Here is a 112,902-nt window from a genome sequence, read left to right on the forward strand (position 1 = left end):
TGGGGGGTGAGGGGGGCGCAAACACCAAGTAGTGGCGGGAGTGTGGGGAGGTGGTGGTTCAGTTGCTCGCTGTCGGATCCTTCGGCCTTCCGAAGCCCCCCCACCGCGGCGGTGGCCGCGGCCGGGTCCGCCAGCGGGCGGGCGGCGGCCAGCGCGGCGGCCTCCTCGCCGGTCAGGCCGGCGGCGGTGAGCGCGACGGCGGCCTCGGCGGCCGGGACGGCGTCGAACCAGCGCAGCGCGAGGGCCGCGCGGCCGGCCTCGGTGAGGCGGCCGGTGAGCCGGAGGCGGGCGAGCCCGCCGTCCGGGTAGACGTTGATCCGCACGTGGGTCACTGGGCGGCCCACGTCGAGCCGGAAGCGGTGCCGGGTGTCGGGCTGCAGGCGGGTGCGGGGCAGGATCTCGAACCACTCGCCGTCGGCCGGGTCCTGTCCGGTCGAGGCGTCGAAGCCGATCAGGTCGGCCCAGCCGGGGGCATTGGCGACGAAGTGGGTGGTGTCCACCTCGGCGGCCAGGACCTCACCACCCCCGGCCAGGGCGATCTGCACCCAGTCGTTGGCCTTGTCGCGCCGACGCCGGGTCTCCCAGCCCTCGCCCATGACGGAGGCGCGACCGGGAGCGTTCAGGTTGTGCGGGGAGGAGAAGTAGCGGTCGGAGGCCGCCTCGGCGACACCGCCGTACTCCTGGGCGGCGAGGTCGAAGGTGAGGCCGTCCAGTTCGCGCGGGTCGGGCAGCACCTCGCCGTGCACCCGGAGCCGGGCGACGCCGCCGTCCGGGAAGATGTTCAGCCGCACGTGGGTGTAGCGGGTGTCGTCCTGGACGGCGAACTCGTGGGCGGTGTCCCCCTGGAGCGGGGTGCGCGGCACGATGACGGTCCACTCGGCGTCCTGCAGTTCCTCGGGCGAGGGGTGCCCGGGTACGGAGGCGGCCTCGATCGAGGCGCTCTCCGGATAGTTGCCGGTGAAGTGGGCGGTGTCGACGATCAGGCCGCGGATCACGCCGCCGACGCCGAGCCGGACGATCGCCCAGTCGTGGTCCTGGTCGGTGGGGTGCGGCTGGTCGGCGGAGACGCCGCGGCGGCGCTTGGACTCCCAGCCGTCCATGATCTGGCCCTTGTGACCGAAGGTGTGCGGGCGGAACTCGGCGGGCTCGGCGACCAGCAGGTTCTCCGCGTCCGCGAAGGTGTCCTCATTGGTGGCGACGACGCCCGCGCCGAGCAGCCGGGAGGCCAGGTTGACCAGCTCGGTGAAGGGAGCGCTCGGGGTGTCGGCAGTGGTCACTGACTCTCCTCAGAAAGACGGTGTCGGTTCAGGCGGTGTCGGTTTCAAGAAGCGGTGCCGGTTCAAGAAGTGGTGTCGTTCAAGAAGCGCTGTCGGTTCAAGAAGCGCTGTCGGAAAGGGAGTTGGCCGGCCGGGTGAGCTGACGCCCGAAGGGCTCGGCGCCGGTGTCCACCGCGCGGCCGCGCAGCCAGGTGGTGCGGACGACACCGGTCAACGTCCGCCCCGCGTACGGGGTCACCGGGTTGCGGTGGTGCAAATCCCCTGCGTGAACGGCGAATTCGCCGTTGGGTTCGAAGGCGACCAGGTCGGCGTCGCAGCCCACCGCGATGGTGCCCTTGGTGCCGGCGAGGCCGACCAGCTCGGCCGGTCCGGCGGACATCCAGCGCACCACGTCGACCAGGGTGTGGCCGCGCCGCCGGGCCTCGGTCCAGACGGCCGGCAGGCCCAGCTGCAGCGAGGCGATGCCGCCCCAGGCGGCCGCGAAGTCGCCGCTGCCGCCGTACTCCGGCAGCAGTTTGAGGTCCGGGGTGGACGGCGAGTGGTCGGAGACGACCGCGATGAACTCACCGCGTCCCAGGGCCTCCCAGAGCGCGTCCCGGTTGGCCTCGTCACGGATCGGCGGGCAGCACTTGAAGGCGGTGCCGCCGTCCGGCACCTGCTCGGCCGCGAGGGTCAGGTAGTGCGGGCAGGTCTCGGCGGTGACCCGTACGCCGTCCTCGCGGGCCCGGCGCAGCAGCGGCAGCACGGCCGCCGAGGAGACGTGCAGGATGTGCACCCGGGCGCCGGTGCGCCGGGCGGTTTCGAGCAGGTGGGCGACGGCCGCGGTCTCCGCGTCGGCGGGCCGGGAGGCGAGGAAGTCCCGGTAGTGGGCGCCGGGTTGCTGCGGCGCGGCGGCCAGCACTCCGGGGTCCTCGGCGTGGATGATCGCCAGCGCCCCGATCCGGGCCTGTTCGGCCAGCGCGGCCTCCAGGTCGACGCCCTCGACGTGCGGGAACTCGTCGACGCCGGAGGGGGCGAGGAAGCTCTTGAAGCCGAACACGCCTTCCCGGTGCAGGGGTTCGAGGTCCGGGACGTTGCCGGGGACGGCGCCGCCCCAGAAGCCGAGGTCGACCCAGGCCTGACCCTCGGCGGTCTTCCGCTTGGCGGCCAGCCCCGCCACCGTGGTGGTGGGCGGGATCGAGTTGAGCGGCATGTCGATGATCGTGGTGACGCCGCCGGCCGCGGCGGCCCGGGTGGCGGAGGCGAAGCCCTCCCACTCGGTCCGGCCGGGCTCGTTCACGTGCACGTGGGTGTCGACCAGGCCGGGCAGCAGGGCCGTGTCGCCGAGGTCGACGAGCTGGCTGTCGCCGACCGTGAGCGAGCCGTACGCGGCGACCTGCTCGATCTTCCCGTCCCGGATCAGCACGTCCGCGGGGCACTCACCGTCGGGCAGCACCGCCCGACGGGAGCGGATCACCGTCGGCTGGCTGAAAGGCATGGGGGACCTCCGAAACCTGGGAGTTGGGGGTGGTGGAACACGGGTGGAGGCGAAGGATTGCCGGGAGCCTAGGCCCGCCTTCAACAAAACGTCAATGGAGGAACGTACGAGGGCTCAGCCCGGCAGCAGCTCCTCGGCCAGCCGCTCCCCCGCGACCTCAGCCAGCTCACCGGCCCTGGTCATGCTGTCCCCCGGCTGCTCGGCCAGGTCGGTGAGGGCGATCGCGGCGGTGAAACCGGCCGAACGCCACTCGGGCTCGGAGAGCTCCAACCGGCCCGCCACAGCGGCCACCCGAACCCCCGCCCGGGCAGCCGCTGCGGCGACTCCGGCGGGGGCCTTGCCATGGAGCGTCTGCGCGTCCAGGCAGCCCTCGCCGGTGACGACGAGGTGTGCCCCACGCACGGCCTCGTCGAAACCCAGCAGTTCGAGCAGCAGCTCGATACCGGGTCGCATGGTGGCGCCGAGCAGGGCGAGGGCGGCGAAGCCCACCCCGCCCGCGGCCCCGGCGCCGGGGGCCTCCCGCACGTCGCGCCCGATGACCGCGGCGACCTGGTCGGCGAAGCGCGTCAGGCCCTCCTCCAGGACCACCAGGTCGGCCCCGTCGGCGCCCTTCTGCGGGCCGTAGACGGCGGTCGCGCCGCGCGGGCCGAGCAGCGGGTTGTCCACGTCGCAGGCGACCACGATCTCGACGCCGGTCAGCAGCTCGGCCAGGCGGCCGACGTCGATCCGGTCGAGCTTGCGCAACGCGGCCCCGCCGGGCGGCAGTTCGGTGCCGTCGGCGTCGTGCAGGCGCACCCCGAGCGCCTGCACCATGCCGGCACCGCCGTCGGTGCAGGCACTGCCGCCGAGGCCCAGCACGATCCGCTTGGCGCCCATCGAGACCGCCCGGCCGATCAGCTGGCCGACCCCGTAGGAGCCGGCCGCGAGCGGGGCGGTGCGGCCGCCGGGCAGCCGGGCGAGGCCGGAGGCCTGGGCCAGCTCGACCACGGCGGTGTCGCCGCGGACGGCCAGCGCGGCGTCCACCGGCAGGCCGGTCGGGCCGGCCACCTTGGCCGCGACACGGGTGAAGCCGGCCGCGAGCGCGGCGGCCAGGGTGCCCTCGCCGCCGTCGGCGACGGGCAGCTCGCGCACCTCGGTGCCGGGCGCGGCGCGCCGGATGCCGGCGGCGATCCGGGCGGCGACCTCGGCACCCTCCAGGGTGCCCTTGAACTTGTCCGGAGCTACGACCACATGGCCCTGGTGGGGGGTGGGGGGCATCGCGTGGTCCTCACTTCCGTACGGGGTCTGGCGGTGGTTCGACAAGCATGGGTCCGGTGGCCTCGGGGATGCGAGACCCTCCCGGGTGGTGCGACCCCCTCCCCGCCGTTCCCCTCGTCCCGCTTCCGACGTACGAGGGGCTCCCCTCGGCGGGGAGGGGGCCAGGCGACGCGCGAGGCACGACCGAAGTGCCCCCGGAGAGGGTGCGCGCGTCACCGGTTGGATCGACCGGCGGGCGGGTGGATGAGCCCCGGCCCGCACGCCGGTCGGGTCTGGCCTCCTGGCGGCGCGGGCACGACCGGATCAGGTACACGCCGCCAGGAGGAGCTTGTTCGGGCCGAAGGCCCTGGTCAGGGCTACTTGACCTCGCGGCCGGAGAGCCGCTCGACGCCGCGCAGCAGCGCCGAGTGGTCCAGCGAGCCGTCGCCGTTGGCCCGGGCGGAGGCGACCAGCTGGGCCACCACGGCGCCGACCGGCAGTGCGGCGCCCACGGCCCGGGCGGCGTCGGTGACGATGCCCATGTCCTTGTGGTGCAGGTCGATCCGGAAGCCGGGGGCGAACTCGCGGTTGAGCATGTTCGCCTTCTTGCGATTGAGCACGGTCGAGCCGGCCAGGCCGCCGCCGAGCACGTCCAGCGCGGCACCGAGGTCGACACCGGCGTTCTCCAGGAACACCACGGCCTCAGCCAGCACCTGGATGTTGACCGCGACGATCAGCTGGTTGGCGGCCTTGACGGTCTGGCCGGCGCCGTCGGGGCCGACGTGGATCACCGTGGTGCCCAGCGCGTCGAACAGCGGCTTGGCCTCGGCGAAGTCCGCGGCCTCGCCGCCGACCATGATCGACAGCACTGCCTCGATCGCGCCGGCCTCGCCGCCGGAGACCGGGGCGTCCAGCGTGCGCACGCCCTTCTCCCGGGCGGCCTTGCCGACCTTGATGGAGGTCTGCGGGGTGATCGAGGACATGTCGATCACCAGGGTGCCGGCCTCGACGTTCTCCAGGACGCCGCCCTCGCCGAGGATGACCGCCTCGACGTGCGGGTCGGCCGGGACCATGGTGATGACGACCTCGGCGCCCTTCACCGCGTCCGCGATGCTGGCGGCGCCCTGGCCACCGGCCGCGATGACGGCGTCGATCGAGGCCTGGGAGAGGTCGAAACCGGTCACCTGGTGGCCGGCCTTGACCAGGTTGACGGCCATGGGCTTGCCCATGATGCCGAGGCCGACGAAGGCAATCTTGCGGGAGGCGCTCATCGCGTCGTTCCTAACGTGTGCGGGGTGGGTGGTGGCTTGCCGGGCGGACGGACGGGACGTGGGCACGCCCCCGGACCGCTCCGCCGGGCCGCGCTGCCGGATCGCGCGGGCGGGCCGCGCTAGCGGGCGGCGCGCAGCTCGCGCGGCAGCCATCCGAAGCTGTCGGCGCTGACGCCGGTGGAGGGGCGGTACTCCAGGCCGATCGAGCCGCTGTAGCCGGCGGCGCTGAGCCGGGCGAACAGGTCCTCGAAGTCCAGCTCGCCGGTGCCGGGCTCGTTGCGGCCCGGGTTGTCGGCGATCTGCACGTGGCCGATCCGGTCGGCGTAGGTGTCGATGACCGCCGCCAGGTCCTCGCCGTTCTTGGCCAGGTGGTAGAGGTCGCAGAGGAACTTCGCGTTCCCCAGGCCGGTGGCGGCGTTGACCCTGTCGACCACCTCGACCGCGGCCGCGGCGGAGACCAGCGGGTAGTCCGGCGACTCGGCCTTGTTGAGGGCCTCGACCAGCAGGATCGCGCCGATCTCGTGCGCGGCCCTGGCGGCGATGACCAGGTTCTCCAGCGCGAGCGCGTCCTGCTCGGCCGGCTCGACGCCCTCGACCCGGTTGCCGTACAGCGCGTTGAGCGCGGTGGCACCGAGCGAGGCGGCGAGCTCCGCCGCGACCGGGACGTTGGCGCGGAACCGCTCCTTCTCGGACGGGACCGAGACGGTGCCCCGGACGCCCTGGCTCAGGTCGTCCAGGAAGTTGAGGCCGGTGAGCCGGACCCCCGCGTCGCTGAACGCCTTGCGCAGCGCGTCCAGTTCGGCCCGGGAGGGGCTGTGCTCCGTGCCGAACGGCCACCAGAGCTCGGCGGCCGTGAAGCCGGCCGCGGCAGCCGCCGCGGGGCGCTCCAGCAGCGGGAGTTCGCCGAACAGGATCGACAGGTTGACCGTGAAGCCGTGCTTGGCAGCCGCCGTCACGTCCATCACCTCTCACTCTCTTCCTTCATCCGCAACTTCCACGATCCGGAAGAGGGATTCTGTGTGGTGGAAGCATCTCCGGCTCGCCGAGTGGGTGTCAAGGGCGTCGCAACATTTTGTTGAAGCAGCTGGACGGCGCCCGCCACCCAGGTCCACGGCCGTTCGATCACCCAGCCCCTGCCCGCCACCACCCCTGCTCGATACAGTGAGCACGTGCGATTGATGGTGGAGTTCACGACAGAACCGTTCGAACTGGATACGTTCCCCGAGCACGCCGCGGCGGCCCGCAAGGTCGTCGACGAGGCCGGCCTGGACGTGTCGGTCGGCCCCTTCGGGACCGGCGCCGAGGGCGAGGCCGACCAGGTCCTCGCCGCGGTGACCCGACTGCTCCGGGAGACCCTGGACGCCGGGGCGACCCGGATCTCGGTCCAGGTCAGCGTGCTGGGCGAGGAGGGCGGTACGCCGTGACCGAGCACGCGGAACACCCGCTCGCCGCGGCGGTCAAGCCGCTGCTGGACGCGGTCGGCGCGACGCCCGTCCCGCTGGACGAGGCGAAGGCCGAGGACGTCGTCCTGGAGTGGGAGGGCACCCCGGCCCTGGCCGTCCGGCTGCCGCACCTGAGCAGTGCGCTGGACCGGCTGCTGGCCGAGATGACCCGCCAGTTCGACGGCCGACCGCTGGCGGAGCTCGACCGCTGGGAGAAGCAGCGGGTCGTCGCCCTCCTGGAGGAGCGCGGCGCCTTCACCGTCCGCCACGGGGTCGAGACGGTCGCCTCGGCGCTCGGCGTCAGCCGCTTCACCGTGTACAACTACCTCAACCGCCAGGAGGGCGCGAAGCCCTCCTGAACGGCCTGCGAAACGAGTGACCCCGCCGCCGGGGAAAGTGTGGATCGACCCAGGGCGGGGCACACTTGGCGAATCGCACACGAAAGGGCCCGGCATCACGGGCCGGTTCAAAACGTAACCACCAACCGTTCAACAAACTGTTGACGGCCGGGTGGGGTCGATCTAGCTTTTCCGGGTGGCACCACTCTTCAGGAGGTCCACTCGTGACCAACCACCCCCACGCCCTTGACGCCCTGGCCGCGGCCGATGCCGCGGAGCTGGAAGGGCTCCTGCTGGAGGTATGCTCCAGCCCCCGTTGGGCCTCCGCGATCGCGGAGGCCAAGCCCTGGTCCAGCCGTGAGGCCCTGCTCGCCGCCAACGCGGCGGCGATGGCCGGACTGACCGACGCGGACCTGCGCGACGCGATGGCCGGACACGCCCGGATCGGACAGCCCAAGACGGGCGACGCCACCTCCGAGCGCGAGCAGGCCGGCATCCAGGGCGTGGATCAGGCGATCCTCGACGAACTGCACGAGGCCAACGCCGCCTACGAGGCGAAGTTCGGCCACGTGTTCCTGATCTGCGCGACCGGCCGCACCGCGGCCACCATGCTCGCCTCCCTGCGCGATCGCCACCCCAACGACCCCGCCACCGAGGCGGAGATCGTCCGGGGCGAACTGCGCAAGATCAACGACATCCGACTCAACCGCCTCCTCGACGAGTCCTGACGCATCGTCAAGAATGCTTCGTGGACCGGCGCATGCCGTCCGGATGTCGCATCTCCACCAGAGAACCGGCGCACCACCACCTCTGCCATCAGTAAGGCCACCTCACCCATGACTGGCATCTCCACCCACGTGCTCGACACCAGCCTCGGCCGCCCGGCCGAGGGCGTCCCGGTCGAGCTCGCACTGCACACCGAGGGTGGCTGGAAGGTGCTCGGCACCTCCGCCACGGACTCTGACGGCCGGGTCAAGGACCTGCCGGCCGTGGAGGCGGGCTCGGTCGTCCGGCTGCTCTTCGACACCGGCGCCTACTACGCGCAGCTGTCGACGGAGTCGCCGTTCTTCCCCGAGGTCTCGATCGTCTTCACGGTCGCGCCCGCGCAGCACCACTACCACGTGCCGCTGCTGCTGAACCCGTTCGGATACTCGGTCTACCGCGGAAGCTAGTAGACCGACCTGGAAGCTTAGGAGCCTGCCATGGCCCACGTGCTCGGTCAGAACCAGTACGGCAAGGCGGAGAACCGCATCGTCCGGGTCTACCGCGACTCCACCCGCCACGAGATCAAGGACCTGAACGTCTCGGTCTCCCTCCAGGGCGAGTTCGAGGACGTCCACCTCACCGGGTCCAACGCCAACTGCCTTCCCACCGACACCACCAAGAACACCGTCTACGCCTTCGCCAAGGAGTACGGCATCGAATCGGCCGAGGCGTTCGGCATCCTGCTGGCCCGGCACTTCGTCGACGACACCGAGCGCGGCGTCGTGCACAGCGCGCGGATCCGCATCGAGGAGTACGCCTGGGACCGGATCAAGACGCCGGACAACTCGGCCCGCTTCATCGGCTCGGAGGAGGTCGGCCACTCCTTCGTCCGCAACGGCCAGGAGACCCGCACCACCGAGGTCGTCTACGACGGTGAGAAGGTCCAGGTCATCTCCGGCCTCAAGGACCTCATCGTCATGAACTCCACCAACTCGGAGTTCTGGGGCTACATCAAGGACAGGTACACCACCCTGCAGGAGGCGTACGACCGCATCCTCGCCACCCAGGTCACCGCCCGCTGGAAGTACGGCTACAGCGGCCGGGACGGCGAGGCCCAGCCCAACTGGAACCGCTCCTACACCCACGTGAAGCGGCACATGCTGGAGGCGTTCGCCGAGACCTACTCCTACTCGCTGCAGCAGACCCTGCACGCGATGGGCACCCGGGTCCTCAACAACCGCGCCGAGGTGGACGAGGTACGCCTCGAACTGCCCAACAAGCACCACTTCCTCGTCGACCTGGAGCCCTTCGGCCTCAAGAACGAGAACGAGGTCTACTACGCCGCGGACCGCATGTACGGCCTGATCGAGGGCACCGTGCACCGCGAGGGCGTCGTGCCGGTCATCCCGGTCGTCTGACCTCCCCCGCCCCGAGCGCATGGACTCCGCCCGGAGTCGCCGCACCCTCCGGCCCCCACGGGCCGGTCGAGTCCGGGCGGACCGCACCATCGGCACCACCCGCACCACCTGTTTCTCCACCCCCACCAACCGGAGTTCGTGCTCGCCTCGCGGCGGCCGGCCCGGGGCACTGGAGAAGCACTCCGAGGGATCCTTGCTCCGCCGTCCCGCCCTCGGGGGGTCTCCAGCGCCACGGGCGCGCCGGGAGCCACGGGCACAAGAGGGGCTCGACATGGCACCCAGCAACACCAGCAGTTCAGACGGCGGTTCCACCCCAGCAAGAACCCCAGGCCCGGACGGCACGTCACACCGTCTCCCCGACAAGGCGTCCGGGTCCGCCACCCATCCCGTGGACGAGGTGCTGCCTCCGGTGAAGCTGTTCTCCACCGGGCTCCAGCACGTCGCCGCGATGTACGCGGGGGTCGTCGCACCCCCGCTCATCGTCGGCGCCGGCGTCGGGCTCTCCGCCGCCGACCTCGCCCTGCTCATCTCGGCCAGCCTGTTCACCGCCGGACTGGCCACCCTGCTCCAGACCCTCGGCGTCTGGAAGATCGGCGCGCGACTGCCGTTCGTGAACGGCGTCTCGTTCGCGGGCGTCGCGCCCATGATCGCCATCGCCACGGAACACGGACCGAAGGACGCCCTCCCGGTGATCTTCGGAGCGGTGATCGTCGCGGGGGCCCTGTGCTTCCTCGCGGCGCCGTACTTCTGCAAGCTCATCCGGTTCTTCCCCCCGGTCGTCCAGGGCACCGTGATCACCCTCATCGGGGTGTCCCTGCTCCCGGTGGCGGTGAACTGGGCGCGCGGCGGCTCGCCGAGCGCCCCCGGGTACGGCTCCATGCGGGCCATCGGCCTCGCCGCGATCACCCTCGCCGCGGTGGTGCTCTGCAACCGGCTGCTGCGCGGCTTCTGGCAGCAGCTGTCCCTGCTCATCGGTCTGGCGTTCGGCACCCTGATCGCCTTCCCGCTGGGGCTGGCCGACTTCAGCGCGGTCCGGGACGCGAAGGTCTTCGCCCTCCCCTCCCCGTTCCACTTCGGCGCGCCGATGTTCGACGGAGCCGCGATCGCCTCGCTCTGCATTGTCATGGTGGTCTCGATGACCGAATCCACCGCCGACATGCTCGCGCTCGGCAAGATCGTCGACCGCGAGGCCGACGAAGCCACGCTGGCCGCCGGCCTGCGGGCCGACGGACTGGCCACCGCGCTCAGCCCCGTCTTCAACGGCTTCGCCGCCAGCGCCTTCGCCCAGAACATCGGGCTGGTGGCGCTGACGAAGATCCGCAGCCGCTTCGTGGTCGCGGCCGGCGGAGGCATCCTGATCCTGCTGGGGCTCTTCCCCGTGCTCGGTTCGGTCGTCTCCCTGGTTCCGCAGCCCGTCCTCGGCGGCGCCGGGATCGTGCTCTTCGGCACGGTCGCGGCGAGCGGGATCCGCACCCTGGCGGAGGCTGGCATGGAGTCCAGCTCCAACACCATCCTGGTATCGGTCTCGCTCGGGGTCGGCATCATCCCGATCGCCGTGCCGACCTTCTACGACCCCTTCCCCGAGACCGTCCGGACCCTGATGCACTCGGGGATCTCGGCCGGCTGCGTGATGGCCGTCCTGCTCAACCTGCTCTTCCACCACGTCGGAGCCGCCCGCCGGACCAGATCCGGCCAGACCTCCGGCGCGACGGTGCCGACGGCGACACCGTCCTGACCGGTCCGGGCAGGGGCGTGTGCCACCAGGTGCCCGCCCCTCCCGGCCCTCCCCCATAGGAGTGAAACCATGGCAGTCCAGCCCCCGCCCGCCGACCAGCGGATCGTGATCGAGAACGTCGCGATCGCCACCGTCGACGCCGCCGACACCGAGTACGCCCGGGGCCACGTGGTCATCCTCGGCAACACGATCGAATCCGTCGGAAACGGCCCCGCCCCGGCGTGGCTGGACAACGTGGTGCGCCGGATCAACGGCGAGGGCCACCTGCTCACCCCGGGCCTGGTCAACACCCACCACCACTTCTACCAGTGGATCACCCGCGGCCTCGCCCAGGACAACATCCTGTTCGACTGGCTGGTCGCCCTCTACCCGACCTGGGCTCGGATCGACGAGAAGCTCGTGCACGCCGCCAGCCAGGGCTCGGCCGCCGCCCTGCTCAAGTCCGGCTGCACCACCGCCTCGGACCACCACTACGTCTTCCCCAAGGACGGCGGCGACGTCCTCGGCGCCTCCATCGAGGCCGTCCAGGAGCTCGGCATGCGCTTCACCGCGCTGCGCGGCTCGATGGACCGCAGCAAGAAGGACGGCGGGCTGCCGCCGGACCACGCGGTGGAGGAGCTGGACGACATCCTGGCCGCCTCCGAGGCCGCCGTGGACCGCTACCACGACGCCTCCTTCGGCTCGATGCTGCACGTCGCGCTGGCGCCGTGCTCGCCGTTCTCGGTCTCCACCGACCTGCTGCGCCAGTCCGCCGAACTCGCCCGCCGCAAGGGCGTACGACTGCACACCCACGGCTCGGAGACGGCCGAGGAGGAGCAGTTCTGCAAGGAGCTGTTCGGCATGGGGCCGACCGACTACTTCGAGTCGGTGGGCTGGCTCGGCGAGGACGTCTGGATGGCGCACTGCGTCCACATGAACGACTCCGACATCGCCAAGTTCGCCGAGACCGGCACCGGCGTCGCGCACTGCCCCTCCTCCAACGCCCGCCTGGCCGCCGGGATCGCCCGGGTGCCCGACATGCTCAAGGCCGGCGTGCCGGTCGGGCTCGGCGTGGACGGCACCGCCTCCAACGAGTCCGGCGAGCTGGGTACGGAGCTGCGCAACGCGCTGCTGATCAACCGGCTGCACGGCTACCCGACCGCCCTCACCGGGCGCCAGGCGCTGCGGCTGGGCACCATGGGCGGGGCCCGGGTGCTCGGGCGCCAGGACGAGATCGGCTCGATCGAGGTCGGCAAGCTCGCCGACCTGGCGCTGTGGAAGATCGACGGGATCATGCACTCCTCGATCGCCGACCCGGTCGCGGCCCTCACCTTCGGCGCGCTGCCGCCGCTGGCGGTGCTGTTCGTCAACGGCAACGCCGTGGTCGAGAAGGGCGAGCTGACCACCGTCAACGAGGACCGGATCGCCCGTGCCTGCGCCCGCGCGGCCAAGGAGCTCGCCTCCCGGCCGCTCTGACGGGACAGTGCCCTGCTTCCCTGCCCGCTCCCTGTACTCCGGGCCGCCCAGGGACGGTGCGTGACCCGGACTCCGCGCGCCTGCGGGCGACGGACAGCTGTCAGATGACAGATTTCGTCATCTGTTATCTGTCATCTGTTCGCTGCCATTGGTGCGCGGACCGGAGCCCCGGACCCACGGCGAGGGTCCGGGGCTGCGGCGTGCCCGGGGAACCGCCCCTCACCCGGCCGCGCGCCGGGCGGCCGGGACCAGCGCGGATCCGGCGAGGGCAAGAGGACGGCGAGCACGAGCCGGCCGAGGGCGCCATGGGTGCCGACGGTCAGGCGGACGGGAGCACGCCGGGCGGACGGCAGGCAACGGCTGCCGGTCAGGCCCTCAACCGTCAGGCCGTACGCCCGAGCGTCGCCAGGTAGGCGCGCCAGCCGCCGTGGCGGGTGATCTCGCGGTGCACGCCACGCTCCAGCTCGCCCCGGGCGAGCAGCATGGACAGACACGCCGAGCCGTCCTCCAGCTCGATCACGCCCAGCTCCAGCTCGCGCGGCTCGCCGGGCAGGATGACGTCCCGCAGGCGCTCCAGGCTGATGTCGTACAGCTCGCCCTCGATCGCGGTGTCCACCGCCGGATCGGCCAGCAGCCCCGGGCAGACGTCCGTCCCGCCGCTGTGGTCGATGGAGAAGAAGCGGTAGCCGGGGGCGGTGCGGGCCGGGCCGATCAGGGCGTCGGCGACCTTGGCGTGGAACGGTCCGCCGACCATTGCCTGACCGTTGAAGAAGATGCGCGCCATGGATGGACTCCTCACAGATTCAAAGACCGCGACAAAACGACCGTGACAAAAAAGACCGTTCCGCACGGCGACGAGAGGACAGGTGGATTTCGTCGCCGTACGGAACGGAGCAAAGGGGCGGCGGAACTGCTACAGCCCGGCAGGCGGCAGCGGCGGCGCCGGCGGATAGATTGGTGCTCAGCCCAGCAGGGGAAGCGCGGGGAGGGTCAGGAAGTCCGCGAACTCCTCGGCCAGGGAGACCTGTTCGAAGAGCTGGGCGGCCTCGCGCCAGCGGCCGGCGGCGTAGGCCTCGACACCCAGCTCGGTGCGGAGTCCGGCCAGCTCCGCGGCGACCAGGGTGCGGACCAGCTCGGCGGTGGCCTTCTCGCCGGTGTCGGACAGCACGACCCCGTTGTGGATCCACTGCCAGATCTGCGAGCGGGAGATCTCGGCGGTGGCGGCGTCCTCCATCATGTTGAAGATGCCGACCGCGCCGAGCCCGCGCAGCCACGCCTCGATGTAGCGGATGCCGACCTGGACGGCGTTGTGCAGCCCGGCGTGGGTGCAGGTGCCGCCGGCGCCCGCGATGTCGAGCAGTTCGGCGGCGGTGACGGGCTCGGACGGCCCCGGGTTGTCCTTCTGGTTGGGGCGCTCGCCGAGCACCGCGTCGAACGAGGCGCGGGCGACCGGCACCAGGTCCGGGTGGGCGACCCAGGAGCCGTCGAAGCCGTTGCCGGCCTCGCGGTCCTTGTCCGCCTTGACCTTCTCCAGCGCGGCGGCGTTGACCTCCGGGTCCTTGCGGCTGGGGATGAACGCGGCCATACCGCCGATCGCGTGGGCGCCGCGCTTGTGGCAGGTCTGCACCAGCAGCCGGGTGTACGCGGCCATGAACGGCGAGGCCATGGTGACGCTGTTGCGGTCCGGCAGGATGTAGTGCTCGCCGGCGTCCCGGAAGTTCTTGACGATCGAGAACAGGTAGTCCCAGCGCCCGGCGTTGAGGCCGGCCGCGTGGTCGCGCAGCTCGTAGAGGATTTCGTCCATCTCGAAGGCGGCGGTGATGGTCTCGATCAGCACGGTGGCGCGGGCGGTGCCGTACGGGATGCCGAGTTCGGCCTGCGCGTGGGTGAACACGTCGTTCCACAGCCGGGCTTCGAGGTGGCTCTCGGTCTTCGGCAGGTAGAAGTACGGGCCCGAATTGGGGTCCTCGATGCCCTTGGCGAGCAGCCGGGCGGCGTTGTGGAAGAAGTACAGGCCGAAGTCGACGAACGCGCCGGCCACCGGGACGCCGTCGACCAGCAGGTGGTTCTCGTCCAGGTGCCAGCCACGCGGGCGGACCACGACGGTGGCGAGTTCGGCGGCGGGCTTGAGGGTGTAGGCCTTGCCGGCGGTGCTGGTGAAGTCGATCCGGCCCTCGAAGGCGTCGATCAGGTTGACCTGGCCGCTGAGCACGTTCTCCCAGGTCGGGGAGGTGGCGTCCTCGAAGTCGGCGAGCCAGATCTTCGCCCCGGAGTTGAGCGCGTTGATGACCATCTTGCGGTCGGTGGGGCCGGTGATCTCGACCCGGCGGTCCTGGAGGGCGCGCGGCGCCTCGGCGACCTTCCAGTCGCCGGCCCGGACGTCGGCGGTCTCCGGGAGGAAGTCCAGCGTGCCGGTGCGGGCGATCTCGGCGCGGCGGGTCTTCCGCCTGGCCAGGAGTTCCTGCCGGCGCCCCTCGAAGGCGCGATGGAGGCCGACGACGAAGGCGACCGCCTCCGGAGTGAGCACCTCCTCCGCCCGGTGGACGCGCGGACCGGCGACAGTGACGACCGGAGCGGCGGGGGAGGCGCCGACGGGCCCCTGATCTGCAGCCATGAGCAGGACACTCCTAAGACGGTTGAGCCTGGCGAAGGGAGCTCCGGTGGGAGCTTCCTCGGGAACTTCCTCGATCGTTACCCGCCTGTCGGCGAGTTCGATTCTGTAAGGTGGAGACTAGTTTCCGCGATACAGAATTTCAACGGTTTGTTGAAGAGGTCGCCGGGACTCTACTCCTCCCCGACAGCGAAGGGAACGCCGGTGGTTGCGACCCCCGACACAGCATCGACGACAGGTGCCGACCGCGCGAGCGGCGGCGTGCAGTCCGTCGAACGCGCCTTCCAACTCCTGGAGGCGCTGGCCGACTCCGGCGGCGTGGCCACCCTCAGCGAGCTCTCCACCAGCTCCGGCCTCCCGATGCCGACCATCCACCGACTGGTTCGTACCCTCGTCCAGCAGGGCTATGTCCGCCAGGACACCGCGCGCCGCTACACCCTCGGCCCCCGACTGATCCGCCTCGGCGAGACGGCCGGCCGCCTGCTCGGCAGCTGGGCCCGCCCCTACCTGGCCGAGCTCATGGAGGCCACCGGCGAGACCGCCAACCTGGCGGTGCTGGAGGGCGGCGAGGTGGTGTACGTCGGGCAGGTGCAGTCGCGGCGCTCGATGCGGATGTTCACCGAGGTCGGACGGCGGGTGCAGCCGCACTGCACCGGCGTCGGCAAGGCGCTGCTCGCCCAGCTCCCCGAGGACGAGGCGCGCGCGATCCTGGGCCCCAACCCGCTGCCGGCACACACCGAGTACACCGTCACCGACCCGCAGGAGCTGATGGACCAGCTCGCCGAGGCGCGCGAGCGCGGCTACGTGGTCGACGACCAGGAGCAGGAGATCGGCGTCCGCTGCATCGCGCTCGCGGTCCCCGGCGCGCCGACGCCCACCGCGCTCTCGGTGTCCGGCCCGGAGGCCCGGATCCGGGCTCTGGAGGAGCAGGCCGGCGCCTCCTCGCTGGTACCGGTGATGCGCCAGATCGCGACCCGGCTGGGACAGGTTCTCGCACCCTGACGCTGCGTCAATCTCCACACCTCCGCGACGAGTACGGGAAGCGGGTCCCGTTCGACAGGCCCCGTTCGATGAGCCCCGTTCGGCATCCCCCGTTCAACGTCCCCCGTTCGACGTCCCCCGTTCGACGGACGGGGGCGGGTTGCGCCGTGTCGGCGGCCGCCGCTGCGCCGCCCTGGTGCGGACGCTGCCCGCGATGGCACGGGCGGCCGCAGCGCGAGGAAACGGGGCACAGCCCGGACGACCGGGACGAACGCAACAACCGGCAGCCGTTCGACCTCACGGTGGTCGGGACGGCTGCCGGTTCCTGAGAGCGACTGGTTCCGGGGGGACGTGCGCTGCGTGCTACGTACGGTTAGATGCAGATGCGATTAGCGGTAGACGCGCACATAGAAGGTGATCGGGGTGTTGCCCTGCGGCGCGGGGTGGTACTTGCCCGCGCATACCGAGAGGTTGAGGATCAGGTACGCCGACCAGTTGGCGCCGACACCCTTGCCGTCCGAGAACACCTTGACGCCGTTGACGTACCAGTCGACCGAGTTGGCACCGTAGTAGGTGCCGATGTCCGCTGTGGTGCTCGGTTACCCGCCGGCGGGCGGACAGGACTCGGCGTCCCGGCGGCGGGGTCCGCGAGGGCGGACGACCGTTGCAGGCTAGGCAGGCCGTCCGTGAACGGACAACTCCGTCGGGCCGGTTGTCGCACAGCTCACAGTGGTGTCGATCAACGACGCTTCGCGGCAACCGAGTTGATCAACAGCGCCGATCAAGCACGGCGATCGAGCGTGCCGAACAAGCACGGCGAACAAGCGCGGCGATCAGCCGTAGTAGGGCTCGCCGGTGCCGAAGTAGGTGCGGCGGGCGACACCCATGTGCCGGTCACACACCGCGACGGGTGACGCGATGGCGGACCGTACCGTGGCGCGGGGCCGCCCAAGTCGGCCCGGTCGGATAAATTGGAGACCTGACATTTTCCGCCGTGCACAAGTGCCCGAGCCCGATCCGCACGGTCCGCCCCACGCTCCCGAAAAGAGGTCCCGCCCCACCATGACCGCGCCCCTGCCCGCCTTCGCCGGCCGTACCTACGTCTTCCGGGCCGACAACGGCGCGGCCTTCCGCAACACCTACTCGGCCGACGGCAAGCGGCTGCGCTGGGAGGGCCTCGGCGAGTCGGCGGGCCAGTGGGAGGACGTGCTGCTGCACGTCGCCGAGGTCGCGCCGGAGATCTACTTCGTCAGCTGGACGGAGCAGAGCGGGATCACCGTCAGCCACGTCATGGACCTCAACAAGCTGACCGTACGGGCCTTCTGGACCTTCGAGGGCGAGGGCGGCCGGGTCGGGCAGCTGCACGCGGGGACGCTGGAGCGGGTGGCCTGAGCCAGGCTGAGGTTCTCGGTCCGTTCGGCGTCAGACGGCCTGGTTCGGCACCTTGAGGTGGTCGGACAGCCACTCCAGCGAGGACGGCAGCAGCGCGCTCCAGGTCTCGAAGTTGTGACCGCCCTTCTCCAGCATGCTGTAGGAGACCTTCATCGGGCTGTGCACCGCGTCGATGAAGGCCTCGGTGTCCTGCCGGTAGTTGCCGTCGCCCTTCTTGGTGCCGGCAAGCAGCACGGAGACCTTCGGCTGGGGCAGGTTCTTCAGCCGCCACATCAGGTTGGCCTCGTCGCGGCGCTGCTTGCTGCCGCCGAAGAGGTCGCCGGTGGTCGGGTCGTCGGCGGCGTCGTAGTAGGCGGACAGGGCGACGGCGGTCGGGAAGACGTCCGGGTGGCGCATGGCCAGCTTGAGTGCGCAGTATCCGCCGGTCGAGTTGCCCATGAAGGCCCAGGCCTGCGGGTCGGTCGAGACCCGGAAGCTCGCCTGGATCGCCGAGGGGACGTCCTTGCTGAAGTAGGTGTCGGACTGGGCGCCGTTCGGGATGTCCTCGCACTCGGTGTCCTGCGGCAGGGCGGGCGAGGGACGCATCAGGACCATGACCGTCGGCTGCATCCGGCCCTCCTGCAGCAGCTTGAGCGCGGCACCCGGGTAGTTGAACCGGGTGATCAGGTTCTCGGCGATCCCGGGGAAGCCGGTGCTGACGATCACGGCCGGGAACTGCTTCTGCGCGTACTCGGGCTGGAAGTACTGGGGCGGCAGGTAGACGTAGCCCTCGGTGGACAGCTGGCTGACCTTGCCGTCGATCCGGACCTTGCGGATCTCACCGGACTGGCTGGGCTCGCGGCCCAGCGCTCCCCCGCCCTGCACCGAGGCGTGCCCGACGGTCTCGACCATGAGACGGCCGGCCGCGTCCGCCTTGTTGTGGATCACCACCGGGCCGGCCCTACCGGTACCCAGCAGGTCGTCCCAGCTGCTGTAGAAGGCGAAGTAGTTGTTCGCCACCAGACCGAGCGCGGCGAGCACGGTGACCTGGGTGGCGAGCAGCGCTCCGATCCGGCCGAACACCGCCCGCCAGGACTTCTCGGCGAGCCTGGGCCACAGCCAGACCGTGCCGGCCGTCATCACGACGGCGATCAATATGGCCAGCGCCAGCACCTTGTGGCTCGTCAGACCCATGTCCTACTTGCTCCCACGCCTCGAACTCCCCGCCCCCTCCGCTCAGGACATCCGAGGAGGTCACCCCGGTTCCCCTGCCGGGGCGCGCGATCACCAACCCTAGCGGGAGCTGGGAGAAAGCTGACCGCCGCCCGACAGTCAGCGGGAAGCGGGCAGGGAGTCGGCTGGGAACCGGCGGGGAGCAGATGACGACCGCCAGCCGCCCCCGCTACTCCCCGCCCACCCGCACCCAGAGCCCCAGCCCCGCCGTGAGCTCACGCATGCAGTGGGCGCCGAGGTCCTGCGGGGAGCCCGGGCCGGTGACAGGGGCGTCCGAGGAGGCCCACTGCTCCAGGGCGACCCGGATCGCCGCCGTCGCCGCGGCGGCGGCCAGCCGGAGCTCCAGCGGGTCGGTGCCGGCCGGGCAGCGGTCGGCCAGGACCGCCCGCAGCCGCTCCTCCGAGCCCGCGTGGACCCGCTGCCAGGTGCCGTCCAACCGCGGGTCGCGCAGCAGACTGCGGGTCCAGTGCATCGCCTCGACCGCCGCGTCGTCGGCCGGGGTCAGCGACGCGACTGCCGAGCGCTCCAGTGCCTCGCGCAGCGGCAGGTCCGCCGAGCTCTCCGCCAGCAGGTCCACCCAGCGCTGCCCGCCGGCCGCCAGCAGCGGCGCGACGGCGTCCTCCTTGACCGAGAAGTAGCGGTAAAAGGTGCGCAGCGAGATGCCCGCAGCGAGGGCGATCTCCTCCGCGGTGGTCGCCTCGGCCCCCTGCTCGGCGAAGAGCTCGGCGGCGGTGCGGGCGATCTCCAGCCGGGTGGCGTCACGGCGGCGCTGGGTCAGGGAGGGGCGTCCGGTCACAGGGGCCAGCGTACGCAGTCGATCACCCTGATGGCACATCACGCCAAAAAGTCACATCGAGACTTATTGGCACGTCGTGCCACATGGGCGTACCGTGTCGTTCGGGGTCGAGAGACCGCGAACGAACGGAGTACCACCATGGAGCGCTTCAGCGGACGGAACGTCCTGATCACCGGCGGCGGCTCTGGCATCGGCCAGGCGACCGTGCACCGGATCCTCGCCGAGGGCGGGAAGGTCGTCGCCGTCGACGTCAACGAGGACGGCCTGAAGAAGACCCTGGACCGCGCGACCGCCGACGGCACCGCGGACCGCCTGACCATCCAGATCCTGGACATCTCGGACGAGGCCGCGGTCGTATCCGGCGTGGCCGAGGCGATCGCGGCGCTCGGCGGCCTGGACGTGCTGGTCAACGCGGCCGGCATCCTCCGCTCCTCGCACACCCACGAGACCACCTTGGAGTTCTGGAACAAGCTCCTCGCGGTGAACCTGACCGGCACCTTCCTGATGACCCGCGAGGCGCTCCCCGCGCTGCTCGCGACCGGCAAGGGCGTGGTGGTCAACTTCAGCTCCACCTCCGCGAGCTTCGCCCACCCCTACATGGCCGCGTACGCCGCGACCAAGGGCGGCATCCAGTCCTTCACCCACGCGATCGCCTCGGAGTACTCGAAGCAGGGCCTGCGCGCGGTCTGCGTCGCGCCGGGCAGCATCGACAGCGGCATGACCAACAACCCCGGCCTGCCCGCCGACGCCGACTTCAGCCTGCTCGCCAAGCTCTCCCCCGCCATCGGCCAGGGCTTCGCGGGTCCGGAGACGGTGGCAGGCGTGATCGCCATGCTGGCCTCCGACGACGGCTCCTTCGTCACCGGCACCGAGCTGCGGATCGACGGCGGCACCCACATGTGACCCGCCGGTCCGGCGGACGACACGACGACGGGGCCTGTGCCTTCCTCCATGCGGCACAGGCCCCGTCGCGCGTCCGCCGGCCGGTCAGGCCGGCGGCTTCGTCAGCCTCCGTCAGCCGGTGCGGGCCGGGCGTGACCGCCGGGCGGCAGCGCGCCCTGTCGGGCGTCGCGGTGGGCGGCGAGGGCGTTGCCCACCGCGGCGACGGCGGCCCCGACGAGCAGGAAGGCCACCGTCATCAGGAAGCACGCGCCCGCGACCCGGCGGTAGCCGCCGTGCCGGGCGGGGTCGAGGAAGGGGTACGGGTACCAGTCGACGGCGTGGCCGCGGATCAGCGCGTACACCAGGTAGACCAGCGGGAACGCCAGCCAGCTGAGCACCACCGTTGGGCGGATGCGCTGGACGGGCGGGTCGATCAGCCAGTCGGCGAGCACCACGAGCGGCATCGCGCGGTGGGCCACGTCGTCCACCCACGGGATCACCAGCAGCGCGGGGTACTTCGCCAACAGCGTGCCGTAGGCCAGGCCGGTGATCGCCAGGTAGAGCACCACCGCCCCGCGCACCGCGTCCGGCACGGGCCGACGGCCGGTCAGTCCGGCCCAGCCGCCGTAGCCCAGGACCGCCATCCCGGCGAGGTTGCCGAGGTTGGTGAAGTAGCTGAAGAAGTTCACCACCCCGGTGACGTCGGTCGCCGCGTGGTAGCCGGAGAAGCAGAGCGCGACGGCGATGAGGGCCGCGACAGCGAGCCGGGCGGGAGCGAGCCACGAATGCATCGTCGGGACCGCCTCTCTGGGGCGTGGTCCGGCAGGGCTTACTCGGATTCAAACCCCGCCGAGCGGACTCGGCCACAGGAAGGAGCGCCGCGCGGGCCTCGGACGGTCTCGGAGGGCCCCGGACGGTCTCAAGGGGTGGGCCAGTCGACGGCCAGGGCCGCGGCCGGGTTGGCGACCAGCAACCTGTCGGGCAACTCGGGCCCGAAACCGCGGGCCAGCCGCGGGGCCAGGTCGGTGAGCAGCCGGGCTGTGCCGCCGACCTCGCGGGCCGTCCGGGTGGTGGTGTCGGCGCCGAGCAGCAGCCGGTCGGCGTGGCCCGCCTCGACCAGGTCGGCGATCACGTCGAAGGCCTGGAGGTCGGCGGGGTGGCCGATCCGGGACGGGCTGTCCAGGGCGAGGAACACGCCCTCGGCGGCCAGGCTGCGGTGCAGCGTCCGGTCGGTGAAGCGGGTGAGGTGGCCGAGGATGATCCGGTCGGGGCGGACTCCGTACCGTCCGTGGAGCCGGCGCAGGACGCCGTGCGGGTCGCCGTCGGGTTCGAGGTGGACGGCGATCGGGGCGCCGGTGGCGTGGTGCGCCTCGGCGGCGGCGGCCATCGTCCGGCGGGTGTGCCCGGTGCTGGGGCCCGCGTCGCCGGCGATCTTGATCAAGCCGGGCCGGACGCCCTCGGGCGCGCCGGGGAGCCCGGTGGTGAGCTCGGTGACGAAGCGCTCGGCGAGGTCGGCGTACGGGGCGGTGCGCTCGCTCACGTCGTCGCCGGGGGCGGGGAAGCGGCCCTGGGGGTAGTGAGCCGTCTGGTGCGCGCCGGTGGCGGCGACGATGTGGACGCCGGTCGCGCGGGACAGCCCGGCGAGGGTGTCCGCGCCCCGGCCCATGCCCCACGGGGTCCACTGGACGAGGGTGCGGCCGCCGGCGGCGGCGTACGCGCGCAGGACGTCCTCGGCGGCGGCCGGGTCGTCCAGCTCCTGGCCGGGGAACCGGGGGCTGCGGATGAACAGGTGGTCGTGGGCGTCGGTGACGCCCAGCTCGGCGGGGTCGAGGTCGCCCAGGACGGTCCGGACCGTGCGGGTGGTGCCGGCTGGGGTGGTCATCGCCGGCCCTCTGAGCCGTCTGTGTCCGCTGCGCCCGCTGTGCCCTCCGCGTCCGCTGCGGGGGCGTCGGCCGGGGTGTCGGCCGGGGTGTCGGCCGGGGTGTCGGCCGCCGCGAAGGTGGCGGTGGCGACCCGGAGGCCCGCCAGGGTCTTGGGGACGCCGACGTAGGGGGCCAGGTGCACCAGGACCTCGGTGATCTCCTCCCTCGTCATCCCGATCCGCAGGCTGTTGCGCACGTGGTCGGCGAGCTGCGGCTCGACGCCGCCGAGGGCGGTGAGCGCGGCCAGGTTGGCGATCTGGCGGTCGCGCAGGGCGAGGCCGGGGCGCTGGTAGGTGCCGCCGAAGAGGCTGGTGACGATCCAGTCGGGGAAGCCGGGGGCGACGCCGTCCAGGCCTCCGAGCGTGGCGGCGGCGACCGGGCCGGCGAGCTGGGCCAGCAAGGCGTAGCCGGCTTCGCGGTCGAGCGGGGCGGGCGTGAGGTCGGCGGGTGCGAGCTCGGCAGGGGTCGTGGCGGTGGGCATGGCGGTGGCGGGTCCTTTCACCAGTGGCGGCCGGTCGGCAGCCGGTCGAGTTCGGGGCGGGACAGGTGCAGCACCTGGTAGCGGGCGCCGGGCTCGTCCTCGGGGGCCGGGCCGTGCCAGAGGGCGAACCGGAGCAGCTCCCAGCGGCTCGGGTCCACGGCGACGACGGCGGTGTGCAGGGCCGGGTGGTCGGGCAGTTCGGAGAGGGCCCGCTCGACGGCCTCGGCCGGGTCGGCGGTCTCCGGGAGTCGTACGGTCACGCGGGTGGCGCTGGTCGGGGCGGCGGTACGGGAGCCCCCGGCGAGTCCCGCGCCGAGCCAGTGGTGGACGGCGGGGCGGCCGAAGTCGGCACTCAGTCCGCGGAAGCCAGGGCCCCAGAGGAAGCTGTTCATGCCCTCGGCGGTGTGCCAGAGGTAGAACGGCGCGTACTGGTTGACCGGCGAGCCGTCCCGGCCCCGCTCGCGGACCAGGTAGGCCTTGAGGCCGAGGCCGGGGTGGGCGTCGAGCAGGTGGCCCTTGTCGGCGACGCGTTTGCGGATGACGCCCATGTCGTAGTCGGCGGGGAGGGTGATCTCGTACTGCATGGCGTGCACGGCGGGGCTCCTCGGGGTGGTCTTCTGGCGAACCTCGGGCGATGCGGCTCGGGCTTGTGCGGCCGGTTCGTCGCGGCTGTCCGGTGTCAGGCCCGGCGGTGCGCACCGAGCAGGCCGAGGGCGCCTCGGACGGCCCGCTCGAAGGGCTCGGCGCTGTTCGAGGCGCGGGCCAGTACGTAGCCGCCCTGGACGACGGCGACCACGGCGGCGGCGGTGTCCGCCGGGTCGAGGCCGGGGGCGAACTCGCCGCTCGCCTGGCCCTCGGCGACCAGATCGGCGATCCGGCCGCGCAGCCAGTCGAAGGTCTCCTCGACCGGGGCACGCAGCTGCGGGTCGGCGATGACGTCCGGGTCCTGCGCCATCCGGCCGATCCGGCAGCCGCGCAGCACCTCACGGTCGCGGTGCAGGTAGGCGGCGATGCGGTCGTAGGCGCTGCCGGGGGCGGCGAGGTCCGCGTCGGCGATGCCGCGCATCTGCTCGGCGCTGCGGCGTAGGGCGGCGGCGGCGAGGTCGGGCTTGCCGGCGAAGTGGTGGTACATGCTGCCCTGGCCGACCCCGGAGCGCTGCTGGATGGCCTTGGGGCTGGTGCCGACGTAGCCGCGCTCCCAGAGGAGGGCCTGGGTGCTCTCGATGAGGCGGTCCTGAGTGCTCATGTGGATCACTGTACATACCAGTAGGTACAGAACGCCAGGGGCTTCCGCCCGGGGACTCCGAATGCCGGAAATGGTTGAGGGCCGTGCGCCGCCCCCCGGCGGCCACGGCCCCTCGACCGTTCGTCATCCCCCGTGCCACCAACGGGCATTCCGCCGCGGCCGGTGGCGCGCGTCACGTCACGCACGGTGGCAGACGTCACCCCGGGTAGGGGGTGCACGGCGCATTGCGCGGGCGGGTCGGCGCTCGGGGCCGGCTCGGAACAGGCCGGGACAGGCCGGGACAGGCCGGGACAGGCTCGCCCGGCGTCCGCCACGCCAGGGGCAGTGCGGCGGAACGCAGTTCGCGGCGCCTCAGGGCGAGGGCTTGATCGGCCGCTGACGGCTGGCAAGATGTCCGGCATGAGCTACCTCGCCTCGGATGACCGCTATGCCTCGATGACCTACCGGAAGGCCGGCCGCAGCGGCGTGCAGCTGCCCGCCGTCTCGCTCGGACTCTGGCACAACTTCGGAGACGCCCAGCCGCTGGAGGTGCAGCGGGCGGTGCTGCGCCGGGCCTTCGACCGGGGCGTCACCCACTTCGACCTGGCGAACAACTACGGCCCGCCGTACGGCAGCGCGGAGCGCAACTTCGGCTACCTGTTCGCCCAGGACTTCCGGCCGTACCGGGACGAGATGTTCATCGCGACCAAGGCCGGCTGGGACATGTGGCCCGGCCCGTACGGCAACGGCAGCAGCCGCAAGTACCTGCTGGCCAGCCTGGACCAGTCACTGGGGCGGATGGGGCTGGACTACGTCGACGTCTACTACTCGCACCGCTACGACCCGGACACCCCGATCGAGGAGACGATGGGGGCGCTGGACAGCGCGGTGCGCTCGGGCAAGGCGCTGTACGCGGCGATCTCCAACTACCCGGCGGAGCAGCACCGGGAGGCGGTGGCGATCCTGCGCGAGCTGGGGACGCCGGTGCTGATGAACCAGTCGGCGTACTCGATCCTCAACCGGCACGTGGAGGAGGCCGGCGTGCTGGACGCGGTGGGCGACACCCAGACCAGCCTGATCGCCTACTCGCCGCTCGCCCAGGGGCTGTTGACCGACCGCTACCTCTCCGGCGAGGTGCCGGCCGGGTCCCGGATGTCGGTCGGGAAGTTCCTGACCGAGGAGGTGCTGACCGGGTCGAAGCTGGAGCAGCTGCGGGCCCTGAACAAGGTCGCCGAGGGACGCGGGCAGACCCTGGCGCAGCTGGCGCTGTGCTGGGTGCTGCGGGACCCGCGGGTGGTCTCGGTGATCATCGGGGCGAGCAGCGTGGCCCAGCTGGACCAGAACCTCGACGCGCTGGCCGGCGGGCCGCTGACGGAGGCGGAGCTGGCGGAGATCGACCGACTGAGCCGCTGAGCCGCTGAGCCGCTGAGCCGGACGGCGGCGAGCGGCGAGCGGCCGACAGCTGACAGACTTCGAAATCTGTCAGCTGTCAGCTGTCAGCCGCAATCCGTCGGCTGCCCGACGCCGCCCACGGACCGGGTCAGCCGGCCGGGGTGTACTTGTAGCCGACCCGACGGACCGTCACGATCGTGTCCCGGTAGGCGGTTCCGAGCTTTCGGCGCAGCCGGGCGACATGCACGTCGACCGTGCGTCCGTCCCCGACGTGGCCGTAGCCCCAGACCGCCGAGACCAGGTGGTCCCGGGTGTGCACCCGCTGCGGATGCTCGGTGAGGTGGGCCAGCAGCTCGAACTCCAGGTAGGTGAGGTCGAGCAGCCGCCCGTCGACGTAGGCGTTGCGCCGCTCGGTGTCGACGGTGATCCCGCGCCCGGCCGAACGGACCGGCCGTCCGGCATTCGAGACGCCGCCCGAGACGGCGGGCTCGGAGACCCCCGAGGGCGGAGCCACCGGGCTCTCGGCCGGAACCAGAACCAGGTACCCGACCATCGGGTGGCCCGCCGCGCCGCCGGCCTGCGGCCCGTACTGGGCGAGCAGCCCCTGCGGCAGGGCGGCGACGACGGCCGCCCCCTCCGGCAGCGCGGCCAGCAACGAGGCGGGCGCCGGCGGGACGACCGTCCGGGACTGCGGTCCCGCGGCGGGGGCGACCGAGGGAACGGAGGCGACAGGCGGAACCGACGGAACGGGCGAGACGGAGGGAACGGAGCGGACCGCGCGCAGGTGCGGGGTCGCGGTGGGCAGGGGCAGGGTGGCCGTGGAGGAAGAAGACATGGTGTGCCGCTCATTTCGCGCGTGACGGACGGGGTGGAGTCGTCTGCGCGTCGACCGGGCGTACTGCCGTTGCTGGACCGGACCGAACCGGGTTCAGCGGGCGGAGAGCCGGGACGCGCTGGGCGAGCCCGGACACGTCTGATCGAACAGGTGCGGCTGCCGGGACGGCCAGAACGGCTCAAGGTCGAGGCGACCCTGTCGGCTGTCCACGGCGCGACGCGCGCGCCCGTTCCACCGTCCGGTCCGCGGACCCGCGCACATCGCGGGAGCCGGCCCGGTCGGACGGGGGCGGCCGGCGACGCCGGGGGCAGGGCTGGGGCAGACGATGTTCACTGGTTTCTCCGCGGGGCGGGGCCGGTTGGTCGGCCGCGGACACGCCGGAGGGGCGGTCCGCTACGGCCTGGTCGACGGGGGTCGGCGGTGCGTCGGGCGGCGGCCGGGTGGGCCGGAGCTGCCGGGGGACGTACCGGGGCGGGGTGAGTCCGTCAGCGACAACAGGCGCTGCAGATCAGCGCGTGGTCGATGTAACGGCGGACGGTGAGCACCGGCACGACGGGTCCGGGCATGGCGGTGGTTCGTCGCTGACCGACAGTCATCCCCGGTGCCCTCCCCCTTCGTTCTGTCCGGCGACGCACCGATGTCGGTGCGCGCCGACGGTGCCGCGTCGGATCGTCGAAGGCCTGGTCGCCGGTCGGTAACACCCGTGCGAACGGGGCGTTTCCAACCTTCCCGACGGCATGGCCGGGGCGGCCTTCGTCCACAGAGCCTTCCACGCCCGAGCCGGTCTAGGCAACCTTCAGCACGTTGACCGTCCGGGATGTGGACGACCCAATGAGACGCCCGGCGGGCTGAGGAGCCTTGACCAGCGGTGATTGGCGGACGGTCAGGCGGTACCGGTCAGGTCTCGGACGGTCAGGCCCCGGACCGTCAGGCCCCGGACCGTCAGGCCCCGGACCGTCAGGCCCGGGCGGGAGCCCGGCGGCGGAGGGCGGCGGCATGCTCGACCAGGGCGACCAACAGCTCCTTACCGTCCTCCCGCAGCCGCGCGTCGCACAGCAGCACCGGGATCTCCGGGTCGAGGTCGAGGGCGTCCCGGACCTCGTCGGGGGCGAACCGTTCGGTGCCCTCGAAGCAGTTGACCGCGACGACGAACGGGATGCCGCGCTGCTCGAAGAAGTCGACCGAGGGGAAGCAGTCGGCCAGCCGCCGGGTGTCGGCGAGCACCACGGCGCCGAGCGCGCCGCGCGCCAACTCGTTCCAGACGAACCAGAACCGGTCCTGCCCTGGGGTGCCGAACAGGTAGAGCGCGAGGCCGGGCCGCAGGTCGATCCGGCCGAAGTCCATGGCCACCGTGGTGGTGCTCTTCTCCTCGACGCCCGAGGTGTCGTCCACCGGGCGGCCCAGCTCGCTGAGCTCCTCCTCGGTGCGCAGTGGCCGGATCTCGCTGACAGCGCCGACCAGGGTGGTCTTGCCCGCACCGAACCCGCCCGCGACCAGGATCTTCACCGCGACGGCCGGACCGCCGCGCCACTGCGGGTCGTTGGCGTTCCCGCGCGGCGCCGAGGACGGGTCCGCAGGGGTGTGGTCAGAGCGCACGGAGTCCATTGATCACGTCTCGCAGCAGGCGCTCGTCCGGCAGCTCGGCGAGCGGAACGGGTCGGGTGACGCTGATCAGGTCGGCGTCGTAGAGGTCGCCGAGCAGGACGCGCACGACGCTGACCGGCAGGTCGGTGTAGGAGCCGAGCTCCGCGACGGACAGCGGATCGTGGCGGCACCAGGCCAGCAGGGTCTGGTGCTCCGGGTCGAGGACGTGCGCCGGCACGGCCCCCGCGTCCGGCCCGGGGTCCTTGGCGGTGATCAGCGAGATCAGGTCGAACAGACCCTCCTCGACCGGCCGGGTGCGGCCCCGGGTCATCGAGTAGAGCCGCACCACGGGCCCGGCCTCGTCGTCGAACCAGCGGTCGTCGGCCGGGGTGCGCGGCTGGAACAGGTCGACCTCGGGTCCGCCCGGGGTCGCCTGCTCCTCATCGGTGGGCTCGGCCGAGTCCACCGACACCTGGGGGCCGTCGAGCGCCTCCGGCCCGTCGAGCGCCTCGGGGCCGTCAAGCACCCCGGGGCGCTCCGGTCCGTCCGCCTTCGGATCCGCCATCGGACCCCTCAGCTCCTCGGCGCGGCGGCTTCGGTGCGCGGCTCGGCGGCCATGTGCTCGCCGACCCGCTTGACCAGCAGGGCCATCTCGTAGGCGATCTGGCCGATGTCAGCCTCGGCCTCGCTCAACACGGCCAGGCAACTGCCGTCGCCGGCGGCCGTGATGAACAGGAAGGCCTCGTCCAGCTCGACCATGGTCTGCCGGACCCCGCCGACCTTGAAGTGCCCGCCGGCGCCCTTGGCCAGGCTGTGGAACCCGGCCGCCACGGCGGCGAGGTGCTCGGCGTCCTCCCGGTCGAGGTCGCGGGAGGCGCCGGTGGCCAGACCGTCGCTGGAGAGGATCACCGCGTGCCGCAGGGCCGCGACGCGCCCCACCAGGTCGTCCAGGAGCCAGTTGAGGTCACCGGACGGCTGCGTCGAAGTGGTCATGAATCAGTTCCTTCCGCTGGAGCGGGTGGTGCAGGCGATACGGGTGATACGGGTGATACCGGTACTGCGGATGCTTCGGGTACTGCGGGTGCCACTGGTGATACGGGCGAGGCGGGCGTCGGGTTCCGCCGCACCGGCTGCCCGGCCGGCACCCGGCGGGCGAGCGGCGCCCGGCCGGCGTCCTCGGGGGCGGGCGCGGGCAGCGCCGTCGGGGCGGGTGCCGGGCTGATCGCCCGTCGGGACAGGTCCGGCGGCTGCCAGGCGGGTACGGCCGTGGGCCGGGTGCCTGACGCGGTGGAACGATCCTGCACACTGCGGTCCTGGCCGGTGCGGTCCCGGGCGGTACGGTCCTGGGCGGCGCGGTCCTGGGCGGTCCGATCGGCCGGGCCGGTGGCGCCGCGCCCGCGGGTGAAGCCGCGCTGGAACGAGGCGAAGGTGGCCCGGGCCTCCTCCGGCGAGCGCTCCCGCGACTCCCGGAGCTCCCGGACGTCACCCGACGCGTCGGCCGACCCGGCCTCCCGAACCGCGCGGTCCTCGGGCGCAGCCTCGGAACGGAGCCGCTCCTTCGCCTGCTCCTTGAGCTGCGGCGCGAGGTTCGCCTGCCGGACCCTTCGCGGCAGACCGCCCGGCGTCCGCTGCGCGGCGGCCACCGGGGCAGCGGCCACCGTCACGGCGTCCGCGGTCACGACGTCCGCGGACGCGGCGGCCACCGGCACGGCGTCCGCCGGCACGGCCGTCGGAGCATCGGCAACCGTCGGCACCTCCTCGGCCCCCGCCACGTCCCGCCGGTGCCGCCCCGTCCCCAGAGCGCCCTCGACGTCCGGCGCCGGCGCGGGCACCAGCACCGGCCCGCCCTTGGGCCGCGCAGCCCGGCGCGGCAGCCCGTTGGCCGTACGCCCCGCCTCGGGCGCCGACGGGCGCGGCCCGCCGCTCACCCGGTGCCGCCCGCCCGCAGCGGCCGGAGGCTCAGCAGCGGGCGCCGAGGCGTCGCCAGGCACCGCGACCAGGTCGCGCTGCCCGCGCCGCCCCGCCGCCGCCCGTCCCGTCGCCGCCCGCTTCGGCGCACGGACGGCCGAGGCGCCGGCGGCTCCCTGGGCGGGCGGCTCCGGCAGCCCGTCCGGTGCCTCCGCCAGCAGCTCGCGCGGGATCAGCACCACCGCCGTGGTCCCCCCGTAGGGCGAGGGCCGCAGGTGGACCCGGATGCCGTGCCGCCGGGCGAGCCGGCTGACCACGAACAGCCCCAGCCGGTCGGTGTCGGCGAGATCGAACTCCTGCTCCACGGCGAGGCGTTCGTTGATCTCGGCGAGCAGCTGCCCGCTCAGTCCGAGCCCGCGGTCGTCGATCTCCAGCGCGAAGCCGTGCGCCACCACCTCGCCCTGGACGGTGACTTGGGTAGCCGGCGGGGAGAACACCGCGGCGTTCTCGACGAGTTCGGCGATCAGGTGGGTCACGTCGGCGACGGCGCTGCCGAGCAGGCCGGTGCCGGGGAAGGGCCGGACGATCACCCGGGCGTAGTCCTCGACCTCGCCTACCGCCGCGCGGACCACGTCCACCATCCGGACCGGCTTGCGCCAGGCGCGCCCGGGCGAGCCGCCGGCCAGGATGATCAGGCCTTCGGCGTGCCGGCGCATGCGGGTGGTGAGGTGGTCGACCTTGAAGAGGTCCTCCAGCTCCGCCGGGTCCTCGGTGCGGCGTTCCATGGTGTCGAGCAGGGTGAGCTGCCGGTGCAGCAGCACCTGGCTGCGCCGGGCCAGGTTGACGAACACCGCCGAGACGCCGCGCCGCAGTTCGGCCTGTTCCACGGCGGCTTCCACGGCGGCCCGCTGGACCGCGTTGATGGCCTGGCCGACCTGCCCGATCTCGGCCTGACCGAAGTGCAGTTCGGGCGCCTCGACGGCCACGTCCACCGGCTCGCCGCGGCGCAGCCGCAGCATGACGGACGGCAATCGGGTGGTCGCCAGTTCGTTGGCGGCGTTGCGCAGGCCGATCAGCTCGCGGGCGAGGCCCCGGCCGATCCGGAAGGAGATCAGGATGGTCAGGACGACGGCGACCAGGCCGATCGCGCCGGCGATGCCGCCGCTCCAGAGCGCCGCGATCGCGGTGGACCGCCCTCGATCGTCCAGGCCCGCGGCGATCCGGGAGTTGATCGAGGCGAGGTCGCCGAGCGAACGGTCGGCGGTCTGCCGCCAGTTGTCGCCGTTGAGCGCCCAGGCCACCCGGTCGGGGCCGCCGGCGCCGACGAAGTCCGCCTCGGCGCGGGCCAGCGCCCCCCAGGCCTCGCCGCCGCGCAGGGCGATGTAGTCGGACTGGTCGGCGGGTTCGAGTTCGGCGATGTAGACGGTGAACAGCGCCTGCTGGTTGTGCAGGGCGTCCAGCGCGACCTGGTACTGCTCGGCGGTGGGCTTGGCGGTGCCGGCGCGCAGGCCCTCCATGGCCGCGTCCTCCTGCGAGAGGTACTCGCGGGCACGCACCAGCTCGATCAGGATGGTTCCCTGGCGCGGGAGTTGGCCGCTCTGCCGCGCGACGTAGGCCGACCGGAAGCCGAACACCGGCCGGATCAGGTCGCTGTACTGCCCGAGCGCGAACTCCCAGTTGAGCGCGAGGCGGCCGATCTGGGCGCGCAGCGGGGCGATCTGGTCGGCGGCGGCGATGATCTGCACCAGGCGGGCCCGCTGGGCGGCGGAGAGTTCGCCGTGGGCGCCGTCCTTCTTCTGCCGCAGTACGGTGAGGCTGCGGTCGGTGGCGGCCGCGGCGTGCTCGAAGGCGTCCCGGGCGACCGGCGAGTTCGGGTCGGCCAGGCGCTGGACGGCGGCCCGGCGCTCGTCCTGCAGGTCGCTCGCGTACTGGTCGACCGCGGCACCGTAGTCCTTGTACGTACGGCTGATCGCCAGCTGGTTCCAGGCATCCCCGGTGGTGGCGAGCGTCGCGTACACCCACAGGGCGGCGAGCGCGACGATGGGCACCAGGAGCAGCGCGATGATCTTCGCGCGGATCGAGCTGCTGCGCAGACGCATGGAGTCCTCGGTCGGGAAGTGCCAGGCGCGGACGGGGAGCGGGGGGAAGCGGTGTGAGGGGGGTGCGGAGGGTTCGGCGGGCTCGGGCGGGTTCGGCGGGTGTGCGAAGTGGGGCTCGGACGGACTTTGCGGAGGTATGGGAAGGAAGCTGCGGAGGGCTCCCGGCCACGGGTCTGCGAGACTCTACTACGCCGTGACCACACGTTCGAGGGTCGAACCACTCCGCTTCCCCGCCTTGCCCAGGACACGTCAGGAGCCACCCGCGCTCGCGCCCGCTTCATGCCCGTCCCGCACCCGGACCTCGAACGGATCCTGGACGGATCCCGGACCGATCCGACCCGGATCGCGCCCGGATCGTCCACCGACACCCCGAATGTCCAGGTCACACCGTGCGCGCACCAACTCCCCGAATCCTCCCCCTCACCTCCACGATCACGGCACCATCCGAGCGGACCCGTGCCGATCTCGTCGCGTCACCGCCACAACCCTGGGCAGTGACAGGACGATCCGATAGTTTCGCTCCACCCCCACGACCGGGCGCCGCCACCCCGACGCCCGTCCGCCGGGACCGACAGACAGCGCCGCGAGACGCGAACTGGGGAGGACTGTGCGCGAGTTCACCACGCCTGCCCCGCCCGGACGCGAGGCCACCGGAGGACTCGCCGACTCCCTGTACGACACCGCCGAACGCACGCCCGAGATGGTCCAACTGTCCTGGCGGACCGGCGACGGGCGGTGGCAGGACGTCACCGCGCGGGAGTTCCGGGACCAGGTGCTCGCCCTCGCGAAGGGCCTGCTGACCCGCGGCGTGCGCTACGGCGACCGGGTCGCCCTGATGTCCCGCACCCGCTACGAGTGGACGCTGTTCGACTACGCACTCTGGTCGATCGGCGCGATCACCGTCCCGGTCTACCCCACCGCCGCAGCCGAGCAGGTGCGCTGGATCCTCGCCGAGACCCAGGCGGTGGCCTGCCTGGTCGAGGACGAGGACGCCGCGATGACCGTCGGCGCGGTCTGCGACGCGCTGCCCGACCTGACCGGCATCTGGCAGCTCGACCGCAACTGCGTCGCCGCGATCACCGAGGACGGCCTGGACGTACCCGACGCGCTGGTGCACCGCCAGCGGCTCGGCGTCGCCGCCGCCAACATCGCCACCGTCGTCTACACCTCAGGCACCACCGGCCGGCCCAAGGGCTGCCTGATCACCCACGGCAACCTCGCCGCCGAGGCCGACGCGCTGCTCGACGGCTGGGGAGACGTCTTCCGCGACACCGGCGGCGGCCAACCCGCGACCCTGCTGTTCCTGCCGCTCGCGCACGTCTACGGGCGGGCCGTGCAGATCGCGGCGGTCCGCGGCGGCTTCCGGATCGGCCACATCCCCGAGGTCTCCACCGGCGCGCTGCTGCCCGCCCTGGAGACCTTCCGGCCGACCTTCCTGCACGCCGTGCCGTACGTCTTCGAGAAGATCTTCCAGCAGGCCAGGCGCGCCGCCGAGGAGGGCGGGCGGGGCGAACTCTTCGAGCAGGCCCGGCAGGTGGCCGTCGACTGGGCGGCCGCCCGGGAGCAGAAGGCCTTCGGCCGCGGCCCCGGCCCGGGCGCCGCGCTGCGGCTGCGCCACCTCGCCTACGAGCGGACCGTCTACCCCAAGCTGCGCGCCGTGCTCGGCGGCCGGGTGCGCAGCGTGATGTGCGGCGGGTCCTCGCTGCGGCGCGAGTTGAGCCTGTTCTTCACCGGCGTCGGGCTCCAACTGTACGAGGGCTACGGACTGACCGAGACCACCGCCGCGATCACCGCGAACCCGGCCGGACGGCAGAAGCTCGGCACGGTCGGCCAGCCGGTGCCGGGCGCCTCGGTGGCGATCGCCGACGACGGCGAGGTGTGGGTGCGCGGCGGCTCGGTGTTCGGCGGCTACCTCAACCACCCGCAGTGCACGGCGGAATCGCTGGTGGACGGCTGGTTCGCCACCGGTGACCTGGGCCGGCTGGACGGGGACGGCTACCTCACCATCACCGGGCGCAAGAAGGACCTGATCGTCACCAGCAGCGGAAAGAACCTCGCCCCGACCGCGCTGGAGGAGCGGGTCGAGGCGCACCCGCTGGTCTCCCAGTGCCTGGTGGTCGGCGACGACCGCCCGTACGTGGCCGCGCTGATCACACTCGACCCAGCCGCACTGGCGCACTGGTTGAAGACCCACGGGCGGGAGCAGCTGGACCCGTGGGCGGCGCTCACGGACGAGCAGTTGCACGTCGAGATCCAGCGCGCGGTGGCGGCGGCGAACACGGCGGTCTCGCGGGCCGAGTCGATCCGCGCCTTCCGCTTGCTGCCACGGGAGTTCAGCCTGGAACAGGGACTTCTGACGCCCTCGCTCAAGCTGCGACGGGCGGCGATCGCGGAGCACCACGCGGACGACATCGAGGAGTTGTACCTCTCCTGAACCGGACTGGCCCGCATCATCACTGACGTACCGTCCTGTCCCTTATGACACAAGGGTGTTCTCGGTGCGGTTCACCGGCCGTTCCCTTGACGGGCCGATTGGTCCAGTCCATTGTTGCTCTTCGGTCCGCGTGCGGCGCACCGATACAGCCCGCTCCCGCCCCTCCGGGAGAGCTCCCGCTCCACGGCTCCGAGCTCTACGACTCCAAGCTCTACGACTCCAAGCTCTACGGTCGTGAGCTCCACCGCCCCGAGTTCCACGGTCCTGATTCCGCTCACGCCCTCCCCACGGGCGTGCCCCCACACGCTGGAGTCCTCACGTGTCGATGTCCACGCGCCTGTCCGCGCTGGCCGCCTCCGTCGCACTGCTCGCCGGCTTCGCCCTGCCGGCGGCCTCCGCCGACACCGGCGGTTCCGCCGGGCCGACCGTCAACCTGGCCACCAACCCCGGCTTCGAGCTGCCCTCCCCCAACCTCGCGGACTGGGGCAGCATCCCCGGCTGGAGCTGCACCGGCGGCCCTGCCGAGGCGGCCGTCACCACCACCGCCCCGTACTCCGGGACCTCCGCGCTCACCGTCACCCCGGCGGACGCCGACTCCACCGGCGAATGCGCGCAGACCGTCGCAGTCCAGCCGAACACCACGTACACCGCGTCGGCCTGGGTGCGCGGCAACTTCGTCTACCTGGGCGCCACGGGCACCGGCCGGGACGTCGCCCCCGCCTGGACCGAGACCACCGGCGGCGGCTGGCAGCAGCTGACCACCCGCTTCACCACCGGCCCGAACGCCCGCAGCATCCGGCTGTACGTACACGGCTGGTACCAGCAGGGGCCGTTCTCGGTGGACGACGTGCGGGTCGACGGCCCGGCGCCCGCCCCGGCGGTGGCGCGGGGCTCGATCCCGACCAGCGACAAGGTCGTCTTCTTCACCGTGGACGACGGCTGGCAGCGCGCCCCCGAGGCGGAGCGGTTCATCGCCGACCACCACCTCCCGATCACCGCCTTCCCGCTGCCGATGCCGGCCGGCACCGACCCGGACTTCTTCAAGCGGGTCACCTCGGTACCCGGCTCCTCGATCCAGGACCACAGCGTCTCGCACTCCGACCTCAGCAAGCTGCCGCTGGAGCAGCAGCAGGTCGAGGTCTGCGACGCCCGCGACGCGATGACCCGCCTGTTCGGCACCGCGCCCGTGGTGTTCCGTCCGCCGTCCTTCGCCTCGAACGCCGACACCCTGCAGGCCGCTGCCAATTGCGGCATCCGCACCGTGCTGACCGCCGACGCCGACTTCAGCTGGGGCGCCTCCAACATCTGGCACCCAGGCCCGCTGCAGCCGGGTGACGTCGTGCTGATGCACTGGACCGACACCCTCGCCGGCGACCTGCCGCGCGCCTTCGCCGCCGCGGACGCCGCCGGGCTGAGGCCGGCGGGGTTGGTGGACTACGTCCGCTGACGTAGCGTCGGGCCGGCGGGGCCAACGGTGGTGTCGACTCCCCTCCAGGTGGCGATCTTGCTCGTTGACAGGGCGTCCGCGGCATGGCTCTAATGGGGGCGTGCAGCGCGGCGTCGACCACAGAGCAGTGGGCCGGTCGGCAGCCGAGCCAGCACCTGACACCCAAGGGGACGATGCGCGATGAGTACTTTCTCCGCTGCCCTGATCTGACGTAGGCGGTCACCGCGGTGTCCGCCCGTTCTCGCGTGGTACCGCGTGTGGCCGCGACTCCCTCGAATTCTCCGGAGACTCCACCACACACGTATGCCTGTTTCCTCCAACCCCGCCAATTCCTTCAATCTGAACGTCATCGACGAGTTCCGCACCAACGGCGGCCGGGTCGGCGGCCCCTTCCAGGGCGGCGACCTGCTGTTGCTGACCACCACCGGGGCCCACACCGGGCGGCCGCACACCGTCCCGCTCGGGTACGTCCGGGCCGAGGGGCTGCTGCTGGTCGTCGCCTCGGCGGCCGGGGCGCCGGAACACCCGCAGTGGTACCGCAATCTGCTGGCCCACCCGGTGGTCCGGATCGAGCTCGGCACCAACGCCTTCGACGCGATCGCCGTACCCGCCGAGGGCGCTCACCGGGAGCGGCTGTTCGCCGCAGTCGTCCGGTCGGCGCCCGGGTACGGCGACTACCAGGCGCACACCGAGCGCGAGTTGCCGGTGGTCGTCCTGGAACGATCCGAGGCACCGACCGACGCCCCCCGCGAGGTGCACAGCCTCGCCGACAAGCTGCTGGAAGCGCACACCTGGCTGCGCGCGCAGCTACGTCACATCCGGGACGAGGCGCGGGCCCATTCACCCGGCCGCCCGGTCGGGCTCGGCCTGCAACTGCGGCAGCACTGCTTGGCGTTCTGCCAGGGCCTGACGCACCACCACACCGGCGAGGACGCCGCGATCTTCCCGGCTCTCGCCCGCAGCCACCCGGAGCTCGCCGAGGTGCTGGAGCGGCTCGGCGAGCAGCACCGGGAGATCAAGCGGATCAAGGAGCAGCTGGTGGCGCTGCTGGCCGGGATGACGGTCACCGAGCCCGAGCTGCTCCGAGCCGAGCTGGACCGGATGTCGGCCGAGCTGGAGGCGCACCTCGACTACGAGGAGGCCGAGTTGCTGCCCACCCTCGCCGGGATCCCCTTCCCGCCGGTCCGGCCCGCCCCGGCCGGCGGCTGACGCGGCGGTGCCGCCGTCCCCTCCCGAGCTGTGGGAGGGGACGGCGGCACCGGTGTTGCGTCGCGCACCTGACGGAGCGCTGGAGCCGGGCTTCAGGACTGGCTGAAGACCGGCAGGTAGCCGTTGGCCTGGCCGGCCGCGTTCGGGTGGTAGCTCTGGTCGATCGGCAGCGTGGTGCTGTGCAGCCAGGTGTCCAGGGACCCGCAGATCTCGTGCCCGGAGAAGATGTCGCGCACGTCACCGAAGGTGAAGCCGGCATTGGCGACCCGTTTGGCGATGACGCCGTCCAGCGTGTCGGCGGCCTCGTTGATGGCGGCGCGCTTGGTGTCACCGATGCCGAAGATGCAGGAGCCGTCGATCTGGTACAGGTGCGGGTAGTCCATCACCACGACGTGGGCGTTCGGCGCCTTGGCCCGGATCGCGGAGTAGACCTGGTCCAGCTGGCCGGGCAGGGTGTTGACGGCGTAGTCCTCACCCGTGCTGACGGCGTTGAGGCAGTCGCTGTCGCTCCCCAGCACACAGGTCTGCATGATGCTGGAGAACCCCGCGTCGTTGCCGCCGATCGTGAGGCTAACCAGCGTGGTGCTGGAGTCCAGGGCGGAGATCTGGCTGTTGAGGACGTCGCCGGTTCTGGCGCCCGAACAGGCCACGAAGGAGAAGGAGGACGGGGAGTTCGCGTTGGCCCACAGGTAGGCGTAGGCGTTGGTGCTGCGCTCGCAGCTACCGCTGTCGCTCAGGTAGCTGCCGGCACCGACACCGGCCGAGTAGGAGTCGCCGAGCGCCACGTAGTTGACACCGGCCGCGTTGGCGGAGGACGCCGTGTAGAGCGTCGTCAGCGTGAGGAGAGCGGCTATGGCGGCGACGGACAGGGCACGAACAGGGCGGAGCATTGCACCTCCTGGTGATGGCGTGGGTCATCGATCGGATGCCGGGCGGCAGCCGAGCACCGGACGACGGGGCCGGTGTCCCGCTGGAGCGCCTGGTGGAACGTCACGGCGGTACGGCTCAGGAGCGGCTGAAGACCGGCAGGTAGCCGCCGGACTGGCCGGCCGCGTTCGGGTGGTAACTCTCGTCGATCGGCAGCGTGGTGCTGTGCAGCCAGGTGCTCAGCGAGCCGCAGATCTCGTGGTCGGTGAAGATGCTCCGCACGTCACCGAAGGTGAAGCCCGCGTTGGCGACCCGCTTGGCGATGACGCCGTCCAGCGTGTCGGCGGCGCCGTTGATGGCGGCGCGCTTGGTGTCACCGATGCCGAAGATGCAGGAGCCGCCCACCTTGTACAGGTGCGGGTAGCCCATCACCACGACGTGGGCGTTCGGCGCCTTGGCGTGGATCGCGGAGTACACCCGGTCCAGTTGGGCGGGCAGGGTGTTGAGGGCGTAGCCCTTGGCCGTGTTGACGGCATTGAGGCAGTCGCTGTCGGAGCCCAGCACACAGGTCTTCATGGTGTCGGCGAAGCCCGCGTCGTTGCCGCCGATCGTGAGGCTGACCAGCGTGGTGCCGGAGTTCACGGCGGAGATCTGACTGTTGAGGACGTCGCCGGTTCTCGCCCCCGAACAGGCCACGAAGCTGAAGGTTGACGGCTTGTGCGCGTTCTTCCACAGGTAGGCGTAGGCGTTGGTGCTGCGCTCGCAGCTACCGCTGTCGCTCAGGTAGCCGCCGGCACCGACACCGGCCGAGTAGGAGTCGCCCAGGGCGACGAAGTTCACGCCGGCCGCGCCGGCGGAAGTCGCCGCGAAGAGCGTCGTCATGGAGAGGAGAGCCGCTATCGCGGCCACGGACAGAGCACGAGCAGGGCGGAGCATGGCACCTCCTGGTATGACGTGGGTCACAGGAAGGGATACCAGGCAGTAGCCAAGCGCGGAAGCGCTCATGCCAAGGACATTGACGGTCCGTCTGATAGCGCAGGAGTGAACCGCCCCGAACGGAGCGTGAGTTCACGCTGGTGGGCACGGGTATACGTCGATGCGCGTCGGTCATCGCGTGTAGATGAGAAATTCCGGGGAAGTCAGCGCAGCATCAGCCGCTGGTCAGCCCACGGCCACCGCAGCGCCAGTTCGGCGGCGAGGCCCCGTCAGCTCTCCCCGCCCGGAGGTACGCCACAGCACCGGCACGCCGTCCGAGGGTGCGCCACGGCCCGTCGAACCTTGCCCACCCGAAGGCGCGCCACGGCCCCGTTGACCCACCCGCCCCGAGGGCGCGGCTCAGTTCCCCGCCAGCCGGTCGCCCCCCGCGTACACCGACCCCGGAAAGACCGTGCAGCCCTCGACCGGCAGCTCCTCGATCGTCTCGTTCGCGGCGGCGGGCACGCCGAGCCAGCGGACGGCCGCGGCGACCGCCGCCCGGGCCTGGCGCAGCCCGGGCGCGCCCCAGCCCAGCAGCTCGACCGCGAGCCCCGGCGCGACCAGCAGCCGCCGGTAGTGCCGGCCCGAAGCCGGGTCGGCCACGCTCGGGCCGACCGCTCGCAGCGCCGCCGCCATCCGGACCCGCGCGCACTCGTGCCCGCCGTTGGCCGAACCGACCCGGTCGTAGAGGTAGCCGAGGTAGTACGGGCGGCCGATCACGGCCTGGGCCTCCTCGCCCGCCTCCCGGGCCAGGGCCGCGGCCGGGTCCCCGTCGTCCTCCGGCTCCAGCGAGCCGCCGGGCAGCGAGCAGATCCCGTCCCGTGGGTTCACCAGGGTGAGCACCCGCCCGTCCGGGGCGAACAACCAGCCCCAGGACTGCTTCACCGGCAACCCGTCCGGAACCTGCTCGCCCGGCCGCCACGGCCAGCCCGCCGTGGGACGCCGCCGCACCTTCCCGAGCAGCTCGGCGACTTCCGCCGTGAACTCGATCCGGCCCATGCCGTGCGTCCCCTCTCGGTGTCGGGCTCGCCGGACCTGCGGAGCACGGTTCGGAGCGGAGCGGCCGGAGCGGCGGCGTGGGGTACTGCGCGCTCCTGCTGTTGATCTTCTCCGATCTTCCCCGAACAGGCGGTCGATGAACAGTCCCCAGCGCCGCATGGTGGATGCGGAGGGCCGATCACCCCAGCGGCCCGCCCCCTTCCCCGACCCCCGGGAAGCCGGCCCCCGGGAAGCCCGGCAGCGGGAACCCCGGCCGCGGGACCACCCCGGGCGGGAACGGCAGCCCGCGCGCCGCGTCGTCGGCCAGTTCGTCGAACACCTCGTGGGCGGTCATCGGCCGCAGCCGCCCGTCGGCCAGCGCCCATCCGCGCACCGTCGGCCCGGGCGGCCGGTCGGCCGACGGCCCGCTCGAAGCCCCGCCCGGCGGCCCGCTCGACGGGTCGCCGTGCAGCAGCAGCGCCCCCTCCCCGCCCGAGGCCACGCCCGCCGCGAGCGTGACGCAGAACGCCTCCGTGTCCCGCCCGGAGGGGTGCAGACGCCCCTCCGCCACGCAGACGTCCACCGCCGAGGTGAGCTCCTCGCCGTCCTCGGGGCCGTGGCAACGCAGCGTCAGCAGGTGGCAGCCCTCCCCCGCACCCTCGGCCAGTGCCACATAGACCGAGGTCACGTACCGCATGACCGCCGCCATCCGTCGCTGCCCGGCCGGATCGTCCCCGACCGCATCCAGCAGCGCCGCGCAGGCGACGGACATCCGCACCCGCGCCCGGTGGTCGTCCAGCAGCACCGGGAGCAGCTCGACCAACCGCTCCCCCGCGTAGACGAACGGCTCCCCGGCCAGCTCCGGATCGCCCGCGTACGCGACCCGGGCGGCGGGCGCCCGGGGATCGAGCCCGAGCGCCGCGCAGTAGTCCTCGAAGTCGCCCGCCTCGAGGACCCGCAGGTGCACCTCCAGCCCCTGCCCGTGCAGGCCCCTCAGCTGCTCCTCCGCCCGCCGCAGGTACTCCTGGTGCCCGAGGGCACCGAACAGCCCGTACTTCGCCAGCCCGGCGAAGTCGGCCGCGTCCGCGGCGAGCGCGACCGCCACCGGCTGCGGCGGCGCACCCCGGGCCCGGCCGCCGCGCCGCCCGCGGGCCCCGGATCCACCGGCCCGCCCGCCCGGCGGCCGTCCACCCCCCGGCGGCGGCGCCCCTCCGGGACCACCGGCTGGCACCCCGCCGACCCCGGCCCCGGGCCTGCGCCCGCCGAGCACCAGCACCCGCCGGGCCCGCACCGGCCCGCCACGCACCACCGCGGTGCCCGACACCTCGTACGCCGAATCCCGCACAGTCATGGGTTTCCTCCCGCTCACTCGCTCAGCACCGGCCGGCACAGGGCAGCACCGGCCGGCACCGGCCACTCCGACTCTCGGAGCCGCCGACGCCACGGAACATACACAGAGCCACTGACAATCCACCCCAAGTAATCGAACAAGGTCAGGCAGCCCCGACCCCGTCGTCATTCATCGATCAGTCCTGGCGATTTCCGTCCACATGTCGGCCACCATCGACCGAGTACGCCCGCCAACGACCCGGAACGACTCGATCCTGGCGCTCCTCCGATGGACGGGTCGGAGCAGCGACCACGGGTGGGAGGGGCTGACCGGCGCCGGGCGCGCCACGCCTCGGGGATGTCGAACGACGCCGCCCGGCAGGAGACCGTCATCCGGTGCGCCGGGTCGCCGACGTGGCGGCGGGCGACGACCCCGGGGCCCCTGGGACGCCCGCGGCAACTGATCCGGGCGGGATTGTCCTTGCCGGGCGCTATGGTCGGGGACCATGCGACTCCTGCATACCTCCGACTGGCATCTCGGGCGCTCGTTCCACCGGGAGAGCCTGCACGACGCCCAGCGCGCCTTCCTGGACCACCTGGTGGCGGTGGTCCGGTCCGAGGGCGTGGACGCCGTGCTGGTCGCCGGGGATGTGTACGACCGGGCACTGCCCGGCCTGGAGGCGGTCGCGCTGTTCGACGACGTGCTGCACCGGCTGGCGGACCTCGGGGTGCCGACGGTCTTCATCAGCGGGAACCACGACTCGGCCCGCCGCCTCGGGGTCGGCGCCGGGCTGATCGGGCGGGCCGGGATCCACCTGCGGACCGACCCGGGCGAGTGCGCCGAGCCGGTGCTGCTGGAGGACGAACACGGGCCGGTCGCGGTGTACGGGCTGCCGTACCTGGAGCCCACGCTGGTGCGCGAGCGGTTCGGGCTGGCCAAGGGCGGGCACGCGGCGGTGCTCGGAGCGGCGATGGACCGGGTCCGGGCCGATCTGGCGGCTCGCCCCGAGGGGACCAGGGCCGTGGTGCTGGCGCACGCCTTCGTCACCGGCGGCGCGCCCAGCGACAGCGAGCGGGACATCGCGGTCGGCGGGGTCGCCTCCGTGCCCGCCGCGGTGTTCGACGGGGTGCACTACGCCGCGCTCGGCCACCTGCACGGCTGCCAGACCCTCGCCCCGCACCTGCGCTACAGCGGCTCCCCGCTCGCCTACTCCTTCTCCGAGGCGCGCCAGCGCAAGACCGTGTGGCTGGTCGACCTCGCGGCCGACGGCTCGGTGACGGCCGAGCGGATCGACTGCCCGCAGCCGCGCCCGCTCGCCACCCTGCGCGACACGCTGGACGCGCTGCTCACCGACGAGAAGTACGCCGAGCACGAGCAGTCCTGGGTGCAGGCCACGCTCACCGACGCGGCCCGCCCCAGCGAGCCGATGGAGAAGCTGCGCCGTCGCTTCCCGCACACCCTCCAGCTGCTGTTCGACCCCGAGGAGAGCGAGGCCGGGCCGTCCGAGTCGTACGCGGCCAGGGTCAGCGGCCGGAACGACTTGGAGATCGCCGAGGGCTTCCTGCGGCACGTCCGCCCCGGCACCGAGCCGGAACCGGACGAGCTCGGCTGGCTGCGCGAGGGCTTCGAGCGCGTCCGGGAGACCACCGACCGGAAGGCGGACCTGCCCCGATGAGGCTGCACAAGCTCACCGTCACCGCCTTCGGCCCGTTCGCGGGCAGCGAGACGGTGGACTTCGACGCGCTCGCCACCGGCGGGCTGTTCCTGCTGCGCGGCGCGACGGGGGCGGGCAAGAGCAGCGTGCTGGACGCGGTCTGCTTCGCCCTCTACGGCGAGACGCCGAACGCCCGCCGAGCGAACCGGCTGCGCAGCGACCACGCCGACCCGAAGCGGCTGACCCAGGTGCAGCTGGAGCTGACGCTCGGCGGCCGACGGCTGCAGATCACCCGGCTGCCCGAGCAGCGCCGACCGAAGAAGGTCGGCACCGGCACCACGGTCGAGCGACCGCAGACCCTGCTGCGCGAGTGGACGGCCGACGCCGGCGACGGCTCGCCCGGCTGGCGGCCGCTCAGCAAGTCGCACCAGGAGGCCGGGGAGGAGATCCACCGGTTGATCGGCATGAGCCGGGAGCAGTTCTGCCAGGTGGTACTGCTGCCGCAGGGCGACTTCGCCCGCTTCCTCAAGGGCGACTCGGAGGAACGCGGCAAACTGCTGCGCCGGCTGTTCGACACCGAACGGTACGGGCTGGTCGAGACCTGGCTGGCCGACCAGCGGCGTGCCCAGGAGGCCGCCGTCCAGGCCGGTCGGCGCCGGCTGCGCGACCTCGCCAGCAAGGCCGAGCAGGCGGCCGGGCCCGACGCCGAGCCCGCCGACGGCTGGGTGCCGGCCGAGGACGGCGACGCCGACCTGACCGGCGGGGTGCTCGGCTGGGCGGCGGTCCTGCGCAGCGGCGCCGCCGAACAGCTCGCCGTCGCCGAGGCCGCGCTCGCGGGCGCACAGGCGGCGCAGCGGGAGGCCCAGCGGGGCCGGGAGTCCGCCGAGGAGCTGGCCGGGCGGCAGCGTCGGCACCGGGAGGCGGTGGCCGAGGCCGAGCGGCTGGCCGGGTTCGAGCCGGCCGCGGCACGGGACCGGCAGCGGCTGGCGGCCGCACAGGAGGCCGTCGGGGTGGAGTCCGCGCTGCGGCTGCGGGAGAGCGCGGCCGAGGCGCTCGGGCGCGCACGGGAGGCGGAGCAGCGGCGCCGGGAGGCGCTGGCCCGCTCCGGCCCCGAGGGCCGCAGGCTCGCCCGGGCCGGGAGCGGGACCGAACCCTGGGCCGAGGCCGGGAGCGTGACCGAGGCCGGGAGCGTGACCGAGGCCGGGACCGACGCCGGCGCCGCCGGGCTGGCCGAGGCCGAGCTGCGGCTGCGGGCCGAGGTGGTCCGGCTGGAGGCGGCCCTGGCCGAGGAGCGGCGCTGCGCCGAGCTCACCCGAGAGCACCGCTCCTTGACGCAGGAACGGAGCGCCGCCGAGAGGCTGGCCGAGGAGGCCGAGGACTGGCTGGCCGAATTCGACGGTGAGCTGGGCCGGTTGGAGGAGCAGCAATCCCGGGCGCACGCGGCGAGCTCCAGGGTCGAGCAACTGGACGGGCAGCGCACCGAGTTGGCCGCCCGGCTGAGCGCGGCTCGGGAGCGCGACGGCCTGTGGGCCGAGATCGCGGGCGCCGAGCCGCGGGTCGCCGAGCTGCGCACCGCCGCGCTGGACGCCCGGGAACACAGCCTGGACCTGCGGGACCGGCGGCTGGCGGGCATGGCCGCCGAGCTGGCTGAGCAGCTGCGGGTGGGCGAGGCCTGCCGGGTCTGCGGCTCGCCCGAGCACCCGGCGCCCGCCGAGGCCGCCGCGGACAGCCGGGTGAGCGCCGAGGACGAGGAACGGGCCCGGCGGACCCAGGCCGCCGCCGAGCAGGCTTGGACGGCGGCCGACCAGGCCCTGACCGCGCTGCGGGTGCGCGAGGCGACTGCCGCCGGGGCGGCCGGGCCGGACGGTACGGACGCGCTCGCGCAGTCCCTGGCCGGGCTGGAGCGCGAGCACCGCGAGGCGCTGCACGAGGCGGAGGCGCTCGGCCGGGTCGAGCGGGAGATCGGTCGGCTGGCGCAGGACCGCACCCGCCGACTGGACGAGCTGCACGAGGCCAAGGAGCGCGCCGCCGTCCTCACCGACCGACTGCAGGCGCTGGACGCCGAGCAACGGGATCTCACCGCCAAGGTGGCGGCCGCCCGGGGCGAGGCGGCCTCGGTCGCCGACCGGGCCGCCGCGCTGACCCGGCTCACCGAGGAGGTGGCCGCCGCCGCTTCCGCCGCCCGGGCCTGCGCGGAGGCGCGGACCCGGCTGGGCGAGGCCGAGGAGGAGCTCGGCAAGGCCGCCGTCGCGGCGGGCTTCCCGGACGCCGCGGCGGCGCTCGCGGTGCTGCTGCCGCGCGAGGAGCGCGAGCGGCTGGCGGCCCGGCTGGAGCGGCACCGCGCGGAGTCGGCGGCCGTGCAGCACGAGCTGGCGCTGCCCGAACTGGCCGAGGCCGCGGCCCGTCCGCCGGTCGACCTGCCCACCGCCGCGGCCGCGCTCGGCACGGCCACCGACCGGCTCGGCCAGGCGCACGCCGCCCGGTCGGCGGCCCGGGAGCGCTGCGCGGCGCTGACCGCGATCGGGCGGCAGCTGACCGAACTGACCGGGGACCTGGCCCCGGCGCTGGAGCGGTACGGGCGGATCAACCGCCTCGCCGCGCTGGCCGCCGGCACGTCCACCGAGAACCGGCTGCGGATGCGCCTGGAGTCGTACGTCCTGGCGGCCCGGCTGGAGCAGGTCGCGGCGGCGGCCAGCGACCGGCTGGTCCGGATGTCCGGCGGCCGCTACACCCTGGTGCACAGCGACGACCGGGGCACCGGCAACAAGCGCTCCGGCCTGGCCCTACGGGTGGTCGACGCCTGGACGGGCACCGAGCGGGACACCGCGACCCTCTCCGGTGGCGAGAGCTTCTTCGCCTCGCTCTCGCTCGCCCTCGGCCTGGCCGACGTGGTCACCGACGAGGCGGGCGGCATGCCGCTGGACACGCTGTTCATCGACGAGGGCTTCGGCACCCTGGACGAGCAGTCCCTGGAGGAGGTGATGGACGTCCTCGACGGCCTGCGCGAGCGGGACCGCGCGGTCGGCATCGTCAGCCACGTCGCCGACCTGCGCAGCCGCATCCCCGCCCAGCTCATGGTCCGCAAGGGCCGCCACGGCTCCACCCTCGCCCTGGCCACCCGGGAGGACGCCTAAGACCCGTCTGACGATTCCCGCCGGGCGCTAATCGTCAGACATGGCCCAGGAGCGGCCTTCAGCCCGAACACGCCACCCGCTGCGCCTGCTGCCAGGCACACACCGGGCACAGGGTGCTGCCCGGCCGGTCGGCCGGCAGTTCGGTCGGCTCCCCGCACAGCACACAGTCCGCTCGCGGGCCGGTCGCCTCCGGGTCGTGCCGCAGCGCGGCCTCCGCCGAGCCGTCCGGCGCCAGCTCGCACACCGCCGCGCCCTCGGTCACCACCGCATCCGTCGCGCTGTCACTCATGCCGCCTTCCTACTCCCCGCCACCGTCCGGCGGCAAGACGCCCCCGCAGACGACCCGCCCCCGGCCCCCGGCTACCGTGGCCGCCATGGTCGCCGATCTTCAGCAACGCCTGCAGGCCGCCCGGGCCGCCGTACTCACGTACCCCGAGGCGGGAGCCACCCGGGGAGGGCCGCTGCCCGACGGGTACGCGCAGCTGCGGCGGCGGGTCCACCTGGGCCACGGGCCGGAGGTGCTGGAGCGGGCCGGGCGGTACGTGCTCGGCTGGGGCAGCCAGTTGGGGACGGGCTTCGCCGTGTTCCCGGGCGAGCCGGCCCGGGAAGGGGCCACCGTGCTGCTGCGGCTGAGCCTGCCGGGCAGCAGGTGGCCGCGGCTGGTGATCCCCTGCCGCGTGGTGTGGACGGTGGCGGAGCCCGACCGGATCGGGTTCGCGTACGGGACGCTGCCCGGGCATCCGGAGTGCGGCGAGGAGTCGTTCCTGGTGTCGATGGACGCCGACGGCGAGGTGTGGTTCGAGGTCGCCGCGTTCTCCCGACTGTCCGCCTGGTACGCCCGACTGGGCCGTCCGGTCGCGCTGCTCTGCCAGTACCTGGCGATCGAGCGTTACCTCGCAGCCGTCGCCGAGCACGTCGCCCGGGCCCGCTAGCCGAGGAAGGACAGCCGGACGTTGCGGCGCGGGTTGTCCCCGTTGGTGTCGATCAGCACCACCGACTGCCAGACGCCGAGCGCCAGTTGCCCGCCGATCACCGGCAGGGTGGCGTGCGGGGCGACCAGGCCGGGGACCACGTGGTCGCGACCGTGGCCGGGGCTGCCGTGCCGGTGGCGCCAACGGTCGTCGGCCGGGAGCAGGTCGCGCAGGGTCGCGAGGAAGTCCTCGTCGCTGCCGGAGCCGGTCTCCAGGACGGCGATCCCGGCGGTGGCGTGCGGGACGAAGACGTTGAGCAGGCCGTCACGCCCGGCGGCCCGGTCGTTGAGGAACACGGCGCAGCGGTCCGTGATGTCGAGCGCGACCTCACGGTTGCCGGTGGTGATCTCCAGCGTGACGGTCTGGAAGGAGCCGGTTGACCCGGTGGGCGTGGAGTGGTTGTTGTCGGCCATGGCGCCATCCTGGCCCAGGTCAGCGGGCCGGACCTACTGCCTCGCCGTCTACCCTTGCCAAGCAGGCAAACTCGCATAGGGTGAGAGGTTCAGACCAAAGCAGCGGGTGGATCCGCCCGTCAACAGAGCTGCCGGGCAACAGAGCTACCCGGCAACACACTTGCCCGTCAACGGACCCGCCCGGCAACGGACTTCCGGATACGACGAAGACCCGACGGACCACTTGGTCCGCCGGGTCGAGTCGGGGCCGGGCCGACCGCGACCGGAGGCCGCTAGCCGCGCCCGCCGAAGAGGCTCCGCCGCAGCCGACGCAGCGGCGCCAGCAGCGAGACCCGGGTGTGGCGACGACGGGCCGCCGCCGGGGCGTCTGCGCCGCGCGGCGTCAGCTCCCTTATCAGCCCGAGCGCCTCGGCGGTGTCCACCGCCGAGAGTGCGGGCGCGCCGAGCACGGCCAGGTGTCGGTCGATCCTGCGGCCGGTCGCGCCGACACCGCACTGGATCGCCGGCACACGGGGCCGAGTCCGCACTTGCATGTGTTCCATCAGTTTTCCCACCCCTACGAGGCGCCAGGGCCGTGAGGCGAAGACTATCCGTGACAGACGGCCTTCGCGCAACCGTCCTTGGTGTTGTGCCACCGTACCGTGCGGCGTCAACTGACGATGCACCAGGGGCCACCCGTGCGGTCACGACTAGGCATCAATGATGGTGCACGACCCGCCGTCCGTCAGGAGGGCCAGGAGGCACTGGCCCGGCGCCCGTTCGCGCGGTATGCGCCGGGCGCACGGGGGCGACCGGCGGGTGCCACGACCCGTGTCGACGAATCGCCCCCTGATGTCGATGAGTCGCCCGCATATAGGGGACAGCCGCCAGGTCGACAAAACGATCACCGGCGGCGGGAACGGTGTCAGCGATCAGGTTCATGAAGTGAACACATACGAGGGATTGACTCGCGTCGATCCTCCAAGCAATATCTGTTGCACACGCTAGTGCCCGCACCGCACTCAAGCGTGTGTTCGAGTGATGAAATGACTCGATCAACTCCGGCTCCCGCGAGCCACTGCCCGGTCACCTCGACGCTGCGGTGGCCAGGCTCGCAGGGTGCCCGGACCGGCGGCCGGCCGTAGAGGGTCGGCCGGGCCGCCACCAGACTGCCGGTGCCGCCCCGCTCGGGGCCCGGCACCGGCGGTTCCGGGCCCGGCCCCCGCCTCCCGCCGCCGACCGGACGTCCCCGCAGGTCGCGCCCGGTGGATCGGTAGACTCGGCCAGCGTGTCCCTCCTCCTCAGCATCGTGCTCCCGGTCCACGGCGTGGAGCGGTACCTCCCGCGCTGCCTCGACTCGATCCTCGGCGAAACCCACGCCGCGGAGACCCGCTTCGAGGTGATCGCGGTCGACGACCTCTCCCCCGACGGCTCCGGCGCGATCCTGGACGCCTACGCGGCCCGCGACCCCCGGCTGCGGGTCCTGCACCTCACCGAGAACCAGGGCCTCGGCGGCGCCCGGACCGCCGCCCTGCCGCTGGTGCGCGGCGAGTACGTCTGGTTCGTGGACAGCGACGACTGGGTGCCCGAGCGGACCGTCGGCGTGATCCTGGACGAGCTGGAGCAGGAGCTCCGCCGGGAGACCCCCGCCGACGTGCTGCTCACCGACTTCACCCACGTCTACCCGGACGGCGAGACCGAGCCCAACCCCTGGCGGCACGTCCTGGTCGGCTCCCCGCTGGTCGAGGGCTGCACCCTGGCCGAGCACCCGGCGCTGTTCCAGACCGTGATGTCGGTGTGGAACAAGGTCTTCCGCCGCGCCTTCCTGGAGGGCCTGGACGTCGCCTTCGGCCGCGGCTACTACGAGGACATCTCGGTCACCTACCCCGCGCTGCTGGCCGCCGAGCGGCTGCGCTACCTCGACCGCCCCTGCTACTTCTACCGGCGCGGCCGGGACGGTGCGATCACCGCCACCGCCTCCCCCAAGCACGCCGACGTGTTCGCCCAGTACGACGCGATCTTCACCTTCCTGGACCGCCCGGACCGTCCCGGCCGGCCCGTCCCGGAGTCGCTGCGCACCCTGGTCTTCGACCGGACCCTGCGCCAGGCGCTGAACGTCTACGACACCCCGGGACTCGTCCCCACCGACCGCCGCAAGGACTTCTTCCACCGGATCTCCGACCACTTCGAGCGCCACCGCCCGGCCGGCTACCGCTTCCCCGGCGGGGTGCGCGGCGTGCAGTACCGGCTGGCCGCCCGCGGCGCCCGGATCGCGTACGCGGAGCTGCGCCGCACCGGCCGGCTGCCGCGCGGACTCAAGCGCGGGGCGCGGGCGGTGGCGCCCGCGGTGAAGAAGGGCGTGCGCAGCGGCGCCCGGTTCACCGCGTACAACGCGTTCCGCCGCCTCCCGCTGGACGAGCACCTGGCGGTCTACGCCGCATACTGGCACCGGGGTTACGCCTGCAGCCCGGCGGCGATCTACGAGAAGGCGAAGGAACTCGCCCCGCAGATCCGGGGCGTGTGGGTGGTGGAGAACCGCACGCAGGCCGCCACCATGCCGCCCGGAGTGCCGTACGTGATCGTCAACACCCCCGCCTACCTCAAGGCGATGGCGACCGCCAAGTACTTCGTCAACAACGTCAACTTCCCGCGGACGATGGTGAAGCGGCCGGGGACGGTGCACGTCCAGACCCAGCACGGAACCCCGCTCAAGGCGATGGGCATGGACCTGCGCGACCGCCCGGAGGCGGCCGAGGGGATGGACTTCGACCGGCTCCAGGAGGCCGTCGACCGCTGGGACTTCCTGGTCTCCTCCAACCCGCACACCAGCGAGCACTTCGCCCGGGCCTTCCCCGGCCGGTACGAGATGCTGGACACCGGTTACCCGCGCAACGACCGGCTGGCCAACACCACCCCGGAGGAAGTCCGGGCGATGCGCGAACGGTTCGGGCTGCGGCCCGGCACCACGGCCGTGCTGTACGCGCCGACCCACCGCGGCGGCAAGGGCGGCTACGTGCCGCTGCTGGACGTGGCGGAGCTGGCCCGGCGCCTGGGCCCGCGGTTCACGCTGCTGGTGCGCACCCACTACTTCCACGTCGGCGGCCCGGGCGACCTGACGGCCGGTGAGGACGCGGCGGAGATCGTGGACGTCTCGGCGCACCCGACGGTGGAGGACCTCTACCTGGCGGCGGACGCGCTGGTGACGGACTACTCGTCGATGATGTTCGACTACGCGGTGCTGGACCGGCCGGTGGTCGTCTTCGCGCCGGACTGGGAGGAGTACCGGCGCGAGCGCGGCGTGTACTTCGACCTGTTCGAGGAGCCGCCGGGCGCAGTCACGGTGGACGCGGACGGGCTGGCGAGGGCGCTGCGGGCGGGCGATCCGGAGCCGGCGGCGCGGGCGCGATTCCGGGCCAAGTTCTGCGTCTGGGACGACGGCGGGGCCGCGGAGCGGGTGGTGCGCCGGGTGTTCCCGGTCAAGGGCTGACCCGGGGGGAGCCGGCCCGCCCAGGGCCGACGGAGCTCCGGGCGGGGCCGGTCCCGCCGGTACGACGACCGGCCCCGTCGGTGCGACTTCAGCGCTGGCGGGCGGCCAGGAACTCCTCGAAGTCCAGGTAGCCCTGGTGACGGGTGTCCATCGCGTGGATCAGCGCCTCCGCCATCGAGAGCGTGACACCGTGGTCGCCCATCTCGTTGGCGGCCAGCGCGTACTCGGCCGGGGTGATCTTGCCATCGCCGTTCTTGTCGATACGGTCGAACATCTCCTTGATGGCCTCGATGCTCTCCATCGTTCCCTCCTGGGTACTGCGGGGTTGTGCTCGGTTCGGACGGCCGTACACTACCCGGCCGTGGTGGGCGCCACGGTGGCCGGGAGTGGACGGGCGCGGGGGTGGGTGTCGTAGTCTGCGGGTCTGATTGCTGGCCCGGGCTCCTCCCGGGCGGTCGTTCGTCCAGGGAGGGAACATGCTCGATCTCGTCACCAGGCTGGTGCTGAAACCCGTGTCACGGGGGATCTGGCGCCCGGTCATCGAGGGTGCCGAGAACGTGCCGCGCAAGGGCGGGGTGATCCTGGCCAGCAACCACCTGTCCTTCATCGACAGCGTGGTGATCCCGCTGACCGCCCCGCGCCGGGTGCACTTCCTCGCCAAGGCCGAGTACTGGAACGCCCCGGGCCTCAAGGGCCGCCTCTCCAAGGGCTTCTTCGAGTCGATCGGCGCGGTGCCGGTCGAGCGCGGCACCTACCGCTCCGCTCAGGCCTCGCTGGAGTCGGCGCTGGAGATCCTGGAGGCGGGCAGGGCCTTCGGCATCTACCCCGAGGGCACCCGGTCGCTGGACGGCCGGCTCTACCGGGGCAAGACGGGCGTCGCCTGGCTCGCGCTGACCGCGGGCGTGCCGGTCGTGCCGGTGGCCCTGGAGGGGCCGGAGCAGATCCTGCCGGTGGGCAAGCGGGTCCCGCGGATCAAGAAGGTGACGGTCCGCTTCGGCGAGCCGCTGCACTTCGACGAGCTGCACGGGCAGGCCCGCTCGCTGAAGGCCCGTCGGCAGGTGACCGACGAGGTGATGGCGGCGATCCAGCGGCTGTCCGGCCAGGAGGTCGTGGAGAGCTACAACGAGGTGCCGAAGGCGGCCTGACCGCCTCCTCCTCGCCTCACGCGCGCCCGAGGGCGGCGTCCGACAGGGCCGCCGCCTCCGGCGCCTCCCGGCGCAGCAGCGCCGCGTACCGGCCGTCCAGCTCCACCAGCTCCTCGTGGCTGCCGAGTTCGACCACCTCGCCGTGGTCGAGCACGGCGATCTGGTCCGCGGAGCGGACGGTGGAGAGCCGGTGCGCGATGGTGATGGTGGTGCGACCGGCGGCCAGGGTGTCGACGGCCTGCTGGACGGCGCGTTCGGTGCGGTTGTCGAGCGCGCTGGTGGCCTCGTCGAGGATCAGCACCGGCGGGTTGCGCAGGATCGTGCGGGCGAGCGCGAGGCGCTGCTTCTCGCCGCCGGAGAAGCGGTAGCCGCGTTCGCCGACCAGGGTGTCGTAGCCGTCCGGGAGGGCGGCGATGGTCTCGTGGATCTGCGCGGCCCGGGCGGCCTCGACCAGTTCGGCGTCGCTGGCCCCGGGCTTGGCGAAGCGCAGGTTCTCGGCGACCGAGGCGTGGAAGAGGTAGGTCTCCTGGGAGACCACGCCGACCGCGCGGGCCAGGGTGTCGAAGGACAGCTCGCGCACGTCCACGCCGTCCAGGGTGACCCGGCCGCCGGTGACGTCGTAGAGCCGCGGCACGAGGTAGCTGAGGGTGGTCTTGCCCGAGCCGGTCTCGCCGACCACGGCCAGTGAGCTTCCGGCCGGGACCTTGAGCTCGACGCCGGCCAGGGTCGGGCGCTCCTGCCCGGGGTCGTAGCGGAAGTCGACGGCCTCGAAGCGGACCTCGCCGCGGATGTCGCTCAGGGTGACCGGGTGCGCCGGCTCGTCGATCTCCACCGGCAGGTCGAGGTACTCGAAGATGCGCTGGAAGAGCGCGAGCGAGGTCTGCATGTCCACGCCGGTGGAGAGCAGGCTGACGGTCGGACGGAACAGGCCCTGCTGGAGGGTGACGAAGGCGACCAGGGTGCCGACCGAGACGATCGGCGCACCGGCTGCGGAGGTCAGTCCGGCCGCCCAGTAGATCAGCGCGGGCATCGCGGCCATCACGATCTGGATGGTGTTCATCCGCCAGCGCCCGGCCATGCTGGCCCGCACCTCCAGGTCGGCGAGCTGGTCGGACTGCCCGGTGAACTCCCGGGCGAGCGAGTCGGAACGGCCCATGGTGCGGCCGAGCAGGATGCCGCTGACCGACAGCGACTCCTGGACCGCCGAGCTCATCGCGGCCAGCTGTTTCTGCCGCTCGGTGGTGATCTTCTTGCGCTCCTGGCCGACCCGCCGGCTGATCCAGACGAACAGCGGGAGCAGGAACAGCGAGACGACGGTCAGCCGCCAGTCCAGGGCGACCATGGCGACGATCGAGGCGGTCACCGCGGTGAGGTTGGAGACCAGGCTGGTCGCGGTGGAGGTCACCGTGGACTGCATGCCGCCGATGTCGTTGGCGATCCGGGACTGCACCTCGCCGGTGCGGGTGCGGGTGAAGAAGGCGAGCGACTGCCGCTGCAGGTGGCTGTAGACGGAGGTGCGCAGGTCGTGCATGACGCGTTGGCCGACGGTGGTGGAGATCAGGGTCTGCAGCACGTTGAAGATGCTGTTCACCACGGCCGTGAGGATCATCCCGAGCGCGAGCAGGCTGAGCAGCCCGGTGCGGCCCTGCGGGATGGCGGTGTCCAGGACGGCCTTGAGCAGGAACGGCGAGACGACGGAGACCACGGCGGAGGCGGCCACCAGCAGCCCGACGGCGGCGAGGCGGCCGCGGTACGGGCGGAACAGCGCGAGGATCCGCCGCCACTCGGCGGGCGGGCGGGACTCGCCCTCGGCGCGCTCGGGCGGGGTCCAGTCGATGGCGGCGGGTCTCAAGGACGGGCCTCCCTGGGTCGGACGCGCGACGGGCGCGGCGGCGGGCACGGCAGCGGGAACGGCTGCGGGCATGGCGGTCGGGCGGATGCCAGCATAGCGAGAGTAGCTCATAGTTAGGCAAGCTAATAGTGAGAGTGACTCTATTCCTGGTCCGCCAGCCCGCTCGCCAGCACCCCGCCCGACCGCCGCGCGCCTCAGTTCGTCCGGTAGGTGCGCGCCGCCTTCGAGGACAGGCCGCCGAGCTTGCCGGAGGGCAGCATCCGGGCGATGGCCACCGCCACCTTGTAGCGCTTGCCCGGCACGGACAACGACTTGCCGTGCGCCAGGTCGCGCATCGCCTCCGCCACCACCCGCTCGGCCGAGAGCCAGGACCAGGACGGGATGTTGCCGGTGCCCATGCCGGCCCGCTCGTGGAACTCGGTCCGGGTGAAGCCCGGGCACAGCGCCATCATTCGCACGCCCGTACCGCCGAGGTCGCGCAGCACGCCTTGGGTGAAGCTCACCACCCACGCCTTGCTCGCCCCGTACGTGCCGCGCGGCAGGAAGGCCGCCACCGAGGCGACGTTGACGATCGCGCCCCGGCCACGCTCGCGCATCCCCGGCAGGGCCGCCGTGGTCAGCCGCAGGATCGCCTCGATGTGCACCTTCACCATGTCCAGCTCGGCCTGGAGCGGGACGGCCCCGAAGGCGCCCTTGTTGCCGAACCCGGCGTTGTTGATCAGCAGGTCCACCGGACGCTCGGCATCGCCGAGCCGGGCCTCGACGGCGGCGATGCCCTCGTCGGTCGCGAGGTCGGCGCGCAGCACCTCTGCCTCGATGCCGTACTCGGCGTGCAGGTCGGCGCTCGCGCGCTCCAGGCGCTCGGCGTCCCGGGCCACCAGGACGAGCCGGTAGCCGCTGCGGGCGAGCCGGCGGGCGAAGGCGGCTCCGATGCCGGCGGTCGCGCCGGTGATCAAGGCTGTTGTCATACCCCCGACCGTACCGACTCGCCGCAGCCGATCCCACACCCAGGACAACGGCCCTGCTCGACGGGCTGCGGATGCAGGCGGTCGGTCGCACCCGCGGTGTCGGACACGGACATCGCCCGACCGGGTGATGAAATCCAGGCAGGGAGGCGCATCTGATGACTACTCGGTTCCGGGCCGAAAGCGCTCCGGCGGCACGCAGCGCGGCGCTCGCCGAGGCCGAGAAACTCGCGAGCCTGCCGGTGGAGGACGAGGCCGCCGCGTCCGACGCGCCCACGTGCCTGCCCGAGAAGGAGCCGACCCCCATGACCGAGCCGGAAACCGCGGGACGCGGCCTCGCGCACGAGGTCGTGTCGGCCGCGATCGACCGGGCCGCCGCCGTCGGGCACCTCAACGCGTTCATCACGCTGGACGCCGAGAGGGCTCTCGCGGAGGCGGCCCGCCGCGACGCCCGGGGCGGCGAAGCACCCTGGTGCCTCGTCATCAAGGACAACATCCATGTCGCGGGCCTGCCCAACACCGCGGGCACCCCCGCGCTCACCGGCTTCGTCCCCGGCGCCGACGCGCCCGTCGTCAGGGCGCTGTGTTCGTCCGGGGCGATCGTGCTGGGCAAGACGAACATGCACGAGCTCTCCCTGGGAGCCACCTCGTACAACCACAGCTTCGGCGCCGTCGGCAACGCCACCGACCCGGCCCTGTTCGCGGGCGGCAGCAGCGGCGGTACGGCCGCCGCGGTGGCCGCCGGCATCACCGACGCCGGACTCGGCACCGACACCGGCGGTTCCGTCACCATCCCCGCCGCCCTCAACGGGATCTACGGCCTGCGCCCCAGCACCGGGCGCTACCCCTCGGCAGGTGTCACGCCGCTGTCGACCACCCGGGACACCCCGGGACCGCTGGCCCGCACCCTGGACCGCCTCATCATGCTTGACGCCCTCGTGACCGGGGAGATCGCAGGCACCACGGGAACCGGGGGCACCACGGGAACCGGAAGCCCCAGGGACCCGGGACGCCCGCTCCGGCTGGGCCTGCCGCGGCACGTGTTCACCGAAGACCTGGAGGGCCCGGTCCGAACCGCCTGGGAGGCGGCCCTCGGCTGCCTCACCGCGGCGCGGACGCAGTGGGCTCCGGTGGACACGGCGCACCTGGTCGCGTACGACTCCCGGATCGGGTTCCCCCTCGTCTTCGGCGAATTCGCCGCCGCCCTCGGACGCTACCTCGACGAGCACCGCACCGGGCTCACCCCCGCCGACGTCCTCGACGCGGCCGGCGACCCGGTCATCGCGGAGCTGCTCAAGGCCACCGCGTTGCCCACCGCCCCCGGGTACCCGGGGTCCGCCGCCCTGCGCGGAGCCCTCGCGGAGCGCCGGGCGATGCAGGCCGCCTACCACGACCTGTTCACCGCGAACGGCCTGGACGCGATCCTGAGTCCCACCGTCCCGGTGTGCGCCCGGCCGCTCCACCGGTACGAGGAGGCCCTCCCCCTCAACGGTCGGGACGTGCCCACGTTCCTCACCCTGATCCGCAACACGTCCCCCGCCGCCACCGCGGGCCTGCCGTCGGTGACGCTCCCCCTCCCGGTCGCCGGGTCGGCGCCCGTCGGTGTCCAGCTCATCGGAGCGCGGATGGCCGACCGGGACCTGCTGGCCGCGGCCGCGCGGATCGACGCCCTGCTGCGCCCCGAGGAGGCGGGCTAGGCCGCGACGGCCTTGGCGCGGTCGGCGGCGATGTGGACGGCGAGGCCGCCGAGGACGGTCCCCATCGCGTAGCGCTGGACCCGCAGCCAGGTCGGACGGCGGTTGAGGAAGTCGGCGATGCTGCCCGCGCTCATCGCGATCAGGCCGTTGACGGCGATGGCGATCGCGATCTGGGTCAGGCCCAGCACCAGACTCTGCAGCGCCACGTGGCCACGCTCGGGCGCCACGAACTGGGGCAGCAGCGAGATGTACATGATGGCGATCTTGGGGTTGAGCAGGCAGGTCAGGAAGCCCATCGCGAACAGGCGGCGCGGCGGGTCCGGGGGCAGCTGCTGCGGGGCGAAGACCGCCGTGCCGCCCGGCTTGACCGCCTTCCAGGCCAGCCAGAGCAGGTAACCGGCGCCGACCAGCTTGATCGCGGTGTACAGCGCGGGCACCACCGAGAAGACGGCGGACACCCCGGCCGTCACCGCGACCAGGTAGACCAGGAAGCCGGTCGCGACGCCCGCCAGCGACACCAGCCCGGCGCGGCGGCCCTGCGCGATCGAGCGCGACACCAGGTAGATCATGTTCGGCCCCGGCGACAGCACCATGCCCAGCGCCACGGCGGCGATCCCGAGCACGGCGTGGCCGTCCACGGCGGATATCAACGCGTCCAACTCGCTCATGCAAGGAGGCTAGGGTGTGGAGCGATCTCGATGCAATGATGACTTTGCGCTCGGTGCAATGTGCCGCGCCCCGGGACGAAGGGCTGGACGCCGATGGACGACTACCGCCTGATCGCGGACGGGATCGCCGCCGAGATCGCGGACGGACGGCTGCGGCCCGGCCAGCAGCTGCCCACCCAGCGCGCCTTCGCCCGCGCCCACGGCATCGCCAACTCGACGGCGACCCGGGTCTACCGCGAGCTGGTCCGGCGCGGGCTGACCGTCGGGGAGGTCGGCCGGGGCACCTTCGTACGGGCCGGGCGGGGTGCGGACGACGGACGGGTCGCGCTCGCCGAGCCTGCCGCCGCGCCCGTCGACCTGGAACTCAACTACCCCACCGCGCCGGGGCAGGCCGAGCGGCTGGCCGAGGGGCTGGCACCGCTGCTGCGGGCGGACGCGCTGGGCGAGGCGCTGCGGCCGGTCGGCGCGGCCGGGACGGGCGCGGCGCGGCGGGCCTTCGCGGGGCTGCTGACGTCGGGCGCCTGGGAGGTCGACCCGGCGCACCTCCTGTTCGCGGGCAACGGGCGGCAGGTCATGGCGGGGGCACTGTCCGCCCTGGTGCCGCCGGGGCACCGGCTGGGGGTGGAGGCACTGACCTATCCGGTGGTCAAGGCGGTGGCGGAGCGGCTGGGCATCCGGCTGGTGCCGCTGGCGGTGGACGAGCACGGGCTGCTGCCCGACGCCGTGGCAGCCGCCCACCGTACGACGCCGCTGCGCGCGGTGTACGTCCAGCCGCGGCTGCAGAACCCGACCGGGGCGAGCCTGCCGCACGAGCGGGCGGTCACGCTGGCCGGGGAGCTGCGCCGGCTGGACCTGCCGGTGGTGGAGGACTCGATCTGGTCCTTCCTGCGGCCCGAGCTGGCGCCGCTCGCCGCGCTGGCTCCGGAGCGGACCGTCCTGGTCGACAGCCTGTCAAAGCGACTCGCCCCAGGACTGACCAGCGGGTTCGCGGTCGTCCCGGACGGGCTGCGCGAGCGGGTGGCGGGCGCGTTGCGGGCGGGCGGCTGGGCACCGAGCGGCTTCGCGCTGGAGGCGGCGGTGCGGTGGATCGGGGACGGGACGCTGGCGGCGGTGGAGGCGGCGAAGCGCGCGGACGCGGCCGCGCGGCAGGAGCTGGCGCGGGAGGTGCTCGCGGGGCAGCAACTGCGGGCGGATCCGTGCTCGTACTACCTGTGGTGGGAGCTGCCAGGGGCCTGGCGGGCGGAGACCTTCGTCGCGGCGGCGGCGCGGGCGGGGATCTCGGTGACGCCCGCGGCCGCGTTCGCGGTCGACCCGCGGAGCACGCCGTCGGCGGTCCGGGTCGGGCTGGCCTCGCCGCCGCTGCCAGTGCTGGCGCGGGCGCTGGGGGTACTGGCGGGGATTGCGGCGAACGGATGACAGATGGCAGATAACAGATGACAGGTAACGGATAGCAGGTAACAGCTGACAGATTTTGAAATCTGTCAGCTGTTACCTGTCAGCTATCGTCTGTCAGCCGTCCGCCCCCGCCCGGCTCCCCCGCGCCGCCGTGTCCGCGGCGCCACCGGCCCCGACGGCGCGCAGCCGGGAGGCGGCGGTGGCGGCGAGCTGCGGGGCGAGCTTGGCCACGTCGCGGGAGCCGACCACCGCGATCAGGCTCGGCAGCAGCCAGCGCACCGGCTGCATGCCGCGCAGCCAGGCCTGGGCGTAGACGTGGGCGGAGCGGCGGGCGATCCCGGCGACGATCCGGTCCACCGCGGGCTCCAGCGGGTACGTCTTGCTGGCCGGCCACGGCAGTTGGCCGCGCATCTGCTTCAGCACGGCGTCCTGGTCAGCGCCGCGCACCATGTCGGTGTCGGTCCAACTCAGGTATCCCACACCGACCTTGACCCCCTGGTAGGCGACCTCGGCGCGCAGCGAGTGGGCGAAGGCCTCCACCCCGGACTTGCTGGCGCAGTACGCGCTCATCAGCGGCGCGGGCGTCAGCGCAGCGAGCGAGGCGATCTGCAGCAGGTAGCCGCGGCTCTCGGTCAGCGCCGGCAGGAAGGCCCGCGCGGTGGCAACACTGCCGAGCAGGTTGACCTCGATGACCCGAGTGAAGGCCCGGTGGTCGCTGTCGGCCAGCGGTCCGCCGATGGCGATGCCGGCGTTGGCCACCACGGTGTCGATCCGCCCGTAGTGCTCCTTGATCCGACGGGCGGTGTCGTTGAGCGCCTCCAGGTCGGTGACGTCCACCTCCCACGAGGTGGCGGCCGGGCCGCACTGCGCCGCGACGGCCTTCAGCTCCTCCGGCTCCAGCCCGAGCAGCGCGACCTTGGCGCCGCGCCGGGCGAGCTTGCGGGCCAGTGAGGCGCCGACCCCGCGGGCGGCCCCGGTGACCACCACGACCTGCGCGGACAACGGCGGGATGGCGTTCATGCGACGGTGGTCCCCTCAGCTACGGAAGCGATCGAAGCGGCGGAAGCACCGGAAGCGGCGGTGGCAACGGCAGCCGAAACGGCAGCGGGGGCTTCGGCGGCCAGGTGCGCGGCGGCCATCCGGTGGATCTCGGCGGCGACCTCCACCGGCCGCTCCAGCGGCGACATGTGTCCGACCCCGGGAAGCAGCAACAGACCCTGCGGGTCGGCGAGTTCGGCGATCATCCGGTGGGCGTGCACCGGCGGGGTCAGCCGGTCCGCGGTCCCGACCACCACGGCGGTGGGCGCGGTGACCCGGCCGAGCCCGGCGCGCACGTCCAGCCGGCCGAGCACTCCGGCCCAGTTGGCGCGGACCGTGGTCGGGCAGGCGTGCACGATCCGGGCCGTCGCCTCGACCTGCCCGGCCGGCGAACCCGGCCCCATGGTGGCGTACTTGAGCGCGGCGCGGCTGACCGGCGTGACCGGCCCGAGCGGCAATCGGGAGAGCAGCAGCCGCCGGTGCAGGAAGCGCCGCAGGCCCGGGGAGCGCACGGCCCCCGGCAGGATGGTGAGTTCGGCGACCAGTTCGGCCGGGCCGGTGGAGATCAGCACGTTGGCGGCGGTGCGCTCGGCGACGTCGGGGCGACCGCCGGCGGCCATGATGGTCATCCCGCCCATGCTGTGCCCGGCCACGACCGCCCGTTCCCCCGCTGGAACGGTCCGCGCGAGCACGGCGGCGAGGTCCTCGGCGAGCGCCCGGGTGGAGTAGCGGACCCGGCTCGGCGGGATCTCGCTGTGCCCGTGTCCGCGCTGATCGTAGGCCACCACCCGGTAGCGGTCGGAGAGTTCGCGGATCACCGGGGCCCAGAAGGCGGTCGAGCAGGTCCAGCCGTGGGCGAGCACCACGGTGGGCGCGCCCGGCTGGCCGTGCACCTCGACGTGCAGCCGGATGCCGTCGGCCGAGCGGACGCTCAGCTCCTCGACGGGCACGGGCGGCACGTACTCGGCGGGCAACTCGACGGAGCTCATGCGCCCACCTCGCTTCGCTCGGCAGGCGCTTCGCACAACGCGCACCCCTTCATGATTCGCTCACTTCGCTCGCTCATGCGCCCACCTCGCTTCGCACGGCAGGCGCTTCGCACAACGCGCACCCCTTCATGATTCGCTCACTTCGCTCGCTCATGCGGAAACCTCCTGGGCGGTACGGGCGTTGGCGGGCGCGGCGCGCATGATCAGCTCGTACTCGCCGAGGTCGACCTTGCGGGTGGCGCGACGGAAGGACGTCGTGGAGCCGGGCCAGAGCACGGTGTTCTTGCCGCTCGGGTCCAGGTACCAGCTGCGGCAGCCACCGGTGGTCCAGACCGTGCGGTCCATCCGGTGCTGCAGTTCGAGGTTCCACTGGCGCTGGGCCCGGACGGTGGGCTGCATCGCGGTGGCACCGACCGACTTGAGCGTGGTCAACGCGTCGATCAAGTAGTTCAGTTGGGACTCGATCATGAGGATCATCGAGCTGTTGCCGAGACCGGTGTTGGGGCCGATCACGAAGAACAGGTTGGGGAAGCCGCGCACGGTGGAGCCGCGCAGCGCCTCCATGCCGTCCTTCCACTCCTCCGCGAGGCTGGTCCCGTTCACGCCGAACACCCGGGATCCGATGGGCATGTCGGTGACGTGGAAGCCGGTGCCGAAGACGATCGCGTCCACCTCGTGCTCGCTGCCGTCGGCGGCCACCAGGGTGGAGCCGCGCAGTTCGCGCAGGCCGGAGGAGACGACCTCGGCGTTGGAGGCGGCGAGCGCCGGGTAGTAGGTGTTGCTCAGCAGGATGCGCTTGCAGCCGATCCGGTAGTCCGGGGTGAGCTTGGCGCGCAGCGCCGGGTCGGCGACGCCCTGGGCGATGTGGCGTTCGGCGAGCTGCTGGACCACGCGCAGCAGTCCGGGGCGGCGCACGAAGGCGTCCACCTGGAGCTCGCGCAGGGCGAAGAGCGTGCCACGGCGAATCTTGGCGGTGACCGGCAGGCGGCCGTGCAGCCACTTCTCCAGCTGGCTGATCTCCCGGTCGCGGCGCGGCAGCACCCAGGCCGGGGTGCGCTGGAAGACGGTGAGCTTGCCGACCTCGGGCTGGATCGACGGGATGATCTGGGCGGCCGAGGCGCCGGTGCCGACCATCGCGACGCGCTTGCCGGTCAGGTCGTAGTCGTGGTCCCAGCGGGAGGAGTGGAACACCTTGCCGGGGAAGCCGCTGAGGCCGGGCAGGTCGGGGATCTGCGGGTCGGCGAGCGGCCCGGCGGCGGAGACGACGGCGTCGGCGGTCCACTGCCCGGCTGAGGTGGTGATCCGCCAGCGGGTCAGCTCACTCTCCCAACGCGCTTCCAGCACCTCGGTGTTGAAGCGCAGGTGCGGGCGGAGGCCGAAGACGGTGGCGACCTTCTCCAGGTAGGCGCGGATGTCCGGCTGGCCGGAGAAGCTGCGCGGCCAGTCGGGGTTGGGCGCGAAGGAGAAGGAGTAGAGGTGCGAGGGCACGTCGCAGGCGCAGCCGGGGTAGCTGTTGTCGCGCCAGGTGCCGCCGACGGAGTCCGCGCGCTCCAGGACGACGAAGTCGGTGATCCCGGCGCGGCGCAGCCGGACCGCGGCACCGAGGCCTCCGAATCCGGAGCCGATCACCGCCACCCGGACGTGCGGGACGGTCTCCCGCGCAGCAGTGGTGTCGGTCGCTTCGGACGCGCCGGAGCGGGGGCGCTTGCTGCTGGATGCCATGCGGCAACCTCCTGGGGGTGGGGCGGTGATCGTCGCGCTTTCCCGGGGCCGTCCGCCCCGGAACCTCCCGGGGGCTCACCTCCGGAACCCTGCCAATCGCGCCAGTAATCACTGGCATGGTTGGCAGGGTAGTCCTTGCTGACACCGGATGGAAGAAGCACGACGACCCCGATTCACCGGAAGTTCCCGAAGGCACCCCAGCCGACGCCACGGACCTATGCTGATCGCCGTGGACAAGGTCAGAGCTGCTGCGGACTACAAAAAGCGCGAGTACCGGGTGGAGGAACTGGCCGAGGCGGCCGGGATCACCACCCGTACCCTGCGCTTCTACCGTGAGCGCAAACTGCTCCAACCGCCCCGCAAGCAGGGCCGGATCGCCTGGTACGGCGAGGAGCACCTGGCCCGGCTGCGGATGATCGGCGAACTGCTCGACCGCGGCCACACCCTGGGCGGGATCGCCGAACTGATCGGCGCCGGGGAGAGCGGGCAGGACGTCGCGGAGCTGATCGGGCTGGAGGCGGCGATCGTCGCGCCCTGGTCGGACGAGACCCCGGTGCGACTGGACTGGGACGAGCTGAAGACCGCCTTCGGGGACCAGCTCACCGAGGAGAACACCGCCGAGTCCATCGCCCAGGGCTACATCACGGTCGAGGAGGACGGAATCACCCACGTCAGCCGTCGACTGATGGACGCCACCACCGAACTGGTCGCCGAGGGCGTGCCGCTCTCGGCGGTACTGGACGCCAGTCGGCGCACCCAGGAGCACATCGACGCCATCGCCGAGATCTTCATCGAGGTGGTCAGCGACCACCTGCTCAGCGCGCTCTCCGGCGAGACACCGCTGGCGCCCGGCGAGGCGGCCCGGCTCACCGAGCGCATCCTGCGGGTCCGGCCGCTCGCCCGTACCGTCGCCGACGCGCAGTTCACGCTCGCCATGGACCGCCGGGTGCGGGCCGAGTACGCCGAACTGCTGCGCCAGCGACGGGAGTACGGCTCCGAGGCGTAGCGGGCCTGCCGGGCGGGCAGGGATTCCCGCGCCCCGCCCGCCCGTCGGACGGGGCGCCGTGGAGCAGCCCGTCCGTCGGAGGAGCCGCCGATGACCCGCCCCCTCAGCCGCCGCGCCGCACTCGGCCTCGCCGTCGGACTCGCCCCGGGCCTGGCGCTCGCCGCCTGCGGGTCCGGCTCCCCCGCGCCGGGCGGCGGCCCGTCCGCCTCGGGCGGCACCCGGACCGTCAAGCACGCGCGCGGGGAGAGCACCGTACCGGCCCGGGCGAGCCGGGTGGTGGTGCTGGACACCGACGCGCTGGACTCGGTGGTCAGCCTCGGCCTCAGCCCGGTCGGCGCCACCACGGTCAGCGAGGGCGCGCCCTTCCCGGCCTACCTGCCCACCGAACGGCTGACCGGCACGACGGCGGTCGGCACGATCGGCCAGCCCAACCTGGAGGCGATCGCCGCGCTGCGGCCGGACCTCATCCTCAGCAACCAGGTCCGCGACGACAAGCGGTACGAGCAACTGTCCAAGATCGCGCCGACCGTGCTGTCCAAGACCACCGGACCGACCTGGAAGGAGAACGCCAGGCTGCACGCCGAGGCGACGGGCCGCCAAGCGGAGGCGGAGGCGGCGGACGCCGCCCACCGGACCAAGCTGCGGGACCTCGTCACCGCGCTCGGCGGGCCCGCCAAGGCGGCGGCCATCCGGGCCGAGATGGCCCGCTTCCTGGCCGGTGCGCCCACCCGGCTCTACCTCAACGACACCTTCATCGGCTCACTGTTCAAGGACCTCGGGCTGGGCCGCCCGGCCAACCAGGACAAGTCCGGCTTCTCCCTGGAGATCAGCCCCGAGCAGGTGGACCAGGCGGCCGCCGACGTCATCTTCTACTCGGTGTACGGGGACGCGGCCAGGTCCGACCAGGCCAAGATCACCGAGGGTGCGCTGTGGAAGAACCTGGACGCCGTACGCAACGGCCGGGCGTTCCGGGTGGACGACAACCTGTGGATGCTCGGGATCGGGTACACGGGGGCGGGGCTGATCCTGGACCAGATGCGGGGGGATCTGGCATGACGGCGAACGGATGACAGATGATGAAATCTGTCATCCGTCAGCTGTTCGCTGTCATCTGTTAGCTGTTAGTTGTTCGCCGCCAACCGCTCGCTGTCGCCCGCCTCGTCCGCCCGCCCGCCCGTCCACCTGCCCGCCGCTACTCGGCATCGTCCAGCGCCCCCGGCGCCAGGGCCGGCACCGGGAAGACGTACCGCGCCTCCCCGCCGGACCACCAGACGCCAACCGCGAACACGGCCGCCGCCTCCAGCAGTCCGGCCCGGTCCAACCCGCCGCAGTCCACCGGCGTACACCCCATCGAGGCCACCAGCCCGGCCACCACCGCACCGGCCTCCGGACCGTCCGCACAGTACGGAACGCCGAGCGGCGCACCCTCGAAGCCCGGCCGCGGCATCGTCCAGATGCTCTCGTGGCAGATCCCGAACACCTTGGCCACCCGCGCGTCCGGCGCCACCGCAGCCAGCCGCCGGGCCACCGAGTCGCCGGCCCCCGCCGTGGTCAGCGCCGGCCCGTACGCTCCGGGGGCCATCGGCACCGTGCAGTCCAGCAGGGTCCGTCCGGCCAGTTCGCCCGCCAGCGGCGCGACCACCGACACCGCCGCCTCCGCCGGCACCGCGACCAACACGGCCGGCCCGAACCGCGCCGCCTCCGCCGGCCCGCCACCGCCCGACGCCCCGATCGAAGCAGCGACGTGCCGAGCCGCGACCGCGTCCCGCCCGCCCACCAGAACCTCGTGTCCGGCTCGTACCCAGGCCCCGCCCAGTGCCGTTGCCATGGCGCCCGTACCGAGAATGCCGATCCGCATGGTCCACTCCTCGCGTAGCCCTGCCCGTCACCGGCGGCCGCCCTCCGCGGACCGCCGTGCCCCGGACGCTAGCCGGGCCGATGCACACCGCCCGGTACGCAACGGGTCGGGCAGGATGAGCACATGAGGAGCGAAGGGGACACCGGGGACGGGGCGGTCGACGACTTCGGCGGCGGCGTGTTCGCCGCGGACTGCCGAGCCCGGCTGGCCTTCGAGGTGATCGCCAATCGCTGGGACAGCGTGGTGGTGTACGTCCTCGGTGAGCGCGGGCCGATGCGCCCCCGGGCCCTGCTCGACCGGATCGGCGGGATCAGCCCCAAGGTGCTCAACGAGACGCTGCGCCGGCTGGAGTACAACGGCCTGGTGGAGCACCGCCGTTACGCGGAGGCACCGCCCCGCGTCGACTACACGCTCACCGAGGCGGGCGCCGCCCTGATCGGCCCGATCCGCGCCCTCGGCGCCTGGGCCGCCGACCACGGCGACGCCGTCCTCGCCGCCCAGGAGCGGCACACCGGCGCGACGAGCTGAACCACTGACTCACTGTCAGTCACGCGTGCCACCATCGCCGTACGCACACGACGATCCGGAGGGTGGCCATGGACCCGGAGCTGGACGACCTGGAAGTCATCACGCTCTTCGTGGCGGACGTCCCCGCCGCGAAGGCCTTCTACCAGGAGGTCTTCGGCCTCCCGGTGGTCTACGAGGACGACGCCTCGGCGGTCGTCCGGCTGCGGAACCTGCTGGTGAACCTGCTGGCGGCGGAGCAGGCACCGGAGCTGGTCACGCCCGCGCCGGTGGCGGCGCCCGCCACGGGGGTGCGGGCGCTGCTCACCGTCCGGGTCCCGGACGTGGACGCGGTCTGCGCCCAACTGGCCGAGCGCGGCGTAGCGTTGCTGAACGGTCCGGTGGACCGGCCGTGGGGCCGACGGACGGCGGCCTTCGCCGACCCGGCCGGCCATGTGTGGGAGGTGGCCGAGGACCGCGCCTGAGCCGTGCGAACCGGAGCACCGGGACACCGGACCACCTGAGCACCTGAGCACCTGAAGACGCGACGGCGGGGACGACGGTGGTCCGCACCCCGTCGCCCCCGCCGTCAGCCCGGCCGGCGGGCACCCACCCACGGCCGGGCTACCCGGACAGGCCCCGGGCCGGTCCTGCCCAACTCAGGCCCGACCCGAGTCAGGCCCGAGCTAGTTGACGTTGACCGCGGTCCAGGTGGCCGCGACCGCGTTGTACTCCGTGCTGTTCGCGCCGTACAGGTCCGAGGCCGCGCTGAGGGTCGCCGCACGCGCGCCCGCGTAGTCCGTGGTGGACGTGAAGTACGTGGTCAGCGCGCGGTACCAGATCTGCGCGGCCTTGTCCCGGCCGATGCCCGCGAGCGTCGAACCGTCCGCCGTCGGGCTGTTGTAGTCGAACCCGTTGATCGACTTCGCGCCACTGCCCTCGGACAGCAGGTAGAAGAAGTGGTTCGCCACACCGGACGAGTAGTGCACGTCCAGGTTGCCGACGTTCGGGTCCCAGCTGTCGGCGGACTGGCCGTCCTTGCTCGGCTGGTCCATGTAGCGCAGCGGGCTGCCGTCGCCGCGCAGGTTGATCAGCTCGCCGATCCAGTAGTTCGGCGGGTTCGAGGGCAGGTTGGCGTACCACTCGACCATGGTGCCCATGATGTCCGAGGTGGCCTCGTTGAGGCCGCCCGACTCACCCGAGTAGTTCAGGTTGGCCGTCGCGGCGGTGACGCCGTGGGTCATCTCGTGGCCGGCCACGTCGATCTCGGTCAGCGGGGCGGCGTCGCCGTTGCCGTCACCGTACGACATGCAGAAGCAGTCGTCGCTCCAGAACGCGTTCACGTAGTTGGAGCCGTAGTGCACCCGGCTGAGGGCGCCGACGCCGTCGTTGCGGATGCCGTTGCGGCTGAAGGTGTTCTTGTAGAAGTCCCAGGTGGTGGCGGCACCGAACTGGGCGTCCACGGCGGCGGATTCACGGTTGGACGCGGTGCCGTCACCGAAGCTGTTGCTGGTGTTGGCGAACAACGAGCCGCTGCCCGTGGTCCCGTTGCTCATGTCGGTGGTGGACTGGCCACCGCGGCCGGTGTCCTTGAGCTCGAACTTCGAGCCGTTCTGGTTGGTGTTGAGCTGGACCTGGCCGACGAAGACGCCGTTGCCGGTGCCGGCCGCGGTCTCGATCTTCTCGTGCGTGGAGAGGACCTTGCCGCTGGTCGCGTCGGTGATCAGGATCTGGCTGCTCGGGGTGCCGTCGGAGCGCACGCCCTCGACCGTGGTCCGGTAGGCCAGGCGCGGGTTGCCGTCGGTGGCCCAGACGACCAGCTCGGGCTTGCCGGTCTGGTGGACGTCCGAGATCGGGGCCTCGTCGGAGTCGACGGTGACCCCGACGGTGGCCTTGACCGCGCCGGTGGCCTGGTCGGCGGCCTTGTCCGCGGGGATCTGCGGGGTCAGGCTCGGCAGCGCGATCTGGGCGGAGACCGCCTTGTTCACCGACTTCACGGCGCCGTCGGCCTTCTGGTGGACGACCAGGTCACCGCCGATCACCGGCAGGCCGGCGTAGGTGCGCTCGAAGCGCAGGTGCCGGGTGCCGTCCTTGTCGACCACGGCGTCCTTCGCGACCAGCTTCTCCTGGTCGCCGAGCGCGAGCGCCTTGGCGATCGGGCCGGACTGGCCGTTCGCCACCGCGAGGACGGCGGCGTGCTGCTGGGCAGCCTGGGCCTGGAACGACGGGGCGGCCGGCGACGCCTGGGCGACGGAGGTGCTCACCTGGATCACACCGGTCAACATGGCCGTGGCCGACAGAACGGCGACAGCTGCGAGCTTTCGCTTCACGTACGAGTCCTTCCGGGAAACCGCGTGTGGGCGCGGTCGCGCCGCGTCCCGGGGGCCGGGGTCGGCACCTGTGGGGCGGAACGGGCGCTGACGTGCTGAAACCCCGTGCGGTCGAGCGGCTCGCCACCGAGGGGTGGGGGTGGGGGCTACCGCTGGGGGATGACCAGAAGCATGACAATCCAGCAGGTGAAATGACAGGTCTGGCTCATTTATTGGCCAGGTCCCGCCAATTGGTAAAGCAGGTCAAGCGACGGTCAAATCGGGGCAACTCACCCCTCTGAACGATGGGTTCCGACCCGAACAACGGCCGACTGCCTGCACCGAAGGCCAATCCATCGTCAGGCGCGAGCAAAGCGGTCATTTTTGATCATCAATCGATGGACTTTTACAAGTGTGTAGATGTTTCCATACAGATCCTTGACCACTGGATGGCGAGATCTCGCCATCGGCACCCCTTGCCCCGGCGAGCGGGCGTCTGCTATCTCAGACCCCACCCTTCGGACGGCAGCCGAGTAACCGCCCGACTACCCTACGGCGTAAAGCAGTTGGCGCACGACGACGCGGTCCTGCGTCACTACTGGAACCGCCACTCCTGCGCCGGGTTGCCGGGCGTGCAGGCGACCATGGTGATCTCGTTACCCGGGCCGTTGTTGGTCATGCAGGACTGGTTCTGGTAGTCGCCCAGGGTGTACGAGCCCGCTGAACTGCCGTTGCGGACCGTCCACCTGGTGAGGAAGCTGTACCCGTTGTTCAACAGCACCTTGCCGTCCATGGTCTGGACGAGCATCGGGCCACCGTTGTTGCAGGCGTTGAACAGGATCCAGGTGCCGGGGTCGGTGGAGCGCACCCAGCCGTACTGCGCGGCGCCGCCGAGCACGACCGGGTTGTCGCCGCTCAGGTTGTCGTTGCGCAGCCCGATCGGGCTGCCGTCCTTGGCGCTGACGATGGTGCTCCAGTTGCTGCCGCCGCAGGACGCGGGCCGGGTCGGGGTCTGCGGGGCGGGCGGATTGCCGCCGGTCGTCTGGCTCGGTGGTTGCGGCTTGGGTTCGGCGGGCGGGTTGGCCGGGCCTCCCCCGTTGCCTCCCCCATTGCCTCCCACGTTGCCGGAGCCGGCGGGCGGGTTGACCTGACCGCCCGAGGAGCCGCCGGAACCGGAGTTGGAGCCGGAGTTGGAGCCGCCGGCGGCGGAGTTGGCACCCCCGCCACCGCCCCGGCCCTGCTGGGCGCCCCCTCCCCCGCTCACCGCGCCGCCGTTCCCGCCCTGGGCCGGGGCCGGGACGGGAACGTTCGGTTGTCCGCCGGGCGGCGGCTGGTCGGCGGCCGGGGCGGCAGACGGGGTGTCGGTCGGCTGCGGGGTGGCCGGCGCGGTGGTGGCGGCCGCGGGAGTAGTGGTGGTCTGGGCCGCCGGGACGGTCACCACCACGGTCGGCTGGGCGGCGGGCGGCACGGCCGTGGTGGAGGCGCCGGGGCTGCGGTCGATCAGCAGGGCGGTCGCCGTGCCCATCGAGATGACGATCGGGATGATGATCGGCACCAGCAGGGTGCGCCGCGAGCGGCGCTTGCCCGGTTCGGTCTCCGCCTGCGGATCGACCTTCACCACCTGGTCCGCTCCGGCGACCCCGACCCCGGCGCCGGCAGCCCCGGCCCGCGCCGCCCGCAGGTCGATCGTCCCGCTGTCCGCTGCCTTCCACGGCGCCGCGGGCGCGCCGATCGCCGCCCGGGCCGCGGCCGCCATCTCGGCGGCGCTCGCGTACCGGTCCTCGGGGTTCTTGGCCAGCGCGGTGGCGACCAGCTCCCGCACGGCCGGCGGGAAGGTCTCCGGCAGCTCCGGCACCGGCTGGTTGACGTGCTTGAGCGCGACCTGCAGCGGCCCCTCGCCCAGGTACGGCACCTGACCGACCAGCAGCTCGTAGCAGACCACGCCGATCGAGTAGAGGTCCGAGGCCGACCCGGTGCTGACCGACGCCGCCTGTTCGGGGGACATGTAGGCCGCCGTGCCGATGATCGCGTACGGGGCGGTGAGCTTGGTGCTGGCGATCGCGCGGGCGATGCCGAAGTCGGTGATCACCACCCGGTCGTCGTCGCGCAGCATCAGGTTGGACGGCTTGATGTCCCGGTGCACGATCCCCCGCCGGTGGGCGGCGTGCAGCGCGTCCAGGGCGTCGGCGAGCAGGCCGAGGGCGCGCTCGGCGCTCATCGGCCCGCTCTGCGCGAGCGCCTGGTTGAGCGGGCGGCCCTCGATCAGGTCCATCACGATGTAGGCGCAGCGCTCGTCGCCGTCCCCGTCGCTCTCCCCGTAGTCGTGGACGTCCACGATGCCCGGGTGGTCGATCGCGGCGACCAGCTGGGCCTCCCGGCGGAAGCGTTGGACGGCGGTGCCGTCCTCGAACAGCTCGGCGCGCAGGATCTTGATCGCGACCTGCCGTGCCAGTACCTGGTCGTCGGCCCGCCAGACCGCGCCCATGCCCCCGCCGCCGAGCTTCTCGACGAGCGTGTACCGACCTCCGAGCACGGTGCCCGCGCTAATCATCGGCCCTGTCCCCCCAGGTGTCGTGACCCGCCCCGACGGGTCGTCGGCACACAGTGTGCCAGAGCGTGCCACGGGCCCAGCAGGCCCTGCACGTACGAACATCGGGCAGATCTATCAGGCGTACCGGACGTTTCTGGCGTGGTCGGACACCTCCAGGACGACCGCCGTGACGGCGCGCGGCTTGTCGACGTGGACGGCGTGCCCGGCGCCGCGCACCACGATGTGGCTGCCCCGGACGGCATTGGCCGCGATCCGGGACTGCAGGGCGGTCCAGCGGGCGCGCAGTGCGCGGGGCAGTCCCTCGGTCGCGCTCAGCACGGCCACCGGCACCTCGGGCAGCCGTCCGGCGGAGCGCCCTCGACGCAGCTCGGGGACGGCGAGGCCGGTCAGCCGGTTCTCGGCGAGGACGGTGCGCCGCTGGTGCGGGTGGGCGAGGACGGCCGCCTCGGCCCGGGCGAGCGCGTCCTCGCCGCCCGGCCCGGCGGGGGTGAGCGCCGTCCGGAGCAGCCAGAGCCGGTTCAGCACCGCCTCGGCGGCGCAGAGGGAAGGCGGCCGGAACTCCTCGTGGGCCGGGTCGACCAGTACCAGGCCGGCCACCAGCTCCGGCCGCTGCCAGGCGAGGAGTTGGGCCAGCTGACCGCCCCAGCTGTGCCCGACCAGCACGGCCGGCCCGGCGTCCAGGTGCCGCACCAGGGCGGCCAGGTCCCCGGTCTGCGCCTCCAGGGTCAGGCCGAGGGCGCGGTCGGGCTCGCTGGCGCCGAGCCCGGGACGGTCGTACGCGACGACCCGGACGTGCTCGGCGAGTTCGGGCAGCACCGGGGCCCAGGTGAGCGAGGAGGTGCCGCAACCGGCGATCAGCACCACCGGCGCCCCGGCGCCCGTACCGGCCTCCACCCAGCGCAACGCCCGTCCGTCGCGGTCGAGTTCGCCCTGCCGCAGTTCGACCGGGGTGCGCTCGGCCATGGCCCGGACGATGGCTTCCTGGACGTCCCGCAGGCCCCCCGGCCCGGCTGACGCTTGCCACTTGGTCCGCACGTTCGGTCCCCCCTGGATCCGTCGGTGTCGCTCCCGCCGTCGCATGGCGGGAACCCGACGCTGACTGCCCGATGGCACCGGCACCCAAACCCCACCTGGACGGCGGGCGAACGCAGGACCAACAAACCGGTGGACGTCAGGCGGGCAGGGTGCGCTCCAGCAGGGAGAGCAGCGCCTTCCAGTGCCGGGCGTCGGCGGCCGCGTCGTAGCGGGTGGTGTCGGCCTGGGTGTAGCCGTGCGGGGCGCCCGCGTAGACCTCCGTCGTATGGCGCACCCCGGCGGCGGTGAGGGCCTCGTCGAGCCGGGAGATCTGCTCGGGCGGCAGCGACTCGTCCTGGTCGGCGTGGCCGAAGTACAGCTCGGCGGTGATCCGGTGGGCGCCCAGGTGGGGGCTGTCCGGGCGCTCGGTGGCGAGGTTGCCGCCGTGGAAACCGGCCGCGACGGCGATCCGGTCCGGGTGACTGGCGGCCGTGCGCAGCGCCAGCAGGGCGCCGCGGCAGTAGCCGGTGACGCCGATCGGGCCGTCCTGGACCAGCGGGGACCCGGCGAACCAGCGCAGGAAGGCGTCGGCGTCGCGGGCGGTCGCCTCCGGGGTGAGGGTGGCCAGCAGCGGGACGATCTGGTCGAAGATCTCGTCGCACTGCTCGATGTCGATCAGCTCCGGCAGCTCGACCAGTGGCGCACGGCCGTTGCGGTAGAAGGCGTTGGGGAGGAGGACGGTGTACCCGGCCGCGGCGATCCGGTCGGCCATGCCCTTCAGGTGCGGGCGGAGCCCGAAGGCGTCCATGTGGAGCAGGACTCCGGGGTGGGGCCGGTCGTCGTCGGGGTGGGCGAGGTAGGCGTCGGCGGTGCCGTCCGCCGTCGGGATGTCGATGAGGGTTCCGCGCACGGTCATGGTGAAGGCTCTCCTTGGGGTTCGCGGGCAGCGTATCCGGTGCGCCCTTCGGGAGGCCGACGTCGCCCGGCCGGCCGCTCGGGAACGCCCGTACGGCGGTGCGGCGTTGAGCGGGCATGGGGTGGATCGCGAGCGTGGCCTGTGTGGTGGTCGTGGCGGTCGGGCTGGTGGTGCTGTCGGCCTGTCAGATGTGGGGCGAGTCCTCGCGACGCCGTCGGCCGCGCGCGCCCGGGGTGGGGGTGGGCGGCGGCGGTGGCCTGGAGGAGCTGCACGCACTGTTCAGCCCGGGCAAGCGGATACAGATCGAGCAGCGGCGGGAGCAGCTGGCACTCCGGGACGACGCGGAGGCGGGGGCGCCGCCGCACTTCGGGGTGGACCTGGAGCGGGGTGTGGCGGTGCTGCCCCGCGCCAAGGGAGACGAACGGGACGGGCGGTAGGGCCGCACACCCGGCGGCGGGCCCGCGGACGGGCCGTCAGAGCCGGCGCAGCCGCTCCCCGTCGCTGGTGCGCGGGCAGGTCAGGCAGGCGACGGCCGCGGGCTTGACCGCGTAGTAGAGGCAGCAGCCGAGCCGGGTGCGGGTGTGGTGTTCGCGGCCGTCGGGGGTGCGCAGCCGACGGAAGTCGGCGGCGCCCGGGAGCGGCAGGGTGCCGCCGGGCAGCAGGGCCCCGGCGGCAACGACGGCGGCGTCCTCCGCGGTGGAGCCCCGGGCGGTCGCCTCGCGGGCGGTGGCGTCGCGGGCGGTGGCGTCCTGAGCGCCGAGCATCCGACCGAGGTACCAGACGGCCGAGGCGAGGTCGTCGGTGACCATGCCCCAGAGCGCGCGGTCGCGGCGCCGGGCCGGTCCGGCGAAGGCGGCGAGCACCGGTTCGAGGTGGGTGACCACGGCGGCTCGCAGTTCGGCGCGCAGTTCGTCATCGCCGGGGAGGTCTCCGGGGAGGCCTCCCAGGACGTTCCCGCCGAGGTCTCCTACGAGGCCTCCCGCGAGGGAGACATGTCCGCCCGGGCGCAGCGCGAGCCGGCCGGTGGGGGCGTGCAGCCAGAGGTCGGCGGGGTCGACGGCGGGGACCCGCCGGGCGAGGTGCCAGGGGCCGGCGATGAGCAGGCAGGCCGACCAGACGTAGTGGTGGAGCAGCCGGGAGGCGGTGACGTGCGGGCGGGGGGCGCGGCCGTGCTCGGCGGCGATCCGGCCCTCCGCTCCGGCCAGGACGGCGGCCAGCGCCCGTTCGTCGGCGGCGAGTTGGGCCCCAGAGTACCAGCCGTCGGCGACCGAGGGGTCGGGCTCGACGGGGTCGAGTAGGCGCAGCTCCAGCACCGGGCAGAGCTCGCGCAGTCGCTCGTAGTCGCCGACCAGGGCGGACGGCCGCGCCTGGGCGAGTACGGGCAGGGGTGTTCCGGGAACCATCGGCACTCCCGAGATCGATTTCGAAAGATCGATTAAGGTGAGCCTCACCTTACAATGCCTCAGTGGGCCCACCCGACCACCTCGCGCCATGGTCGAACGGTCCACCTGAGCAGGCGACTCGACCTTGACGAAGTTAGGTAAACCTAACCTAAGATGTCGACTCGTGTTGAGAACCCACCTGCCGGCCACCCCAGCCCCGGCGACGCCCCGTTCCCCGGCGGCACAGCGGCCGTTGCTGCTGGTCGTCGGCGTGTGCGCGCTCGTGCTGTGCACGACCTTGAGCCTCGCGCTGGGCTCCCGATCCATCCCGCTGTCGACCGTCGCCGACGCCCTCACCGGCGCCGCCCACGGCGGTGACGCCGATGTGGTGACGGGCCTTCGCGTCCCGCGCACGCTCATCGGGCTGGCCGTGGGGGCCGCGCTCGGCGTCGCCGGGGCGGTCGCCCAGGGCGTCACCCGCAACCCACTGGCCTCGCCGATCACCCTCGGCATCAACGCCGGCGCGAGCCTCGCCGTGGTCGCCGCGATCTACACGCTGGACCTCTCCCGCCCGGTCGAGTACGTCTGGTTCGCCTTCGCGGGGGCGGCCGTCGCCGCCGTCGCCGCGTACACGATGTCCCGGCGCGGCGGGGACCTCGACCCGGTTCGGCTCGCGCTCGGCGGCACCGTGCTCACCGTGGTGCTCACCTCCTGGACCTCCGCACTGATGCTGGCCAGTCACCGCACCCTGGACGAAGCCCGGTTCTGGCTGGCCGGCTCGATCGCCGGGCGGCACCTGGACACCCTCACCCCCGTGCTGCCGTTCCTGGCACTCGGGCTCCTGGGCGCCTTCGCCGTCTCGCCCGCACTCAACGCGCTGGCCCTGGGCGACGAGACCGCGCAGTCGCTGGGCGTGCCGGTGGCCCGGATCCGGGTGGTGGGCGGACTGGCCGTCGTACTGCTCGCGGGCAGCGCGGTCGCCGTCGCCGGACCGGTGGCGTTCATCGGACTGGCCGCGCCGCACCTGGTCCGCCCGCTCCTCGGCAACGACCACCGCTGGCTGCTGCCCGGCTGCCTGATCGCCGGTCCGCTGCTGCTGCTCAGCGCCGATGTGCTCGGCCGGCTCGTGGTGCGGCCCTCCGAGATCGAGGTCGGAATCGTGACCGCCTTCCTCGGCGCTCCGCTGCTCGCGGTGCTGGCCCGGAAGGTGGCCAAGTGACAGCGCTCGCCGTTCCGATGGGCGCCATCGCGCGCCGCCGGGCCCGTACCGCCGCCTGGTCGCTGGTGGCCGTCGCCCTGCTGGTGCTGCTCACCGGCATCGCGCTCGGCACCGGCCAGGTGAGCATCTCCGTCTGGGACGCACTGCGCGCCCTGGTCGGCCAGGGCGAGCCCGGGAACGTGCTGGTGGTGCAGCAGTTCCGGGCACCGCGCGTGGTGTCCGCCCTGATCGCCGGCGCCGGCCTGGCGATGGCCGGCTCGATGCTGCAGCGGCTGTTCCGCAACCCGCTCGCCGCGCCCGACACCATCGGCATCACCGGCGGCGCCTCCTTCGGCGCGGTGCTGATGCTCGCCACCGGCGCCTCGCAGCAGCTGATCCCGCTGGCCGCGGTCGGCGGCGGACTGCTCGCCGCGCTGCTGCTCGGCGGCTTCGCCTGGCGCTCGAAGATGGCCGTCACCCGGCTGGTGCTGGTCGGCCTGGCGGTCCAGCAGGGCCTGGCCGCCGCCGTGAACCTGATGATCGTACGGTTCCCGGCCGAGCTGGCCTCCTCCGCGATGCAGTGGACCACCGGCTCGCTGTACGGACGCAACTGGACCGAGGTGTGGATCGGCGGCACCGCCATCGCGCTGGCCGCCGGGGCCGTCCTGCTCTGCCAGCGGCGGGTCTCCGTCCTCGACCTCGGCGACGACTCGGCCGGCGGCCTCGGCCTCAACCCCGCCCGGGACCGGCTCTGGCTGCTGCTGCTCACCATCACGCTCGCCTCGCTGGCCGCCGCCCTCACCGGACCGGTCGCCTTCGTCGCGCTCGCCGTCCCGCACCTGGTCCGGCTGCTCGCCGGACCGCCCACCCTCGGCACACTCGGCCTCACCGCGCTCACCGGCGCCGTGCTGCTGCTCTCGGCCGACCTCCTCGTGCTGCACGTGATCCCCGTCCACGGCCTGCCGGTCGGTGCCGTCACCGCCACCCTCGGCGCGCCCTGGCTCCTGGTGCTGATGATCCGCCAGAGCCGGCTTCCCCAGAGGAGCAGCTGATGACCAGCTCGGCCACCGACCAGGCCTCCACCGCCACCCCGGCCGGCGCCACCCCGGCCACCGCCAATCGGCTCGCCGCCCACGGCCTCGGGCTGCGCTACGGCGATCGGACCATCGTCGACGGGCTCGACCTCGAACTGCCCGGCGGCGCCGTCACCGCGATCGTCGGACCGAACGCCTGCGGCAAGTCCACCCTGCTGCGCGGACTGGTCCGGCTGCTCGACCCGGCCGCCGGCACCGTCACCCTGGACGGCGCCGACATCCACCGAATGCCCGCGCGGACCCTCGCCAAGCGGATGGGCCTGCTGCCGCAGCAGCCGGTCACGCCCGAGGCGGTCACCGTCGAGGCGCTGGTGCGGCTCGGGCGCTACCCGCACCAGCGGATGCTCAGCCCGTGGTCCAAGGCCGACCAGGCGGCGGTCGAGGACGCACTGGAGCGCACCGGCACCGCCGAACTGCGCGACCGGCAGGTCGACCGCCTCTCCGGCGGGCAGCGCCAGCGGGTGTGGATCGCGCTGGCGCTCGCCCAGGAGACCGACCTGCTGCTGCTCGACGAGCCGACCACCTTCCTCGACCTGCGGCACCAGCTCGACGTGCTCGACCTGGTCGCCGACCTGCACGCCGAGGCCGGGCGCACCGTGGTCATGGTGCTGCACGACCTCGGGCAGGCCGCCCGGTACGCCGACCACCTGGTGGTGCTCAAGGACGGGCGGCTCGCCGCGGCCGGTCCGCCCGCCGAGGTGCTGACGGCCGAACTGGTGGAGGCGGTGTTCGGGGTGCCGTGCCTGGTCGTGCCCGACCCGGAGACCGGCACTCCGCTGGTCGTGCCACGGGCCCGGAGGCGGGCCGTCGCCGCCTCCGCCTGAACCTCCCACCCCCCTGAGCTCCCATCCCCTGAGCTCCCATCCCCGTCCCCCTGTTCGACCCGATCCAAGGAACCCCGATGAACCGCCGACTCCCCGTCGCCGTCCTCGCCGTCACGCTGTCCGCCACGCTCCTCGCCGCCTGCGGCAGCAACGGGGACGCCGCCACGTCCGGCGACTCCGCGTCCTCCGCCTCGGCCGGCACCGCCGCCGGGTTCCCGCGCAGCGTCAAGCACGCCGCCGGGACCGCTGACATCAAGTCGCAGCCCAAGCGCGTCGTGGTGCTGGACAGTGGCGAGCTGGACGACGTCACGCTGCTCGGCATCACGCCGGTCGGCGCGGTGTCCCCGCACATGAAGACCGAGGGCGGGTTCCCGAACTACCTCAAGGACAAGATCAAGGACACCAAGGACGTCGGCCCGATGAACGAGCCGAACCTCGAACTGATCGCCTCCCTCAAGCCCGACCTGATCCTGTCCTCCAAGGTCCGCCACGCCAAGGTGTACGACCAGCTGAACGCGATCGCACCGACCGTGCTGGCCGAGACCACCGGGTTCCCGTGGAAGGAGAACCTGGCGCTGTACGCCCAGGCGCTCGGCAAGGAGGACGAGGCGAAGAAGGCGCTGGCCGACTACGAGGAGCGGGCGCACAAGCTGGGCGAGGCGATCAAGACGAAGTACAACGGGACGATGCCGACCGCCTCGGTGGTCCGCTTCGTGGCCGGCCCGACCCGCCTGTACGCCAAGGCCTCGTACAGCGGCGTGGTGCTCAAGGACGTGGGCCTGGCCCGCCCGGCCTCGCAGGACGTGGACAAGAACATCATCGAGGTCAGCGCCGAGCAGATCAGCCAGGCCGACGCCGACCTGGTGTTCGTCACCACCGCCGACGACCCGACCAAGACCAAGGAGAGCGAGGTCCAGCAGACCCCGGTCTGGCAGGGCCTGAACGCCGTCAAGAACGGCAAGGTCTTCAACGTCCCGGACGAGACCTGGATGTCCGGCATCGGCGTCCAGGCCGCGGACGCGATGCTCGTGGACATCGCCAAGGCGGCGGGCGTGGACGCGCCCAAGTAATCACTGACAGATGACAGACGACGGCGAACAGATAACAGATTTCAACATCTGTCATCCGTTATCCGTTCGCCGCCCTCCGCCCGTCACCACGCCCCCAAGGACACCCCATGCGGCTCTACCTGCTCGCCCTCAACCCCACCGACTCGGTCACCCGCGGCTTCCTGCCCGCCGCCGCCCGGCTCGGCCTCGACGTCACCGTTCTCACCGATCACGTCGAGGACCACCAACGCGCCTACGCCGACGCCGGGTTCCCGTACGAGCTGGTGGAGTGCGACGTCCAGGACTTCCGCGAGGTGATCGGGGCGATATCCCAACACCACGCGCCCGACGCGGTGTTCAGCAACAGCGACCACCTGCAGACCCAGACCGCCCTGGTCGCCGACTACTTCGGCCTGCCCGCCAAGGACTGGAAGGCCGCGCTGCGGGCCAAGAACAAGGGCGAGCTGCGCCGCCACCTCGCCGAGACCGGCCTGGACCGGGTCTGGTCCGCCGAGCTGGCGCCCGGCCAGGACCCGGCCGAGCTCACCCCGCCCTTCCCCTGCATCCTCAAGCCCCGCGAGGGCGTCGCCAGCGAGGACGTCACGCTGGTCGCCGACACCGACGAACTCGCCCTGCGGGTCGAGCAGATCCAACAGCGCCGCCCGGGCGCCACGCTGGTGGTCGAGGAGTTCCTGGCGGGCGAGCTGTGCACCCTGGAGACCCTCGGCGACGGCCGTGCCCGCCACGTCCTCGGCGGCTTCCGCACCCGGCTCTCCCCGCCGCCGGACTTCATCGAGGAGGTGCTGACCTTCACCCCGGCGCACCCCCGAGCCGTGGTCGACCAGGTGCTCGCCCAGCTCGACGCGCTCGGCGTCGGACTCGGCGCCTGCCACACCGAGTTCGTCCTCCAGCCGGACGGCCGCGCCCGCATCATCGAGGTCAACTACCGCGCCATCGGCGACCAGTGCGACCTGATGCTCGCCGAGATCCTCGACCTCCCGTACTTCGAGCTGGTGCTGCGCACCCACCTCGGCGAGGACCTGCCCGCCGACCTCGGCGCGCGCACCGGCCAGCGGGCCCGCCACGAGCGCGTCTGCGCGGACCGGGCCGGCACCCTGACCGCCGCCCCGGAGCCGCTGTTCGAGCAGCGGGCCGACGGGGTCACGCTCTCCTACCTCCCGGTGCGCGAGCTCGGTGCCCGGCACGAGCTCTACCGCACCAACCGCGACTACCTGGGCATCGTCTGGGCGGTCGGCCCGGACCAGGACGCGGTGGACACCGCCGTGGCGGAGTTCATCGCCGCCAACCGCTGGGAGATCGCCTCATGACTCCGGCCGACAGGACGCCCGCCCACACCTCGCCCGCCCACAGCACACCCGCCCACAGCACACCCGCCCACACCGCGCCCGCCGGCCGCACGCCCGCCGACAACACGCCCCTCGGCGGGACCTCCGCCGACCAGCTGACCCTGCGCGTGCTGTCCGCCCTGCTGCGCGAGGACGTGCTCGGCCTGCGTGCGGACGGCGTCCTGGAGCAGCGGGCCGACGGCCCCTGGCTGCGCAACGGGACGCTCGCCCTGCCGGTCGCCCCCGAGGGCTTCCAGGGTGACCACGCGGCCCGGCTGCCGGAGTTGGAGGCGGACGGCGTCCGGCTCACCGAGCTGCCCGCCATCCTCGCCCACCTGGCCGAGCGCGCCGATCCACTGGACCGGCCCGGCCACCTGGCCTTCGCCGAGGAGTGCCGCCAGACCCTGGCCACCATGCAGCTGCACGACCGGGTCCGCCCCGAGGTGCACGCCGCGCTCGCCGAGCGCTACGGCAAGGACACGGCCGACTGGACGGGCCCGCACGCCTCGCTCGGCTTCGAGGCCCTCGCCGCCTTCCTCGACCACCCGGTCTACCCGACCGCCCGTGGCCGCTCCGGTCTGACCGAGCCACAACTCCGCTCCTACGCACCGGAGTTCCACCCGAGCTTCGAACTGCGCTGGCTCGCCGTCCCGGCCGGGCGGCTGACCGTACGCGGCGACGGGCCGCTGCCCGCCTGGTGGCCGAGCGCCGAACAACTGGGCGTCCCGGGCCAGTTCCTCACCGTCCCGGTCCACCCGCTCACCGCGGGCGAGGACTTCGAGCGGATCGCTCCTGGCGCGGTGCTCACCCCCGAGCCGTACCTCACCGTGCTGCCGACGCTGTCCATGCGTACCGTCGCCGTCGCCCAGGACCCGGCCTGCCACCTCAAACTCCCGCTGGCCACGGCGACCCTGGGCCTGCGCAACCGGCGCACCATCAAGCCGGTCACCCTGGTCAACGGGGCGGTCGGACAGCGCCTGGTGGAGGCCGTGATCGCCCGCGAGCCGCGCTTCGCCGGGCGGGTGCTGCACGTCGACGAGCAGTGCTACGCGCACGCCGACGACGAACTGCTGGCCGTACTGCTGCGCCGCTACCCGAACGGCCTCGACGACGCCGTCACCGTGCCGCTGGCCGCCCTGCTCGCCGAGGCCCCCGACGGACGGCTGGTCATCGACCACCTGGCCGACCGCTTCCACGGCGGCTCCGTCCCCGCCCTGTACGAGGAGCTGCTGCGGCTGCTGGTCGACTGGCAGACCACCCTGTTCGGCCACGGCATCGCCCTGGAGTCGCACCAGCAGAACACCTCGCTCGTCCTGGACGACACCGGCCTGCGACTGCTCTACAAGGACAACGACGGGCCCCGGATCAACACCGCCAGGATCGGCGAACTCGCGCAGCTGGCAACCGAGTTCCGCGACCCGCGGATCCTCGCCGAGCAGGACCGCGCGCTCACCGACCTGTTCACCACGATCACCGGCCACCTGTGCACCGCCTCGCTCGCGTTCGGCCTCGCCGCACACGAGCGGGTACCGCTGGAGCTGAGCCTGCGGCTCCTGCGCGATGTCCTCGGTGAGGCGGTCGACCGCCTCGGCCCGGCCGGGCGACCGCTGCGCACCGAGCTGCTGGACGCCGAACGGCTGCCCGTCAAGGCCATGGTGAGCGCCGGCACCCTGCTCAGCAAGGAGCGCAGCGGCGCCGCCGACATCAACAAGCACTACACGGACGGCCCCAACTACCTGCTGCTGAGGGACGGTTCATGATGACCGTCGAACCGCTGGCGCGGCCGTCCGCGGCGGCCGGACTGGACCGGCGTCAGGTTCACGCCATCGCGGCCTGCTACTTCGTCGCCTCCTTCGCTGCCCTCGGCCTGCCGCCCTTCCTCTCCGAGATCCTCCCGGGCCTGGGCGACCAGGACGGCCGGTGGGCCGGCCTGCTCTACATCGTGCCGACCGTCTTCACCGCCCTCGGCGCGCCGCTGTGGGGCCGGCTGGCCGACCGCTTCGGCCAGAAGCGGCTGCTGCTGCGCGCCCAACTCGGCCTCACCGTCTCCTTCCTGCTCGCGGGGGCAGCCGACAGCCTGCCGGCGTTCACCATCGCGCTGGTGCTCCAGGGCTTCCTCGGTGGCACCTTCTCCGCCACCAACGGCTACCTCGCCTCGGCCCTGGACGGCTCCCAGCTGTCCAAGGCGCTGACCCTGATGCAGGGCAGTGCCCGGGCCGCCCTGGTCGCGGCGCCGATCCTGGTCGGCGCGCTGTCGCCGTGGATCGACCCGCACCGGCAGTACCTGCTGATGGCACTGCTGCCGCTGACCGCCGCCGTACTGCTCGGCTTCCTGCCCGAGCCGGCCCGCCCGCGCGCCGTCCGGACGGGCGGGGACGCGCCCCAGGCCGACCCGCCGGGCTCGCTCAAGCTGCTCTACACCTTCGAGTTCGCCTTCGTCTTCGCCACCATAATCTCCTTCCCCTACCTGATCACCCTGGTGCAGCAGCGGCTGCCGGGCGTCAACGGCACGGTCGCGGGCTTCCTGTTCGCGCTGCCGCACCTGGTCTACCTGGTCGCCGCCGGACGGGTGCACGCCGCCGTCGAGGCGCGGCCCCGTACCGGGCTGGCGGCCGGCTTCGCCCTGGTCGCCCTCGGGCTGGCCGGACACGCCCCGGCCCACTCGCTGCTCACCTTCGCCCTGACCCGGGCGGTGCTCGGTCTCGGCATGACCTTCGGCCTGGTCTGCCTCGCCGTCCTCGCCGCCGAAGCCGCCCGGGGCCGCGCGCCGGGCCGGATGTTCGGCACCCGCGAAACCGTCTCCAAGTGCGGTGCCGTAGCCGCCGGACTCGCCGCCGCGCTGGCCAACGGCAGCGGCGGACCGGCCGCCCCCGTCGTCACCGGCACCGCCGCCGCACTGGCCGCCGCCCTGCTCGCCCTCCTGACCCGTAGGAGCCCCCGATGACCGCCCGTACGGCCCACCCGCAGTCGGCCGCCACCACGACCGGCCTCCCCACCGCCCGACCGACCACTCCGTCCCCCGCGCTTCCCGCCGTGCCCACCGCGCTGCCCACCGCCGATGAGGCGGTGGTCCACACCCTGCTCAACTGCCTGCTGCGCGAGGTCTCCGCGCCCGAGCACCAGACCGCCGTCGACGAGGGACACCTGCTGCTGCGCCTGCCCCGCCGCGGCGCCCTGCTGCGAGTCGCCCTGCGCCGCACCTCGCTGCTCGGCGCGCACCGCTTCACCGGACCGGCCTTCGAGGAATCAGCGGACGGCTGGCGGGAGTTGGGTTGGCGCGAGCTGGCCGAGTACGCCCAGGACGAGCTGGAGCTGCGCACCGGAACGGTGAACGAGGAGTTCCTCGGCCAGGTGGCGTCCAGCCGCTACGGCGTGCGCCAGGGCCTGGACGAGCGCCCGGCCGCCGGGGACGACCGCTACCTGGAGTCCGAGCAGGCCCTGCTGTTCGGCCACCGCTTCCACCCGGCCCCCAAGTCCCGCTCCGCCGCCCGGGGCGACTGGAGCCGGTACGCGCCCGAGTCCCGCGCGGCGTTCCCGCTGCGCCACCTCGCCGTCCGCGCCGAGCTGCTGGCCGAGGAGTCCCTGGACGAGGACGCGAGTGCCCGACTGGACGGCCTCGGCGAAGTCCCGGACGGCTACCGACTGCTGCCCGCCCACCCCTGGCAGTACCAACTCATCGGCGACCACCCGCTGTTGCGCGAGGCCATGGCCCGCGGTGACGTCCTGGACCTCGGCCCGCGCGGCGAGCACTTCACCACCACCGCCTCGGTGCGCACCCTGCACGGCGCGGACGCCTTCCTCAAGTTCAGCCTCAACGTCCGCATCACCAACTGCCTGCGCAAGAACGCCGCTTACGAGCTCACCGGCGCCGTCGCGCTCACCCGGCTGCTGGCCCCCGCGCTCACCGACCTCGCCCGGCGCTTCCCCGACGCGGCGATGCTGCGCGAGCCCGCCTTCCGCACCCTCGCCCTGCCGGGCGCCGACGGCCGCCCCGACCGGGCGCTGTACGAGGGCTTCGGCCTGATCCTGCGCGAGGGCTTCGGCGGCCTGCTGCGGCCCGGCGTCACCCCGCTGCTCGCCGCCGCCGTCGCGGACGAGCACCCGACCAGCTCGGCGCACATCTCCCGGCTGCTGGGCAACGGTTCGGACGGCGCCGCCGCCCTCGACTGGTGGCGCGCCTACCTGCGACTGCTCCTCCCGCCGGTGCTGGCCGCCTACTTCGACCACGGTGTGGTGCTGGAGCCGCACCTGCAGAACGTGCTGATCGGCGTCGACGCCGACGGCCGCCCGGCCCAGGTGCTCTTCCGCGACCTGGAGGGGACGAAGCTGGTGCCCGAGCACAACGCCGACATCCTGACCGCCCTCCCGCCCGAGGTGGCCGGCCCGATGACGTACGACGCCGAGCGCGGCTGGGACCGGGTGGTCTACTGCCTGCTGGTCAACCACATCGCCGAACTGCTCGCCGCCCTCGCCGACCGGCACCCCGAGCTGGAGGGCGCGCTCTGGCAGGCCGTCCGGGACACCCTGGAGGAGTACGCCGCCGCGCACGGCCGCCCGCCCCGGCTGCGGGCCCTGCTGGCCGGCGTCCCGCTGCCCGCCAAGGCCAACCTGCTGACCCGCTGGGAGCGCAAGGCCGACCGCGAGGCCGGGTACGTCCGGCTGCCCTCCCCGCTGGCCGGCTCGGTGCTCGCCGAGGCCGCCCGTATGACCGCCCACCTTCCCGCCGGGAGCACCCTCCGATGAGCAGCACCGTCCACGGCCACGTCGCCTCCCTCGCGGCCGACCGACTGCCCGCCTACGTCTACGACCTGGCCGCGCTGCGCGCGCACGCCGCCGCCGTCCGGGCCGCTCTGCCCGAACGGGTCGAGCTGTACTACGCGGCCAAGGCCAATCCGGAGGCGCCGCTGCTGACCGCGCTGCGCGACGCCGTCGACGGCTACGAGGTCTCCAGCGGCGGGGAGTTGGCGCACGTGCGGGCCGCCGTGCCGGACGCCCCGCTGGCCTTCGGCGGGCCGGGCAAGACTCCCGCCGAGATCGCCGCCGCCGTCGACGCCGGGGTGCACCGCTGGCACGTCGAGAGCGAGCAGGAGCTGCACCGGCTCGCCGCCGTACTCGCCGACCGGCCGGGGACGGACGTGGTCGTGCTGCTCCGGGTCAACCTGCCGGTGGTCACCGACGCCCTGGACGCGGTGCCGCTCGCGATGGGCGGGCGCCCGACGCCGTTCGGGCTCGACCCGGACCGGGCGGAGGAGTGCGTCCGGCTGCTCACCGGCGGCGGACCGCTCGGACGTCGGCTGCGTCTACGCGGGGTGCACGCCCATCTGGCCAGCGGGCTGGCGGCGGCGGAGCAGCTGTCGGTCGCCGAGCAGATCGTCATCTGGTCGGCCGAACTCGCCGAGCGGCACGGCTTCCCGCTGGCCGAGGTCAACATCGGCGGCGGGATGGCGGTGGACTACGACGACCCGACGGAGCGCTTCGACTGGACGGCCTTCGGCGAGGGCCTGGCCAAGCTGCTCGACGCCCACCCCGGACTGACCCTGCGGATCGAGCCGGGCCGGGCGCTGACCGCCTACTGCGGCTGGTACGCGACCGAGGTGCTGGACGTGAAGCAGAGCCACGGCGAGGACTTCGCGGTGGTCCGCGGCGGCACCCACCACCTGCGCACCCCCGCCACCCGCGGACACTCCCAGCCCTTCGAGGTGCTCCCGGTGGACGGCTGGCCACACCCCTGGCCGCGCCCCGCCGTCACCACCGGACGGGCCACCCTGGCCGGGCAGCTCTGCACTCCGAAGGACGTCCTCGCCCGAGCGGCGAGCGGTGCGGCCGGTCTGCGGGCGGCGGACCGGGTGCTGTTCGCGATGGCGGGCGCGTACGCGTGGAACATCTCGCACCACGAGTTCCTGATGCACCCACGCCCGGGGTTCCACTACCTGGGTGCGTGACGGCTCGCGGGCGACCGCTGACCCCCGAGCCCGGCGGCTGACGACTGACGGCTGACGGAGTTCAGATGACAGATTTCAACATCTGTCATCCGTCAGCTGTCAGCTGTTCGCCGCCCCCGTCCGCCGCAACCCCCTCCGCGCACTCGTGGGACAGTGGTAGCCAGCGAAGGGAGCGCGAACGTGCTGATGGACAAGGTGGCGGAGATACTCGCCGAGGCGTCGGCCGAGGCGGTGGAACCGCGCTTCCGGGCACTGGCCGCCGGCGAGGTGATGGAGAAGGCGCCCGGCGAGATCGTCACGATCGCCGACCGCGAGGCCGAGGCGATCATCGCCCGCCGCCTCAGCGAGCTGCTCCCCCTCCCGGTCGTCGGCGAGGAGGCGGTCGCCGCCGACCCTTCGCTCGCCCAGGCCATCCACGACGAGCCCGCCGTCTGGCTGGTCGACCCGGTGGACGGCACCTCCAACTTCGTCGCCGGCCGCCCGGACTACGCCGTGATGTGCTCCCTCGTCCGCTCCGGCCGGGCCGTCGCCTCCTGGATCTGGCAGCCCGCCACCGCGACCGCCTACCGCGCCGAACTCGGCGCCGGCGCCTGGCGCGACGGCGAACGCCTGACCCGCACTCCGGCACCGGCCGACGCCGCCCAGCTGACCGGTGTCCTGAAGAGCCGCTTCCTCGATCCCGAGCAGCGCCGCCACCTGGAGGCCAACTGCTCGGCCTTCGGCGAGATCTCCCCCGGCCGGAGCGCCGCCGGGGTCGAGTACCCGGACGTCGCCGAGGGCCGGTTCGACTTCATCTTCTACTGGCGCACCCTCCCCTGGGACCACGCCCCCGGCTCCCTGCTTCTCACCGAGGCCGGCGGCGTCGCCGCCCGCCTGGACGGCAGCCCCTACCGCCCCGAGGCCCCCGGCTGCGAGGACGGCCTCCTGGTCGCCGCCGACCCCCACACCTGGGAACTCACCCGCGGCATCCTGCTGAGCAACTGACCCCACCCGGACGAGCCCGCTACCCCGCCCGCTCCCCCGCGACCTTGCGCCCCGCGCCGACCACCTCCCGCAGCAGCGCGCCCACCTCCCCCGCCGTCGTGTGCGGGTTGAGCAGGGTGAGCTTCAGCCGCAGCCGCCCCGGCCCCTCGCCCGGCAGCTCGGTGCGCCCGACCACCGCCCGCCCGGTGCGCAGCAGCAGCCGGCGCAGCTGCCCGTTCAGCTCGTCGACGGCCGCCTCGTCCGTCATCCCGGGCGGCCGGTAGCGGAACAGCAGCACGGTGAGCACCGGCTCGGCGTGCAGTTCGAGCGAGGGCTCGGCGCGGACCGCCGAGGCGGCGGCGAGGGCCAGTTCGTGGCAGGCGTCCACCAGCCGGCCGAGCCCCTCGCGGCCGAGGGCGCGCAGGGTGACGGCCAGTTTGAAGGCGTCGGCCCGGCGGGTGGTGCGCAGCGAGCGGCCGAGCAGGCTGGGGTAGCCGGCCTGCTCGTCGTCCATCGGGTTGAGGTACTCGGCGCGCCGGGCGAGCGACACGTAGGTCTCCGCCCGACGGACCAGGAAGATCCCGGCGGCGGCCGGCTGCCAGCCGAGCTTGTGCCAGTCGAGGGAGAGCGAGTCGGCGCGGGCGATGCCGTCGAGCAGCGGGGCGAGCCGGTCGGAGAGCAGCGCGCCGCCGCCGTACGCGGCGTCGACGTGCAGCCAGGCGCCGTAGCGGTCGGCCAGGTCGGCGGCGGCGGCCAGCGGGTCGATCGCGCCGGTGTCGGTGGTGCCTGCGGTGGCGACGACGGCGATCGGGGTCCGTCCGGCCCAGCTGACCTCGGCCAGGGCCCGCTCCAACTCCTCGGGCAGCATGCGGAGTTGGCGGTCGACCGGGACACTGACCACGGCCCGTTCACCGAGCCCGAGCAGGGCGGCGGAGCGCTGGACGGAGAAGTGCGCGGCCTCGGAGGCGAGGATGCAGGGTCGTACGCCGGCCGGGATCCCGTCCAACTCGACGATGCCGTCGAGCTTCTGGTCGCGTGCCAGCATGAGTCCCATCAGGTTGGACTCGGTGCCGCCCGAGGTGAGGACGCCCGCCGATCGCGCCGGGTCGTAGCCGACCAGCGCGGCGAGTTCGGCGAGCAGCGCGGTTTCGAGGGCGGTCGCGGCGGGGGCCTGGTCCCAGGAGTCCTGCGAGGGGTTGAGCGCACTGACGGCGAGGTCGGCGGCGGCGGCCACGGCGAGCGGCGGGCAGTGCAGGTGGGCGGCGCAGGCGGGGTCGGCCGGGTCGGCGGCGCCGTAGGCCAGCAGTTCGGTGAGTCGGGCCAGCGCGCCGCGCCCGCCGGCCCCGGTCAGACCGTCGGCGACCAGGGCGGCGATCTCGGCGGGGCTGCCCGCGGGCAGCGGGCCGGAGCGCAGCGCGGTGCCGGTGTCGAGCGCGTCGAGGACGGTGGCCAGCAGCGGCCCGAGCGCGCCGGGCCCGCCGGGCCCGCCCGCGAGCGCGTCCAACGGGACGTCCTCACCCGGTAGTTCGGGTACCGCGCCGGGTCCGGTGGTCACGCGCCACCCCGGGGGGAGGCGGCGGCCGCGATCGCCTCCGCCAGCCGGTCGAGCACCGCGGCCACCTGCTCGTCGGTGATGGTGAGCGGGGGCAGCAGCCGCAGCACCGCGTCGTGGCGTCCGCCGAGTTCCACGATCAGGCCCCGCGCCAGGCACGCCTCCCGCACCCGCACGGCGAGCGCCGGGTCCGCCGGATGCGCCCCGCAGGCGTCGGCCTCGGCCGCCGGATCGACCAGCTCGACGCCGAGCATCAGCCCGCGCCCGCGCACATCGCCGATCACCGGCAGTTCGGCGGAGAGCTCCCGCAACCGGGAGACCATCCGCGCGCCGACCACGGCGGCCCGCTCGGCCAGCCCGTGCGCGGCGACGTACCGCAGGGTGGCGGCCCCGGCGGCCATGGCGAGGGTGTTGCCGCGGAAGGTGCCGGTGTGGGCGCCGGGCCGCCAGCCGTCGTAGTCCTCGCGGTAGACGACGACGGCGAGCGGCAGGCTGCCGCCGATGGCCTTGGAGAGCACCATGGCGTCCGGGACGATGCCGCTGTGCTCGACCGCCCACATCGCACCGGTGCGCCCGACGCCGGTCTGCACCTCGTCGACAATCAGCGGGATGCCGCGTTCGCGGGTGATCCGACGCATCTCGCGCAGCCAGTCGTCGGGCGCGGGGACGACCCCGCCCTCGCCCTGGACGGCCTCCAGGATCATCGCGGCGGGCGGCACGACCCCGCCCGAGGGGTCGTCCAGCAGCCGCTCCACATAGGTCGCGGCGAGCTCGGTGCCCGTCTCCCCGCCGACCCCGAACGGGCAGCGGTAGCCGTACGGGTAGGGCAGCCGGACCACTTCGCCGCCGCTCGGCAGCGGCTCCTTGACGGCGACGTTGCCGGTGAGCGCGAGGGCTCCGGCGGTCATGCCGTGGTAGGCGCCGGTGAAGGCGAGGGCGCCGGGGCGGCCGGTGGCGGTCTGCATCAGTTTGAGCGCGGCCTCGACGGCGTCCGTCCCAGCCGGGCCGCAGAAGTGCACCCGGGCGCGGGCGGCGAACTCGGCGGGCAGGCTCTCGAACAGCGCGCTGGTGAAGTCGTCCTTCTCGGCGGTGGCGAGGTCGAGCAGGTGCAGCGGGGCGCCGCTGTCGAGGGTGCGCCGGATCGCCTCCAGCACCACGGGGTGGTTGTGACCGAGGGCGAGCGTGCCGGCGCCGGAGAGGCAGTCGAGGTAGCGCCGCCCGTCGGCGCCCTCGACGGTCATGCCGTTGGCCCGGACCGGGACGATCGGGAAGGAGCGGGCGTACGTCCGGGCGGCGGACTCGCGGACGCGCTGGCGGCGCAGGATGGCCTCACCGGAGGACGGAGCCCCGGCTACGGTGGCCCCGGAGGCGGCCTGGGCGGGTACGGCGGCGAGCGACAAGGCAAACCCCCAGAAGAAGTTAGGTAAGCCTAACTTTATCGTTCGTGACCTGGCGGACTGCCCCGAGGGCACCCAGAATCACCCGAGCGGGTGAACCTCCCCCGGCATGACTGGCGCCGCCCCCGACCAGCCCAACGAGCGCCGCGCCGAAAGGTCACGCCCGCCCCTGCCACCGGTAGCACAGCTCCGGCCGCCCGACGTTCCCGTACTGCGGCTCCCGCACCGCCCGCCCGGTGTCCACCAGGTGTTCGAGGTAGCGCCGCGCGGTGATCCGGGAGACCCCGGCGGCCGCGCCCGCGGCGGCCGCCGACAGCCCGGTCGCGGCCTCGCGCAGGACGGACGCGACGGTGTCCAGGGTGGGCGCGCTCAGCCCCTTGGGTAGGGTGCTGCGCTCGGGCGTGCGGAGCAGCGCGAAGGCCTGGTCGACCTCGTCCTGCCCGGTCGCCTCGCCGGCTCGCCCGAGGCTGTCCCGGTAGCGGGCGTAGCGCTCCAGCCGGTCGTGCAGGGCGGCCGCGCTGAACGGTTTCAGCAGGTACTGCACGACCCCCGCCGAGACCGCCTGCCGCACCATGGCGAGGTCGCGGGCCGAGGTGACGGCGATGACATCGGTGCCGTACCCGGCGGCGCGCAGCGTGCGGCAGAGCTGGAGGCCGTGGCCGTCCGGCAGGTAGAGGTCGAGCAGGGTGAGGTCGACGGGCGTCCCGGCGGCGCGCGCCCTCTCCAGGAAGCGCAGCGCGTCGGCGCAGCTGTGCACCGTCCCGGCGGCGTGGAAGCCGGGCTCACGCTCGACGTAGAGGGTGTGCGCGGCGGCGGCCACCGGGTCGTCCTCGACCACCAGCACGGAGATCCCCGCCCGGGCGCCTTCGGTCGCCGTCACGCCAGGGCCCCTTCCCGCTCCCGGGCCCGGCCGGCCAGCGGCAGCCGCACGGTGAGCACCGCACCGCGCTCCCGCCCGACCTCGACGGTGCCGCCGTTGCGCCGGGCGGCCTGGGCGACCAGTGCCAGCCCGAGGCCGTGCCCGCGGCCGTCCTGCTTGGTGCTCCAGCCGCGCCGGAAGACGTCCTGGACGGCGGACGGGTCGATGCCCGCCCCGGTGTCGGCGACCCGCAGCAGCAGACAGGCGTCCGGGGAGTCCTCGCCGTCGATCCGGGCGGTGACGGTGACCTCCGGCGGGGCGGGACTCTGTGCGGCCCCGGCGATCGCGGCGTCCACCGCGTTGTCGATCAGGTTGCCGAGCACGGTGATCAGGTCCCGGGCGGAGAGGCCGGGCGGGAGCACCCCGTCGTCGATCCGACTGTCCTCGGCGAGGGTCAACTCCACGCCCCGCTCGGCGGCTTGGGCCGCCTTGCCGAGCAGCAGCGCGGCCAGTACCGGCTCGCCGACCGCCGCGACCACCCGGTCGGTGAGCTGCTGGGCGAGTTCGAGTTCGGCGGTGGCGAACTCCACCGCCTGTTCATGGCGGCCGAGTTCGATCAGTGAGACGACCGCGTGCAGCCGGTTGGCGGCCTCGTGCGCCTGCGCCCCGAGCGCCTCGGTGAAGCCGCGCACGGAGTCCAACTCGCCACTGAGTGACTGCAGTTCGGTATGGTCGCGGAGGGTCACCACCCGGCCGAGGCCGGTGCCGATGACGGAGGTGTTGAGCACCACGACCCGCTCGGCGGTCAGGTGCACCTCGTCCCGCACCGGCGCCTCGCCGAGCACGGCCGCCACCAGCGCCTCGGGCAGGCCCAGCCCCGCCACCGGCCGTCCATCCAACTCGCCGTCCAGACCGAGCAGTTCGCGAGCGGCATCGTTGCAGAGCACCACCCGGTGCGAGCGATCGAGCAGGATCAGCCCCTCCCGCACCGAGTGCAGGGTGGCCTGGTGGTACTCGTACAGGTGGCCGAGCTCGTCCGGTCCCATACCGTGGGTGTGCCGCCGCAGCCGGGAGTTGGCGAGGTAGGTGCCCGCTCCACCGAGCGCGAGCGCGGCCACCGCGACCCCGACCAGGGCCAGCAGCGGGCCGCCCAGCTGGGCGGAGATCGACTCCAGCGTCAGGCCGACGCTGACCAGCGCGACCACCCGGTGCCGGTCGTCCCACACCGGGGTGACCACCCGCACGGACGGGCCGAGCGTGCCGGTGTAGGTCTCGCTGCGGGTCTGGCCGGCGAGTGCCCAGTCGATGTGCCCGAGGTAGCGCTTGCCGATCTGCTCGGGCAGCGGGTGGGTCCAGCGCACCCCGTCGGTGTCCATGACGGTGATGAAGGAGACCCTGGCGTCCTGGCGCACCTGCTCGACGTACGGCTGGAGCACCACGGTCGGCTCGGACCCGGCGACGGCGGACCGGACGGCCGGCGAGTCGGCGACGGCATGGGCGACCGAGGTGACCTCGCGGCGGGCCGCGTCCTCGGTGCGCTCGGCGGTGAACAGGTACGCGAGCACCGCGCCGCCCGCGACCACAGCGGCCACGATGACCACCTGGACGACGAACAGCTGCCCGGCGAGGCTGCGGACCAGCCGGCGCGGCAGGGGAAGCCACCGGCGGCGCGGGCGGGCGGGGGCGGTGCGCACGGACATGTCTGCCAGTGTGCACCACGCCCCTCCGGGGCCCCAGGGGCCGGATCGTGCAGGTCGGCCGCGACGTCCGTGACCGCGTGACCCGAAACCCCGCAACCCCGCGACCCCGCGACCGTGAACTCTATGAACGCAAACGTGACCTCCGTCACGCCTGAGCACATAGTCGGAGCGGCCCACCACCCGGGGCCGCCAGGACTGCAGGGCGAAGGAGCCGCAGATGTCGATCGCTGGAGCCGCAACGGCGGGGGGACCCAGACGCAAGGACCGGACCCACTACCTCTACCTCGCGGTGATCGCCGCAGTGATCGCGGGTGTGGTGGTCGGGCTGGTCGCCCCCGGCTTCGCCGTGGAGCTGAAGCCGGTCGGCACCGGTTTCGTCAACCTGATCAAGATGATGATCAGCCCGGTGATCTTCTGCACCATCGTGCTGGGCATCGGCTCGGTCACCAAGGCCGCGAAGGTCGGCAAGGTCGGCGGCCTGGCCATCGGCTACTTCCTCGCCATGTCGACCGTCGCGCTCGCCATCGGCATGGTCGTCGGCAACCTGCTGGAGCCCGGCGACGGCCTGCACCTGACCGCCGCGCTCGCCAAGTCCGGCCACGCCCAGGCGGCCGCCGGCGGCGCCCAGTCGACCACCGACTTCCTGCTCGGGATGATCCCCGACACCCTGTTCTCGGCCCTCACCCAGGGCAAGGTCCTGCAGACCCTGCTGGTCGCCCTGCTGGCCGGCTTCGCACTGCAGGCGATGGGCCCGGTCGGCGCCCCGGTGCTGCGCGGGATCGAGCACCTGCAGCGCCTGGTCTTCCGGATCATGTCGATGATCATGTGGGTCGCGCCGATCGGCGCCTTCGGCGCCATGGCCGCGGTGGTGGGGGCCACCGGCACCGCCGCGCTGAAGAGCCTCGCCGTGATCATGATCGGCTTCTACGTGACCTGCGTGCTGTTCGTCGTCGTGGTGCTCGGCGCGCTGCTGCGCCTGATCGCCGGGGTCAACGTGTTCGCCCTGCTCAAGTACCTCGGCCGCGAGTTCCTGCTGATCCTGTCGACCTCCTCCTCGGAGAGCGCGCTGCCCCGGCTGATCGCCAAGATGGAGCACCTGGGCGTCAGCCGCCCCGTCGTCGGCATCACCGTGCCGACCGGCTACAGCTTCAACCTGGACGGCACCGCGATCTACCTCACCATGGCCTCGATCTTCATCTCCGAGGCCATGGACAAGCCGATGTCGATCGGCGAGCAGCTCTCGCTGCTGGTGTTCATGGTCATCGCCAGCAAGGGCGCGGCCGGGGTCACCGGCGCCGGGCTGGCCACCCTCGCGGGCGGGCTGCAGTCGCACAAGCCGGCGCTGGTGGACGGGGTCGGCCTGATCGTCGGCATCGACCGCTTCATGTCCGAGGCCCGGGCGCTCACCAACTTCGCGGGCAACGCCGTCGCGACCGTGCTGATCGGGCACTGGACCGGCGAACTGGACGCCGAGCGCGCCCGCCGGGTGCTGGGCGGCGAGCTGCCGTTCGACGAGCTCACCCTGGTCGACGCCCATGACTCCCCCGGCGCCCCGGTCGCCGCCGAGCCCAAGCCCGAGGCCGAGCCCGAGCCCGAGGCCCTGCCCGCCCGGGGCGCGGCAGCCGCCGCATCCGCCGCCGTCTGAGCGGCCGTTCCTCGACTCCCCCGGTCCGGCGCCCCCACCAACCCCGGAAACGGCGCCGGACCGGGGGTTCTCCGTGCCCGCCGCCGCGGTCAGAACTCCTGCGAGCCGCTGACCGCCCAGGCCACCCCGCTCGCCGGGTCCTCCAGCGCGAGGTGCAGATGGCGCAGCCCGGCGGCCGGCTCCTGCCAGGTGAAGCAGCGCATCCGGGCCACCAGGGCGTTCACCTCGGTCCGGTCCGGCCCTTCCGCACCGGCCATCGCGCCCAGCGCCCGCCAGAGGCCCAGCCGCCCGTGCGCGCCGCCGTGGGTGCGACCCACGGCGGCCGCCTGCACCAGCGCCGGGCAGGCGAGCGCGAACGGCAGGTACCCGCCGATCACCCGACGGCGCCGGGTCAGCACGGCGGCCGCCAGCTGGGCCTGGCCACGGACGCAGACCACCTCCACCCAGGGCGCGAGCGCGGACAGTTCGGCCAGCGCCCGGGTGACCCGCTGACCGCCCAGCCGCCCGCCCGGTTCCGGCAGCTCGACCTCGCCCAGGCCCTCCCGGCTGGCCGGCAGGGTGAGCACCGCGCTACGCGCTCCCCCGCCGGGCAGGTACTCGCGCACCCGCGAGGCCTCGTCCCAGCCCGCCGCCTCCCACGGCTCCAACCGCAGCGGCACGCCGTCCGGGTCGGGCTCGGCCCCGTACGAGAGGTCCTCGCCGAGCAGCACCCGGGTGTGCGCGACCAGTCGACGCACCGGGGCCGGGCCGAGCAGCGGGGCCAGCCGCAGCCAGGAGTGCCGGGTCGCCAGGACCTCCCAGAGCGGGCCAGCGTCGTGGTCGGCCACTCCGGCGACCGTCCCCTCGCCGCCATCCGCGTCGAACAGCCGGACGGCCAGTTCGGGCGGCGCCGAGTAGGCGATCAGGTGGCCGAGCGGCGCGGTCAGGTCCACGGCGGCCTGCTCCCCGGCCTGCACGACGGCGGCCGCCCGGCCCTGCCGGTAGGCGGCGAGCAACTCGGGCCAGCGGCCGTCCTCGGCCAGGGCGCGCAGGCGGTGGTCCTTGTCCGTGATCACGATTTGAGCGTACGGGCCGGGGGCGCCCATCAGCCGACTTACCGTCAGTTCGGTGCGTCGGTGGCCCGGTCGGGACCTTGCCCGGAGTCCTCGGACGCCGTCCGGAGGCATCCTGGACGCCGCCCCGGGCACCGCGCTCAGGCCCCGCGCCGACGCTCGCGCTCCAGGACCGCGCGCAGTCGGCCGTGGGCGCGGCGCCGGGTGACGGCCAGGGTGCTGCGGTGCAGGCCGAGCAGTTCGGCGGCCTCGTCGACGGAGTAGCCGTCGAGGTCCACCAGCACTACGGCCCTGGCCTGCTTGGCGGTCAGGAAGCCGAGCAGCCGGACCACCTCCCAGCGGGCCTGCAGCTCGGCCATCCCGCCGGACGGCGGGTCGAGCGCGGACCGGCCGCGCTCCACCGCCTCAGCCAGCCCGGACACCTCGGGCAGCGCCACCCGGCGGCGCTCCCGGCGCCACTGGTCGCGCAGGATGTTCGTCATCGTGGTGAACACGTAGGCGTACGGCTGAGGATGGCTGAGGAACCGCTCCGGGCGGCGGGCGATCCGCAGGTAGGCGTCGTGGACGACGTCACCGGCGGCGAGCGGGTTTCCGGCGAGCATCGCGGCCGCCTGGTGGAGTCTGGGCAGCAGGTCGGTGAACACCCGGTTGAAATCGGCGGATTGGCGTTCCGCAGGACCCGAACCGAAGCCCTTCCCATGCCCGCCCGCATGTCGTCCGCTGCAATCCGCCATGCCGCTCTCCCCGGAAATCGGCACCCTGAACGCCCAGTTGGGGCTGGTCTCAGGCCAGCCAACCGGGCAAGTTGTGACACGGATCACATCATAGGCCGTCGTCTCACGATGCGCAGTCATTCGTGTGCAATTAGTCATCGACCGGGCGGGAGGCGGGAATTCACCTCACCCGCCGTTCCGCCCGCCGGGGCACTCCGCCCGATGGCAACCGTTGAGCGAGGAGAAGTGCCATGCGAGGCTGCATCGCCAGGAAGATCGCCACGTTCGGGATGGCCACCGCGGCCGCCCTGGGCGTGCTCGGTTCCGCCGCCCTGCCGGCCGCCGCGGCTCCGGCCGCCGACCAGACCATCACCCCCGAGGCCGTGGCGGCCTCGCCGCACGTCGCCGCCGCCCCCTACCACTGCGTGATCACCGCCAACTACGGCTGGCGCTGGGAGGGGTACTGCAACGTCTACTCCGGCCAGCTGCGCACCATCACCTACTGCGCCAACGGCAGCTACACGGTCGGCCTGTGGATCGGGGCCCGGCCGCAGGCCTGGGCTGTGTGGGGCAACTGCCCGGGGTCCACCTGGACGAAGATCGTGTTCCAGTGGCACAGCTGAGCGGGTAGGCGATGACAGCTGACGGATGACAGATTTCGAAATCTGTCATCCGTCAGCTGAATTCTGTTCGCTGAACTCTGTTCGCTGGACCCTGTTCGTCGGCATCCGTTCGCTGGAATCCGCCAGCCATCACCCCACCCGACCGGGCACCCCGCCGAGCCGGTCACCGGATCGGCGAGACCTCCTCGAGCAGCCGCGCGGTGTGCACCCGCCCCGCGTGCTCGACCAGGTTGATCAGCACCTCCTTCCCCGAGGCCCGCTGACGCGCGTCGCACAGCACCACCGGCGTCCCGGCGTCCAGGTCCAGCGCGCGGGCGACCTCCTCCGGACCGAACTCGCGCGTCCCGGCGAAACGGTTCACCGCGACGACGAACGGAATGCCCCGGTGCTCGAAGAAGTCCACGGCCGGGAAGCAGTCGGTCAGCCGCCGGGTGTCGGCCAGCACCACGGCACCGAGCGCGCCCTGCGCCAGTTCGTCCCAGAGGAACCAGAACCGGTCCTGCCCCGGAGTGCCGAACAGGTAGACCGCCAGGCCCTCGCGAATGGTGATCCGGCCGAAGTCCATCGCCACCGTGGTGGTGGTCTTGCGCTCGACGCCGTCGAGGTCGTCCACCCCGCGCCCGGCTTCGGTCAGCCGCTCTTCGGTGCGCAGCGGCCGGATCTCGCTGACGGCGCCGACCAGCGTCGTCTTGCCGACCCCGAAGCCGCCCGCCACCAGGATCTTGAGCGCGAGCACGGAGTCGGCCGGGTCCACCGGGTCGGCCGGTCGGCGGTCGGACAGCCGACGGTCGGACGGGTGGTCAGAGTGCACGGAGTCCATGGATGACCTCCTGGAGGATGCGCTCGTCGGGGAGCAGGGCGGGCGGGACGGGGCGGCTGACCCGGATGAGCCCGGCGGCCAGCAGGTCGCCGAGCAGCACCCGCACGACGCCCACCGGCAGGTCGAGGTCGGCGGCCAGCTCGGCCACGGACAGCGGCGCGCCCCGGCACAGGCCGAGGATGCGCGCCTGCTCCGGGCCGACCGGCGGCTCGGGCGTGTCCGGGGCGAGCGCCGGGTCGGGCAGGTCGGACACGACCACGGCGATCAGGTCGAACTGCTGCCCGCCCGCGCCGGTCCGACCCCTGGTCATCGTGTACGGGCGGACCAGCGGCCCGGCCTCGTCGTCGTACCAGCGGGCCCGGTGGGCGGCGGCGAGCGGATTGCGGGGGTGTTCGCCGGGATCGGCCCGCGGATGCTCCGGATGTCGCTGGTGGTACGGATGGAACGCGGGCACCGAATCGTACGGACGGTCCGGTTCATACGGACGATCCGACCTGGACGGCTGGTCGGACCCGTACGGACGGTCCGGTCGATAGGGGCGGTCCGCCGGGTACGGCCGGTCCGGGCGGGGCACCGGGCTCACCCGCCGTACACCACGCGGGGCGCGGCGCTCAGATGCTCCCCGACCCGGCGGACCAGTCTGGCCATCTCGTAGGCGATCAGCCCGAGGTCGGCCCGGGCGCTCGCGAACACGGCCAGGCAGGCGCCCTCCCCGGCCGCCGCGACGAGCAGGTAGCCGCCCTCCAACTCGACCATGGTCTGACGGACTTCGCCCGCACCGAAGTGCCGGCCGGCGCCCTTGGCCAGACTGTGGAAGCCGGAGGCGACGGCTGCGAGGTGCTCGCCGTCCTCTCTGTCCAGTCCGGTCGAGGTGCCCATGGCCAGGCCGTCGGCGGAGAGCATCACTGCGAAGCGGACCTCTGGGGCGCGCTGGACCAACTCGTCCAGGAGCCAGTTCAGTTCCCCCGCGCGGTGGGTGGTGCCGATCACGGACGGTCTCCTTCGGGTCGGGGCGAGGACGGGTGGCGACGCAGCGGCCGGGGCCGGGCGGGGTCGGCCGGCGGATCCTCGGGCCGCCGGTCAGGGTTCATTCCGCGCGCCCAGCCGCTCTGGAAGGCGGACATCGCCGCGCGCGCCGCCTCCGGGCTGCGACTCGCGGGCGCCGGACCGGTGACCCCGGAAGCCCCGGAAGCCCCGGAAGCCCCGGTGGCGGCGGTACGGCGGATGCGCGGGGCCGGTCCGGCCGGGGCCTCGCGCAGTTGGGGCACCAGGCTCGCCTGTCGCACCCGGCGCGGCAACTCATCGGACCCGCCGCCCGGTTGGGACTCTCCGGCCGCCGGCGCGGCCGCCGTGCGGTACGGCTGTGGCGGACCGGACTGCGGACGGGAGGCGGCACCCGGGCCCCCGTCCGCAGCCGGCCCGGCCGTCCGGGCACCGGAGGCCCGGAAGGGGGTGCGGCGCATCGGCCCGGGGTCGCCGCCCCGGACGCCGAATGCCAGCAGCGCCCCACCCTCCGGCAGCAGCCCACCCGCCGCCGGAAGCCTGATCTCCGTCACCCCGCCACCCGGGAAGGCCAGGCCGCCGGCCGGGAGGGGTGCCGGCTCCGGCCACGTCTCGGCGGTCGGCGACTCCGGGAAGGCCGGGCTCTCCTGCACGGCCGGACCCTCCGGGGCGGCCGGGCCGGTCGGAGCGGTCACGACGTCCAACTCCCCTACCGGATCGAAGGATTGCGCCCTGTCGTGCCGCTCGTCGGCCAGCACCCCGGTGGGCAGCAGGACCACCGCGGTGGTGCCGCCGTACGCGGAGGTCACCAGCGAGACCTTGACGTCGTGCCGCCGGGCGAGCCGGCTGACCACGAACAGGCCGAGCCGGTCGCTGTCGAACAGGTCGGTCTGCTCGGCGGCGGCGATCCGGCGGTTGGCATCGGCCAGCGGGGCCGGTCCCATGCCGAGGCCGCGGTCCTCGATCTCCAACGCGTAGCCGTTGCCGACCTGTTCGCCCCGGATGTGCACCCGGGTGTGCGGCGGGGAGAACCCGGTGGCGTTCTCGACCAGTTCGGCCACCAGGTGGGTGAGGTCGGCGACGGCGTGGCCGACCACGGCGGCCCGCGGCAGCGGGTGCACCTCGACCCTGGCGTACTCCTCGACCTCCGACACGGCCGCGCGCACCACGTCCACCAGGGGGACGGGCCGGCGCCAGGCCCTGCCGGGGACGGCCCCGGAGAGGATGATCAGGCCCTCCGCGTGGCGGCGCATCCGGGTGGTGAGGTGGTCGAGCCGGAAGAGGTCGGCCAGCTCGGACGGGTCCTGGGTGCGCCGCTCCATGGCGTCCAGCAGGGTGAGTTGGCGGTGCACCAGGACCTGGCTGCGGCGCGCGAGGTTGACGAACACCCCGGAGACCCCGGACAGCACCTCGGCCCGTTCCACCGCCGCGGTGACGGCCGCCCGTTGGACGGTGCCGAGCGCCCGGTGCACCTGGCCGATCTCGTCGTCGCGACCCACCGGGCGGGGCGCCTCAGCTTCGATGTCCACCTCCTCCCCCGCACGCAACCTCCGGATCGTGGCGGGCAGTTTGCGGCCGGCCAGGTCAAGTGCCGAGTTCCGCAGGCCGATCAGCTCGGTGACCAGACCCCGGCCGATCTGCACCGAGATCACCAGCGAGGCGACCACCCCGAGCAGACCGAGCAGCACGGCGATCCCGGCCGGTGTGAACAGGCCGAGGGCGTACGGGTTCTGGCGCTCGGCGGCGAGCCGTCCGGCCCGGTCCTCGACGGCGCGCAGGCCACCTGTCACGTTCCCGGCCACCATCGCCCACCGGTCGTCGGGCACGGCGGCGACGGCGGCCCGGCCGTCGGCGGCGGTACGGACCCTGTCCTCGTAGCCGACCAGCTCCCGGTGATCCTGGCCGTCGGTGACGGCGAGCAGCGCGTCCCGGTCGGCGGGGCGCAGGTCGGCGGCCGTGCCCTGCTCGAACTCGCGCCGGGCGAAGACCGCGCCGGAGAACTCGCGCAGCTGGTCGTCCCCGAGCGCGCCGGAGAGCTGGGCGGTGCGCAGCAACGCGTCCTCGCGGGCGAGGAGTTCGCGAGAACGGGCGAGGTCCAGCAGCACCCGGGTGTCGGCGGCCGACCTGCCGTCCTGCTGCGGGGCGACGGCGCCCGACACGGCGAGCGCCCGGTCCACGGCCGCGCCGTACGCGGCGTACGCCTCGGGCCAGCCGACAGTCCGGGCCAGTACCCGGGCGCGCAGCTCGGGCAGGGCGGCGAGGGAGGTGCCGAGGGCGTCCAGGCGGGCGGCGGCGTCGGCGCCCAGGCCCTGGGCGTCCGCACGGTTGTAGCCCTGGCCCGGGTGGCGGGGGTCGGGGAACAGCGGGGCGAGCGCCCGGTCGGTGGTGTCGGCGGCCTCGCGCAGGGCGCTCTCCCGAGCGGCGGACGGAGCGGAGGGCGCGGACGGGGCGGAAGGGGTGGCGCCCGGGGTGGCCAACAGCTGGCCGGCGGCGGCGCGTTCGGCCTGCAGGCCGGCGACCGTCCCGGCGACGGGCGCGAGCAGGGTGCGCTCGGCGTCGCGCAGGCGCAGCAGGTCCCAGACGCCCTGGGCGGTGGTGACGGTCGCGAAGCCCCAGAGGGCGATGACGGAGACGACCGGGACCATCAGCAGGGCGATGATTCGGGCGCGGACGGTCCGGGGACGCAGCCCGCGCAGCCAGGGCCCGGGGCGCGGTGGACGGGCGGGCGGCCCGGCGTGGGCACCCCGGCGGGCCCCGGGGGCGGTACCGCGGTCTTCTCGCATGGGTGAGGGGCCTTTCGGGCGGGGACTGGCGTCGGACGGGAACGGACTTCGGCGGGAACGGACTTCGGCGGGCACCGGCGCCGGACGGGGATCGGCCGCGGCCGCTCAGGCGGCGCGGTCGTGGCGCTCGGAGCCGTGGCGGTACGGGTCGGGGAGTTCCGCGTCCGGGAGCTCGACGTCGGGGTGGGCGGGCAGCGCCGGGAACTCTTCGACGGTCAGCTCGCCCGCCGCCAGGTAGCCGGCCCGTTCCTGGGCGGTCGGGGAGAGCGCGACGAACGCCGAGGCGAGGAAGAGGAAGGAGCCGAGGCCGACGGCGAGCGGGAAGACGAACTCCATCGGACTGGCCCCGCCGAGGCCGGTGCGGGCGGGGTCCAGCTGAACGTGCACGGCCGCCATGCCGGTGTAGTGCATGCAGCTGACGGCCAGCCCCATGGCCAGAGAGGCGGCGACTGCCGCGTACACGTTGCGGATGGTGACGGCGGCCCAGAGCGCGACGGTGGCGGCGCCGACCGCGACCAGCACGGACAGCGCGACCGTCCCGGCGTCGTAGCGCAGCCCTCCGTGCATCCGGACGGCCGCCATCCCGAGGTAGTGCATCGCGGCGACGCCGACCCCGGTGGTGAAGCCGCCGCCGAGCAGGGCGAGGCCACGGTGTCTGCCGTAGGCGACGACGGTCAGGCCGAGGCCGGTGACCAGTACCGCGACGACCAGGCTGAGCACGGTCAGCGGCACGTTGTAGCGCAGCTCGGTGCCGTCCACGGTGAACCCGAACATGGCGACGAAGTGCATGGTCCAGATGCCGGAGCCGATCGCCGCGGCGGCGGTGACCAGCCAGTTCCGGCGGGCGGCGCCGCTCGCGGCGAGGCCGCGCAGGGTGCAGCGCAGCCCGAGGGCAGCGCCGGCGCAGGCCACCAGGTACGAGACGACGGGGGTCAGCCAGCCGAAGCTGAAGTGGTTCAGGGTGCCCATGGGACCTCCGGTCGACCGGTCGGGCCCGGAGCGGTACGCGGTGCGCCCGGGCTCCCCCGGCCGGGCGGACTGCACGCAAGGCATATGCCAATCACATGTACGTTTTCGACCTGGGGTGCGTGGGACGCTATCGAGGGGCCGGAATCGGTCACCCGAAGATCTGAAAAGCTGCCCGCATGGCAGGGGCGATGTGTTCGAATGGCCCGGTCGCATGCCCGAAACCCGGCATGGAACCGTGCGAACGACCGACAGCGGGCAACAGACAGCGGACAGATAACAGATTTCGAAATCTGTTATCTGTCCGCTGAAAGTTCAATGCTGAACGCTGAACGCCGAAACCGACAGCTGTCAGCCGTCAGCTGTCAGCCACTCGTCACCCCACCGCCGCCACCCGCACCCGCATCGCACTCGCCGCTCGCAGCGTGATGCCCTGCACGAGCGCCACCCGCTGGTCCACCACCTCCACCTCGAAGTCCCGCAGCAGCACCCCGAGGGTCAGCACCGCCTCCAGCATCGAGAAGTGCTGCCCGATGCACGCCCGCGGTCCCCCGCCGAACGGGAACCAGGCGTACCGGTGCCGGGCCTTCTCCTCCTCCGGCAGGAACCGGTCCGGGTCGAAGCGCTCCGGCTCCACCCAGTGGTCCGGGTGCCGCTGGGTGACCAGCGGCGCGACCACGACCTGGGCCCCCGCCGGGATGACGTACCCGTCGATGACCGTCTCCTCGACCGCCCGCCGTCCGACCAGCGCCGCCGCCGGGAAGAGCCGCATCGCCTCCTTCAGCACCCGGCTGATGTACGGCAGCCGCTCCAGGTCCGCCGCCGTCGGCGCCCGCCCGGCGAGGACGGTCCGCGCCTCCTCCTGCGCGAGCTTGCGCTGCTCCGGGTGCTTGGCCAGCAGGTGCAGCGCGAAGGCCAGCGAGGTGGCCGTGGTCTCGTGCCCGGCGATCAGGAACACCAGGACCTGGTCCCGCAGTTCGGCCGGATCCAGCCGTTCCCCGTCCTCGCCACGGGCCCTTCCGAGCAGCGTCAGCAGGTCGTCCGCGTCCTCGTCGCCACCCCCGCGCGCGGCCCGCTCGGCGATGATCCGGTCACAGATCTCGTACAGCGCCCGCTGCGCCTCGGCGCCGCGCCGGTTGCCGGGCGTCGGCCAGTTGCGCGGGAGCCGGACCGGCGCGAAGCCTCGTTCCTTGATGTACTCGCCGAGCGCCGGGAAGCTGCGGTTCACCACGTCCACCGCCTCCTCCACGTCGGCGCCGAAGAGGATCCGCGCCACCGCGCGCAGCGCGAACCGCGACATCTCCTCCGCCGCGTCCACCACCCCGCCCGGCACGGCCCGCCACCGCTCGGCGAGCGCCTGTGCCTCCTGGGCGAGCGCGTCGGCGTAGCCGTCCACCCGACGCCGGGTGAACAGCGGCTGGATCAGCCGACGCTGGCGCTGGTAGTCGCCGTCCTGGCTGGTGAGCAGCCCGTTGCCGACGCTGGTCCGCAGCTCGTCGTAGAAGTTGTTCTCCTTGCGGAAGTTGGCCGCCTCGGTGCCCAGTACCTGGTGGACGCCTTCGGGCGAGAACACGCCGTAGAACTCGACGCGCAGGCCGGGCGGCCCGGCCTGGAAGCGCACCACGTCCCCGTAGTCGCGACGGGCCGCGAGGTAGGTGCGCAGTGGACGGCGGGTGAGGTCGAAGAGCGACCCGACCAGGAGGTTTCCGGCCGGTCCGGGTACGGCGGCTGCGGTGGTCATCGACACTCCTTCTGCGCTGGCGATCCTTCAACCTTACTGACGGGTATTCAGCCGTGGAAGCGTCGGGCGCAAACGCGCGGGCGGGCGCGCATCGTGCGCACCCGCCCCAACCGTGCACCGCCCGACCGCGAGCGCCGAGCACCCGGCTCACTCGTACTCGGTGCCGCCCTTGCGCGTCAGATAGGCGTCGCTGACCACCTTGGCGATCGCCCGCCCGCCCAGCACCGGGCTCCAGCGCTCGGCGACCGGCCGGACCACCACGCCCTCCCGCAGGTGGAGTTCGCGCCCGGAGTGGGCCTCCCTGCCCTGCGCGTGCGCCAGCACCGTCCCGGCGTCGAACGGCCCGCGCCACAACTCGGGCACCAACGGCAGTTCACTGTCCAGCAGTTCGGCGGCGGGCAGCCAGGTCAGCTGTCCGTCGATTACGGCCGACACGTCGAAGACGGCGTAGCCGGGCCGTTCGGTGCGCGCGGAGGCCCCGTACGTCAGGTCCTGGACGCCCTCGCCGAACACCTCGCCGAAGATGCCGACCCGCTCGGCGCCCAGCCGCTCGGCCAGTCGGGCCGCCACCTCCGCGATGCCGTACCCGCGCACCGCCCGCCAGTACAGGTTGCGCCCGTCCTCGGCCAGCGCCAGCCCCTGCGCGCCGATCCCCTTGGAGGAGACCTGCACCCCGCCGGTGGCGGCGGTGTAGGTGACCAGGCAACAACTGCCGTGCAGCTTCTCGGTCAGCACCACCGGCTCGCCCGGCTCGAAGACACCCGGGTAGCGCTTGAGGTTCTCGACGTCCACCCAGGGCAGCAGGTCCGGCGCGCTGACCACCTCACCGCTCATCGAAGTCGGCACCGGCGGCCGCCACTTGACGATCCCGAGCAGCTCGGCGAAGTCCTCGCCCCGGTCCGCGGCCCCGGCCAGGTCGGTGTCGGCGAGCGCCGCGGGCCGGCAGACGATGCCCTGGGAGAGCTCCCCGCGCAGCCGTACCGCCTTCACCCGGTTCGAGCGCGCACCGGCCAGCTTGCCGGTCAGGCCGATCTCCTCGATCAACTCGTCAGGGAGAACTGCCTGTTCGGGGATATAGAGGGCGACGTCGCCGGTCCGGTAGGCACCCTTCGCGACCACCGCACGGTAGAGGCCGACCTGCGCCAACTCCAGAGCATCGGCGTTCGGGTGCTCGAGAATGACCAGCCTCTCGGCGGTGACTCGAAGTGTGGACATGGGTGGACTCCTCCCCTGGGCTCGGCCGTTGGGCCCGGCGCGACCGCTCCTCGGTCGTACGGCCGGGCTGCGAACACTCTGGCCGTTCGACCGGCCCCGGTGCGACGTATTTTCCACGCCGGGGCCACCTGCCGCCTCCGCCGGTCTGTCCGCCCCGCCGGACCGCCCGCGCACACGAACCGTCCGTGCACGTTTGAGCCTTCCCACAGCAGGCCCGAGCCCCTCCCCCCGCCCTGCCTGTGCGAAGCGACAGAGGATTTATCGCTCGCATCTGCGGCACTATGATCGCCATCATGGCCGCAGCTGCGGTCACGCCTCCGCGCCCCTTCCGGCGCGAACCCTGGAGGGGAAGCACCGATGAGCACCCACACCACCGCCACCCGCAGACTCGCCGTGGCCGCCGCGGCGGCCCTCGCCCTCAGCCTCGGGGCCACCGCCTGCGGCAGCGGCGGCGGCTCCACCTCCTCGGCCGCGAGCAGCAGCGCGAGCACCCCGGGCGGCGCGACCGGCAACAGCAGTGCCCCGAAGGCCCACGGCGACATCACGGTGTTCGCCGCCGCTTCGCTCAAGGAGACCTTCACCGACCTCGGCAAGAAGTTCGAGGCCGCCAACCCGGGCACCAAGGTCACGTTCAACTTCGGCGGCAGCTCCGCCCTCGCTTCCAGCATCAACTCGGGTGCTCCGGCGGACGTGTTCGCCGCCGCCAGCCCGGCCACCATGAAGACCGTCACCGACGCGGGCGGCGCCAGCGGCGAGCCGAAGACCTTCGTGAAGAACACCCTCACCATCGCCGTACCCAAGGGCAACCCCAAGCACATCGCGGGCCTGAAGGACCTCACCGCCCCTGGCGTGAAGGTCGCACTGTGCGCAAAGGAGGTGCCCTGCGGCGCCGCCGCCCAGACCGCGCTGAAGGCCGCGGGCCTCAACCTCACCCCGGTCACCCTGGAGCAGGACGTCAAGGGCGCGCTCACCAAGGTCGAGCTCGGCGAGGTCGACGCCTCGCTGGTGTACAAGACCGATGTGCAGTCCGATGCTGCGAAGATCGACGGCGTGGACTTCCCCGAGGCCGACAAGGCCGTGAACGACTACCCGATCGCCGCGCTCGCCAAGGCGCCGAACAAGGACGGCGCCGCCGCCTTCGTCGCCTACATCCAGTCGCCCGAGGCCAAGCAGGTGCTGACCGCGGCGGGCTTCCAGGCGCCGTGAAGAAGCGCACCACCAGCCGCGACGGCAACCGTGCCGACGGCCGCGACGGCTCCCGGGACCAGGGCGCCCCGGCGACGGCAGGACCCGCGAGGGCCCTGCCGCGCCGCCGACCGGGCACGCAGCGCGTCCCGGTCACGCTGCTGCTCCCGGCGCTGCTCGGGCTGGCGTTCCTGATCCTCCCGCTGGTGGGCCTGCTGGTCCGGGCACCGTGGAGCGGCCTTTCCGAGCAGCTCACCAGCACCGCCGTCTGGGACGCCCTGCGACTGTCGCTGATCTGCGCGACGGCCGCCACCGCGGTCTCGCTGGTCCTCGGCGTCCCGCTGGCCTGGCTGCTCGCCCGCACCGAGCTGCCCGGTCGGCGGGTGATCCGGGCGCTGGTCACCCTGCCGCTGGTGCTGCCGCCGGTGGTCGGCGGTGTGGCGCTGCTGCTGGTGCTGGGGCGGCGCGGGATCGTCGGTTCCTGGCTGGACTCCGCCTTCGGCATCACGCTGCCCTTCACCACCACCGGGGTCGTGATCGCCGAGGCCTTCGTGGCGATGCCCTTCCTGGTGATCAGCGTCGAGGGCGCACTGCGGGCGGCCGACCCCCGCTACGAGGAGGCCGCCGCGACCCTGGGCGCCTCCCGGCTGACCGCGTTCCGCCGGGTCACCCTGCCGATGATCGCCCCGGGGATCGCCGCCGGCGCCGTCCTGGCCTGGGCCCGGGCGCTCGGCGAGTTCGGCGCGACGATCACCTTCGCGGGCAACTTCCCGGGCCGCACCCAGACCATGCCGCTGGCCGTCTACCTGGCCATGGAGTCCGATCCGGAGGCCGCGATCGCGCTGTCGCTGGTCCTGCTGGCGGTCTCCGTCGCCGTCCTGGTCGGCCTGCGCGACCGCTGGATGTCGACCCCTTGACCCGACCCGCCCCCTGAACCGGCCACCGTACCGACATACCGAGCCGAGATGCAGAGCCGAAATGCAGAGCCGATGAGCACCCCGAGCCCCGCCCTGGACACCCGCCTCCGGGTGGACCGCGCCGCGTTCACCCTCGACCTCGCGCTCACCGCCGCACCCGGCGAGGTGGTCGCGCTGCTCGGCCCGAACGGCGCCGGCAAGTCCACCGCCCTGCGCGCCCTGGCCGGGCTGCTCCCGCTCACCGGCGGCCACCTGCGTTTGGACGGCCGCGTCCTGGAGGACCCGGAGCAGCGCCTGCACACCCCCGCCGAGGCGCGACCGGTCGGCGTGGTGTTCCAGGACTACCTGCTGTTCCCGCACCTCAACGCCCTCGACAACGTCGCCTTCGGCCCGCGCTGCCAGGGCCGCCCGAAGCGCGAGGCCCGGGCCGAAGCCGAGGCCTGGCTGGACCGGATGGGCCTGGCCGAGCACGCCGCGGTACGCCCGGGCCGGCTCTCCGGCGGCCAGGCGCAGCGGGTGGCACTCGCCCGGGCGCTGGCCGTTCGACCCCGACTGCTCCTGCTGGACGAGCCTCTGGCCGCCCTGGACGCCCGCACCCGGCTTGACGTACGGGCCCAACTGCGGCGCCATCTGGCCGAGTTCGAGGCGGTGGCGGTGCTGGTGACGCACGACCCGCTGGACGCCATGGTGCTGGCCGACCGGCTGGTGGTGATCGAGGACGGCCGGGAGGTGCAGTCCGGCAGCCCGGCGGAGGTCGCCCGGCGGCCGCGCACCGACTACATCGCCCGCCTGGTCGGACTGAACCTGTACCAGGGCAGGGCCGAGGGCCCCCAGGTCACCCTCCCGGACGGCACGGTCGTGGCCACCGCCGAGGAGCTGACCGGCCCGGCCTTCGTGGCCTTCCCGCCCTCCGCGGTGACCCTGTACCGGGAGCGGCCGCAGTCCAGTGCCCGCAACCTGTGGAAGGCCGAGATCACCGGCCTGGACCTGCACGGCGACCAGGTGCGCGCCGAACTGTCCGGGGAGCTGCCGATGGCCGCCGACCTCACCCCGGCCGCGGTCGCGGAGCTGGGGCTGGCGCCGGGGGCGGCGGTCTGGGCCTCAGTGAAGGCCACCCAGACCCACGCCTACCCGGCCTGACCGCGCAGCAGGCCGGCCGGGCCCGCCGGGGTCATTCCGACGGCTCGACGAACCCCGACTCGTACGCCGCGATCACCGCTTGGGTGCGGTCCCGCGCGCCGAGCTTCGCCAGCACGCTGCTGACGTGTGTCTTCACCGTCTGTACCCCGAGGAACAGTTGCTCGGCGATCTCCCCGTTGCTGAGCCCGCGCGCCATCAGCCGCAGTACCTCCGCCTCGCGCTCGGTCAGCGCCGCCCGGGCCATGGCCGCGCGGGCGGTGGGGTTGCCGTGCCCGGCCGCCAGACGGCGGATCGCGGCCGGGAACAGCAGCGACTCGCCCGCCGCCACCAGCCGTACCGCGTGGGCGATCTCGGCCGGGCGGGAGCGCTTGAGCAGGAAGCCGTCGGCGCCCGCGCGCAGCGCCTGGTAGACGTAGTCGTCGTTCTCGAAGGTGGTCACCACCAGGATCCGCGGCGGCCGCTCCCCCGACCCGTCGGAGCGCAGCAGCTCACGGGTGGCCGCCAGGCCGTCCAGGACGGGCATCCGGACGTCCATCAGCACCACCTGCGGGCGCAGCGCGCGGGCCAGGGCCACCGCCTCCGCGCCGTCGGCCGCCTCGCCGACGACCCTCAGGTCGCCCTGGGCCTCCAGGACGGCCCGCATCCCGACCCGGACCAGCTCCTCGTCGTCTGCGAGCAGGATGTCGGTCGGGCCGGCCGCGCCCGCGGTCCGGCGGTCACCTGCAAGATCATTCGTCACGAGCCCAAGCGTATGGGCAGCCGGACGTCGAGCACCCACTCCGTGCTTCCGTCAACGGAGAGCCCCGCGGAGGACCCGGCGGACGGCCCGGCACTTGCCTCGCCGCCGAGCAGGGAGGCACGCTCGCGGATGCCGCGCAGTCCCTTGCCGCCCTTGCGCGACGCGCCCCGGCCCGCCCCCGCCACCAGCCGGTTGGCGCAGCGCAGCTCCAACTGCCCGTCCCGGACGGCGACCTGGACGTCGACCGGCTCGCCTGGCGCGTACTTGAGCGCGTTGGTGACGCCCTCCTGGACGATCCGGTAGGACTCCCGCGAGAGCACCCCGGGCAGCACACCGGCCGGCACCTCGATCCGCGCCTCGACCGGGCTGCCGGCCGCGCGGGCGGTATCGAACAGCGCGGGCAGCTGGTCGACCCCGGGCTGTTCGGTGGCCGCGCCGCCCGCCGCCCCCGCCGGGCTCTCGCGCAGCAGGACGAGGGTGCGTTCGAGGTCCTCCATCGCCTGCCGCCCGGTCTCCTCGATGACTTCGAGCGCCTTGGCGACGAAGGCCGGGTCCCCCACCTCGCGCGCCGCGCCCGCCTGAAGGACCGTCACCGTCAGTGCGTGGCCGATGGAGTCGTGCAGCTCACGGGCCAACCGGTTGCGCTCCAGTAGCCGCTCGGCCCGCAGCTCCGCCTCCGCCAGCCGCTCCGCCGGGGACGGCCCCAGCAGCCGTGCGGCCATGACGAGTTGCAGGCGCCCCGCCCACACCACCAGCCAGCCGTAGCCGATCGCCAGCACCGGGGCGAGCGGGAGGTACCACAGGGCATGCGGCCCGGTCAGCAGGTTGAAGGCCGGGGCGAGGCCGAAGACCGTCGAGAAGCCGATCGCCGAACCGAGCACCACCCGCCCGATCAGCCAGCCCGCCGTGCGCCGCCGGTCGGCCCAGGTACGGGAGGGCTCGACGGCGATGTCCTCCTCACGGTCGGGCACCAGCAGCAGCCGCGCCTGCACGCCCTCGGCGCGGCGAGCGGCCGGGATGAGCGCGACCAGCGCGAGCAGGACGGTGTCCAACCAGAGGGCCCCCGCCAGGATCTCCCCCAGGCTCTTCTGGTACGTCCCCGGGTAGACCAGCAGGACCACGCCGGCGAAGATCCACCCGACCAGCAGGTGCAACAGCCGGGCGTAGGTGGCACCGGCCACCAGCGGCGCGAGGAACCTGGGCAGCACGTACCCGGGTGCTCCGCCCCTGAGTCGTCCGATCCGGAACGCGGTCATTCTTGGCACCTGGCCATCCTGCCAGGTCAACACCCCTCCCGCGGCCCCCCGCGGGGCCGTCGCGAGCTCCCTCCCGGGAGGGAGGCGCGTCCCCACCCCGGCGGGATCCGCCCACCGGCCCCGCTCCGGTCGAATGGAACCACCGTCCGGAGCGCTGGCGGTGACCACCTGTGAGAAGGGTAGGGCGGCCGTGATCGAGATCCAGGGCCTGACCAAGGAGTACGACGGCCGGCGGGTCGTCGACGACCTGTCGTTCGAGGTCCGGCCCGGCGTGGTGACCGGATTCCTCGGCCCGAACGGCGCCGGGAAGAGCACCACCATGCGGCTGGCCCTCGGCCTGGACCGCCCCACCGCCGGGCACGCCCTGGTCGGCGGCCGCCCGTACGCCGAACTCACCGCTCCGCTGCGGCAGGTGGGCGCACTGCTGGACGCCCACGCCCTGCACGGCGGCCGGACGGCGCAGGGCCACCTGCGCTGGATCGCCGCGAGCAACGGCCTGCCGCAGCGGCGGGTCGGCGAGGTGCTGGCCCAGGTCGGACTGACGGAGGCGGCCGGGCGCCGGATCCGGGGCTTCTCACTCGGGATGCGCCAGCGCCTCGGGGTGGCCGCGGCGCTGCTCGGCGACCCGCCGGTGCTGCTGCTGGACGAACCGGTGAACGGCCTGGACCCGGAGGGCATCCGCTGGATCCGCACCCTGCTGCGCGACCTGGCGGCCGAGGGCCGGACGGTGCTGGTCTCCTCCCACCTGATGACCGAAATGGCGCTCACCGCAGACCACTTGGTGGTGATCGGCCGCGGCAGGCTGCTCGCGGACTCCGCCACCTCCGAGTTCATCGACCGCCACGGCCGTACCCGGATCCGGGTCCGCGCCGTCGACGCGGCCAAGCTGGCCGCCCTGCTCGGCGGGGAGGGCCACGGCCTGGACGCCGTCGAAGTCCATGGCGGCGCCTGGGAGGTGGCCGGCGCCGAACCCGAGCGGATCGCCGCGCTCGCCGCCGCCAACGGCGTGGTGCTGTACGAGATCGCGGTCCAACAGGACTCGCTGGAGGAGGCGTTCATGCGGATGACCACCGACAGCGTCGAGTACCGGGCGGAGGCCGCCGTATGAATTCGCCGTCGTACGGCGTCAACGCCTTCCGCGCCGAGCGGATCAAGCTCACCACGCTGCGCTCGCTCTGGCTGGCGCCGCTGCTCTCCGTACTGCTCACCGTCGGGGTCACCACAGCCGTCGGCGCGGCACTCGGCGACAAGGACCACAACATCACCGACGACCCGGGTGTCGGCGTCTTCTACGGGCTCAACTTCGGCCAGGCGGTGCTGGTCGCCTTCGGCGTCCTGCTGATCGGCCAGGAGTTCAACACCCGGATGATCGACGTCTCGCTCGCCGCCGTCCCCCGGCGCGGTCGACTCTACGGCGCCAAGCTGGCGTTGGGCGCTCTGATCGGCCTCGGCGTGGGCGCGCTCGGCACGGCGGGCGCCTACGCCGGGTACGCGGCCACCGTGCCCGCCGACTGGCACGGCCCCGCCTTCGCCCGCGCGGCCACGGCCGGAGTGCTCTACCCGACGCTGCTGGTGGTGCTCTGCCTCGGACTGACCGCGATGCTGGGCAACCTCACCGCCGCCATGGGCCTGTTGACCCCGACCGTGTTCCTGCTCTCGCCGATGCTGGGCGGCCTGCCCGGGGCGCGCCACGTGTTCCAGTTCCTGCCCGACCGGGCCGGGCAGTACGCGCTGCGTTACGCCGACGACCCGCAGACCGCGTACGGGCACTGGACCGGACTGCTGATCATGGCGCTCTGGACGGCCGCAGCCGCGTACGGCGGACTCGCCGCCCTGCGACGCGCCAAATGACCCCGAAGTACTCGCCGACGGAGGAGAGATGAGGATGGGCCCCGGCAACGCCCTGCGCGCCGAACGGATCAAGTTCACCACCCTGCCCTCGCAGTGGGCCGCCCCGCTGACCGCCCTGGCGATCACCGTCGGCGTCACCGCGGCCGTCAGCGCCGCCGAGGGTGCACCGGCCCCGGGCTCCGGCAAGGACCCGGCCAACACGATCTACTACGGTCTGCTGTTCGGCCACGTGGCCGTGGCCTGCCTCGGGATCCTGCTGATCGGGCAGGAGTTCAACACCCGGATGATCGCCACCTCGCTGACCGCGGTCCCCCGGCGCGGCCGACTGTACGGCGCCAAGCTCGCGCTCGGTGCCGGACTGGGCCTGCTGCTGGGGCTGGCCTCGACGGCGGGCTCCTTCCTCGCCGTCGACGCCACCGCCGGCCTGGACTTCTCCACCCCGGGCCTGGCCCGCAGCTTCCTGGCGGGCGTGCTCTACCACCCGATGATGGTGCTGCTCTGCCTCGGACTGACCGCGATGCTGGGCAACTTCAGCGCGGCGCTCGGCCTGCTCACCCCGATGGTGTTCCTCGGCACCACCTGGCTGGCCGCGATCCCCGGCGTCCGTGAGGTCGGCCAGTTCCTGCCCGACCGGGCCGGCCTGTACGCGATGCGCACCCAGACCGAACCGGGCATCCACTACGGCCACTGGACCGGGCTGCTGATCATGGCACTCTGGACGGCCACAGCGGTGTACGGCGGGTGGCGGGCGATGCTGCGGTACCAGGCCTCGGGCGCTTGACGACGGCGACCGACGCGGGGCAACTGGCAGCCGGCAACGAACAGCGGACAACGAACAGCGAACAGCGAACAGCGAACGGATGACAGATTTCGACATCTGTTATCCGTTCGCTGTTATCTGTTCCCTGCTACTTGCCACTCGCCGCCCGAGCCCGGTCGGACTCCCCGCCCCCGCCAACCGTCACCGCAGCGCCGGATGGTCCGCGATCACCGTGCAGCTGCCCGGCGCGATCTCCGTGAAACCGGCGTCCTGGACCACCGGAAGCCCGCTGCGGACCAGCCCCTCCCAAGCCTCCGGCGAGGCCGTCCGAACCGCGAGCGCGAACCCTGACTCCACCCACTCCTTGCGCTGCGCCTCGTCCAGTCGCCACCAGGTGAGCTGAGCCGCGTGCCCGGTCTGCGCCATCGTCTTGCCCGCGCTCATCTCCAGCTCCGGGTTGAGCCACAGCACCGGCAGCCCCGGCTCGGGCGCGCCGACCTCGGCCGTCTCCTCCAGATCCGTCCCGGAGACCTGGAGCTTGGCGAGCTCCTTCGGCCAGCCGTCCAGCGGAATCGGCGGGAACACCCGCACCTCCGCCTCGCGCCCCTGCACCGTGATGCCCGGCAGCTCCCCGGCCCGGCGCCACTCCCCGCCCCGGGCCCGCCGGACCACCTTGCGGATCCGGGCGTCCTCCCAGGCCGTGACCTGCTCCGCCCACTCGCCCTCCGCCTCGGTCACCCGGGGGTCGGCGAGCAGCGTGAGCACCGCCCGCGCCGAGGTCTCCAGCGCGTCCGTCCGCCCCGGCGGTGTGGCCTTCTCCAGCCGGACGACCAGCGGCAGCACGTACTGCGGCCGCGCGTCGCGGCCCTCAGGGGCGGGAAAGTCCCCGGAAGCGGCAGCGTCGTCGGGAGCGGGAAGGGGGGCCGGGGCATCGAACGGAGAAGTCACCCGTCCAGCATGCCAGCCCCGCCACCACCCGCCCTGCCCCGCCCCCGGCTCAGCGCAGC

Annotated in this window: 101 protein-coding genes (1 of these 101 only partly in view); 44 read left to right on the forward strand and 57 right to left on the reverse strand. The window is 73.2% G+C overall.

The genetic code is table 11. From position 1 onward, the window contains the following. The 5 genes from alc to ACFQ87_RS06280 all read right to left on the reverse strand — a co-directional run. Positions 1-1,277, reverse strand: a 1,277-nt coding sequence (gene alc / locus ACFQ87_RS06260; protein WP_380609409.1) for an allantoicase, incomplete at its 3' end; no start/stop codon positions are given. A 97-nt stretch (positions 1,278-1,374) separates the two neighbouring features. Beyond that, positions 1,375-2,754, reverse strand: a complete 1,380-nt coding sequence (allB, locus tag ACFQ87_RS06265; RefSeq protein WP_380609410.1) for an allantoinase AllB — start codon at positions 2,752-2,754, stop codon at positions 1,375-1,377. A 114-nt stretch (positions 2,755-2,868) separates the two neighbouring features. Then, positions 2,869-4,011, reverse strand: a complete 1,143-nt coding sequence (locus ACFQ87_RS06270) for a glycerate kinase (RefSeq protein ID WP_380609411.1) — start codon at positions 4,009-4,011, stop codon at positions 2,869-2,871. 356 nt (positions 4,012-4,367) lie between these two features. Further along, the gene (locus tag ACFQ87_RS06275) at positions 4,368-5,261 is read right to left on the reverse strand and encodes a 2-hydroxy-3-oxopropionate reductase (protein ID WP_380609412.1); all 894 of its coding nucleotides are present in this window, start codon (positions 5,259-5,261) and stop codon (positions 4,368-4,370) included. 119 nt (positions 5,262-5,380) lie between these two features. Beyond that, positions 5,381-6,223, reverse strand: coding sequence for a TIM barrel protein (locus tag ACFQ87_RS06280; RefSeq protein WP_380609668.1), 843 nt, complete (start codon positions 6,221-6,223; stop codon positions 5,381-5,383). Positions 6,224-6,439: 216 nt separating this feature from the next. Between ACFQ87_RS06280 and ACFQ87_RS06285 the strand changes: the two genes are divergently transcribed. From ACFQ87_RS06285 to ACFQ87_RS06315, 7 genes are all read left to right on the forward strand, one after another. Beyond that, positions 6,440-6,685 (forward strand): thiamine-binding protein, encoded by a 246-nt coding sequence (locus ACFQ87_RS06285; protein WP_380609669.1) that lies wholly within the window; start codon positions 6,440-6,442, stop codon positions 6,683-6,685. Next, entirely contained in the window at positions 6,682-7,062 is a 381-nt protein-coding gene (locus ACFQ87_RS06290) for a helix-turn-helix domain-containing protein (protein WP_380609413.1), read from the forward strand. The genes ACFQ87_RS06285 and ACFQ87_RS06290 overlap by 4 nt, the downstream gene beginning before the upstream one ends. Before the next feature lie 203 nt (positions 7,063-7,265). Then, positions 7,266-7,769 (forward strand): 2-oxo-4-hydroxy-4-carboxy-5-ureidoimidazoline decarboxylase, encoded by a 504-nt coding sequence (gene uraD / locus ACFQ87_RS06295; protein ID WP_380609414.1) that lies wholly within the window; start codon positions 7,266-7,268, stop codon positions 7,767-7,769. 108 nt (positions 7,770-7,877) lie between these two features. Further along, complete coding sequence (gene uraH / locus ACFQ87_RS06300; RefSeq protein ID WP_380609415.1) at positions 7,878-8,213, forward strand: hydroxyisourate hydrolase; 336 nt, start codon at positions 7,878-7,880, stop codon at positions 8,211-8,213. A gap of 30 nt (positions 8,214-8,243) precedes the next feature. After that, positions 8,244-9,164: a factor-independent urate hydroxylase gene (gene pucL / locus ACFQ87_RS06305; RefSeq protein WP_380609416.1), complete on the forward strand. Its 921-nt coding sequence runs from the start codon at positions 8,244-8,246 to the stop codon at positions 9,162-9,164. Between the two features lie 271 nt (positions 9,165-9,435). After that, entirely contained in the window at positions 9,436-10,899 is a 1,464-nt protein-coding gene (locus ACFQ87_RS06310) for a nucleobase:cation symporter-2 family protein (protein ID WP_380609417.1), read from the forward strand. Between the two features lie 69 nt (positions 10,900-10,968). After that, positions 10,969-12,354, forward strand: a complete 1,386-nt coding sequence (locus ACFQ87_RS06315; protein ID WP_380609418.1) for an 8-oxoguanine deaminase — start codon at positions 10,969-10,971, stop codon at positions 12,352-12,354. A 382-nt stretch (positions 12,355-12,736) separates the two neighbouring features. Here ACFQ87_RS06315 and ACFQ87_RS06320 read toward each other — a convergent pair whose 3' ends face one another. After that, positions 12,737-13,138, reverse strand: a complete 402-nt coding sequence (locus ACFQ87_RS06320; RefSeq protein WP_380609419.1) for a gamma-glutamylcyclotransferase — start codon at positions 13,136-13,138, stop codon at positions 12,737-12,739. Positions 13,139-13,315: 177 nt separating this feature from the next. After that, positions 13,316-14,968: a malate synthase A gene (gene aceB / locus ACFQ87_RS06325; RefSeq protein WP_380609420.1), complete on the reverse strand. Its 1,653-nt coding sequence runs from the start codon at positions 14,966-14,968 to the stop codon at positions 13,316-13,318. A 201-nt stretch (positions 14,969-15,169) separates the two neighbouring features. On the opposite strand from aceB, the gene ACFQ87_RS06330 reads away from it, so the two are divergent. After that, positions 15,170-15,967 (forward strand): IclR family transcriptional regulator, encoded by a 798-nt coding sequence (locus tag ACFQ87_RS06330; protein ID WP_380609421.1) that lies wholly within the window; start codon positions 15,170-15,172, stop codon positions 15,965-15,967. Between the two features lie 368 nt (positions 15,968-16,335). Here ACFQ87_RS06330 and ACFQ87_RS06335 read toward each other — a convergent pair whose 3' ends face one another. After that, positions 16,336-16,473, reverse strand: a complete 138-nt coding sequence (locus tag ACFQ87_RS06335) for a hypothetical protein (RefSeq protein WP_380609422.1) — start codon at positions 16,471-16,473, stop codon at positions 16,336-16,338. Between the two features lie 535 nt (positions 16,474-17,008). Here ACFQ87_RS06335 and ACFQ87_RS06340 point away from each other — a divergent pair. Continuing rightward, a complete protein-coding gene (locus ACFQ87_RS06340; protein WP_380609423.1) occupies positions 17,009-17,338 on the forward strand; it encodes a MoaF N-terminal domain-containing protein in 330 nt (109 codons plus the stop codon). Positions 17,339-17,368: 30 nt separating this feature from the next. Here the strand turns inward: ACFQ87_RS06340 and ACFQ87_RS06345 are convergent, their stop codons facing one another. Together ACFQ87_RS06345 and ACFQ87_RS06350 are read right to left on the reverse strand one after the other, a co-directional pair. Beyond that, positions 17,369-18,511: an alpha/beta hydrolase gene (locus ACFQ87_RS06345; protein ID WP_380609424.1), complete on the reverse strand. Its 1,143-nt coding sequence runs from the start codon at positions 18,509-18,511 to the stop codon at positions 17,369-17,371. Between the two features lie 208 nt (positions 18,512-18,719). After that, entirely contained in the window at positions 18,720-19,346 is a 627-nt protein-coding gene (locus ACFQ87_RS06350; protein ID WP_380609425.1) for a TetR family transcriptional regulator, read from the reverse strand. Between the two features lie 138 nt (positions 19,347-19,484). Between ACFQ87_RS06350 and ACFQ87_RS06355 the strand changes: the two genes are divergently transcribed. Then, on the forward strand, positions 19,485-20,249 hold the full coding sequence (locus tag ACFQ87_RS06355; RefSeq protein ID WP_380609426.1) for an SDR family NAD(P)-dependent oxidoreductase: 765 nt from the start codon (positions 19,485-19,487) through the stop codon (positions 20,247-20,249). 101 nt (positions 20,250-20,350) lie between these two features. Here ACFQ87_RS06355 and ACFQ87_RS06360 read toward each other — a convergent pair whose 3' ends face one another. From ACFQ87_RS06360 to ACFQ87_RS06380, 5 genes are all read right to left on the reverse strand, one after another. Further along, complete coding sequence (locus ACFQ87_RS06360) at positions 20,351-21,019, reverse strand: Pr6Pr family membrane protein (protein ID WP_380609427.1); 669 nt, start codon at positions 21,017-21,019, stop codon at positions 20,351-20,353. A 128-nt stretch (positions 21,020-21,147) separates the two neighbouring features. Then, a complete protein-coding gene (locus ACFQ87_RS06365; RefSeq protein ID WP_380609428.1) occupies positions 21,148-22,110 on the reverse strand; it encodes a phosphotriesterase in 963 nt (320 codons plus the stop codon). Then, on the reverse strand, positions 22,107-22,631 hold the full coding sequence (locus ACFQ87_RS06370) for a carboxymuconolactone decarboxylase family protein (protein WP_380609429.1): 525 nt from the start codon (positions 22,629-22,631) through the stop codon (positions 22,107-22,109). The genes ACFQ87_RS06365 and ACFQ87_RS06370 overlap by 4 nt, the downstream gene beginning before the upstream one ends. Before the next feature lie 17 nt (positions 22,632-22,648). After that, positions 22,649-23,224: a DUF4865 family protein gene (locus tag ACFQ87_RS06375; protein WP_380609430.1), complete on the reverse strand. Its 576-nt coding sequence runs from the start codon at positions 23,222-23,224 to the stop codon at positions 22,649-22,651. A gap of 86 nt (positions 23,225-23,310) precedes the next feature. Next, positions 23,311-23,877 (reverse strand): TetR/AcrR family transcriptional regulator, encoded by a 567-nt coding sequence (locus ACFQ87_RS06380; RefSeq protein ID WP_380609431.1) that lies wholly within the window; start codon positions 23,875-23,877, stop codon positions 23,311-23,313. 399 nt (positions 23,878-24,276) lie between these two features. Here ACFQ87_RS06380 and ACFQ87_RS06385 point away from each other — a divergent pair, with 399 nt between their 5' ends. Further along, positions 24,277-25,269 (forward strand): aldo/keto reductase, encoded by a 993-nt coding sequence (locus ACFQ87_RS06385; RefSeq protein WP_380609432.1) that lies wholly within the window; start codon positions 24,277-24,279, stop codon positions 25,267-25,269. A 127-nt stretch (positions 25,270-25,396) separates the two neighbouring features. Here the strand turns inward: ACFQ87_RS06385 and ACFQ87_RS06390 are convergent, their stop codons facing one another. The 5 genes from ACFQ87_RS06390 to ACFQ87_RS06410 all read right to left on the reverse strand — a co-directional run bounded on the left by ACFQ87_RS06390 (position 25,397) and on the right by ACFQ87_RS06410 (position 31,674). Next, positions 25,397-26,083 carry a winged helix-turn-helix domain-containing protein gene (locus tag ACFQ87_RS06390; protein ID WP_380609433.1) on the reverse strand — a complete coding sequence of 229 codons (687 nt, stop codon included), beginning with the start codon at positions 26,081-26,083 and terminating at the stop codon, positions 25,397-25,399. Between the two features lie 957 nt (positions 26,084-27,040). Further along, positions 27,041-27,589: an ATP/GTP-binding protein gene (locus ACFQ87_RS06395; protein WP_380609670.1), complete on the reverse strand. Its 549-nt coding sequence runs from the start codon at positions 27,587-27,589 to the stop codon at positions 27,041-27,043. 79 nt (positions 27,590-27,668) lie between these two features. Continuing rightward, entirely contained in the window at positions 27,669-27,998 is a 330-nt protein-coding gene (locus ACFQ87_RS06400) for a DUF742 domain-containing protein (protein WP_380609671.1), read from the reverse strand. A gap of 242 nt (positions 27,999-28,240) precedes the next feature. Further along, entirely contained in the window at positions 28,241-28,660 is a 420-nt protein-coding gene (locus ACFQ87_RS06405; protein ID WP_380609434.1) for a roadblock/LC7 domain-containing protein, read from the reverse strand. Then, positions 28,657-31,674 (reverse strand): nitrate- and nitrite sensing domain-containing protein, encoded by a 3,018-nt coding sequence (locus ACFQ87_RS06410; RefSeq protein ID WP_380609435.1) that lies wholly within the window; start codon positions 31,672-31,674, stop codon positions 28,657-28,659. The genes ACFQ87_RS06405 and ACFQ87_RS06410 overlap by 4 nt, the downstream gene beginning before the upstream one ends. 607 nt (positions 31,675-32,281) lie before the next feature. Here ACFQ87_RS06410 and ACFQ87_RS06415 point away from each other — a divergent pair. The 3 genes from ACFQ87_RS06415 (at position 32,282) to ACFQ87_RS06425 (ending at position 36,764) form a co-directional block, all read left to right on the forward strand. Next, positions 32,282-34,108, forward strand: a complete 1,827-nt coding sequence (locus ACFQ87_RS06415; RefSeq protein ID WP_380609436.1) for an AMP-dependent synthetase/ligase — start codon at positions 32,282-32,284, stop codon at positions 34,106-34,108. 325 nt (positions 34,109-34,433) lie between these two features. Then, a complete protein-coding gene (locus ACFQ87_RS06420) occupies positions 34,434-35,555 on the forward strand; it encodes a polysaccharide deacetylase family protein (protein ID WP_380609672.1) in 1,122 nt (373 codons plus the stop codon). Positions 35,556-35,858: 303 nt separating this feature from the next. After that, the gene (locus ACFQ87_RS06425; RefSeq protein ID WP_380609437.1) at positions 35,859-36,764 is read left to right on the forward strand and encodes a nitroreductase/quinone reductase family protein; all 906 of its coding nucleotides are present in this window, start codon (positions 35,859-35,861) and stop codon (positions 36,762-36,764) included. A gap of 92 nt (positions 36,765-36,856) precedes the next feature. Here ACFQ87_RS06425 and ACFQ87_RS06430 read toward each other — a convergent pair whose 3' ends face one another. The 4 genes from ACFQ87_RS06430 to ACFQ87_RS06445 form a co-directional block, all read right to left on the reverse strand. Next, positions 36,857-37,654, reverse strand: a complete 798-nt coding sequence (locus ACFQ87_RS06430) for an SGNH/GDSL hydrolase family protein (protein WP_380609438.1) — start codon at positions 37,652-37,654, stop codon at positions 36,857-36,859. 115 nt (positions 37,655-37,769) lie between these two features. Then, a complete protein-coding gene (locus ACFQ87_RS06435; protein ID WP_380609439.1) occupies positions 37,770-38,567 on the reverse strand; it encodes an SGNH/GDSL hydrolase family protein in 798 nt (265 codons plus the stop codon). A gap of 399 nt (positions 38,568-38,966) precedes the next feature. Next, entirely contained in the window at positions 38,967-39,605 is a 639-nt protein-coding gene (locus tag ACFQ87_RS06440) for a hypothetical protein (RefSeq protein WP_380609440.1), read from the reverse strand. A 178-nt stretch (positions 39,606-39,783) separates the two neighbouring features. After that, positions 39,784-40,935: a hypothetical protein gene (locus tag ACFQ87_RS06445; RefSeq protein ID WP_380609441.1), complete on the reverse strand. Its 1,152-nt coding sequence runs from the start codon at positions 40,933-40,935 to the stop codon at positions 39,784-39,786. Positions 40,936-41,419: 484 nt separating this feature from the next. Between ACFQ87_RS06445 and ACFQ87_RS06450 the strand changes: the two genes are divergently transcribed. Both ACFQ87_RS06450 and ACFQ87_RS06455 read left to right on the forward strand, forming a co-directional pair. Then, a complete protein-coding gene (locus ACFQ87_RS06450; protein WP_380609442.1) occupies positions 41,420-42,589 on the forward strand; it encodes an exonuclease SbcCD subunit D in 1,170 nt (389 codons plus the stop codon). After that, positions 42,586-45,702 (forward strand): AAA family ATPase, encoded by a 3,117-nt coding sequence (locus tag ACFQ87_RS06455; RefSeq protein ID WP_380609443.1) that lies wholly within the window; start codon positions 42,586-42,588, stop codon positions 45,700-45,702. The genes ACFQ87_RS06450 and ACFQ87_RS06455 overlap by 4 nt, the downstream gene beginning before the upstream one ends. Before the next feature lie 58 nt (positions 45,703-45,760). Here the strand turns inward: ACFQ87_RS06455 and ACFQ87_RS06460 are convergent, their stop codons facing one another. Beyond that, entirely contained in the window at positions 45,761-45,991 is a 231-nt protein-coding gene (locus tag ACFQ87_RS06460) for a hypothetical protein (RefSeq protein WP_380609444.1), read from the reverse strand. Positions 45,992-46,076: 85 nt separating this feature from the next. Between ACFQ87_RS06460 and ACFQ87_RS06465 the strand changes: the two genes are divergently transcribed. Continuing rightward, positions 46,077-46,634, forward strand: a complete 558-nt coding sequence (locus ACFQ87_RS06465) for a DUF1990 family protein (protein ID WP_380609445.1) — start codon at positions 46,077-46,079, stop codon at positions 46,632-46,634. Here ACFQ87_RS06465 and ACFQ87_RS06470 read toward each other — a convergent pair. Next, positions 46,631-47,086, reverse strand: a complete 456-nt coding sequence (locus ACFQ87_RS06470) for a YjbQ family protein (protein WP_380609446.1) — start codon at positions 47,084-47,086, stop codon at positions 46,631-46,633. The two genes, ACFQ87_RS06465 and ACFQ87_RS06470, sit on opposite strands and share 4 nt — an antisense overlap. A 272-nt stretch (positions 47,087-47,358) precedes the next feature. Beyond that, entirely contained in the window at positions 47,359-47,628 is a 270-nt protein-coding gene (locus ACFQ87_RS06475; RefSeq protein ID WP_380609447.1) for a hypothetical protein, read from the reverse strand. Between the two features lie 725 nt (positions 47,629-48,353). Between ACFQ87_RS06475 and ACFQ87_RS06480 the strand changes: the two genes are divergently transcribed. Beyond that, the gene (locus ACFQ87_RS06480) at positions 48,354-50,552 is read left to right on the forward strand and encodes a CDP-glycerol glycerophosphotransferase family protein (protein ID WP_380609448.1); all 2,199 of its coding nucleotides are present in this window, start codon (positions 48,354-48,356) and stop codon (positions 50,550-50,552) included. Between the two features lie 88 nt (positions 50,553-50,640). On the opposite strand, the gene ACFQ87_RS06485 is transcribed toward ACFQ87_RS06480, so the two are convergent. Further along, the gene (locus ACFQ87_RS06485; RefSeq protein WP_380609449.1) at positions 50,641-50,853 is read right to left on the reverse strand and encodes an EF-hand domain-containing protein; all 213 of its coding nucleotides are present in this window, start codon (positions 50,851-50,853) and stop codon (positions 50,641-50,643) included. Between the two features lie 175 nt (positions 50,854-51,028). On the opposite strand from ACFQ87_RS06485, the gene ACFQ87_RS06490 reads away from it, so the two are divergent. Further along, positions 51,029-51,697: a lysophospholipid acyltransferase family protein gene (locus ACFQ87_RS06490; RefSeq protein ID WP_380609450.1), complete on the forward strand. Its 669-nt coding sequence runs from the start codon at positions 51,029-51,031 to the stop codon at positions 51,695-51,697. Between the two features lie 16 nt (positions 51,698-51,713). On the opposite strand, the gene ACFQ87_RS06495 is transcribed toward ACFQ87_RS06490, so the two are convergent. Together ACFQ87_RS06495 and ACFQ87_RS06500 are read right to left on the reverse strand one after the other, a co-directional pair. Next, complete coding sequence (locus tag ACFQ87_RS06495; RefSeq protein WP_380609451.1) at positions 51,714-53,549, reverse strand: ABC transporter ATP-binding protein; 1,836 nt, start codon at positions 53,547-53,549, stop codon at positions 51,714-51,716. 194 nt (positions 53,550-53,743) lie between these two features. After that, on the reverse strand, positions 53,744-54,517 hold the full coding sequence (locus ACFQ87_RS06500; RefSeq protein ID WP_380609452.1) for an SDR family NAD(P)-dependent oxidoreductase: 774 nt from the start codon (positions 54,515-54,517) through the stop codon (positions 53,744-53,746). A 155-nt stretch (positions 54,518-54,672) separates the two neighbouring features. On the opposite strand from ACFQ87_RS06500, the gene ACFQ87_RS06505 reads away from it, so the two are divergent. Then, entirely contained in the window at positions 54,673-56,211 is a 1,539-nt protein-coding gene (locus ACFQ87_RS06505; protein ID WP_380609453.1) for an amidase family protein, read from the forward strand. On the opposite strand, the gene ACFQ87_RS06510 is transcribed toward ACFQ87_RS06505, so the two are convergent. Beyond that, a complete protein-coding gene (locus tag ACFQ87_RS06510; protein WP_380609454.1) occupies positions 56,208-56,879 on the reverse strand; it encodes a LysE family translocator in 672 nt (223 codons plus the stop codon). The two genes, ACFQ87_RS06505 and ACFQ87_RS06510, sit on opposite strands and share 4 nt — an antisense overlap. Before the next feature lie 93 nt (positions 56,880-56,972). On the opposite strand from ACFQ87_RS06510, the gene ACFQ87_RS06515 reads away from it, so the two are divergent. Next, a complete protein-coding gene (locus tag ACFQ87_RS06515) occupies positions 56,973-58,295 on the forward strand; it encodes a PLP-dependent aminotransferase family protein (protein WP_380609455.1) in 1,323 nt (440 codons plus the stop codon). 93 nt (positions 58,296-58,388) lie between these two features. Here ACFQ87_RS06515 and ACFQ87_RS06520 read toward each other — a convergent pair whose 3' ends face one another. From ACFQ87_RS06520 to ACFQ87_RS06530, 3 genes are all read right to left on the reverse strand, one after another. Continuing rightward, on the reverse strand, positions 58,389-59,294 hold the full coding sequence (locus ACFQ87_RS06520) for an SDR family oxidoreductase (RefSeq protein ID WP_380609456.1): 906 nt from the start codon (positions 59,292-59,294) through the stop codon (positions 58,389-58,391). Beyond that, on the reverse strand, positions 59,291-60,301 hold the full coding sequence (locus ACFQ87_RS06525; protein WP_380609457.1) for an alpha/beta fold hydrolase: 1,011 nt from the start codon (positions 60,299-60,301) through the stop codon (positions 59,291-59,293). The genes ACFQ87_RS06520 and ACFQ87_RS06525 overlap by 4 nt, the downstream gene beginning before the upstream one ends. Before the next feature lie 150 nt (positions 60,302-60,451). After that, positions 60,452-62,023, reverse strand: coding sequence for a flavin-containing monooxygenase (locus tag ACFQ87_RS06530; RefSeq protein WP_380609458.1), 1,572 nt, complete (start codon positions 62,021-62,023; stop codon positions 60,452-60,454). A gap of 229 nt (positions 62,024-62,252) precedes the next feature. Here ACFQ87_RS06530 and ACFQ87_RS06535 point away from each other — a divergent pair, with 229 nt between their 5' ends. After that, positions 62,253-63,029 carry a MerR family transcriptional regulator gene (locus tag ACFQ87_RS06535; protein ID WP_380609459.1) on the forward strand — a complete coding sequence of 259 codons (777 nt, stop codon included), beginning with the start codon at positions 62,253-62,255 and terminating at the stop codon, positions 63,027-63,029. A 90-nt stretch (positions 63,030-63,119) separates the two neighbouring features. Continuing rightward, positions 63,120-64,085, forward strand: a complete 966-nt coding sequence (locus ACFQ87_RS06540; RefSeq protein WP_380609460.1) for an ABC transporter substrate-binding protein — start codon at positions 63,120-63,122, stop codon at positions 64,083-64,085. 136 nt (positions 64,086-64,221) lie between these two features. Here ACFQ87_RS06540 and ACFQ87_RS06545 read toward each other — a convergent pair whose 3' ends face one another. Continuing rightward, complete coding sequence (locus tag ACFQ87_RS06545) at positions 64,222-64,887, reverse strand: NADPH-dependent F420 reductase (protein ID WP_380609461.1); 666 nt, start codon at positions 64,885-64,887, stop codon at positions 64,222-64,224. Between the two features lie 123 nt (positions 64,888-65,010). Here ACFQ87_RS06545 and ACFQ87_RS06550 point away from each other — a divergent pair, with 123 nt between their 5' ends. Both ACFQ87_RS06550 and ACFQ87_RS06555 read left to right on the forward strand, forming a co-directional pair. After that, on the forward strand, positions 65,011-65,415 hold the full coding sequence (locus ACFQ87_RS06550) for a winged helix-turn-helix transcriptional regulator (protein WP_380609462.1): 405 nt from the start codon (positions 65,011-65,013) through the stop codon (positions 65,413-65,415). A gap of 68 nt (positions 65,416-65,483) precedes the next feature. Beyond that, a complete protein-coding gene (locus ACFQ87_RS06555) occupies positions 65,484-65,876 on the forward strand; it encodes a VOC family protein (protein ID WP_380609673.1) in 393 nt (130 codons plus the stop codon). Positions 65,877-66,077: 201 nt separating this feature from the next. Here the strand turns inward: ACFQ87_RS06555 and ACFQ87_RS06560 are convergent, their stop codons facing one another. The 4 genes from ACFQ87_RS06560 to ACFQ87_RS06575 form a co-directional block, all read right to left on the reverse strand. After that, complete coding sequence (locus ACFQ87_RS06560; RefSeq protein WP_380609674.1) at positions 66,078-67,676, reverse strand: M4 family metallopeptidase; 1,599 nt, start codon at positions 67,674-67,676, stop codon at positions 66,078-66,080. 619 nt (positions 67,677-68,295) lie between these two features. Further along, positions 68,296-70,233 (reverse strand): serine/threonine-protein kinase, encoded by a 1,938-nt coding sequence (locus tag ACFQ87_RS06565; protein WP_380609463.1) that lies wholly within the window; start codon positions 70,231-70,233, stop codon positions 68,296-68,298. Positions 70,234-70,365: 132 nt separating this feature from the next. Continuing rightward, entirely contained in the window at positions 70,366-71,214 is an 849-nt protein-coding gene (locus tag ACFQ87_RS06570) for an alpha/beta fold hydrolase (protein ID WP_380609464.1), read from the reverse strand. Between the two features lie 208 nt (positions 71,215-71,422). Beyond that, entirely contained in the window at positions 71,423-72,181 is a 759-nt protein-coding gene (locus ACFQ87_RS06575) for a dienelactone hydrolase family protein (protein ID WP_380609465.1), read from the reverse strand. A gap of 116 nt (positions 72,182-72,297) precedes the next feature. On the opposite strand from ACFQ87_RS06575, the gene ACFQ87_RS06580 reads away from it, so the two are divergent. Further along, positions 72,298-72,618 (forward strand): DUF6191 domain-containing protein, encoded by a 321-nt coding sequence (locus ACFQ87_RS06580; protein ID WP_380609466.1) that lies wholly within the window; start codon positions 72,298-72,300, stop codon positions 72,616-72,618. A gap of 36 nt (positions 72,619-72,654) precedes the next feature. On the opposite strand, the gene ACFQ87_RS06585 is transcribed toward ACFQ87_RS06580, so the two are convergent. Next, positions 72,655-73,584 (reverse strand): (2Fe-2S)-binding protein, encoded by a 930-nt coding sequence (locus ACFQ87_RS06585; RefSeq protein ID WP_380609467.1) that lies wholly within the window; start codon positions 73,582-73,584, stop codon positions 72,655-72,657. 232 nt (positions 73,585-73,816) lie between these two features. Here ACFQ87_RS06585 and ACFQ87_RS06590 point away from each other — a divergent pair, with 232 nt between their 5' ends. From ACFQ87_RS06590 to ACFQ87_RS06635, 10 genes are all read left to right on the forward strand, one after another. Continuing rightward, positions 73,817-74,782: a FecCD family ABC transporter permease gene (locus tag ACFQ87_RS06590; RefSeq protein ID WP_380609675.1), complete on the forward strand. Its 966-nt coding sequence runs from the start codon at positions 73,817-73,819 to the stop codon at positions 74,780-74,782. Positions 74,783-74,799: 17 nt separating this feature from the next. Further along, positions 74,800-75,813: a FecCD family ABC transporter permease gene (locus ACFQ87_RS06595; protein WP_380609676.1), complete on the forward strand. Its 1,014-nt coding sequence runs from the start codon at positions 74,800-74,802 to the stop codon at positions 75,811-75,813. Continuing rightward, the gene (locus ACFQ87_RS06600) at positions 75,813-76,679 is read left to right on the forward strand and encodes an ABC transporter ATP-binding protein (RefSeq protein WP_380609468.1); all 867 of its coding nucleotides are present in this window, start codon (positions 75,813-75,815) and stop codon (positions 76,677-76,679) included. Before ACFQ87_RS06595 ends, ACFQ87_RS06600 begins: the two co-directional genes overlap by 1 nt. Before the next feature lie 77 nt (positions 76,680-76,756). After that, positions 76,757-77,749 (forward strand): ABC transporter substrate-binding protein, encoded by a 993-nt coding sequence (locus ACFQ87_RS06605; protein ID WP_380609469.1) that lies wholly within the window; start codon positions 76,757-76,759, stop codon positions 77,747-77,749. Positions 77,750-77,856: 107 nt separating this feature from the next. Then, positions 77,857-79,056 carry an acetyl-CoA carboxylase biotin carboxylase subunit family protein gene (locus ACFQ87_RS06610; protein ID WP_380609470.1) on the forward strand — a complete coding sequence of 400 codons (1,200 nt, stop codon included), beginning with the start codon at positions 77,857-77,859 and terminating at the stop codon, positions 79,054-79,056. After that, positions 79,053-80,834, forward strand: a complete 1,782-nt coding sequence (locus tag ACFQ87_RS06615) for an IucA/IucC family protein (protein ID WP_380609471.1) — start codon at positions 79,053-79,055, stop codon at positions 80,832-80,834. Before ACFQ87_RS06610 ends, ACFQ87_RS06615 begins: the two co-directional genes overlap by 4 nt. After that, a complete protein-coding gene (locus tag ACFQ87_RS06620; RefSeq protein WP_380609677.1) occupies positions 80,834-82,018 on the forward strand; it encodes an MFS transporter in 1,185 nt (394 codons plus the stop codon). The genes ACFQ87_RS06615 and ACFQ87_RS06620 overlap by 1 nt, the downstream gene beginning before the upstream one ends. Beyond that, on the forward strand, positions 82,015-83,817 hold the full coding sequence (locus ACFQ87_RS06625) for an IucA/IucC family protein (RefSeq protein WP_380609472.1): 1,803 nt from the start codon (positions 82,015-82,017) through the stop codon (positions 83,815-83,817). The genes ACFQ87_RS06620 and ACFQ87_RS06625 overlap by 4 nt, the downstream gene beginning before the upstream one ends. Next, entirely contained in the window at positions 83,814-85,016 is a 1,203-nt protein-coding gene (locus tag ACFQ87_RS06630; protein WP_380609473.1) for a type III PLP-dependent enzyme, read from the forward strand. The genes ACFQ87_RS06625 and ACFQ87_RS06630 overlap by 4 nt, the downstream gene beginning before the upstream one ends. A gap of 186 nt (positions 85,017-85,202) precedes the next feature. Then, positions 85,203-86,000 carry an inositol monophosphatase family protein gene (locus ACFQ87_RS06635; protein WP_380609678.1) on the forward strand — a complete coding sequence of 266 codons (798 nt, stop codon included), beginning with the start codon at positions 85,203-85,205 and terminating at the stop codon, positions 85,998-86,000. A 19-nt stretch (positions 86,001-86,019) separates the two neighbouring features. Here the strand turns inward: ACFQ87_RS06635 and ACFQ87_RS06640 are convergent, their stop codons facing one another. The 4 genes from ACFQ87_RS06640 to ACFQ87_RS06655 all read right to left on the reverse strand — a co-directional run bounded on the left by ACFQ87_RS06640 (position 86,020) and on the right by ACFQ87_RS06655 (position 91,487). Beyond that, entirely contained in the window at positions 86,020-87,534 is a 1,515-nt protein-coding gene (locus ACFQ87_RS06640; RefSeq protein ID WP_380609474.1) for a pyridoxal phosphate-dependent decarboxylase family protein, read from the reverse strand. Next, positions 87,531-88,931, reverse strand: coding sequence for a diaminobutyrate--2-oxoglutarate transaminase (locus ACFQ87_RS06645; RefSeq protein ID WP_380609475.1), 1,401 nt, complete (start codon positions 88,929-88,931; stop codon positions 87,531-87,533). The genes ACFQ87_RS06640 and ACFQ87_RS06645 overlap by 4 nt, the downstream gene beginning before the upstream one ends. Before the next feature lie 154 nt (positions 88,932-89,085). Further along, positions 89,086-89,808: a response regulator gene (locus ACFQ87_RS06650; RefSeq protein WP_380609476.1), complete on the reverse strand. Its 723-nt coding sequence runs from the start codon at positions 89,806-89,808 to the stop codon at positions 89,086-89,088. Then, on the reverse strand, positions 89,805-91,487 hold the full coding sequence (locus tag ACFQ87_RS06655) for an ATP-binding protein (RefSeq protein WP_380609477.1): 1,683 nt from the start codon (positions 91,485-91,487) through the stop codon (positions 89,805-89,807). Before ACFQ87_RS06655 ends, ACFQ87_RS06650 begins: the two co-directional genes overlap by 4 nt. A 217-nt stretch (positions 91,488-91,704) precedes the next feature. Between ACFQ87_RS06655 and ACFQ87_RS06660 the strand changes: the two genes are divergently transcribed. Continuing rightward, on the forward strand, positions 91,705-93,132 hold the full coding sequence (locus ACFQ87_RS06660; RefSeq protein ID WP_380609478.1) for a cation:dicarboxylate symporter family transporter: 1,428 nt from the start codon (positions 91,705-91,707) through the stop codon (positions 93,130-93,132). A gap of 89 nt (positions 93,133-93,221) precedes the next feature. Here the strand turns inward: ACFQ87_RS06660 and ACFQ87_RS06665 are convergent, their stop codons facing one another. Both ACFQ87_RS06665 and ACFQ87_RS06670 read right to left on the reverse strand, forming a co-directional pair. Further along, the gene (locus tag ACFQ87_RS06665) at positions 93,222-94,187 is read right to left on the reverse strand and encodes a hypothetical protein (protein ID WP_380609479.1); all 966 of its coding nucleotides are present in this window, start codon (positions 94,185-94,187) and stop codon (positions 93,222-93,224) included. A 137-nt stretch (positions 94,188-94,324) separates the two neighbouring features. Continuing rightward, positions 94,325-94,828, reverse strand: coding sequence for an RNA polymerase sigma factor (locus ACFQ87_RS06670; RefSeq protein WP_380609480.1), 504 nt, complete (start codon positions 94,826-94,828; stop codon positions 94,325-94,327). 320 nt (positions 94,829-95,148) lie between these two features. On the opposite strand from ACFQ87_RS06670, the gene ACFQ87_RS06675 reads away from it, so the two are divergent. Next, a complete protein-coding gene (locus ACFQ87_RS06675) occupies positions 95,149-95,520 on the forward strand; it encodes a hypothetical protein (protein WP_380609481.1) in 372 nt (123 codons plus the stop codon). 163 nt (positions 95,521-95,683) lie between these two features. On the opposite strand, the gene ACFQ87_RS06680 is transcribed toward ACFQ87_RS06675, so the two are convergent. From ACFQ87_RS06680 to ACFQ87_RS06710, 7 genes are all read right to left on the reverse strand, one after another. Beyond that, positions 95,684-96,340, reverse strand: coding sequence for an ATP/GTP-binding protein (locus ACFQ87_RS06680; protein WP_380609482.1), 657 nt, complete (start codon positions 96,338-96,340; stop codon positions 95,684-95,686). Beyond that, complete coding sequence (locus ACFQ87_RS06685; RefSeq protein WP_380609679.1) at positions 96,321-96,650, reverse strand: DUF742 domain-containing protein; 330 nt, start codon at positions 96,648-96,650, stop codon at positions 96,321-96,323. Before ACFQ87_RS06685 ends, ACFQ87_RS06680 begins: the two co-directional genes overlap by 20 nt. Before the next feature lie 269 nt (positions 96,651-96,919). Continuing rightward, positions 96,920-97,330 carry a roadblock/LC7 domain-containing protein gene (locus ACFQ87_RS06690; protein WP_380609483.1) on the reverse strand — a complete coding sequence of 137 codons (411 nt, stop codon included), beginning with the start codon at positions 97,328-97,330 and terminating at the stop codon, positions 96,920-96,922. Further along, positions 97,327-100,125, reverse strand: a complete 2,799-nt coding sequence (locus tag ACFQ87_RS06695; protein ID WP_380609484.1) for a nitrate- and nitrite sensing domain-containing protein — start codon at positions 100,123-100,125, stop codon at positions 97,327-97,329. Before ACFQ87_RS06695 ends, ACFQ87_RS06690 begins: the two co-directional genes overlap by 4 nt. Before the next feature lie 105 nt (positions 100,126-100,230). Beyond that, a complete protein-coding gene (locus ACFQ87_RS06700; RefSeq protein ID WP_380609485.1) occupies positions 100,231-101,094 on the reverse strand; it encodes an MHYT domain-containing protein in 864 nt (287 codons plus the stop codon). 373 nt (positions 101,095-101,467) lie between these two features. Beyond that, on the reverse strand, positions 101,468-102,832 hold the full coding sequence (locus ACFQ87_RS06705) for a cytochrome P450 (RefSeq protein WP_380609486.1): 1,365 nt from the start codon (positions 102,830-102,832) through the stop codon (positions 101,468-101,470). 147 nt (positions 102,833-102,979) lie between these two features. Then, positions 102,980-104,047 (reverse strand): RNA ligase (ATP), encoded by a 1,068-nt coding sequence (locus ACFQ87_RS06710; RefSeq protein ID WP_380609487.1) that lies wholly within the window; start codon positions 104,045-104,047, stop codon positions 102,980-102,982. Positions 104,048-104,404: 357 nt separating this feature from the next. Between ACFQ87_RS06710 and modA the strand changes: the two genes are divergently transcribed. The 3 genes from modA (at position 104,405) to ACFQ87_RS06725 (ending at position 107,289) form a co-directional block, all read left to right on the forward strand. Then, entirely contained in the window at positions 104,405-105,253 is an 849-nt protein-coding gene (gene modA / locus ACFQ87_RS06715) for a molybdate ABC transporter substrate-binding protein (RefSeq protein WP_380609488.1), read from the forward strand. 95 nt (positions 105,254-105,348) lie between these two features. Next, the gene (locus tag ACFQ87_RS06720; protein ID WP_380609680.1) at positions 105,349-106,149 is read left to right on the forward strand and encodes an ABC transporter permease; all 801 of its coding nucleotides are present in this window, start codon (positions 105,349-105,351) and stop codon (positions 106,147-106,149) included. Positions 106,150-106,221: 72 nt separating this feature from the next. Beyond that, positions 106,222-107,289: an ABC transporter ATP-binding protein gene (locus ACFQ87_RS06725; RefSeq protein WP_380609489.1), complete on the forward strand. Its 1,068-nt coding sequence runs from the start codon at positions 106,222-106,224 to the stop codon at positions 107,287-107,289. Positions 107,290-107,320: 31 nt separating this feature from the next. Here ACFQ87_RS06725 and ACFQ87_RS06730 read toward each other — a convergent pair whose 3' ends face one another. Both ACFQ87_RS06730 and ACFQ87_RS06735 read right to left on the reverse strand, forming a co-directional pair. After that, entirely contained in the window at positions 107,321-108,028 is a 708-nt protein-coding gene (locus ACFQ87_RS06730) for a response regulator (RefSeq protein WP_380609490.1), read from the reverse strand. Next, the gene (locus tag ACFQ87_RS06735; RefSeq protein ID WP_380609491.1) at positions 108,025-109,284 is read right to left on the reverse strand and encodes a sensor histidine kinase; all 1,260 of its coding nucleotides are present in this window, start codon (positions 109,282-109,284) and stop codon (positions 108,025-108,027) included. The genes ACFQ87_RS06730 and ACFQ87_RS06735 overlap by 4 nt, the downstream gene beginning before the upstream one ends. A 190-nt stretch (positions 109,285-109,474) precedes the next feature. Here ACFQ87_RS06735 and ACFQ87_RS06740 point away from each other — a divergent pair, with 190 nt between their 5' ends. Genes ACFQ87_RS06740 through ACFQ87_RS06750 form a run of 3 tightly spaced genes read left to right on the forward strand, consistent with a single transcriptional unit; the run spans position 109,475 to position 111,916 of the window. Next, positions 109,475-110,392, forward strand: coding sequence for an ATP-binding cassette domain-containing protein (locus ACFQ87_RS06740; protein ID WP_380609492.1), 918 nt, complete (start codon positions 109,475-109,477; stop codon positions 110,390-110,392). Then, positions 110,389-111,135, forward strand: coding sequence for a hypothetical protein (locus tag ACFQ87_RS06745; RefSeq protein WP_380609493.1), 747 nt, complete (start codon positions 110,389-110,391; stop codon positions 111,133-111,135). The genes ACFQ87_RS06740 and ACFQ87_RS06745 overlap by 4 nt, the downstream gene beginning before the upstream one ends. Positions 111,136-111,163: 28 nt before the next feature. Beyond that, positions 111,164-111,916, forward strand: a complete 753-nt coding sequence (locus ACFQ87_RS06750; RefSeq protein WP_380609494.1) for a hypothetical protein — start codon at positions 111,164-111,166, stop codon at positions 111,914-111,916. Between the two features lie 180 nt (positions 111,917-112,096). On the opposite strand, the gene ACFQ87_RS06755 is transcribed toward ACFQ87_RS06750, so the two are convergent. Continuing rightward, complete coding sequence (locus ACFQ87_RS06755; RefSeq protein ID WP_380609495.1) at positions 112,097-112,843, reverse strand: aminoacyl-tRNA hydrolase; 747 nt, start codon at positions 112,841-112,843, stop codon at positions 112,097-112,099. A 49-nt stretch (positions 112,844-112,892) separates the two neighbouring features. After that, positions 112,893-112,902 carry the 3' end of a hypothetical protein gene (locus ACFQ87_RS06760; RefSeq protein WP_380609496.1) on the reverse strand. The gene runs 527 nt beyond the window's last position, so 10 of the gene's 537 nt are visible here — the last part of the coding sequence; its start codon lies beyond the right edge, outside the window — the gene reads right to left on this strand; the stop codon is at positions 112,893-112,895.

The sequence above is a fragment of the Kitasatospora sp. NPDC056531 genome, assembly GCF_042794375.1.
GTDB lineage: Bacteria > Actinomycetota > Actinomycetes > Streptomycetales > Streptomycetaceae > Kitasatospora.

Excerpts from the sequence above, each read along its gene's own strand:
- allB (WP_380609410.1), bottom strand. The coding sequence starts at position 2,754 with ATGCCTTTCAGCCAGCCGACGGTGATCCGCTCCCGTCGGGCGGTGCTG.
- ACFQ87_RS06270 (WP_380609411.1), bottom strand. The coding sequence starts at position 4,011 with ATGCCCCCCACCCCCCACCAGGGCCATGTGGTCGTAGCTCCGGACAAG.
- ACFQ87_RS06275 (WP_380609412.1), bottom strand. The coding sequence starts at position 5,261 with ATGAGCGCCTCCCGCAAGATTGCCTTCGTCGGCCTCGGCATCATGGGC.
- ACFQ87_RS06280 (WP_380609668.1), bottom strand. The coding sequence starts at position 6,223 with ATGGACGTGACGGCGGCTGCCAAGCACGGCTTCACGGTCAACCTGTCG.
- ACFQ87_RS06285 (WP_380609669.1), top strand. The coding sequence starts at position 6,440 with ATGGTGGAGTTCACGACAGAACCGTTCGAACTGGATACGTTCCCCGAG.
- uraH (WP_380609415.1), top strand. The coding sequence starts at position 7,878 with ATGACTGGCATCTCCACCCACGTGCTCGACACCAGCCTCGGCCGCCCG.
- pucL (WP_380609416.1), top strand. The coding sequence starts at position 8,244 with ATGGCCCACGTGCTCGGTCAGAACCAGTACGGCAAGGCGGAGAACCGC.
- ACFQ87_RS06310 (WP_380609417.1), top strand. The coding sequence starts at position 9,436 with ATGGCACCCAGCAACACCAGCAGTTCAGACGGCGGTTCCACCCCAGCA.
- ACFQ87_RS06315 (WP_380609418.1), top strand. The coding sequence starts at position 10,969 with ATGGCAGTCCAGCCCCCGCCCGCCGACCAGCGGATCGTGATCGAGAAC.
- ACFQ87_RS06320 (WP_380609419.1), bottom strand. The coding sequence starts at position 13,138 with ATGGCGCGCATCTTCTTCAACGGTCAGGCAATGGTCGGCGGACCGTTC.
- aceB (WP_380609420.1), bottom strand. The coding sequence starts at position 14,968 with ATGGCTGCAGATCAGGGGCCCGTCGGCGCCTCCCCCGCCGCTCCGGTC.
- ACFQ87_RS06340 (WP_380609423.1), top strand. The coding sequence starts at position 17,009 with ATGACCGCGCCCCTGCCCGCCTTCGCCGGCCGTACCTACGTCTTCCGG.
- ACFQ87_RS06345 (WP_380609424.1), bottom strand. The coding sequence starts at position 18,511 with ATGGGTCTGACGAGCCACAAGGTGCTGGCGCTGGCCATATTGATCGCC.
- ACFQ87_RS06355 (WP_380609426.1), top strand. The coding sequence starts at position 19,485 with ATGGAGCGCTTCAGCGGACGGAACGTCCTGATCACCGGCGGCGGCTCT.
- ACFQ87_RS06360 (WP_380609427.1), bottom strand. The coding sequence starts at position 21,019 with ATGCATTCGTGGCTCGCTCCCGCCCGGCTCGCTGTCGCGGCCCTCATC.
- ACFQ87_RS06365 (WP_380609428.1), bottom strand. The coding sequence starts at position 22,110 with ATGACCACCCCAGCCGGCACCACCCGCACGGTCCGGACCGTCCTGGGC.
- ACFQ87_RS06370 (WP_380609429.1), bottom strand. The coding sequence starts at position 22,631 with ATGCCCACCGCCACGACCCCTGCCGAGCTCGCACCCGCCGACCTCACG.
- ACFQ87_RS06380 (WP_380609431.1), bottom strand. The coding sequence starts at position 23,877 with ATGAGCACTCAGGACCGCCTCATCGAGAGCACCCAGGCCCTCCTCTGG.
- ACFQ87_RS06385 (WP_380609432.1), top strand. The coding sequence starts at position 24,277 with ATGAGCTACCTCGCCTCGGATGACCGCTATGCCTCGATGACCTACCGG.
- ACFQ87_RS06390 (WP_380609433.1), bottom strand. The coding sequence starts at position 26,083 with ATGTCTTCTTCCTCCACGGCCACCCTGCCCCTGCCCACCGCGACCCCG.
- ACFQ87_RS06400 (WP_380609671.1), bottom strand. The coding sequence starts at position 27,998 with ATGACCCGGGGCCGCACCCGGCCGGTCGAGGAGGGTCTGTTCGACCTG.
- ACFQ87_RS06405 (WP_380609434.1), bottom strand. The coding sequence starts at position 28,660 with ATGACCACTTCGACGCAGCCGTCCGGTGACCTCAACTGGCTCCTGGAC.
- ACFQ87_RS06410 (WP_380609435.1), bottom strand. The coding sequence starts at position 31,674 with ATGCGTCTGCGCAGCAGCTCGATCCGCGCGAAGATCATCGCGCTGCTC.
- ACFQ87_RS06420 (WP_380609672.1), top strand. The coding sequence starts at position 34,434 with ATGTCCACGCGCCTGTCCGCGCTGGCCGCCTCCGTCGCACTGCTCGCC.
- ACFQ87_RS06425 (WP_380609437.1), top strand. The coding sequence starts at position 35,859 with ATGCCTGTTTCCTCCAACCCCGCCAATTCCTTCAATCTGAACGTCATC.
- ACFQ87_RS06430 (WP_380609438.1), bottom strand. The coding sequence starts at position 37,654 with ATGCTCCGCCCTGTTCGTGCCCTGTCCGTCGCCGCCATAGCCGCTCTC.
- ACFQ87_RS06435 (WP_380609439.1), bottom strand. The coding sequence starts at position 38,567 with ATGCTCCGCCCTGCTCGTGCTCTGTCCGTGGCCGCGATAGCGGCTCTC.
- ACFQ87_RS06440 (WP_380609440.1), bottom strand. The coding sequence starts at position 39,605 with ATGGGCCGGATCGAGTTCACGGCGGAAGTCGCCGAGCTGCTCGGGAAG.
- ACFQ87_RS06445 (WP_380609441.1), bottom strand. The coding sequence starts at position 40,935 with ATGACTGTGCGGGATTCGGCGTACGAGGTGTCGGGCACCGCGGTGGTG.
- ACFQ87_RS06450 (WP_380609442.1), top strand. The coding sequence starts at position 41,420 with ATGCGACTCCTGCATACCTCCGACTGGCATCTCGGGCGCTCGTTCCAC.
- ACFQ87_RS06455 (WP_380609443.1), top strand. The coding sequence starts at position 42,586 with ATGAGGCTGCACAAGCTCACCGTCACCGCCTTCGGCCCGTTCGCGGGC.
- ACFQ87_RS06460 (WP_380609444.1), bottom strand. The coding sequence starts at position 45,991 with ATGAGTGACAGCGCGACGGATGCGGTGGTGACCGAGGGCGCGGCGGTG.
- ACFQ87_RS06465 (WP_380609445.1), top strand. The coding sequence starts at position 46,077 with ATGGTCGCCGATCTTCAGCAACGCCTGCAGGCCGCCCGGGCCGCCGTA.
- ACFQ87_RS06470 (WP_380609446.1), bottom strand. The coding sequence starts at position 47,086 with ATGGCCGACAACAACCACTCCACGCCCACCGGGTCAACCGGCTCCTTC.
- ACFQ87_RS06475 (WP_380609447.1), bottom strand. The coding sequence starts at position 47,628 with ATGGAACACATGCAAGTGCGGACTCGGCCCCGTGTGCCGGCGATCCAG.
- ACFQ87_RS06485 (WP_380609449.1), bottom strand. The coding sequence starts at position 50,853 with ATGGAGAGCATCGAGGCCATCAAGGAGATGTTCGACCGTATCGACAAG.
- ACFQ87_RS06490 (WP_380609450.1), top strand. The coding sequence starts at position 51,029 with ATGCTCGATCTCGTCACCAGGCTGGTGCTGAAACCCGTGTCACGGGGG.
- ACFQ87_RS06500 (WP_380609452.1), bottom strand. The coding sequence starts at position 54,517 with ATGACAACAGCCTTGATCACCGGCGCGACCGCCGGCATCGGAGCCGCC.
- ACFQ87_RS06505 (WP_380609453.1), top strand. The coding sequence starts at position 54,673 with ATGACTACTCGGTTCCGGGCCGAAAGCGCTCCGGCGGCACGCAGCGCG.
- ACFQ87_RS06510 (WP_380609454.1), bottom strand. The coding sequence starts at position 56,879 with ATGAGCGAGTTGGACGCGTTGATATCCGCCGTGGACGGCCACGCCGTG.
- ACFQ87_RS06515 (WP_380609455.1), top strand. The coding sequence starts at position 56,973 with ATGGACGACTACCGCCTGATCGCGGACGGGATCGCCGCCGAGATCGCG.
- ACFQ87_RS06520 (WP_380609456.1), bottom strand. The coding sequence starts at position 59,294 with ATGAACGCCATCCCGCCGTTGTCCGCGCAGGTCGTGGTGGTCACCGGG.
- ACFQ87_RS06525 (WP_380609457.1), bottom strand. The coding sequence starts at position 60,301 with ATGAGCTCCGTCGAGTTGCCCGCCGAGTACGTGCCGCCCGTGCCCGTC.
- ACFQ87_RS06530 (WP_380609458.1), bottom strand. The coding sequence starts at position 62,023 with ATGGCATCCAGCAGCAAGCGCCCCCGCTCCGGCGCGTCCGAAGCGACC.
- ACFQ87_RS06540 (WP_380609460.1), top strand. The coding sequence starts at position 63,120 with ATGACCCGCCCCCTCAGCCGCCGCGCCGCACTCGGCCTCGCCGTCGGA.
- ACFQ87_RS06545 (WP_380609461.1), bottom strand. The coding sequence starts at position 64,887 with ATGCGGATCGGCATTCTCGGTACGGGCGCCATGGCAACGGCACTGGGC.
- ACFQ87_RS06550 (WP_380609462.1), top strand. The coding sequence starts at position 65,011 with ATGAGGAGCGAAGGGGACACCGGGGACGGGGCGGTCGACGACTTCGGC.
- ACFQ87_RS06555 (WP_380609673.1), top strand. The coding sequence starts at position 65,484 with ATGGACCCGGAGCTGGACGACCTGGAAGTCATCACGCTCTTCGTGGCG.
- ACFQ87_RS06560 (WP_380609674.1), bottom strand. The coding sequence starts at position 67,676 with ATGTTGACCGGTGTGATCCAGGTGAGCACCTCCGTCGCCCAGGCGTCG.
- ACFQ87_RS06570 (WP_380609464.1), bottom strand. The coding sequence starts at position 71,214 with ATGGCCGAGCGCACCCCGGTCGAACTGCGGCAGGGCGAACTCGACCGC.
- ACFQ87_RS06575 (WP_380609465.1), bottom strand. The coding sequence starts at position 72,181 with ATGACCGTGCGCGGAACCCTCATCGACATCCCGACGGCGGACGGCACC.
- ACFQ87_RS06580 (WP_380609466.1), top strand. The coding sequence starts at position 72,298 with ATGGGGTGGATCGCGAGCGTGGCCTGTGTGGTGGTCGTGGCGGTCGGG.
- ACFQ87_RS06585 (WP_380609467.1), bottom strand. The coding sequence starts at position 73,584 with ATGGTTCCCGGAACACCCCTGCCCGTACTCGCCCAGGCGCGGCCGTCC.
- ACFQ87_RS06595 (WP_380609676.1), top strand. The coding sequence starts at position 74,800 with ATGGGCGCCATCGCGCGCCGCCGGGCCCGTACCGCCGCCTGGTCGCTG.
- ACFQ87_RS06600 (WP_380609468.1), top strand. The coding sequence starts at position 75,813 with ATGACCAGCTCGGCCACCGACCAGGCCTCCACCGCCACCCCGGCCGGC.
- ACFQ87_RS06605 (WP_380609469.1), top strand. The coding sequence starts at position 76,757 with ATGAACCGCCGACTCCCCGTCGCCGTCCTCGCCGTCACGCTGTCCGCC.
- ACFQ87_RS06610 (WP_380609470.1), top strand. The coding sequence starts at position 77,857 with ATGCGGCTCTACCTGCTCGCCCTCAACCCCACCGACTCGGTCACCCGC.
- ACFQ87_RS06615 (WP_380609471.1), top strand. The coding sequence starts at position 79,053 with ATGACTCCGGCCGACAGGACGCCCGCCCACACCTCGCCCGCCCACAGC.
- ACFQ87_RS06620 (WP_380609677.1), top strand. The coding sequence starts at position 80,834 with ATGACCGTCGAACCGCTGGCGCGGCCGTCCGCGGCGGCCGGACTGGAC.
- ACFQ87_RS06625 (WP_380609472.1), top strand. The coding sequence starts at position 82,015 with ATGACCGCCCGTACGGCCCACCCGCAGTCGGCCGCCACCACGACCGGC.
- ACFQ87_RS06630 (WP_380609473.1), top strand. The coding sequence starts at position 83,814 with ATGAGCAGCACCGTCCACGGCCACGTCGCCTCCCTCGCGGCCGACCGA.
- ACFQ87_RS06635 (WP_380609678.1), top strand. The coding sequence starts at position 85,203 with ATGGACAAGGTGGCGGAGATACTCGCCGAGGCGTCGGCCGAGGCGGTG.
- ACFQ87_RS06655 (WP_380609477.1), bottom strand. The coding sequence starts at position 91,487 with ATGTCCGTGCGCACCGCCCCCGCCCGCCCGCGCCGCCGGTGGCTTCCC.
- ACFQ87_RS06660 (WP_380609478.1), top strand. The coding sequence starts at position 91,705 with ATGTCGATCGCTGGAGCCGCAACGGCGGGGGGACCCAGACGCAAGGAC.
- ACFQ87_RS06675 (WP_380609481.1), top strand. The coding sequence starts at position 95,149 with ATGCGAGGCTGCATCGCCAGGAAGATCGCCACGTTCGGGATGGCCACC.
- ACFQ87_RS06680 (WP_380609482.1), bottom strand. The coding sequence starts at position 96,340 with ATGGACTCCGTGCACTCTGACCACCCGTCCGACCGTCGGCTGTCCGAC.
- ACFQ87_RS06685 (WP_380609679.1), bottom strand. The coding sequence starts at position 96,650 with ATGACCAGGGGTCGGACCGGCGCGGGCGGGCAGCAGTTCGACCTGATC.
- ACFQ87_RS06695 (WP_380609484.1), bottom strand. The coding sequence starts at position 100,125 with ATGCGAGAAGACCGCGGTACCGCCCCCGGGGCCCGCCGGGGTGCCCAC.
- ACFQ87_RS06700 (WP_380609485.1), bottom strand. The coding sequence starts at position 101,094 with ATGGGCACCCTGAACCACTTCAGCTTCGGCTGGCTGACCCCCGTCGTC.
- ACFQ87_RS06705 (WP_380609486.1), bottom strand. The coding sequence starts at position 102,832 with ATGACCACCGCAGCCGCCGTACCCGGACCGGCCGGAAACCTCCTGGTC.
- ACFQ87_RS06710 (WP_380609487.1), bottom strand. The coding sequence starts at position 104,047 with ATGTCCACACTTCGAGTCACCGCCGAGAGGCTGGTCATTCTCGAGCAC.
- modA (WP_380609488.1), top strand. The coding sequence starts at position 104,405 with ATGAGCACCCACACCACCGCCACCCGCAGACTCGCCGTGGCCGCCGCG.
- ACFQ87_RS06725 (WP_380609489.1), top strand. The coding sequence starts at position 106,222 with ATGAGCACCCCGAGCCCCGCCCTGGACACCCGCCTCCGGGTGGACCGC.
- ACFQ87_RS06735 (WP_380609491.1), bottom strand. The coding sequence starts at position 109,284 with ATGACCGCGTTCCGGATCGGACGACTCAGGGGCGGAGCACCCGGGTAC.
- ACFQ87_RS06745 (WP_380609493.1), top strand. The coding sequence starts at position 110,389 with ATGAATTCGCCGTCGTACGGCGTCAACGCCTTCCGCGCCGAGCGGATC.
- ACFQ87_RS06750 (WP_380609494.1), top strand. The coding sequence starts at position 111,164 with ATGAGGATGGGCCCCGGCAACGCCCTGCGCGCCGAACGGATCAAGTTC.